The organism is Veillonella sp. S13054-11, from assembly GCF_002959795.1.
GTDB classification, from domain to species: Bacteria; Bacillota; Negativicutes; order Veillonellales; family Veillonellaceae; genus Veillonella; species Veillonella parvula_E.
Map to the genome: position 1 here is coordinate 57,672 of NZ_PPCY01000002.1, position 115,343 is coordinate 173,014.

The 115,343-nt window shown below is 38.4% G+C and carries 104 protein-coding genes, 1 tRNA gene, 2 other RNA genes and 1 other annotated feature (2 of these 108 cut by a window edge); of the genes, 6 read left to right on the top strand and 101 right to left on the bottom strand.

What is annotated here, in order from left to right:
• Both VPHSUH08_RS02315 and VPHSUH08_RS02320 read right to left on the bottom strand, forming a co-directional pair.
• A protein-coding gene (locus VPHSUH08_RS02315; RefSeq protein ID WP_105086628.1) for an ATP-binding protein crosses the window boundary here: on the bottom strand, positions 1–1,713 show its 5' portion. The gene continues 1,626 nt to the left of window position 1, outside the view; 1,713 of the gene's 3,339 nt are visible here — the first part of the coding sequence; its start codon is at positions 1,711–1,713; its stop codon lies beyond the left edge, outside the window.
• Between the two features lie 248 nt (positions 1,714–1,961).
• On the bottom strand, positions 1,962–3,413 hold the full coding sequence (locus VPHSUH08_RS02320) for a reverse transcriptase domain-containing protein (RefSeq protein ID WP_158251054.1): 1,452 nt from the start codon (positions 3,411–3,413) through the stop codon (positions 1,962–1,964).
• Positions 3,414–4,480: 1,067 nt separating this feature from the next.
• On the opposite strand from VPHSUH08_RS02320, the gene VPHSUH08_RS09585 reads away from it, so the two are divergent.
• Positions 4,481–4,726: a hypothetical protein gene (locus tag VPHSUH08_RS09585; protein WP_233189868.1), complete on the top strand. Its 246-nt coding sequence runs from the start codon at positions 4,481–4,483 to the stop codon at positions 4,724–4,726.
• Between the two features lie 333 nt (positions 4,727–5,059).
• Here the strand turns inward: VPHSUH08_RS09585 and VPHSUH08_RS02330 are convergent, their stop codons facing one another.
• Positions 5,060–5,692 (bottom strand): hypothetical protein, encoded by a 633-nt coding sequence (locus VPHSUH08_RS02330; RefSeq protein WP_105086630.1) that lies wholly within the window; start codon positions 5,690–5,692, stop codon positions 5,060–5,062.
• 686 nt (positions 5,693–6,378) lie between these two features.
• On the opposite strand from VPHSUH08_RS02330, the gene VPHSUH08_RS09590 reads away from it, so the two are divergent.
• Positions 6,379–6,648, top strand: a complete 270-nt coding sequence (locus VPHSUH08_RS09590; protein WP_233189860.1) for a hypothetical protein — start codon at positions 6,379–6,381, stop codon at positions 6,646–6,648.
• A gap of 297 nt (positions 6,649–6,945) precedes the next feature.
• The gene (locus VPHSUH08_RS02335) at positions 6,946–8,337 is read left to right on the top strand and encodes a DUF2075 domain-containing protein (protein ID WP_233189862.1); all 1,392 of its coding nucleotides are present in this window, start codon (positions 6,946–6,948) and stop codon (positions 8,335–8,337) included.
• A 98-nt stretch (positions 8,338–8,435) separates the two neighbouring features.
• On the opposite strand, the gene VPHSUH08_RS02340 is transcribed toward VPHSUH08_RS02335, so the two are convergent.
• Entirely contained in the window at positions 8,436–9,770 is a 1,335-nt protein-coding gene (locus tag VPHSUH08_RS02340) for a hypothetical protein (RefSeq protein ID WP_199176052.1), read from the bottom strand.
• A gap of 111 nt (positions 9,771–9,881) precedes the next feature.
• On the opposite strand from VPHSUH08_RS02340, the gene VPHSUH08_RS09525 reads away from it, so the two are divergent.
• A complete protein-coding gene (locus tag VPHSUH08_RS09525) occupies positions 9,882–10,118 on the top strand; it encodes a hypothetical protein (RefSeq protein WP_038125447.1) in 237 nt (78 codons plus the stop codon).
• Between the two features lie 122 nt (positions 10,119–10,240).
• Here VPHSUH08_RS09525 and VPHSUH08_RS02350 read toward each other — a convergent pair whose 3' ends face one another.
• The 5 genes from VPHSUH08_RS02350 to infC form a co-directional block, all read right to left on the bottom strand.
• The gene (locus VPHSUH08_RS02350) at positions 10,241–10,882 is read right to left on the bottom strand and encodes a PdaC/SigV domain-containing protein (protein ID WP_038125449.1); all 642 of its coding nucleotides are present in this window, start codon (positions 10,880–10,882) and stop codon (positions 10,241–10,243) included.
• Positions 10,883–11,150: 268 nt separating this feature from the next.
• Positions 11,151–11,705, bottom strand: a complete 555-nt coding sequence (locus tag VPHSUH08_RS02355; RefSeq protein WP_105086632.1) for a hypothetical protein — start codon at positions 11,703–11,705, stop codon at positions 11,151–11,153.
• 143 nt (positions 11,706–11,848) lie between these two features.
• Complete coding sequence (gene rplT / locus VPHSUH08_RS02360; protein WP_004696335.1) at positions 11,849–12,199, bottom strand: 50S ribosomal protein L20; 351 nt, start codon at positions 12,197–12,199, stop codon at positions 11,849–11,851.
• Between the two features lie 46 nt (positions 12,200–12,245).
• Complete coding sequence (gene rpmI / locus VPHSUH08_RS02365) at positions 12,246–12,443, bottom strand: 50S ribosomal protein L35 (RefSeq protein ID WP_004696338.1); 198 nt, start codon at positions 12,441–12,443, stop codon at positions 12,246–12,248.
• A 20-nt stretch (positions 12,444–12,463) separates the two neighbouring features.
• A complete protein-coding gene (infC, locus tag VPHSUH08_RS02370) occupies positions 12,464–12,982 on the bottom strand; it encodes a translation initiation factor IF-3 (RefSeq protein ID WP_008601314.1) in 519 nt (172 codons plus the stop codon).
• 433 nt (positions 12,983–13,415) lie between these two features.
• On the opposite strand from infC, the gene VPHSUH08_RS02375 reads away from it, so the two are divergent.
• On the top strand, positions 13,416–14,909 hold the full coding sequence (locus VPHSUH08_RS02375) for a DASS family sodium-coupled anion symporter (RefSeq protein ID WP_105086633.1): 1,494 nt from the start codon (positions 13,416–13,418) through the stop codon (positions 14,907–14,909).
• Between the two features lie 160 nt (positions 14,910–15,069).
• Here VPHSUH08_RS02375 and VPHSUH08_RS02380 read toward each other — a convergent pair whose 3' ends face one another.
• The 66 genes from VPHSUH08_RS02380 to VPHSUH08_RS02710 form a co-directional block, all read right to left on the bottom strand.
• Positions 15,070–15,627 carry a MarR family winged helix-turn-helix transcriptional regulator gene (locus VPHSUH08_RS02380; protein WP_158251055.1) on the bottom strand — a complete coding sequence of 186 codons (558 nt, stop codon included), beginning with the start codon at positions 15,625–15,627 and terminating at the stop codon, positions 15,070–15,072.
• A gap of 651 nt (positions 15,628–16,278) precedes the next feature.
• The gene (locus VPHSUH08_RS02385) at positions 16,279–17,484 is read right to left on the bottom strand and encodes an MFS transporter (protein ID WP_105086635.1); all 1,206 of its coding nucleotides are present in this window, start codon (positions 17,482–17,484) and stop codon (positions 16,279–16,281) included.
• Positions 17,485–17,639: 155 nt separating this feature from the next.
• Positions 17,640–19,550, bottom strand: coding sequence for a threonine--tRNA ligase (gene thrS, locus VPHSUH08_RS02390; RefSeq protein WP_105086636.1), 1,911 nt, complete (start codon positions 19,548–19,550; stop codon positions 17,640–17,642).
• A gap of 141 nt (positions 19,551–19,691) precedes the next feature.
• Positions 19,692–19,924 (bottom strand) — a binding site (T-box leader).
• Between the two features lie 236 nt (positions 19,925–20,160).
• Complete coding sequence (locus VPHSUH08_RS02395) at positions 20,161–21,150, bottom strand: hypothetical protein (protein ID WP_105086637.1); 990 nt, start codon at positions 21,148–21,150, stop codon at positions 20,161–20,163.
• A 95-nt stretch (positions 21,151–21,245) separates the two neighbouring features.
• A complete protein-coding gene (locus VPHSUH08_RS02400) occupies positions 21,246–21,527 on the bottom strand; it encodes a DUF4911 domain-containing protein (RefSeq protein ID WP_105086638.1) in 282 nt (93 codons plus the stop codon).
• Between the two features lie 3 nt (positions 21,528–21,530).
• Entirely contained in the window at positions 21,531–22,775 is a 1,245-nt protein-coding gene (locus VPHSUH08_RS02405) for a U32 family peptidase (RefSeq protein ID WP_038150033.1), read from the bottom strand.
• The gene (locus tag VPHSUH08_RS02410; RefSeq protein WP_105086639.1) at positions 22,775–23,383 is read right to left on the bottom strand and encodes an O-methyltransferase; all 609 of its coding nucleotides are present in this window, start codon (positions 23,381–23,383) and stop codon (positions 22,775–22,777) included. The genes VPHSUH08_RS02405 and VPHSUH08_RS02410 overlap by 1 nt, the downstream gene beginning before the upstream one ends.
• 23 nt (positions 23,384–23,406) lie before the next feature.
• Positions 23,407–24,840 (bottom strand): endolytic transglycosylase MltG, encoded by a 1,434-nt coding sequence (gene mltG, locus VPHSUH08_RS02415; RefSeq protein WP_105086640.1) that lies wholly within the window; start codon positions 24,838–24,840, stop codon positions 23,407–23,409.
• 243 nt (positions 24,841–25,083) lie between these two features.
• Complete coding sequence (locus VPHSUH08_RS02420; RefSeq protein WP_008601328.1) at positions 25,084–25,380, bottom strand: DUF1292 domain-containing protein; 297 nt, start codon at positions 25,378–25,380, stop codon at positions 25,084–25,086.
• Positions 25,381–25,405: 25 nt separating this feature from the next.
• Positions 25,406–25,825, bottom strand: a complete 420-nt coding sequence (gene ruvX, locus VPHSUH08_RS02425) for a Holliday junction resolvase RuvX (protein WP_004696363.1) — start codon at positions 25,823–25,825, stop codon at positions 25,406–25,408.
• Positions 25,825–26,085, bottom strand: a complete 261-nt coding sequence (locus VPHSUH08_RS02430) for an IreB family regulatory phosphoprotein (protein ID WP_004696366.1) — start codon at positions 26,083–26,085, stop codon at positions 25,825–25,827. Before VPHSUH08_RS02430 ends, ruvX begins: the two co-directional genes overlap by 1 nt.
• A 154-nt stretch (positions 26,086–26,239) precedes the next feature.
• The gene (gene alaS, locus VPHSUH08_RS02435) at positions 26,240–28,855 is read right to left on the bottom strand and encodes an alanine--tRNA ligase (RefSeq protein ID WP_105086641.1); all 2,616 of its coding nucleotides are present in this window, start codon (positions 28,853–28,855) and stop codon (positions 26,240–26,242) included.
• Between the two features lie 276 nt (positions 28,856–29,131).
• Positions 29,132–29,944 (bottom strand): C40 family peptidase, encoded by an 813-nt coding sequence (locus tag VPHSUH08_RS02440; protein WP_008714242.1) that lies wholly within the window; start codon positions 29,942–29,944, stop codon positions 29,132–29,134.
• 84 nt (positions 29,945–30,028) lie between these two features.
• Complete coding sequence (locus VPHSUH08_RS02445) at positions 30,029–31,039, bottom strand: glycosyltransferase family 2 protein (protein ID WP_004696372.1); 1,011 nt, start codon at positions 31,037–31,039, stop codon at positions 30,029–30,031.
• Positions 31,040–31,416: 377 nt separating this feature from the next.
• Positions 31,417–31,794, bottom strand: coding sequence for a hydrogenase expression/formation C-terminal domain-containing protein (locus VPHSUH08_RS02450; RefSeq protein WP_008714244.1), 378 nt, complete (start codon positions 31,792–31,794; stop codon positions 31,417–31,419).
• A 50-nt stretch (positions 31,795–31,844) separates the two neighbouring features.
• On the bottom strand, positions 31,845–32,441 hold the full coding sequence (locus VPHSUH08_RS02455; RefSeq protein WP_038125459.1) for a HyaD/HybD family hydrogenase maturation endopeptidase: 597 nt from the start codon (positions 32,439–32,441) through the stop codon (positions 31,845–31,847).
• The gene (cybH, locus tag VPHSUH08_RS02460; RefSeq protein WP_105086642.1) at positions 32,434–33,243 is read right to left on the bottom strand and encodes a Ni/Fe-hydrogenase, b-type cytochrome subunit; all 810 of its coding nucleotides are present in this window, start codon (positions 33,241–33,243) and stop codon (positions 32,434–32,436) included. The genes VPHSUH08_RS02455 and cybH overlap by 8 nt, the downstream gene beginning before the upstream one ends.
• Positions 33,244–33,257: 14 nt before the next feature.
• The gene (locus VPHSUH08_RS02465) at positions 33,258–35,159 is read right to left on the bottom strand and encodes a nickel-dependent hydrogenase large subunit (protein WP_105086643.1); all 1,902 of its coding nucleotides are present in this window, start codon (positions 35,157–35,159) and stop codon (positions 33,258–33,260) included.
• Positions 35,159–36,298, bottom strand: coding sequence for a hydrogenase small subunit (locus VPHSUH08_RS02470; protein ID WP_105086644.1), 1,140 nt, complete (start codon positions 36,296–36,298; stop codon positions 35,159–35,161). The genes VPHSUH08_RS02465 and VPHSUH08_RS02470 overlap by 1 nt, the downstream gene beginning before the upstream one ends.
• 274 nt (positions 36,299–36,572) lie before the next feature.
• On the bottom strand, positions 36,573–36,902 hold the full coding sequence (locus tag VPHSUH08_RS02475) for a co-chaperone YbbN (protein WP_004698670.1): 330 nt from the start codon (positions 36,900–36,902) through the stop codon (positions 36,573–36,575).
• Between the two features lie 57 nt (positions 36,903–36,959).
• An RNA gene (gene rnpB, locus VPHSUH08_RS02480) (RNase P RNA component class A) lies at positions 36,960–37,310 on the bottom strand.
• Positions 37,311–37,359: 49 nt separating this feature from the next.
• The gene (locus tag VPHSUH08_RS02485; RefSeq protein WP_105086645.1) at positions 37,360–38,463 is read right to left on the bottom strand and encodes a Nif3-like dinuclear metal center hexameric protein; all 1,104 of its coding nucleotides are present in this window, start codon (positions 38,461–38,463) and stop codon (positions 37,360–37,362) included.
• A gap of 15 nt (positions 38,464–38,478) precedes the next feature.
• Positions 38,479–39,210, bottom strand: coding sequence for a class I SAM-dependent methyltransferase (locus VPHSUH08_RS02490; RefSeq protein ID WP_105086646.1), 732 nt, complete (start codon positions 39,208–39,210; stop codon positions 38,479–38,481).
• Positions 39,211–39,402: 192 nt separating this feature from the next.
• Positions 39,403–39,477: transfer RNA gene (locus VPHSUH08_RS02495), tRNA-Ile, on the bottom strand.
• 71 nt (positions 39,478–39,548) lie between these two features.
• A complete protein-coding gene (gene folE, locus VPHSUH08_RS02500; protein WP_105086647.1) occupies positions 39,549–40,106 on the bottom strand; it encodes a GTP cyclohydrolase I FolE in 558 nt (185 codons plus the stop codon).
• 81 nt (positions 40,107–40,187) lie between these two features.
• Entirely contained in the window at positions 40,188–40,943 is a 756-nt protein-coding gene (locus VPHSUH08_RS02505; RefSeq protein ID WP_004696392.1) for a radical SAM protein, read from the bottom strand.
• Positions 40,930–41,268 (bottom strand): 6-carboxytetrahydropterin synthase QueD, encoded by a 339-nt coding sequence (gene queD / locus VPHSUH08_RS02510; RefSeq protein WP_004696395.1) that lies wholly within the window; start codon positions 41,266–41,268, stop codon positions 40,930–40,932. Before queD ends, VPHSUH08_RS02505 begins: the two co-directional genes overlap by 14 nt.
• A 205-nt stretch (positions 41,269–41,473) precedes the next feature.
• Positions 41,474–42,634: an RNA polymerase sigma factor RpoD gene (gene rpoD, locus VPHSUH08_RS02515; RefSeq protein WP_004696398.1), complete on the bottom strand. Its 1,161-nt coding sequence runs from the start codon at positions 42,632–42,634 to the stop codon at positions 41,474–41,476.
• 28 nt (positions 42,635–42,662) lie between these two features.
• Positions 42,663–44,435, bottom strand: a complete 1,773-nt coding sequence (gene dnaG, locus VPHSUH08_RS02520) for a DNA primase (RefSeq protein WP_004696399.1) — start codon at positions 44,433–44,435, stop codon at positions 42,663–42,665.
• 255 nt (positions 44,436–44,690) lie between these two features.
• Positions 44,691–46,292: a ribonuclease Y gene (gene rny / locus VPHSUH08_RS02525; protein ID WP_004696400.1), complete on the bottom strand. Its 1,602-nt coding sequence runs from the start codon at positions 46,290–46,292 to the stop codon at positions 44,691–44,693.
• Positions 46,293–46,410: 118 nt separating this feature from the next.
• Positions 46,411–46,854: a regulatory protein RecX gene (locus VPHSUH08_RS02530; RefSeq protein WP_039965037.1), complete on the bottom strand. Its 444-nt coding sequence runs from the start codon at positions 46,852–46,854 to the stop codon at positions 46,411–46,413.
• Positions 46,855–46,856: 2 nt separating this feature from the next.
• Positions 46,857–47,897: a recombinase RecA gene (gene recA, locus VPHSUH08_RS02535; RefSeq protein ID WP_004696404.1), complete on the bottom strand. Its 1,041-nt coding sequence runs from the start codon at positions 47,895–47,897 to the stop codon at positions 46,857–46,859.
• A 4-nt stretch (positions 47,898–47,901) separates the two neighbouring features.
• Positions 47,902–49,149, bottom strand: a complete 1,248-nt coding sequence (locus VPHSUH08_RS02540) for a competence/damage-inducible protein A (RefSeq protein ID WP_105086648.1) — start codon at positions 49,147–49,149, stop codon at positions 47,902–47,904.
• A gap of 37 nt (positions 49,150–49,186) precedes the next feature.
• A complete protein-coding gene (gene rimO, locus VPHSUH08_RS02545) occupies positions 49,187–50,533 on the bottom strand; it encodes a 30S ribosomal protein S12 methylthiotransferase RimO (RefSeq protein WP_105086649.1) in 1,347 nt (448 codons plus the stop codon).
• Between the two features lie 55 nt (positions 50,534–50,588).
• Entirely contained in the window at positions 50,589–51,626 is a 1,038-nt protein-coding gene (locus VPHSUH08_RS02550; protein ID WP_008601367.1) for an ABC transporter substrate-binding protein, read from the bottom strand.
• Between the two features lie 56 nt (positions 51,627–51,682).
• Positions 51,683–53,629: a YgiQ family radical SAM protein gene (locus tag VPHSUH08_RS02555; RefSeq protein ID WP_105086650.1), complete on the bottom strand. Its 1,947-nt coding sequence runs from the start codon at positions 53,627–53,629 to the stop codon at positions 51,683–51,685.
• A 39-nt stretch (positions 53,630–53,668) separates the two neighbouring features.
• Positions 53,669–54,121 carry a helix-turn-helix transcriptional regulator gene (locus VPHSUH08_RS02560; RefSeq protein ID WP_004698676.1) on the bottom strand — a complete coding sequence of 151 codons (453 nt, stop codon included), beginning with the start codon at positions 54,119–54,121 and terminating at the stop codon, positions 53,669–53,671.
• A 48-nt stretch (positions 54,122–54,169) separates the two neighbouring features.
• Positions 54,170–56,914 carry a DNA translocase FtsK gene (locus VPHSUH08_RS02565; protein ID WP_105086651.1) on the bottom strand — a complete coding sequence of 915 codons (2,745 nt, stop codon included), beginning with the start codon at positions 56,912–56,914 and terminating at the stop codon, positions 54,170–54,172.
• 82 nt (positions 56,915–56,996) lie between these two features.
• Positions 56,997–58,298: a replication-associated recombination protein A gene (locus VPHSUH08_RS02570; protein ID WP_105086652.1), complete on the bottom strand. Its 1,302-nt coding sequence runs from the start codon at positions 58,296–58,298 to the stop codon at positions 56,997–56,999.
• A gap of 245 nt (positions 58,299–58,543) precedes the next feature.
• Positions 58,544–58,715: non-coding RNA, 6S RNA (gene ssrS / locus VPHSUH08_RS02575), on the bottom strand.
• Positions 58,716–58,795: 80 nt separating this feature from the next.
• Complete coding sequence (gene aspS / locus VPHSUH08_RS02580) at positions 58,796–60,601, bottom strand: aspartate--tRNA ligase (RefSeq protein WP_105086653.1); 1,806 nt, start codon at positions 60,599–60,601, stop codon at positions 58,796–58,798.
• 8 nt (positions 60,602–60,609) lie between these two features.
• Positions 60,610–61,881: a histidine--tRNA ligase gene (gene hisS, locus VPHSUH08_RS02585; RefSeq protein WP_105086654.1), complete on the bottom strand. Its 1,272-nt coding sequence runs from the start codon at positions 61,879–61,881 to the stop codon at positions 60,610–60,612.
• Entirely contained in the window at positions 61,881–63,308 is a 1,428-nt protein-coding gene (gene hemZ, locus VPHSUH08_RS02590; RefSeq protein ID WP_105086655.1) for a coproporphyrinogen dehydrogenase HemZ, read from the bottom strand. The genes hisS and hemZ overlap by 1 nt, the downstream gene beginning before the upstream one ends.
• Positions 63,301–63,789 carry a Fur family transcriptional regulator gene (locus VPHSUH08_RS02595; protein WP_008601380.1) on the bottom strand — a complete coding sequence of 163 codons (489 nt, stop codon included), beginning with the start codon at positions 63,787–63,789 and terminating at the stop codon, positions 63,301–63,303. The genes hemZ and VPHSUH08_RS02595 overlap by 8 nt, the downstream gene beginning before the upstream one ends.
• Positions 63,790–63,830: 41 nt before the next feature.
• A complete protein-coding gene (locus VPHSUH08_RS02600) occupies positions 63,831–64,466 on the bottom strand; it encodes an MBL fold metallo-hydrolase (protein WP_105086656.1) in 636 nt (211 codons plus the stop codon).
• A complete protein-coding gene (locus VPHSUH08_RS02605) occupies positions 64,466–66,706 on the bottom strand; it encodes a bifunctional (p)ppGpp synthetase/guanosine-3',5'-bis(diphosphate) 3'-pyrophosphohydrolase (RefSeq protein ID WP_004696424.1) in 2,241 nt (746 codons plus the stop codon). The genes VPHSUH08_RS02600 and VPHSUH08_RS02605 overlap by 1 nt, the downstream gene beginning before the upstream one ends.
• Before the next feature lie 11 nt (positions 66,707–66,717).
• Positions 66,718–68,700 (bottom strand): single-stranded-DNA-specific exonuclease RecJ, encoded by a 1,983-nt coding sequence (recJ, locus tag VPHSUH08_RS02610; RefSeq protein WP_105086657.1) that lies wholly within the window; start codon positions 68,698–68,700, stop codon positions 66,718–66,720.
• A gap of 194 nt (positions 68,701–68,894) precedes the next feature.
• Positions 68,895–70,313 (bottom strand): [FeFe] hydrogenase H-cluster radical SAM maturase HydG, encoded by a 1,419-nt coding sequence (gene hydG / locus VPHSUH08_RS02615; RefSeq protein WP_105086658.1) that lies wholly within the window; start codon positions 70,311–70,313, stop codon positions 68,895–68,897.
• 325 nt (positions 70,314–70,638) lie between these two features.
• Complete coding sequence (gene rpmA, locus VPHSUH08_RS02620) at positions 70,639–70,923, bottom strand: 50S ribosomal protein L27 (protein ID WP_004696430.1); 285 nt, start codon at positions 70,921–70,923, stop codon at positions 70,639–70,641.
• Between the two features lie 12 nt (positions 70,924–70,935).
• A complete protein-coding gene (locus tag VPHSUH08_RS02625; RefSeq protein ID WP_004698521.1) occupies positions 70,936–71,250 on the bottom strand; it encodes a ribosomal-processing cysteine protease Prp in 315 nt (104 codons plus the stop codon).
• Positions 71,251–71,252: 2 nt separating this feature from the next.
• On the bottom strand, positions 71,253–71,564 hold the full coding sequence (gene rplU / locus VPHSUH08_RS02630) for a 50S ribosomal protein L21 (protein ID WP_105086659.1): 312 nt from the start codon (positions 71,562–71,564) through the stop codon (positions 71,253–71,255).
• 200 nt (positions 71,565–71,764) lie between these two features.
• Entirely contained in the window at positions 71,765–72,340 is a 576-nt protein-coding gene (locus VPHSUH08_RS02635; protein WP_105086660.1) for a manganese efflux pump MntP family protein, read from the bottom strand.
• A 28-nt stretch (positions 72,341–72,368) separates the two neighbouring features.
• Entirely contained in the window at positions 72,369–73,796 is a 1,428-nt protein-coding gene (locus tag VPHSUH08_RS02640) for an Rne/Rng family ribonuclease (protein WP_105086661.1), read from the bottom strand.
• A gap of 34 nt (positions 73,797–73,830) precedes the next feature.
• Positions 73,831–74,526, bottom strand: a complete 696-nt coding sequence (locus tag VPHSUH08_RS02645; RefSeq protein ID WP_105086662.1) for a TIGR03936 family radical SAM-associated protein — start codon at positions 74,524–74,526, stop codon at positions 73,831–73,833.
• A complete protein-coding gene (locus VPHSUH08_RS02650) occupies positions 74,498–76,381 on the bottom strand; it encodes a TIGR03960 family B12-binding radical SAM protein (protein WP_004698741.1) in 1,884 nt (627 codons plus the stop codon). Before VPHSUH08_RS02650 ends, VPHSUH08_RS02645 begins: the two co-directional genes overlap by 29 nt.
• A gap of 55 nt (positions 76,382–76,436) precedes the next feature.
• The gene (gene rodA, locus VPHSUH08_RS02655; RefSeq protein ID WP_083791376.1) at positions 76,437–77,540 is read right to left on the bottom strand and encodes a rod shape-determining protein RodA; all 1,104 of its coding nucleotides are present in this window, start codon (positions 77,538–77,540) and stop codon (positions 76,437–76,439) included.
• A gap of 8 nt (positions 77,541–77,548) precedes the next feature.
• A complete protein-coding gene (locus VPHSUH08_RS02660) occupies positions 77,549–78,472 on the bottom strand; it encodes a P-loop NTPase (protein ID WP_105086663.1) in 924 nt (307 codons plus the stop codon).
• 1 nt (position 78,473) lies between these two features.
• On the bottom strand, positions 78,474–80,396 hold the full coding sequence (gene mrdA, locus VPHSUH08_RS02665; protein ID WP_008714278.1) for a penicillin-binding protein 2: 1,923 nt from the start codon (positions 80,394–80,396) through the stop codon (positions 78,474–78,476).
• A 19-nt stretch (positions 80,397–80,415) separates the two neighbouring features.
• Entirely contained in the window at positions 80,416–80,910 is a 495-nt protein-coding gene (gene mreD, locus VPHSUH08_RS02670; protein WP_008714280.1) for a rod shape-determining protein MreD, read from the bottom strand.
• Positions 80,907–81,824, bottom strand: a complete 918-nt coding sequence (gene mreC, locus VPHSUH08_RS02675) for a rod shape-determining protein MreC (RefSeq protein WP_004698531.1) — start codon at positions 81,822–81,824, stop codon at positions 80,907–80,909. Before mreC ends, mreD begins: the two co-directional genes overlap by 4 nt.
• 1 nt (position 81,825) lies before the next feature.
• Positions 81,826–82,863 carry a rod shape-determining protein gene (locus VPHSUH08_RS02680; protein WP_004698656.1) on the bottom strand — a complete coding sequence of 346 codons (1,038 nt, stop codon included), beginning with the start codon at positions 82,861–82,863 and terminating at the stop codon, positions 81,826–81,828.
• 279 nt (positions 82,864–83,142) lie between these two features.
• The gene (gene radC, locus VPHSUH08_RS02685) at positions 83,143–83,841 is read right to left on the bottom strand and encodes a DNA repair protein RadC (RefSeq protein ID WP_004696456.1); all 699 of its coding nucleotides are present in this window, start codon (positions 83,839–83,841) and stop codon (positions 83,143–83,145) included.
• Between the two features lie 167 nt (positions 83,842–84,008).
• Complete coding sequence (locus VPHSUH08_RS02695) at positions 84,009–84,575, bottom strand: nucleoside triphosphate pyrophosphatase (protein WP_004698546.1); 567 nt, start codon at positions 84,573–84,575, stop codon at positions 84,009–84,011.
• An 86-nt stretch (positions 84,576–84,661) separates the two neighbouring features.
• Positions 84,662–85,282, bottom strand: a complete 621-nt coding sequence (locus VPHSUH08_RS02700; RefSeq protein ID WP_105086664.1) for a hypothetical protein — start codon at positions 85,280–85,282, stop codon at positions 84,662–84,664.
• Positions 85,283–85,434: 152 nt separating this feature from the next.
• A complete protein-coding gene (locus tag VPHSUH08_RS02705) occupies positions 85,435–86,640 on the bottom strand; it encodes an acetate/propionate family kinase (RefSeq protein ID WP_004698711.1) in 1,206 nt (401 codons plus the stop codon).
• A 3-nt stretch (positions 86,641–86,643) separates the two neighbouring features.
• Entirely contained in the window at positions 86,644–87,207 is a 564-nt protein-coding gene (locus VPHSUH08_RS02710; protein WP_105086665.1) for a hypothetical protein, read from the bottom strand.
• 186 nt (positions 87,208–87,393) lie between these two features.
• Between VPHSUH08_RS02710 and VPHSUH08_RS02715 the strand changes: the two genes are divergently transcribed.
• On the top strand, positions 87,394–88,731 hold the full coding sequence (locus VPHSUH08_RS02715) for a nucleotidyltransferase family protein (RefSeq protein ID WP_008601424.1): 1,338 nt from the start codon (positions 87,394–87,396) through the stop codon (positions 88,729–88,731).
• 124 nt (positions 88,732–88,855) lie between these two features.
• Here VPHSUH08_RS02715 and pyrR read toward each other — a convergent pair whose 3' ends face one another.
• From pyrR to clpP, 26 genes are all read right to left on the bottom strand, one after another.
• Positions 88,856–89,377 (bottom strand): bifunctional pyr operon transcriptional regulator/uracil phosphoribosyltransferase PyrR, encoded by a 522-nt coding sequence (pyrR, locus tag VPHSUH08_RS02720; RefSeq protein WP_004696466.1) that lies wholly within the window; start codon positions 89,375–89,377, stop codon positions 88,856–88,858.
• Positions 89,378–89,470: 93 nt separating this feature from the next.
• Positions 89,471–90,394 (bottom strand): RluA family pseudouridine synthase, encoded by a 924-nt coding sequence (locus VPHSUH08_RS02725; protein ID WP_021148361.1) that lies wholly within the window; start codon positions 90,392–90,394, stop codon positions 89,471–89,473.
• An 86-nt stretch (positions 90,395–90,480) separates the two neighbouring features.
• Complete coding sequence (gene lspA, locus VPHSUH08_RS02730) at positions 90,481–90,921, bottom strand: signal peptidase II (RefSeq protein WP_021148362.1); 441 nt, start codon at positions 90,919–90,921, stop codon at positions 90,481–90,483.
• A 108-nt stretch (positions 90,922–91,029) separates the two neighbouring features.
• Positions 91,030–91,194 (bottom strand): DUF362 domain-containing protein, encoded by a 165-nt coding sequence (locus tag VPHSUH08_RS02735; RefSeq protein WP_004696472.1) that lies wholly within the window; start codon positions 91,192–91,194, stop codon positions 91,030–91,032.
• A gap of 494 nt (positions 91,195–91,688) precedes the next feature.
• Positions 91,689–91,952, bottom strand: coding sequence for a SemiSWEET family transporter (locus tag VPHSUH08_RS02740; protein WP_004696474.1), 264 nt, complete (start codon positions 91,950–91,952; stop codon positions 91,689–91,691).
• Between the two features lie 240 nt (positions 91,953–92,192).
• Positions 92,193–93,494 carry an SLC13 family permease gene (locus tag VPHSUH08_RS02745; protein ID WP_105086666.1) on the bottom strand — a complete coding sequence of 434 codons (1,302 nt, stop codon included), beginning with the start codon at positions 93,492–93,494 and terminating at the stop codon, positions 92,193–92,195.
• A 38-nt stretch (positions 93,495–93,532) separates the two neighbouring features.
• Complete coding sequence (locus tag VPHSUH08_RS02750; RefSeq protein WP_105086667.1) at positions 93,533–93,790, bottom strand: hypothetical protein; 258 nt, start codon at positions 93,788–93,790, stop codon at positions 93,533–93,535.
• A gap of 193 nt (positions 93,791–93,983) precedes the next feature.
• Positions 93,984–95,105, bottom strand: a complete 1,122-nt coding sequence (locus VPHSUH08_RS02755) for a sodium ion-translocating decarboxylase subunit beta (protein ID WP_004696480.1) — start codon at positions 95,103–95,105, stop codon at positions 93,984–93,986.
• Between the two features lie 70 nt (positions 95,106–95,175).
• Entirely contained in the window at positions 95,176–95,559 is a 384-nt protein-coding gene (locus VPHSUH08_RS02760) for a biotin/lipoyl-containing protein (RefSeq protein ID WP_008601436.1), read from the bottom strand.
• 101 nt (positions 95,560–95,660) lie between these two features.
• Positions 95,661–95,828 carry a hypothetical protein gene (locus tag VPHSUH08_RS09540; protein WP_004696483.1) on the bottom strand — a complete coding sequence of 56 codons (168 nt, stop codon included), beginning with the start codon at positions 95,826–95,828 and terminating at the stop codon, positions 95,661–95,663.
• A 23-nt stretch (positions 95,829–95,851) separates the two neighbouring features.
• Positions 95,852–96,199, bottom strand: a complete 348-nt coding sequence (locus tag VPHSUH08_RS02765; protein ID WP_008714293.1) for an OadG family protein — start codon at positions 96,197–96,199, stop codon at positions 95,852–95,854.
• A gap of 73 nt (positions 96,200–96,272) precedes the next feature.
• A complete protein-coding gene (gene mmdA, locus VPHSUH08_RS02770; protein WP_008714294.1) occupies positions 96,273–97,802 on the bottom strand; it encodes a methylmalonyl-CoA decarboxylase subunit alpha in 1,530 nt (509 codons plus the stop codon).
• Between the two features lie 150 nt (positions 97,803–97,952).
• A complete protein-coding gene (gene mce / locus VPHSUH08_RS02775; RefSeq protein ID WP_004696488.1) occupies positions 97,953–98,375 on the bottom strand; it encodes a methylmalonyl-CoA epimerase in 423 nt (140 codons plus the stop codon).
• 51 nt (positions 98,376–98,426) lie between these two features.
• Positions 98,427–99,365 (bottom strand): methylmalonyl Co-A mutase-associated GTPase MeaB, encoded by a 939-nt coding sequence (gene meaB, locus VPHSUH08_RS02780; RefSeq protein WP_004696489.1) that lies wholly within the window; start codon positions 99,363–99,365, stop codon positions 98,427–98,429.
• 78 nt (positions 99,366–99,443) lie between these two features.
• Positions 99,444–99,839 carry a cobalamin B12-binding domain-containing protein gene (locus VPHSUH08_RS02785; protein ID WP_004696492.1) on the bottom strand — a complete coding sequence of 132 codons (396 nt, stop codon included), beginning with the start codon at positions 99,837–99,839 and terminating at the stop codon, positions 99,444–99,446.
• 28 nt (positions 99,840–99,867) lie between these two features.
• Positions 99,868–101,514: a methylmalonyl-CoA mutase gene (locus VPHSUH08_RS02790; protein WP_004696495.1), complete on the bottom strand. Its 1,647-nt coding sequence runs from the start codon at positions 101,512–101,514 to the stop codon at positions 99,868–99,870.
• A 28-nt stretch (positions 101,515–101,542) separates the two neighbouring features.
• Complete coding sequence (locus VPHSUH08_RS02795) at positions 101,543–103,048, bottom strand: acetyl-CoA hydrolase/transferase family protein (RefSeq protein WP_004696497.1); 1,506 nt, start codon at positions 103,046–103,048, stop codon at positions 101,543–101,545.
• A gap of 524 nt (positions 103,049–103,572) precedes the next feature.
• Positions 103,573–104,811, bottom strand: a complete 1,239-nt coding sequence (locus VPHSUH08_RS02800; RefSeq protein WP_105086668.1) for an O-antigen ligase — start codon at positions 104,809–104,811, stop codon at positions 103,573–103,575.
• 9 nt (positions 104,812–104,820) lie between these two features.
• The gene (locus VPHSUH08_RS02805) at positions 104,821–106,128 is read right to left on the bottom strand and encodes a folylpolyglutamate synthase/dihydrofolate synthase family protein (RefSeq protein ID WP_105086669.1); all 1,308 of its coding nucleotides are present in this window, start codon (positions 106,126–106,128) and stop codon (positions 104,821–104,823) included.
• A gap of 12 nt (positions 106,129–106,140) precedes the next feature.
• Positions 106,141–108,798, bottom strand: coding sequence for a valine--tRNA ligase (locus tag VPHSUH08_RS02810; RefSeq protein ID WP_008714302.1), 2,658 nt, complete (start codon positions 108,796–108,798; stop codon positions 106,141–106,143).
• Positions 108,799–108,818: 20 nt separating this feature from the next.
• The gene (gene tatC / locus VPHSUH08_RS02815) at positions 108,819–109,709 is read right to left on the bottom strand and encodes a twin-arginine translocase subunit TatC (protein ID WP_021148371.1); all 891 of its coding nucleotides are present in this window, start codon (positions 109,707–109,709) and stop codon (positions 108,819–108,821) included.
• A 1-nt stretch (position 109,710) separates the two neighbouring features.
• Positions 109,711–110,682, bottom strand: coding sequence for a polyprenyl synthetase family protein (locus VPHSUH08_RS02820; RefSeq protein WP_021148372.1), 972 nt, complete (start codon positions 110,680–110,682; stop codon positions 109,711–109,713).
• Positions 110,679–111,377, bottom strand: coding sequence for a ribosome biogenesis GTP-binding protein YihA/YsxC (gene yihA, locus VPHSUH08_RS02825; RefSeq protein WP_024062006.1), 699 nt, complete (start codon positions 111,375–111,377; stop codon positions 110,679–110,681). Before yihA ends, VPHSUH08_RS02820 begins: the two co-directional genes overlap by 4 nt.
• Positions 111,377–113,686 carry an endopeptidase La gene (gene lon, locus VPHSUH08_RS02830; protein WP_004696511.1) on the bottom strand — a complete coding sequence of 770 codons (2,310 nt, stop codon included), beginning with the start codon at positions 113,684–113,686 and terminating at the stop codon, positions 111,377–111,379. Before lon ends, yihA begins: the two co-directional genes overlap by 1 nt.
• Before the next feature lie 65 nt (positions 113,687–113,751).
• Positions 113,752–115,005, bottom strand: a complete 1,254-nt coding sequence (gene clpX / locus VPHSUH08_RS02835) for an ATP-dependent protease ATP-binding subunit ClpX (protein ID WP_008601448.1) — start codon at positions 115,003–115,005, stop codon at positions 113,752–113,754.
• A 12-nt stretch (positions 115,006–115,017) separates the two neighbouring features.
• Positions 115,018–115,343, bottom strand: the 3' portion of a protein-coding gene (gene clpP / locus VPHSUH08_RS02840; protein ID WP_004696517.1) for an ATP-dependent Clp endopeptidase proteolytic subunit ClpP. The gene runs 268 nt beyond the window's last position; the window shows 326 of its 594 coding nt (coding positions 269–594); the start codon falls outside the window, past its right edge — the gene reads right to left on this strand; the stop codon is at positions 115,018–115,020.

Consider the following 115,343-nt stretch of genomic DNA (forward strand, 5'->3'; position numbering starts at 1 on the left):
TAATTGTTCATTGATTACAAGAGCTTCCTCTTTTAATTTATCGATTTTAACCTTTAATTCTTGAATCAAATGAATATTCTCTTCATAGGCTGTTACATAAGTAAATAATGCTTTTACAAGATTATGTTGAGCCTGAAACTGTTTCTTGGCACTTTCAAAAGCATCTTGAGCACTAGGCATACGCATAATAGAGGACATATCTGAGGATAATACATCTAATACTGGCATAAATGTGTTTATATTAGACTTCTTACCAAGTCTCGCAGAAATTAAGCCCCATTGTTCATTACTCTCTGCTAAACGATCTGCTAAAAAGGTAAAATATACCTCATTAGATTTAACAAATTGATACTTCTTATCCTTAGCAAAATAAGATAAATCAACCTGTTGATTAGAGGAATCTGGATGAAATAATGTAGACCCATCAGTCCCCTCTTCCACAGAGGAAATATTTGGCAATTCTAATGTAATATTTTCAACGGCCTTATTATTTGATGAAAGCACCAGCATGCCATATAATGCAATATCACTAGGTATATCATAGTAAAAAGAGATCCCATCTCGGCCCACAACCTTTTTGAAGATATCATTTACATGATTACTTTCACAAAACTTAGCAGCACGTTCAACAATATTACTAGCAATGATATCCTTCAATAACGTAGTTTTTCCTGTACCAGGAGGCCCATTAACAGAAAAGACGTCTTTAGGATTCTCCTTAGCAATATTAACAGCAATTTGCTGCATAAAGGATAAGTTAAACTTTGAAGGCCATCTACCATATGGTAATACCTTCGGATTATACCATTTACGCATCTGCTTAGTATCTTTCAACAAATCATAATGCTCAATATCCTGATTAAGACTATTGATATAAGACAATACCTTATTATTATCCTTTAATGTATCGATGCGCTGTAAGACCAACTGTAAATCATCAAGGAAAAAGCTAGATTTTAAAACATTTACAGGCATTGTATCAGCTTTAACAAGCTGAATCTCCTCGACCGTAAAGCCACAATAGCCATAAACATCGCCAGCACGGAACATGGTAACGCCCATAGGCTCCAAGATATGCTTTTGTATATACACATTGATCACATGTGCAGCCTCATCAAGGGATATCTTTTCTTCAGGAAGATTAAAACCATCCTCAATTTCTTTAACAACTTCATCCCAGCCATCTAACTTAATATCTTTAAACTCCACATCAGGCTGAAACATCATTTGATAAATCACCCAAATAAAAGGAGCAATTTGTAGACTGCCCTCTTTATAGTATCCATCTGCATCAACGATAAATGATGCACTATACACATTCCCTAAATATGGTTTTTCAGGATATTCAATTTCTAATTTATCAATGAAAGCCTCTAATATTTCAGTCCCTTTAACTACACATAACAGAACAGCATGTTCATCATCTAAAACATATTCCTTTTCATCCTTAAAATATTTAATCTCATCAATAATAGAGTAATTATAAGGATCATTTGGTAACGGTACTACATACGTAGAAACACGTGAATTAGGTCTTTTCCAATAAGATTTTATTACAGACTGTTGATAAATAGTAATTATATCATTTTCACTTTTAAATATGAGCTCTTTAATATACTTCTTAGGAATTGCTTTATACTTTGGAACTTCTTTCGGTTGTAAACACTCAAGTGAATACCAATACTTTATAATTTGCTTTGCAGTATCTTTCATCTATATCTACCCTCTCATTAGACTAATGAAATTATTATAAAGGTAAAATAAAGAGATTTCATGAAAAACAAAAAGGTTCCTAATTGTCACCTAGATGGCTATTAGGAACCTTTTATCTATTTATTTTTGCTATAATACCAATACATTAAACTCAAGCTCTATAACTTACCCCAAACTTTACTAATAAATTTAAAGAAAACACTAATCGATATGACTATATACAAAATACTGTAATTAATGATTTCCTATTAAATATTGCTAGTGTCATTTTTATATTTTTTATTCAAAAACTTTCTCAAATAATTAGCTGATTTTTTAGTAACAAGAGAAATATTTTCATCTTGGGAAAAAACTTTTTGAGCATTATTTATATAATCATGAAAATTGCCATTCTTATTTTTAATTAATTGTATATGTTTTTTGTGCTTAGAGTTTTTATATTTTTTCCTATACCATTTTGTCCCTTTATACGTGAATCTATTAAATACTTTATATAAAGGTATTATCTTTTTATGCTTAGAATCAATTGTATCTATAGCTCTATTCTGCCGTGAGATCGCATGAACCGATGTAGCCATTTTACTAAAATATCGAGACAATGTTTTACCTCGTACGGATACATTATGTCCATCAAAAGAAAACCCTAAATAGTTAATCAAACAGCTCTTATGATTATCTAAATTACTTTCTTTACTATATTTATTTGTAATATTTTCAATTTTATCGCTGCTTACTTTAAAAATTTGCCTTTTTTCATCTTTAAAGGTTAGTCCATGAACAGCGTCAACACAAGCCTTAAGTTCAGATAATATCTCCTCAATACTACAAGAAGAAGACGGAAATATAAAAATAAAATCATCACTATAACGTTGGTAAAATCCACCATTACCACTAGCTAAAATAGACAGTCTTTCATCAAATTTTATCATATAAATATTAGATAACACTGCACTAATAGGAGTCCCCTGTGCAACCCCCTTATCACCTTTATCAGAATGAATTTCTACCTTATTCTTACCTAAACAATTAATATTAAGAATTCGTCCCCGATTAAAAGTTTTCTTATTAACCAAACGGCGAGATTTTTTATTATCTTTTAATTTATGCCATTTTATAATATCTACTAATTCAACATATGATGCTCTTGTTACATTTTTGAAAACAGCAAATTCATCAGGATCTAATCTTTTCTTATCTAAAACTATTTTTAGATTATTCTTTAAATATTCATGATCTAAATTATCAAAAAAATCTGTAAAATCACCAATAATGACATATAATTCTTCATCCTCTTGTTGTAAATTACGTATAAACGAAAATGCTTTATTAGCAAAATCGATATTATTCTGCTTCAAATTATTTCTATAAGCTACTACAACTTCATTTAGATGTTTATTATCTAGATATTGGTTATAATACTCGTTAAATAAATAAGCATAATATCTATAAATCCAACTATCAATATGTGAAGCATAATATATATGTCTCTTTTTATCAAAATTTATTGAGGCTTTTCCCTTCTCTCTTTTCCATTTAGGTTTTGATATTTCAAAATGAATTAATGGGTAAAACCCATGTGTCTTAACATTACAAGGATTTATAATATAATTTTTTACTGTATTATAAGAAACCCATAAGTCAAAATGATTATATTTTCTATCTAAAATAGATACCCTATTTTCCCATTCTTGAAAATCCATAAAAAGTCTCCAAAAATTGCAAAACCCGTAAACAAGCCTTAGTGGCATAGCTAAAGTTTACGGGTTAACAGTTTACACCATATGTATTTTTATTACATAATCGTCCACTAAAATCAATAACAATGTTTGATATAATTAAGGAGACACTAAAGATGATACTTCAGCAGCAACTTAATGACACTTTAATAATATCAGGTGTCGTTACCTGTGTATTACTATTAATAGCATATGCTTATTATGTAAATCACAAGTACGGCAAACGAAATATATTATTTCGCTTGACATCATTAACAATGCTCCGTTAAGGCCTAGTATATAAATACATCCTTACGTATCACTATTATAACCCAATCTTATAAAAAAATATATAAGATATTAATCTTATTTTATTAGCAATGCTAAACGGATTAAATATACCTATGAAAATGATAAACAAATCTAAACACTAACAATAATATTTATAATCCATAGTTGCCTTACCTTATTATTTATAAATATTGTCTATATATTTTACAACCGGTGAATTGTAAAATTATATTGCGACAAATAAAAAGACTCATATTCGAGATTTCGTGTAAAATGTAAATAACCACAAATACATGACACGGAGGTCTCTAATATGAGCTATATACATCTTACCATAGAAAAACGAAGTCAAATAGAAATTTAAAAAAAAGAAAGGTACTCTGTTCGTAAAATTTCTAATTTAATTGGTGTCCACCATTCTACTGTAGCAAGCGAATTAAATCGCATTAAAGGCGGATACTCTGCAATTAAAGCACAGTAGGTAACAAATAGTAGGTCTGCTAATAAAGGAAGACCAATAAAGTTAACACCTCAATTAGCGGCTTTAATTGAATTTAGATTACAACAAACTTGGTCTCCTGAAGAATTGGTTGTTGCTGGATTAGTTGGCGTTCTAAGCTTTAAGACAATATATTCTTGGATCCATCGTGGTTTTTTTACTGTAACGGAAAAAGTACTTCGCCGGAAAGAAAAAAGCCCAATACACAAGAAAACCGTGGACGATTCAATGTTAAAAAACCATTAAAGAGCGACCTCAAGAAATTGAAGACCAGGAGGTTTTTGGTCATGGAGATCTAGATACAATGGTTTCTTCCAGAGGAAAAAGTAAAGGCTGTTTAGCTACATTTGTTGAACGTAAGACTCGATTCTATGTAGCAATAAAAATGGATGATCGAACTAAGGATTCTATATTTTTAGCTATTAGTTCGCTATACAACACATTAACAAGTAAATTACTTAAAACCTTTACAGTGGACCGTGGTAAAGAATTTGCGTGCTATGAATAAGTTGAAGCCTAGTTCGGGATACCGATATATTTTGCCGATGCTTACGCAGCATGGCAACGTGGACCTAATGAAAATAGTAATGGTTTACCTCGAAATATTTTCCTAAGAAAACCGATTTAGCTAAAGTAACACTAGATAAACTAACAGAAGCACTAATGTTGATTAATAATCGACCTAAGAATTGCCTTGGTTTAAAACACCATCTTATATGTTAAAACATGAGATTAGAAAATTGATTTAATTTTGTCGCATTACTTATTGCAATTCAAGTTATAATAAACAAAATCTATGACAAATCATCCTTCTATCAATAACTAATACTAGTTATCAAAATTAAAATTTACTACTCAAAAAAGAAAACTCTATTAATGTTTTCATAAATGATACCCCATTCACAATAATAAGTTTCCACCAAATAAAATAATGTATTTGACCATTAGTTAAGGTATTATCACTTAAACATAATAAAATCCACAGTGTATAGGCAATTAATATAGTAGAAATCCATAAGTGTTTATACCCACTAGAAAACAGTTTAATTTTAAATAGCATATTCTTTACAAGCTGTTGGTTATGATTCATTGGTAAATCAGACTTAAATACAAATTTACTAAAAATATTTTTTTCAAAATTAATACAAATTAATGATATCGCTGTCGTAATCGAAAATACTGTTAAAGATGCTATCAATAAGTCTTTATGATTATTATTTAATATTGGATATGTTACATTAATATTCGCCCACAATTCTATACTAATTAATAATGCACCAGGAATAATAAAAGCTAAAATCAATATTTCTTCTAGCCAACAACTAATTATGTATAAGAATTTTTTATTTTCAATATTAGAAATCTTCTCATATTGACACTTATAATAAGCATTATATATAAATTTAGAAAATAGTATTGATATAAAAATATAATATATATAGCTTACATAGTCAATATAGTCAATAATATTCATCTTGATTATACTCCATATATAAATATTGATAATATAAATTTACAACAATAATAATTTATGCCTTTACTTAAATCTAAACGATAATTATATAAAACTTTAATACACCACATTTCATTAAGCCTCCCCGCTTATGTCTAGCATATCCAACAGTAGTATCAAACGACCAATGATTATTAAGGGCCTTATTTTTATCCAATTTATAAAAAATTCTGTAGCACTTACTCTCATCTACTTTAAATTCACCCCTTAAACTACAATCCGGTGTAATAAATTTAAAGTTGTATTTACGAATATATCTGACCTTGAAGATGATATCTATCTGTCTATCATACAAGGCCCTATTCAGCTTGAAAACGAGCTTCTAACGAAAGACATAACGATTTACTTCGTTGCTTTATTCCGAAAGTAAAACGAATAAAAAGTATCTCAAAACATACACTACGCCGAACTCTTCACGGGTGTAACAACTTACCACGTAAGATATTACAAAACACTACAAGAAGTCTTTTTAGAAGTAGTTAATAAAATAGTGAATTTAAATACTGTTCAATTTCATATTGCAATTTAAGTTTTATTTTATCTATTAAATACTCCTCAACTTTCTTTTTTACCTAATCATAATGTTATAATAATATTATTCAACACATTTCATGAATTTTCCTTCATTTTTATATTAAGGTTAGAAAATGATTATCTACTCTTCCACAAAACAATCTTTCATCCAAGATTTCGAACAAGGTGTCTTGGTCAAAAAATTACATCAAACATTAACAGAGAAATATCGTCGCGTAGGCGAATCTGAGATTCATTCATGGCAGACTTCATTATCTTATATGGCTAATGTCATGCGTGATATAGCAATACCGGACTTAGCCGGTATTGCCATTGAATATATCGTTCCAAACACCCAAAAGCGTGTCGATTTTATTATTACCGGCCTTGATCAAAATAATTAAGAACATGTTATTATTGTCGAATTAAAACAATGGGGCGAAGCTTTCAAAGTAGAAGATAAGGATAATATTGTATCTACCTATCTCGGTGGTGGTCTTCGTGAGGTCACGCACCCATCCTACCAAGCCTGGTCCTACTGTAGCCTCATTGAAAACTTCAATGAAGATGTACAGACGAGACCTATTGAGTTACATCCATGTGCATTTTTACATAACTTTGATGAAAGCATCTCAACCGAGCTACGAAATCCAATCTATAGTGCTATATTAGACATATCCCCTATGTTTACATTAGGCCAGATGAATAACTTACGTAACTTTATCAAGACCTATATCCCAAAACCTGACACAACAAATATCATGGAATCTATCGAGCATGGTAAGCTCAGACCATCTAAAGCGCTTCAGGATTCGATTCTAAGTATGTTGAAGGGCAATAAAGAATTTGTTCTTATTGATGACCAAAAGGTTGAGTTCGAACGTATAAAAAAAGCTGCCCTAGATGCTATTAAGAATAATCAAAAAACGGTATATATAGTTCGTGGCGGTCCCGGTACTGGTAAAAGTGTTGTAGCAATAAACTTATTAGCTGAATGTATCCATAACGGCTATATGGCACAATATGTTACATCTAATGCAGCACCACGAAATGTATATAGTACCATGTTACAAAAAGGATTTAAGAAAACAGAGATTAAAGCATTATTCCAAGGTAGTGGCACATTCCATACACGTTCTAAAAATGCACTTCAAATTGCAATTGTTGATGAAGCACATAGATTACGTGAAAAATCTGGAATGTACCAAAATGAAGGGGAAGACCAAATCAAAGAAATTATTAATGCCTCCCTCTTTAGTGTCTTCTTTATTGATCGAAATCAACGTGTTACTTTTAAAGATGCAGGTACTATCGATAAAATATTAAAGTTTAGTACTGAGCAAAAGGCTCTTGTTTATGAGGGCGCACTAGAATCCCAGTTCCGTTGTAATGGCTCTGACGGCTATTTAGCTTGGTTAGACAACGTTCTTCAAATTGCAGAAACAGCAAACTATGATGGTTTTGAAGGTGATTATGACTTTAGGATTTTTGATGATCCTAACGCTATGTATGCTGCTATAAAAGCAAAAAATGAGATAAACAATAAGTCTCGAGTTTTAGCAGGCTATTGTTGGGATTGGCCTAAGGAAGGTCGAACGACTTCTCTTGTAAAAGATATCCAAATACCGGAACATAATTTTGGAATCAGCTGGAACTTAGGAAATTCCACCACATATGCAATAGATCCAGACTCTATTAATGAAGCGGGCTGTATTCATACCACTCAAGGCCTTGAGTTTGAGTATGTAGGAGTTATTATCGGTGACGATTTACGTTATGAAAATGGCAAACTCATCGTAGATATTAATAAACGTGCTAAAACAGATCAGTCTATCAAAGGTATCAAAAAACTTTTAAAAGAAAATCCTGAGGAGGGACATCGTATTGCAAATGAAATTGTAAAAAATACATACCGTACATTAATGACACGTGGTCAAAAAGGTTGCTACATCTACTGTACAAATAAAGAGTTAGCCAATTACTTTAAATTAGCCTATAATCATCAATTAAGCTATACTTACAACGAACCTCAAGTTGCTCTAGCAGAACAACCACTAGCGGCCGATAAAACAAATTCTAATACAACAAAATAGGGTCTTAAAGAATTGATATTGTAAAATGAGCCTGTAGCACTATAATAGTATAGTGCTACAAGCTCATTTTTAATTATTATTCAACTCATAAATAACGACTACTTAGTATTCTTAATATCATAAGTAACCATGTCTTTTGGCATCTTAGCCCCCAGTCCACTTTGAAATGTATTATAGTAGTCCTTATTGTTATTAGTATCTACATATTGCACAATATCACGATAGTCTTTTACCAATAGATTACTATTATTAGACATAATAAAGTGCGTATATACAAATTGTTTGTCATGAGATATTAACATATACAAAGTTGTTTTAGGGCGCTTAATTTGCAAGTATACAGATGGCATAGCATCATTCCATACAGTAGCAAATTGAATTGGTTGTCGCATCGAATATTTGTCAGACATAATGATACTTCGTACAACTTTTGGGAATATATTCTCTAGATGTTGCATATCAGTATCTGCTATTGGCATCACCATAATCCCTTCTTTATAATGATCGCTATCATGTATGTACATATACGAATCGCTTTTATCTACCCGTACCATTTTACTTGTTTTTAGTGTTAAAAATGTAAAATCATTAATTTTTAATGTCTTACTTTTAGAAAGGATATCCTTAGCTGGCTCAATAGATGGTAGAACATAGTTTACCAAAGGTGACATTATAATTTCTTTAGTCTTATCTGCACCTTGTTTCTCCAATGAGTTCAACTGTTTTTTAGTTGTCAAATTGTAACCGATATGATAGGAAATTGTAGGTGTATCCTTCATTGTAAAATTGATACTCCCTACCATCGGAGTCCCCTTAGCATATGTTACATCCCATGTAGCTTTTTCTATAGTAGGATACATAAATTTATCAGCATATAATGAAGGATTAGGCGCTTTATACACTCCAGCTGTTTTCTCTGCAATAGCTTTCATATCATCAATAGTCAACTTGTTATATGGAATCTTACTATCTTCCCAATTATTTCCAGCTGGTTGATGTCGTAATTCATAGGCCATAATCCCATTAGGACTCATAATCATTGCCTGTTTGAACGCAGAGGTGCCATCTGAAATTTTTTCAGTATTGCCATACCGACTTGGATATGGCATAGTAAATTTTATATTTGCTCCATCCTCCTTTAAAATAAATACTGTTGAAGAAAAATTTAGTGAATGGTTTAACTCACGATTTGAATAAATTACCTTATCTAAATCTATATCACCATTACCTACCACTGCTTTGGGCATATAATTTTTTATCTCTGCTTCAACCTCGCGTTCTATCTTCTGTGCATCTGAATCAGTCTTGCGATAATTTTGATATGAATCCTTTGATATGGTAGAATCCGCACCTGGTATATTAATATCAATTGCTTGGCTACCTAATGTCACAAAACTAAAACATAGTGCAGCCATTAACGCACGTTTCATCATAAACTCTCATCCTTTCACATAATGTCTCCCCAATATTATATATATAGAATATCATATTTTATTTGACTCATAGTAGTATAATATAAATATAGGAACAAGGAGGTAATTACTATGAAATTTACAAAACGTATACTCATCATGACTGCTTTAGCCGTAACCGCTGTTGTATCTACTGGATTTGCTTACGATTATGTATGCAATAACTCTCAGTACAATTGCAACACTAATACACAATACAACTCCGATAACAATACGAACAATACTAACTATGCACCAGGCACCAATAACAACCAAAATTATTGCGGTCCAAACTCTAATACTAGAGGATGCGGCGGATTTAGAAGATAATATGGTAAATACGATAAAGGCCTATAGTACTAAAAATGTACTATAGGCTTTTGTCGTATATTACAAGAATACTATTTAATTCATCAAAATACAGTTAGGATCGATATAGCAACATACTTTTATCAGGAGTTCATTCTGTTAAAGTATTCAATGGCTTTTGGTGTAAAACCAATATAGGTATTACCAGCTGCGTACGGTCCTAGTTCATATGGTTGGTAAACTAGATCAATGTTCCCCTTACCACGTAAGCAATAGTTATCGGTTACATATTTTACACTCCATCCACTTGGAATATAGCTCTTTATATGATTACCTGTATAATAACTTAATACATGGGATCGTAAACCGTTATCCAATTGTGCTGCATTCGCAATTTTTATATAGTTATATAATGGAATGCGTTGACCTGTTACTTTATTATATACAAGACCTCTTGTATTATACATACCATGAGCAGCTCCGGCGTAGTAATAATAGGTAGTTAGTAGGATTGAAACAACTTGACTATCCTCATAGGTAACCTTATAGTTTTGAGAAACTTGATAAATATGTTGGTTGTAATACATATCCTTTGCTTCGAGTACATAATTTGCAATATCTGTATTAATAACTCTTTGAGCATAAGCATGTTCTGTATAAACTAAAGGATACTTTAAATCTAAATTTACATCTGATTGACTGCCTGTAACAACAGTTGCATACGTTGGTACAGTTAACATAACACCTAACATAGAGGTCATACATAGCTTTTTAAAGATTCCCATAATAATGTCTCCTTTTACAAGCACCTTAAATAGGTTTATTACTATGTTAGTTCTACAAGCTATAATAAAACTCCTCTTTTATATTTTACTTTTTTGATAGTTTATTTCACTTTATAAAACAGCTAAAACGATTTAGTATTTTACACTAAAATATAAATGTAGCTATATCATACTTTCACCATATAAAAAAGGACCCTCCAAAGAGAGTCCTTAATCTGTATTATTATGCTATTAAGCGTTTTTAGCTACTTCCATAAACTCATTTATCTTATTTCTTATGAAGAGCCATATTTTCAAAAGCTGTACCATAAGCTTCTTTAAAGATATAGTTACCTACAACATATTTAGGATCACGCAAAGCTACATCAACATATTGTTGTGGAATATTACCGAAATTCCCCAAAGCCACACCTTCATAATTAAAATCTTCCACACTATTTATCGTTAATTTCATACCAGAGCTAGCTTGTTTAGCATATATGAGGAGTGAATAGTCTTGTGCATACTGTGGAGTACGTAATACGCTGGCTACAGAATGGTTTATATCATAACGATAAGTAACTAAAACCTTGTGAATATATGAGTTAGTTCTACGACTATTATTATTTTCAACCTCATATACAACTGCCTGTGCTTTATAAATAAACTGGTTCTCTTCTATTCTTTTAATAGAACTCTTGTCTACAAAATACGTAATGGCATTTTTCCCTGTAAGAATAGGAATATTATTCTTACCATTTTTAATAGCTTCCATCGATATAGCTTGAATTTGTAATGGTATTACTATACATACTAACAATAACATAGAAAATAACTTTTTCATTAATTTAAATCCTCTCTTTTAATATTATCACACACATTATATGTATAGAATATCATATTATAAAAGTATTGATAATCTATTACTTTCACCACATAAAAAAGGACCCTCCAAAGAGAGTCCTCAATATATATATGGTTATGCTATTAAGCGTTTTTAGCTACTTCAACAAGTTTAGCGAATGCTGCTGCATCGTTAACTGCCAAGTCAGCCAACATTTTACGGTTAACTTCAACGCCTGCTTTAGCTAAACCAGCGATGAAACGGCTGTAAGTTGTACCGTTGATGCGAGCCGCTGCGTTGATACGAGCGATCCACAATTGACGGAATTCGCGTTTTTTCGCACGACGGTCACGACGAGCGTAGTACAACGCTTTCATTACTGTTTCGTTAGCTTTTTTGAACAAACGAGAACGTGTACCACGGTAACCTTTAGCTAATTTTAAAATCTTTTTATGACGTGCATGAGCTGTAACGCCCTTTTTCACTCTTGCCATTGTATATTCCTCCTAAATTACGATATATCGATCTAATAGTTAACGATTAAGCGTATGGTAAGCATTTAGCTACGCGTTTATGGTCAGCTTTTGCAACCAATGTAGCTTTACGTAAATTACGTTTACGAGCTGGAGATTTTTTCTCAAGAATGTGGCTTTTGAAAGCTTTCGCACGCTTGAATTCACCAGTACCAGTTACTGCGAAACGTTTAGCCGCTGCGCGACGAGTTTTAATTTTTGGCATAATATAATCCTCCCAATACCTTATTTACTTACTAAAATCATGGTCATGTTACGACCTTCTAACTTAGCTGCTTTTTCAATAGACGCCGTTTCTTTGAGTTCATCAGCAAAACGTGTCAATACCGCCATGCCTAGTTCTGGATGTGAAAGCTCACGACCGCGGAACATAATGGTTACTTTTACCTTATTGCCTTCCGCCAAGAATTTGGATGCGTTTTTCATTTTTACGTAAAAGTCATGGTCTTCAATATGTGGACGTAATTTGACTTCTTTCAAAGTTACGATTTTTTGTTTTTTCTTCGCTTCTTTCTCGCGTTTTTGTTGTTCATAACGATATTTACCGTAGTTCATAATGCGAGCTACTGGTGGTTTAGCGTTAGGTGCAATTTCCACAAGATCAAGATGCTGTTCTTCAGCCAATGCCAAAGCCTCACGGCCAGACATAATACCGATTTGTTCGTTTTCAGGACCTACGACACGAAGTTCACGAGCACGAATCTCTTCATTAATGCGTGGTGTATCCTTGCTAATAGCGTTCACCTCCAAGAGAATAAAAAAAACGGACGGCAAACACCATCCGAATAGAATTCTCTATATTAACCTCATACTTCTTGGTATTAGGTGAGTGGCGGATGGCCTCTGCTTCATAAATTACTTAATTATAATAACAAATTAGATAGTGAAAGTCAACAACAATCTTAGGTTGCTCTCAGCAATTTATTATTACAACTCTTACAGTATAACAGAGATTATAAGTTCTGTATATAGGTATACTTACTGACACCTATCCCCCTTTATGTATACAATATTTCTATAATATAATTATTAATTCTATAGAAAAATACGATACAATAATATATATAACATATTCTACCTGACTAGATATTATCTAACTGAGTATTATCTAACTGGGTATTGTCTAACTAGATATTATATAGTAATAGGTATTACACAAATTGAAAGGGGTTTTATTATGAGTGTAACAACTAGTTCGCCTTCTCAAAAGGCGCGTACAACAGTTCAAAATATAGGTCTTATTCTTGCCTTTATTGTTTTAGGCAGCATTTTATTATTACCAACACCAGAAACATTATCTACCGGTGGTCATCGCATGATTGGTATCCTCGCCTTTGCTATCATCTTGTGGATGACATCGGCTGTATCCTATCCGGTAAGTGCGACCATGATTACGGCACTCACTGCCTTATTACTAGGCTTCTCTCCAAATCCAGAAGCGCCAGCGAAAGCTATGGGCACGGCCAATGCTTTAAAGCTGATTATTTCAGGTTATTCTTCCCCTGCGATGATTCTTGTAGGTGCAGCTATGTTTATTTCCGTAGCCATGCGTAAAACAGGTCTCGATCGTCGCATTGCCATGCTCGTGTTATCTAGTGTAGGCACAAAGGTAAGCCGCATCTATTTAGGCGTTATTATTACAGGTCTTATTCTAGCTTTCTTTGTACCGAGTGCAACGGCTCGTATCGCTTGTTTGGCTCCAATTATTATTGGTATCGTTGAAAACTTAGGTATTGAACGTAAAAGCCGTGTAGCAGCCCTACTCATGGTAGGTGCCGTACAAGCAGATACATTTTGGAATATTATGATTCAAACAGCTGCCGCACAAAACCTCGTAGCTGTTGGGTTTATGCAAACACAGATGAACACATCTGTAAGTTGGATTGATTGGCTTACAGCAGCTGCACCGTTCTCCATAATTATGGCTATTATTACTTACTTTGTAACGCAAGCTTTTATTAAACCTGAGTTTAAAGAGCTCGTTGGCGGTGATGTACAACTCGCTAAAATGCGTAAAGAAATCGGTCCAATGACATTTGATGAAAAGAAACTATTATGCATCTCTATTGGTTTATTAGCATTGTGGGCAACGGGAGGTAAATTACATACCATCGATACTACAACAACTACAATTATAGCAATTGCCTTATTCTTTATCCCTAAAATTGGCATTATGGACTGGAAATTTGCACAGCCAAACATCGACTGGGGATCGATTGTTATGTTTGGAGCTGGTATAGGACTTGGTTCCGTATTACTTAAAACAAAAGCTGCTACTTGGCTCGCACAGGTATTTGTAAATGCCTTCTCCCTTGAAACGGCAAGTGTGTTCCTTTTGATTGCTATTATGGCTGCCTTTCTGATTTTAATCCATCTTGGATTTGCATCAGCTACAGCTCTCTCGTCTGCCATGATTCCTATCGTAATATCCATCGTTATGGGACATTCCGCAGAAGGACTTAATCCACTTGGCGTAACAATGCTCATGCAATATGCAATCTGCTTCGGTTTAGTATTACCAGTAAACTCACCACAAGGCATGGTAGCTTACGGAACAGATACATTCGACGTAAAAACATTTATGACTACAGGCATTCCATTAACCATCATCGGCTATATCATGATGCTCGTATTTGCACTCACATACTGGCACTGGATCGGAATTGCATAAAATTAATTAGCTATCAGAATCCTACAATTTCTTATTACCGGAAATTGTAGGATTCTTAATTTTAGCAGTTTAATTCCTATACTTATATACTAATGTTTTAATACAATGCTTATTATCTAACCTCTTTAAACATTAAGCTACCATATTTAATCTGAACAGATTAGTCTACTTTTTCCTGACTAAAATGGCTAAGTACATATGATAAGTTTGATTTCATTTCTCCCTTTTTACGCATACACATAGCAGAAAATGTATTCCCTAAGACTTTATCATGTACCACTTGTACCTCTTCAAATAAAGTCTTTCCTTCATAGGTCAAAGCTAAGCATTTAGATCGTTTATCATTTGGACAAGTATCACAATTAACTAAGCCTTTTTTCGCTAGATTTTTAACGACTTCAAACAAATTACCATATGACATGCGTAATTCATCTACTATAAAGCCTAATGTTGGACTACAAGATGATACATAGACAAACTCTAAAACATTGTACTGCATGGGTGTTAAACCAAAGCGTTTTAGTGTGGCCACTTCCCTATCATGAATCACCGTATATATACGCTCAAATAAAAACCATAACTGCTTATCCTCTGGTAAAAATACATCTCTAGGCACTTTTTTTGCCAACTTTAACCGTTTTCCGTATCTCACAGCCCGCTCTAATCGATTAAAACGTTCCTCGCTCTCACTAACCTCACGCAAACGTAATCGCGCCACTTCGATCACTCCTTCTCCATATATATACATACAAACAAAAATATTCTAATTCTAATAAAAATAAATAGAGATATTAATAGGCATATTAAAATTCATATTTATATTCTTATATATGAATATTCTCATAGATACTCATAGATATAAATATAAATATAGACATAAATATTGATATAAATAGAAATATTTTTATATCTATTGCTATTTAGAAATTATCGGTTAAACCTATTTACTATTTCTACCATACATAGCCCATTTTAGAGATACTACCAGTTAAAAATAAATATTTTTAACTGGTAGTATCTCTAAAATGACATATATCTACCTTTAACAAAATTAGTTTTAATTGGTAGTATCTCCAATAATTATATGAAAGGGAAATCTTGCGTTATACTTTACATCAAAAACTAAATATCCCAGAATATTATTCGACACTTTTTGTTAAGTTCCTGCAAGTAACTTCATGATTTATAAAATAATAGTTCCATGAATATAAAAAGCACCGTCTAAATGATATGTACCCCCCTTTACTGGACAATCAGTAAAGGCGGTACATATCAAAGACAGCGCTTAGTTAACTATTAAAGCTTAATAAAATAGATATCTTTATTTTATTAATCTCATTTACCTATTCTATTTATTAAATTAATTTGCCTATTCTAGTTCCTTACCTTTTAGTTCAGGAATCAAGAATACGGTTGCCAATATATCGATTACATAGATAATAGCCAAGAATGCAATTGCCACTTGGTATGAGTACACTGAAATAATCATACCTACTACCATTGGGCTAAAGCCACCTACGGCGCGACCGATGTTAAATAACACGTTTTGAGCCGTTGCGCGAGCACTTGTTGGATAGGCTTCTGCCATTAAGGCACCATACCCACCCATCATACCATTTACAGAGGCCCCTAGAATAGCGCCGGCAAATAGCATAGCTGTTGGATCAGATAGTTGAGAATAAATCAAAATAGATGCCACAGCACATACTTGGAACAAGATAAATGTTGGTTTACGGCCAATTTTATCAGCCAATCGTCCGAATAACCAAATGCCGACCATCATACCACATACAGTTACGGCAGTCCACAAACCAGATTTTGTAAGGGAAAACCCTAATTGCTTACTCAAGAAATTAGGCAACCAAATCATAATACCGTAGTAACCAAAGTTTTGAACAGATGTTAAAATAGCAACACCTATGGAGGTCTTTGTAGTTCTTACATCTTTTACTAATAACTTGAATGAGTTCGTATGGGAATGTTCCTTAGTGTCTTTACTTTGAACAAAGATTTCTGGTTCATGTAATTTCGCACGGAAGATCCAGGCCACAAAGGCAGGAATAATGCCAACCATGAACATACCACGCCATCCAATATAAGGAAGTAATACGGGTGTTAACAGTGCTGCAGCCAATACGCCTAACTGCCAGCCGATGGCAACATAGCTTGTTGCCTTTGCACGGTGTTGTGCCGGCCATGCTTCAGCTGCTAAGGCCATACCAATGCCAAATTCACCGCCTAAGCCGATGCCGGCAATTGTCCGATATATGAGAAGATCCCAATAGCCTTGTGCAAAAGCACATAGACCAGTAAATACAGCAAATAACACAATAGTCCATGTCAACACACGAACACGACCAAACTTATCTGACAAGGTACCAAAGATAAAGCCACCGATTACGGCACCTACCAAGGTCCACGTCACAAGTGAACCTGCTTGACCCGTAGTCAAGCCTAAGTCCCCTGAAATCAAGGTTAGCATAAAGCCAAGAATCAAGAGATCAAACCCATCCATGGCATAACCTATAGATGAACCAATAACAGCTTTCCAACCGTATGAATTTACTTCTTTCATAGTCATTTCCTTTCGCTACTCACAGGTAACAATTAAAGAGAATATAATAACAAAATCCCCCTCATATAATCTCACCACTGATAAATTATACAGACTAATCATAATTGTGCAAGATGTGAGGGGGATTTTTATCAATATAAACAATAGATATTTAATTAATTACGTTCTTTAATTTCAATCTTAATAGAATTAAAGAATTCTTCAAATGGTACAGAACCTAATTCATCACCACCGTGTTTACGAACGTTAACTGTGCCTTCTTCAACTTCTTTATCACCCACAACAAGCATGTAAGGAACTTTTGCCATTTGTGCTTGGCGGATTTTATAGCCGATTTTTTCACTGCGATCGTCTACTTCTACGCGTACATAGTCGCGGTGCATTTGTTTTGCCAATTTTTTAGCATATTCAACATGTTTTTCAGAGATAGGCAAGATTTTAACTTGTACAGGAGCCATCCATGTTGGGAATGCGCCTGCATAGTGTTCAGTTAAGATACCAATGAAACGTTCCATAGAGCCGAAGCATGCACGGTGAATCATGATAGGACGATGTTTTTGACCATCTTCACCAATGTATTCAATTTGGAAACGTTCAGGCAAGTTCATATCTAATTGAATAGTACCACATTGCCATGTACGACCTAAGGAGTCTTCGATATGGTAGTCAAGTTTAGGACCGTAGAATGCGCCGTCGCCAGGGTTGATTACGTATGGAATACCTTTCGCTTCGATAGCATTACGCAATGCTTCTGTCGCTGCTTCCCAAATTGCGTCATCACCCATTGCATTATCAGGTTTAGTGGACAGTTCTACATGATATTTCAAGCCGAATTGACTATAGATACGGTCGAACAATTCGATAACTTTCATCAACTCAGTTTGCATTTGATCTGGCAACATGAATACATGAGCATCGTCTTGTGTGAACGCACGTACACGGAATAAGCCGTGTAATGCACCAGACAATTCATGACGGTGAACTAAACCAAGTTCAGCGTAACGCAATGGGAAGTCACGGTAGGAGTGCATTTCGTTTTGGTAAACCAAGATACCACCTGGGCAGTTCATCGGTTTAATTGCATATTCTTCATCGTCGATGATTGTAGTATACATATTTTCACGGTAATGATCCCAGTGACCAGAAGTTTCCCACAAATGTTTACTCAAGATGATAGGTGTACGAATTTCTTCATAGTCAAAATCATGGTGAACTTCACGCCAGAAGTTTTCTAATTCGTTGCGAAGAGCCATACCTTTTGGTAAGAAGAATGGGAAACCAGGACCTTCTTCTTTGATAACGAACAAACCAAGTTCTTTACCAAGTTTACGATGATCCCGTTTAGCCGCTTCTTCAAGCAAGTGAAGGTATGCATCAAGTTCTTCTTTCTTTTCAAATGCAGTACCGTAAATACGTTGCAACATTTTATTCTTTTCATCGCCGCGCCAGTATGCACCTGCAATGCTTTGTAATTTAAAAGCTTTTACCTTACCAGTGGATGCCACGTGAGGTCCTGCGCAAAGATCAATGAAATCGCCTTGAGAGTAGCAGGAGATTACAGCATCTTCAGGAAGATCTTGAATCAATTCTACCTTGTAATCTTCATTTTTAGCTTTAAAGAATTCGATAGCTTCTTGACGAGGCATAACGGATTTAGTAATCGGTAAATTTTCTTTTACAATACGGCTCATTTCCTTCTCGATTTTACCCAAATCTTCAGGAGTCAAAGTATGTTCCATATCGATATCATAGTAGAACCCCTTATCGATAGCAGGACCGATAGCCAATTTAGCTTCAGGCCATAAACGTTTAACAGCTTGAGCCAAGATATGAGAAGCTGTGTGGCGCAAAGTATGTTTACCACCATCTTCTTCGAATGTTAAGAATGCTACTTCAGAACCATCTACAAGTTCTTCGCGAAGGTCTGTTAATTCGCCATTTACGTTAGCAGCTAGTACTTTTTTAGCCAAGCTGTTAGATAATTGTTTTACTGCTTCCCCAAGAGTAGTGCCAGCAGCATATTCCTTCGCACTACCATCAGGTAAAATGATTTTTACATCTGCCATTTTTCTTTCCTCCAATTTATAAACCAGGATAGCTTTGATTTTTTACTTTCATCAATAGACCTACTTACCACACAATACATAAGCATTTTGTAAATAGCTTGTAGGAATTGGGTAATAAAAAAAGACCTTCTATCCCTACAAACAAGGGACGAAGATCATTCGCGGTTCCACCCTAGTTAACTACCTATACGAATATATGTGTATAGTTAATTCACTTCATTAAGCCCGATAACGGTGGCGGCCGTACTTGCCTACTTAGGTTCGACAAATCAGTTTAAAGGGGGTAACTCTAATATATGTGTAAGGCATTTCCAGCATCTGCCTCTCTCTGGTACACAGGGATAAAAGAATCATGTCCTTTGCATCACTTTTACTAGATTATAGTATCATAGAGGACTAAAAAATTCAATACAGTTTAACTGTAAATTTCTTGAAAACTATAAATTGTAATTTTTTAAATCCATAAATTGTAAATCTTCTCTTCATTTATATTGATACATTTATATTTTAAAGAAAACGGCCCGCGAATGATATGCTCCCCTTTACTAGACAACCAGTAAAGGCAGAACATATCAGAATCTCGAGCCATTTTATATGTATTATTTATAAATTAACGTTTGAAGTTTGTAGACAGCATAGCGCCAATTACTTTTTCCAATTTGCTAGTGGAAAGGTCTGGACCTTTGTAAAGTGTTAAGAGCACGTCATTAGAATTATCTTGTTTAGATACCATCATAACGCCACTACCGCGAGCCCCGTTATCATCGTAATCTTTCGCTACGATAACAAGGTTCAAATAATGGTCCTTCATGTATGTATACACCTTGCTTGTACGCGCAGAGGAACCAATCATTTTTGCCATGTTCATACCACGGTTAAATACGATTGCATTTGCATTATGAGGATTTGCCGCTAATTGTTGCTTCTCTTCCTCATTTAGAGGCATGAGGTTTACCATGAGAGAGTCGCCCATCTTGCCGCGGAACATGGCTGGCATCGTTTCGCGCACATCATCAGGAATGCCTGTATCAGCAGTCAATTTCAATTCCTTAGGAACGGTCATGTATAAAACGCCCTTGCTATTGCGTCCCACCTCTGTTGTACTGAGGTCTACAGCGCTAAGCATAATGGAATCTTTAATGGTCGCCACTTGATTAGCCAATGGTTTTTCAGGAACGCCACGGCTCGCCAATTGTACATCGCCAGATTTAGTTTTTTTCAATGTTTCCACGTTCCAACTTGCGCCTTTTTTGTCTGCATCGCTAGCTTCTGTGAAAGCATTCGCCCCGTCTTTTGTGCCTACATATACATACGTTTGAGCTGGGATGATAGTATCTGGTGCGCCAGACTTATTGAAAGCCGCACCGTATACCACATTAGGAATCACAGTAGAACCAATTTGTAAATTGTTGTTAGTTTGGCTTTCCACATCAAAATTGATATTCCCTGTGAAAGTCATATCAGGACCATGGTTGATAACAACCACATCCCCGGCTTGAGGAATGATTACAGGGCCTACAGGACCCGCCATAGCTACACCTGCCATAGATGCTCCAAGGCAAGCTGTTAATAATGTGCGTTTCAAAATAGATTGTTTCATAGATATACTCTCATTTCTCTACAATTCGTATACATTTAATATAATTGTAAATCTAGTATAGTCACAAAATTCCCTCATACAATTTACAATCATGATTATACTTTATCTTCTATAGTGACATAGTCGGATAAACTACTTAATACTTCAAGCGCCAAAGGCCTTGTAGATGGTGTGCAGCGCAACATGCACCGCCCATTCGTATCTACAGAGGTCATAACACCTAAATATTCATAGCCTTCAATGATGCGATTGATAAAATTCGTATGCTTAGGATCAATGTGAAAGTACACATACGCTTCTTCTCCAGAGGTGGTTAAGTCGGGTACATCTGGAAATGCACCGATTGATTTACTCGGTTCTAAGGCTATACCACTCATAAACTATTCATCCTCTTTAGGTTTGCACTCACGGCGCATCATGGAATATGGTTCAAGTGGTGTATCCATATAAATGCGTACTTTCATTTGTGCGTGAGGTGCTACATCGATAGGATTGCCATCTTCATCTGTCATTTTTTCGATAACAGTTTCAACGAGTTCCCCTTTCGGTTGGCAGAATTCTACCTTATCGCCCACCTTGAAGTTATTACGTTGTTCAAGATCAACGTATTTTTCTTCTTCGTTGTAGCCCATAACTAAACCGATGAAGTCATGGCTCTGCGTATTCGTAGATTTACCATAGTTTTGAGCCGTTTCATCAGGACGACCTTCTGCAAAGCCATCTGTATAAGGACGATGGGAAATCTTCTCTAATTCTGCAATCCATTCTGGACGAACATACCAATCTTTACCTTCTTTAAGGTATGTATCAATCGCTGTACGATATACTTTTGCCACTGTGGCACAATAGTGAACTGATTTCATACGCCCTTCAATTTTAAGGCTATCAATACCAGCTTCATAAAGATCTGGAATGCGGTGAATTAAACACAAGTCTTTAGAGTTAAAGATATACGTGCCATGTTCATCTTCTTCGATTGGGTAATATTCACCAGGTCGATTAGATTCCACAAGAGAATATTTCCATCGACAAGATTGAGAACATTGACCACGGTTAGCATCGCGATTACCTGTCATATAGTTAGACAATAAGCAGCGACCGGAGTAAGAGATACACATAGAACCATGTACAAAGGACTCAATTTCAATATCTACATGGTCCTTCATTTCTTTAAGGTCTGCTAAGGATACTTCGCGAGCCGCTACAACACGTGTGGCACCAAGTTCTTTCCACATCTGAACTGTATGCCAATTCGTAGTAGAAGCTTGTGTACTTACGTGAAGCTCTAAACCTGGAGCTACGCGCTTAGCAAGGCTAAAGATACCCATATCGGCAACGATGATAGCATCAACACCGATACTTTCAAGGAATTTCAAATAATCCTCTAAGCCTTCGAAGTCCTCGTTGTGAGGAATGATATTACATGTAACATGAATCTTTTTGCCATGCGCATGTACAAATTCTACAGCTTCCTTTAATTCCTCATCGGAGAAATTAGAGTTACCTGCGCGCAAGCCAAAACGTTTACCTGCGCAATATACGGCATCCGCACCATAGCGGATAGCCATTTTAAGCTTGTCCATATTACCTGCAGGACAAAGCAATTCCATAAAGTGTTCTGCCATTATTTGTTGTGCCCTTTCCACACACTCACACTCATACCATCACCCATGGGATAAATGGTAGTGTTAAACAATTCTTTATTTTCAACATATGTTAAGTATTCTTGTAACCGTTTTACGATAGTTTTAAACCGTTTTGGTGGTTCCTTATCGCCCCTTACATAGCCTCTAAAGAGTACATTATCTGCAAGAATGACGCCCCCTTCTTTCACATGTGGCAGAATAAGTTCAAGTTGTTTTAAATATTGCCCCTTTGGACCATCTAAAAACACTAGATCATATTCCCCAGTGAGTTCCGTTAAGATTTGAGACGCATCGCCTTTTAGCAATGTAATATTATCAGCATAATCGGATTGGTTAATATAGTATTTCGCCATTTCGTGACGCACATCATCCAGTTCAATGGATGTAATATGCCCCTCTTCCTCGTCGAGTAGCGGAGCCATCAACAAAGCCGAGTAACCAATGGCGGTGCCCACCTCTAACACAGAGGTGGGCCGGTACAAACCTATTAATTCTTCAAATAGATGAACCTCAGATTCTCGTAAAATCGGCACATCATTAATCATCGCGTAAATACGCTGTTCATTTAAAATATCATTTAATATCATGAAAGTAGATTAAATCTCCTACATTATCTATTGTTAGTACCACTAGGAACTACCAACGTAGAGCGTTCAGCAGGATTTGCAGGTTCTACCTGAATTTGTGGTACTTGTTGTGCATTAGGAATAACATTCTGCATCGATTCAGGTACAGGTGTCGTCGTTGGTACATACGTATTGGTATTTGTATTATTTCCATAGGATGGAGCAGTTGGCGTAACTTGCGTCGATGATTGATTTTGTGTTGAACCTGGTACAGGATCTGGGACCTCAGCCGCTGGAACTGTAGTTGGTGTGTATTTATAACTAGGTTCTACATCAACATATTGAGAATCTGCTTCCACTGCTTCTGCAGAACTATAATTATAATTAGGCTCTGTAGTCGCTACTGCTACGTCATAGTTAGGACCAACTTGTGCAGCTACTTCAGTATTAGCAGAAGAATTTTTTACTGTGTCAGCGCCATAAATTTTATTAACCTCTGCTAAATGTTCTTCGTATGATTTAGAGAAGTGATTATGCCCCTCTTTATCTGCTACGAAGTATAAATAATCTGTATTTTCAGAGTGTAATACTGCATCTAAAGCTTTTTTACCAGGGTTTGCAATTGGTCCTGGTGGTAAACCTTTAGATACATATGTATTATATGGGCTTTGTAATTGTGTATCACCAATCGTTACATTTTCCTTTGCATAACCAAGTACATAGGAAATAGTCGCATCAGATTGCAATGGAATACCATGAGCTAGACGCTTTTTAAACACCCCTGCAATGGTTGGACGGTCTGCATCAAATAACGACTCTCGTTCAACGATAGACGCCAAAGTTACAAAGTCATGAATACTCATATGTTGAGCTTGAATTTGTTTCTTCACAGCTGGTGTGAGATAACGATTCATTTCATCAGCCATCATTTGAATAACATCACGAGGTGTAGCCCCTACGGGGATTTCATACGTACTTGGGAACAAGAAGCCTTCTACAGGATATGTAGCAGGTTTTGTACCTTTCATGTATGGGTATGGTACATAAGTTTTAGCTTCAGCCAAGAAGTCCTTCGCCTTCATGATTTGATTCTTTTCAAGAACGATAGCGATATCCCCAACTGTATAGCCTTCAGGAATTGTAACACGAATAGATTCTACATGACCTTCTTGTAACAAAGAAATGAGTTCGTGCACAGTTACCTTATTAGGTATTTGATAATGGCCAGTTTGAAGCTTATCATTGGTACCACTCAAGTATAACCAAAGCTTAAAGCCTTGAGTTGAGCGAATAAGCCCCCTTTCAAAAAGCATATCTGCAATTTCAGTACCCGTTTGACCTTTTTCTATAACGACTACTTGTGTTCCATCATCTTGAGCAAAGGTATTCGGTACAAAGTACAATGCACCAAGGCCTCCACCAATAATTAATATACCTACAATAACTAGGATCAAAATATATCTTAAGGCTTTTCTCACGTTGTTGAGTTCCTTTCTGTAACATAACAGTATATCAATTCATTATACCATAAACTCTATATTTCCCCTATATAAAAGGGCAATGATTACACTTATTACATTTTATGCAATATATTAATTTTGTGAATTTGTTATGCCTTTAGCATAAATGAAGTCTCGTCTTTGTACAACAATGATAATGTATAACAAAATAAAAATAGCGCATTGTCCACTGACAATACGCTAAATTTATGCTAAAAACGATTATTCGTCTTCATCCATGTCTTCATACAATTTTACTAGAGTTTCAAAGTTTTCATCTTCTTCATCCAAAGGTACGTATTCTTCTACGCCTTCTTCGTTTGTTTCGATGCGAGCCAAGATCATGTATGTGTCATCTTGACCTTCATGATCAGCATCTTCATCTTGTACATGCACAAGAACGGCATACTCTTGACCTTCATGACTCAAGATAACATCTTCTGTGAAGTATTGTTTATTACCATGTTCGTCTTCGAATTCCAAATAATACACTTCACCCTCAAAATTTTGGTCAACCATTGGAAACCCTCCTTAAAGAAAATACTTATTTATTAAACTGCAAGCGATCTAAATATCCTTGCAAAATTACAACCGCTGCCATTTTATCGATAACGGATTTACGCTTTTTACGGCTCACGTCAGCCGCAATGAGTTGACGTTCAGCCATAACAGTAGATAACCGCTCATCCCAATATGTAACAGGTAAATCGATGACTTCCTTCATCTTTGCAACGAATTCTTCAGTCTTTTCAGCCCGTTCACCTTTTGTACCATTCATATTTTTCGGCATACCTACCACAAGTTCATGTACTTCATATTCAGAAATGAGTTCTTGTAAGCGATTAAAGTCTTTTTCTAGAGATGTTCTACGAATGGTTTCAATACCTTGTGCTGTCATGAGCAGTGCATCGCTACAGGCAATACCAATAGTACGGCTGCCTACATCTAATGACATAATTCTCATTATAATTGTTTAGCCTTTGCGTATTCTTTCAACAATTCTTCAATCAAGTCATCACGCTCTAAACGGCGGATATCGGAACGCGCATTATTATAACTTGTTATATACGCAGGATCTCCAGAGATTAGATACCCTAAGATTTGATTAATTGGATTGTAACCTTTTTCTTGAATAGATTGGTAAACGCGAGTGAGCACCTCTTCAGCGGTCATCGGTTCATCGTCTACTTTACGGAATAACATGGTTTCATCTGAAACGTTCATCGTATCCCTCCTTTTTATTACATCGGCAGATTTCACTATACAAGTGAAATCTCACCTACTATTATACTTGAATTAAAGCTACAAAGTCAGTAACTTTTTATGTATTATAAAAAATTTCTATAACAGATACAAGTATAATTATAAAATTATATGCCTATTGTAACATAGATTTTAAGGCTTCACCACCAGCTTTTAAGGCTTCCATTAATTTAGCTGGCTCTTTGCCACCTGCTTGTGCCATATCCGGACGGCCACCGCCATTACCTCCAGCTACTTGAGCTGCTGCTTTAACAATATTACCTGCTTTTGCACCTTTAGCAACGACATCTTTAGACACTTTACATACAAAGTTTACCTTATCATCGCCCATAGCAGCGCCTACAAGAACCACACCAGAGCCATTCAATTTATCAAGGCCCATATCAGCTAAGTCGCGTAATTCATCAATAGAGGATGCTTTTACAGCTGCGGCAACAAATCCAACATCACCTATCACAACTTTACCAGCAACGATGTCAGCTGCACCCGCTGCCGAAACTTCTTTACGAATTTGTTCTAATTCTTTTGCTGTGTCTTTAGCTTCTGTCAACACTTGGTGTAAGCGTTCTTCTATTTGAGGAACTTTAGTTTTAAGCTCGCTTGCCATGCGTTCAATAGTCAAACGATCTTGTTTTGCTGCATCGAGAGCTGCACGACCTGTAATCGCTTCAATACGACGTACACCAGAACCGATACCAGCTTCAGATGTTAAACGGAAAGAACTAATGAAAGCTGTATTGCCTACATGAGAACCACCACATAATTCAACGGAGAAGCCAGGAACCTCTACAACGCGAACTACATCGCCATATTTATCACCAAAGAGTGCCATCGCACCTTTCGCTTTTGCTTCGTCCATTGACATTTCAGCGATAGCTAGGTCCGTAGCTTTTAAAATTTCTTCGTTTACAAGTGCTTCAATTTGATCAAGTTCCTCTTGTGTTACAGGGGAAAAATGAGTGAAGTCAAAACGCAAGTAATCAGGAGTTACTAGAGAACCAGCTTGGTTAACATGCTCGCCAAGAACCTTTTTCAATGCTGCATGTAACAAGTGTGTTGCTGTATGATTACGGGCCATTGCTGCGCGACGATTTGTATCCACTTCAAGTGTTACATCATCACCTTCAGAGATAGAACCTTCTACAACAGTACCGATATGATATACAGTGCCTTCTGGTAAACGTTTTGTATTATAAACCTCTACCTTACCCATTGGGCCTACGATAAAGCCTGTATCACCTAATTGACCGCCCCCTTCAGCATGGAAAGGAGTAGTGCGTACAATAACAGTAATTTCATCGCCGTCAGCTGCTGTTTGTAAGCGTTCAGAACCTTTACCAAGCATCAATACGGAAGATGCAGTTTCTGCTTCATCTTCAACAAGTTCTTCATCTTTCAAGAATGTAATGTCTGGTGTTGCTACCTTCGCATCTTCTTTTACACGAGCTTCACGAGCGCGTTCGCGTTGTTCTTTCATAGCAGCTTCAAAACCTTCATGGTCGATTGTAAAGCCGCGTTCAGAAGCTATTTCCTCTGTTAATTCCCAAGGGAATCCATATGTATCATATAGTTTAAATACTTCTGTACCAGGAACAACAATTGCTTTTTCAGCAGCTAATGTATCAATTAAAGAGTTTAACAACTCAAGACCTTGTTCCAACGTTTGGTTAAAGCGTTCTTCTTCGTTTTGAACCACGCGTTTAACGAAGTCTTGTTTCTCAGCAATAGATGTAATACCAGGGCCAAGAATGTCTACGACTACATCAATAAGTGGTGTTAAGAAGATACCTTCAATACCAAGTAAACGGCCATGACGTACAGCACGGCGTAAAATACGACGCAATACGTAGCCGCGACCTTCGTTGGATGGCAATACGCCATCGGAGATCAATGCAGTGACAGCACGAGCGTGGTCAGCGATAACTTTTAAAGAAACATCTGTATTTGGATCTTCGTTATATGTAACACCAGCGCGTTTTGCAGTGGCTTCGATGATTGGGAAAATCAAATCGGTTTCAAAGTTTGTTTTACAGCCTTGTAATACGGAAGCCAATCGTTCAAGACCGGCGCCTGTATCGATGTTTTTATGTTGTAATGGTTCATAAGATCCATCTGGCATTTTATTGAATTGAGTAAACACTAAGTTCCAAATTTCAAGATAGCGATCACAATCACAGCCTGGCGCACAATTAGGGTCATCACAACCATGTTCAGGGCCTTGATCAAAAAAGATTTCGCTATCTGGACCACATGGGCCTTCGCCAATTTCCCAGAAGTTATCTTCGAGACGCGTGATATGGCTCTCTTCTACACCACAATCATTATGCCATGTATCATATGCCTCTTGGTCATCTGGATATACAGTAACATATAATCTATTTTTATCGAGTTTAATAACCTCAGTTAAAAACTCCCACGCCCAATGAATAGCTTCTTTTTTAAAGTAGTCCCCGAAAGAGAAATTCCCCAACATTTCAAAGAATGTATGATGCCGTGCTGTACGCCCTACGTTTTCAAGGTCACCGGTACGCATACTTTTTTGGCATGTTGTAATACGACGACAAGGAGGTACCAATTTACCTGTAAAGAAAGGCTTCAATGGCGCCATACCTGCCCCGATCAATAACAAAGACGGATCGTTTTCTGGTATAAGAGAAAAACTATCTAATTTTAAATGTCCTTTACTTTCAAAAAACTGCAAGTATGCTTGACGCAGTTCATTACCCTTCATGTGTATATTCCTCCTAAAATTATTTACTCTTCATTATAACGCAAAAACGAGATAAAATCTATTAAAAACATTGAGATTATGCGGAATTTACGCACTTTCACACCAATCCAATCAGACCGTAAAAGATATAAATTTTATCCATATTTTTTACAATAAAAGTAAAGGTCAAATTTAGTCAATGCTAGTTAAATCGTAAATAATAAACATAAAAAGAGGTTATACAAATCAACAAAACAAAATTGATTCGTATAGCCTCTTTTATGGCTAGTTATTAAATTAGCGTACAACGCGTTTTGCGCCGATGTAACGTTCACCCCAATAGCCAGTATCAAGATCTGCTACTGCAACACCACGACTGGAAGTGGCGCTAATGAACTTGCCATCGCCAATATAAATGCCAGAGTGAGATGGACCTGGTTCATATGTTTCGAAGAATACCAAATCCCCTGCTTTCAAGTTCGCACGAGAAACTTCAACACCTACGTTATACTGTTCATCTGCCAAACGTGGTAAGGAAATACCTTGTTTTTCAAATACATATTTAACATAACCAGAGCAGTCAAAGCCACTTGGAGTAGTACCGCCAAATACATATGGTACACCGCGGTATTTGTCAGCTTCTGCCAAGATTGCGTGAATACTGCTAGGTGTTTCATTTTTCGTAATATTGTTTAATTTAACGTTCTTGCCATTAATGGATTGACCAGCGATACGACGGGATGTCGCGTTGCTGTTTGTAAAAGCGGATTTCGTTGCTACTGCTTTAGTCGCTGCATTTTGAGTCAATACTGCCTTCGTAGAACGAGGAGCACCCATCAATGCGTTATACGTAGCAGGACCTACGATACCATCCACTGGAAGGCCACGATCTTGTTGGAACAAACGAACTGCCCACTTCGTTTCCTTACCATATACACCATTTTTATCTGTAGCATTATAGCCGTGTTTAATTAGTTGTTGTTGAACCGCTGTAACACTTTTGCCCTTATCACCATATTGTAATGTTGTTGCGCCAACCATGGCTGTTGTGGCACACACAAAAGTTAATGTTAATGCCGTTATTTTAACCTTACTATATTTTGACTTCATATGCTTCCTTTCCAAAAAACTTTTAAAGTAAGTTATTTATTCAAAATATACTAACCGTCTATTTATTTGCATTCACAAATACAGCTAGTCTTCTTTGCTCTTGTTGGTATAAGCCTCTGGTGCCATAAAAACATCTGCACTACTTGGTCCGAGTAACGGAGCCTCTTCATGCTCTTCAAAATTTATAGCTGACTTAACCCAATACAAAGGCCGTTGCTTCACCTCTTCAAAAATACGACCTACATACTCGCCAATAATTCCCAGTCCGACGAGTTGAATTCCACCAATAAACAAGATTGATACGCCCAAGGTTGTCCACCCATTCAAAGCTTGTCCTGTAAGATATACATACAAAAGATGTAAAATGAGCAAAAAGCTCATTCCACCACAAAGTACACCTACATACAAGGCGGCCCGTAAAGGCACCCTTGAAAAAGCGGTTACACCATCCAGAGCAAATCGAATCATTTTACGCACACTAAACTTTGAGACACCTGCAAATCGAGGTGGTGCCACAAAGTGCAACTCTGCTTGTCTGTACCCTAAGGCGCCGACAATACCGCGTAAAAATCGACCATGTTCTCTGAATCGTTTCAACGTGCCCAATGCTTTACTATTCATGAGGCGGAAATCGGACCCGCCTTCAACAATAGGAACATCGGCCATTTTGTTCATCAGTTTGTAATAATACTTAGACGTGAAAGATTTAGCCCAACTAGCGTCATCAGTTGAATCGCGTATGGTACGCACCACATCATACCCTGATTCCCATAATCGAACTAGTTCAGGAATCAATGCTGGTGGATGCTGCATATCACCGTCCATTGTAATGACTGCATCGCCATGAGCATAATCAAGCCCACATGTAAGTGCCGTTTGATGCCCAAAGTTACGAGCCAGCAATAACACTTTAACATGTTTGTCATTGAATGCAATTTCACGCAGTATCATAGCTGACGAATCACTAGATCCATCATCCACGAAGATTAGTTCATAATCATATGTGAGACCTGACATAACATCAGTTACAGCTTTATAAAAGTTCGCTATATTTTCCTCTTCGTTATATACAGGCACTACAATAGAAAGTAACATAAATCCTCCAAAGTATTTTACTCACATATTTTATGTTAATTAGTAAATTAAGGCAAATGCTAAAGGTTAACAATAAGCCTAATAATGTTTATAAAGCCAGTAAATAAGCCATTTCTCTATAAAACACCAACAAAACACTTCATTTATCTTTTATATAACTATAGCAAATTAATATAATATCAATTCATTTGTAAAACTAATTAATAAAGCGATTTATAAAAAATATTTATTTTAATAATATTGAAATAAATATGATTATTTCTTACTTTATTAACTATTAATCAAAAATTTGTATGTATTTTTATCACAAATTTACCGGAAATATCTATTTTCATCTATTTTTCATAAAAAAGGAGACCCGTTAAGGGTCTTCTTTACTATAATCCAGCAGCATCAATCCAAGATTGTAAATCTTCCTCCGCCAGTTCCATATCCTCTATATAAGCACCAGCTACAACTGGATACTTAGCGACCTCTACGGTATGTAAAATTGAGTCATCACGACCATTTTTATAAGTCCCAATCCAGATTCCAGAAAATTGTGATTCATACCATTCTACAGGTTGATCAGTTTCATTAAAGTTAATCGTAATATGACCGCGTCCAAGTGTTTCTAATACTTCAACTTGTTCTTCCTCTGTTAAACCCGTTTTTTCAATATAAATCGAATATGTCTCACCAGTTTCACGCAAATTCTTTAGAGCCAAACGCAACTCATTTAAAACGGCGCGAACATTACCATAATTTTCAATCATAAATACTCCTATACAGAGACTATCTTTACATTCTATAAGCTATCTATATACTATATGAAATTTTCACTTTGTGCTTTAGGCTCAGCTACTACGCCCCATTCTCGTAGTACATTCAAAACACGCTTCTTAACCTCAGGCAAGGCGCATTGTACCGGCTCGCTAGGTTCAAAACCAATTTCCAATGATTCCGGCTCTACACCGATAACCACTGCATCTTCTAATGGATCCTCTTGAATAGCACGGATACGTAAAATATCTTGCATTCCTACTTCATGTACAGAAATATGTTCCGTAAAATATTGTTCTAATTCCTTATGAGGAAATTCATATATAGTTCCTGGAGCATCTCCGCCATTAATAGCGTCTACAAGAAGGATTTTCTTCATACCACGCATATACGTAAGTAATTCCATTCCCATAGTGCCACCGTCAATAATGGAAATCGCAGGCGTAAATGTGAAAGATTCTTTCAATTCTTTTACTACATGAACACCTAATCCCTCATCGGTAAGCAAAATATTGCCGACTCCAAGTAGGATAATTTCATTGTCTCCATCATCATAAAGGCTGTTTAAATCAATACGCGGACCCTTTGAGTCCGCGTATTGTTCCAAGCCACTAATAATATCAGTACTTGTTTTAGTCATTTTCTTGTAATTCTCTTTCTCTAGGATCATTAGGATCACTTGGACGATATGTAGTACCAGATGGTTTATCAATACGTTCCCCACGACGACGTTTACCATTGAGGTCTTCAATATCAATTGGATCATGAGCGTAATATTTCATACCGGAAACCATAGCCGATACTTCGCCCGACTCCTCCATAACATCTTCTCGGAATGCCATATACACGTGAACAATAGTAAAGAACAAGAATCCCCACGCAATGTAGTGATGGATAACATGGACCTTGTATTCACCACCAAATAATGTAACCACTGGTGCAAATAAAGTTCCTAGAATACCATTAGGGTTAACCATCGAATACATTGCGAAACCCGTTAAAATTTCAAAGAAGAACATAATGTATACCATCATATACGCAGTTCTAGCTAAGGAATTACGAAGCCAATGATGTTCATGTTTTTGAGGAATCATTAAATAGTGCAATGTTGTTTCTTTAAGACCGTACCAATACCGTTTTTGGCGGAATTTAGGTAATAATCTATCTCCTCGATTCCAAAGAGCTCCTGCAAATCGGAAAATAAAGGAGAATGTTAAGATAACCCCTGCAGTGAAATGGATACGACGCATAGTTTCCATAGAGAACCAGCCATCAATAGCAAAAGTTGGCTCTGGATTACCTGTGATAGCTGCAAATCCGGGATCACCGATATATAGACCTGTCCAAAATAATGCAGTTACGCTTAGCACCATAGTCCAGTGGAATATGCGCAGCCATAGACTAAATACGACATACGCCTTTTTGTCAGTATGTATTAACATAAGTCCACCACCCTTTATTTACACAATGCATCTGTATTGACGGAAACAATTTTTTCGCCTTTTTTATTGTATAAATGGGTTGCACATGCCAGGCATGGATCAAAGGAGTGAATTACCTTCAAAATTTCAAGTGGTTTATCCGCAATTTTTACATGTGTATCAATCATGGAATCTTCATAGGCACCATGTTCATTAGCTGCAGTTTTAGGGCATGCATTCCATGTAGATGGTACGATACATTGATAGTTTGCAGAGCGTCCATCTTTAATATGTATCCAGTGCCCCAAACCACCACGAGGCGCATCTACAAGACCAACACCTTTAGCATCTTTATCCCATGTATTTGGTTCAAACTTAGTCATATCCGCTACTGTAGTATCACCATTTTTAATATTAGATACAAGTTTGTTAAAGAAGTATTGGCTAATATTTGCCGCTACTTGTGCATCAAGGCCACGACATGCCGTACGTCCCACCATAGTAGTCATCCATACATGAGCTGGTACACCCAATACTTGTGATACTGTATCAATTTGACGAACAATCATAGATTCAGCCCAAGTTGGGTCTTTGATTATGCCTTGTTTTACCTTTGTATACACAACAATATATTTTGCTAATGGACCAACCTCTGCAGTTTTCCCTTTGAAAGTTGGAGATTTAATCCAAGAATATTTTTTATCTTCATCAAGGAATTCCCATTTTTCTTTTGTACCAGATTTAGGACCTGTAAATTTAGGATCAGTAACACCTTCAATAGGATGAAGTGTTTTTGTTCCATCTGGATATGTAAACCAGGAATGATCAACCTCTTCACTAAGATATTGAGGATCCATGAAATCCTTACCTTCTAATGGGATGAATGTTGCTTTATCTACACCTAATGCAAAGTTCTCAACAACACCATTGGAACGAACAATACATTTCTTATGATACTCACCATTAGAAATACCGGTGTACGTATCATCAGGATAATCGCCATAGGACATAACGCGTTTCTTCGCAAGGCCACCACCATCGATCATACCTTTTTCTACATATATTTTACCGATAGCTAATAGATCTGGCACGTAGAAATTATCAACTAAGTCTTTAGTCAATGCAATAGATTGCTCTACAGCAGCAAGGCGTTGCGTATTAATAGGGGCATTCATATCATTCATAGAAATAGAGCATGGCATGCCACCTACAATGTAATGAGGATGAGGGTTTTTGCCACCAAATACAACATGAGGAATTACAATATCCCGTTGACGATCAAGAATGTTCAAATAATGAGATACGGCCATCAAATGAACTTCTGGCGGTAACAAGTTATAATCAGGATGATCCCACCATTGAGCGGAGAAAATCCCCAATTGGCCTGATTCAACTATTTTCTTAACCTTTTGTTGTACAGCCGTAAAGTATGCTGTAGTAGCCTTAGGAAACTCTTTAGGATAGGCAGAGTCTTTTGATGCCGTTTCCGCAGGTGCTAAACCGCTCACATTATAAGTTGCTAATACATCATTTTGTAATTGAGCGGTTTTAGCAGGATCTGCACTAAGAGCTGCTACCGGACTAATCCAATCAAGCGCATGTAAGTGATAGAAATGCACGATATGATCATGCACATCTAGACTACTATGCATGATATTACGTATATAGTTTGCATTTTTAGGAATTGTAATTCCAATTGCATCCTCTACCGCACGTAATGCTGCCAACGCATGTGTTGTAGTACATACACCACAAATCCGTTGTACGAACGCCCAAAGGTCACGAGGATCGCGATCTTTAGCAACAAGTTCGATACCGCGCCAAGCAGTACCAGAAGACAATGCGTCCTCTACTTTACCACTCGCTTCATCAACTTTTATTTCAACCCGTAAATGACCTTCAATACGGGAAATCGGATCTACTACTACGCGTTTCATTAGTGACCTCCTCCATTATTATGTTTCTTTTCATCCCATAAGCCTTGTTCTTTTAAGCGTTTTTCTTCTTTCATATCAAGAATTTTATTACGCGTAAGAGTTGCTGCACCATGAACGATAACCGCTGCAGTGGCACCAACGGCAGCTACTGTACCGATTGTATCAGCAGTTGTGATAGTATTAGCCAATGGAATATCTGGTAATCGTTTGTAGAACACATCATTATCCCAGAAGCCCTTTTCAGAGCAACCAATACAGCCGTGACCGGATTGAATTGGATAGGACAAACCATTCCACCAACGTAGATTACCGCAAGAGTTATATGTTTGAGGTCCACGACAACCTACCTTGTACAAGCACCAACCAGATTTAGATGCATCATCGTCAAACTTTTCAACGAAGAGTCCAGAATCAAAGAAGGCACGACGATAGCATGTGTCGTGAATACGATTGCCATAAAATTGTTTTGGACGACCTTGCGCATCAAGAGGTGGGATTTGACCAAATAATGCATAGTGCATGATTACACCAGTCATAACCTCTGGAATTGGAGGGCAGCCAGGAACCTTGATAATTGGCTTACCAGATACAACGGAAGATACAGAAACTGTATTTGTTGGATTTGGTTTTGCCGCCTGTATACCGCCCCAAGAAGCACAAGAACCATATTCTATGATTGCTGCAGCTCCTTTAGCTGCTTCTAATAAGGATTCTTTAAATGTACGTCCACCTACTGTGCAATAAACACCATCTTCATCAAGTGGTACGCCACCTTCAACAGCCAAGATATATTTACCGGCTTTTTCTTTGATGATTTTTTCTAAATGTTCCTCTAATGGTGCACCAGACGCTGCCGCCAAAGTATCATCATATTCAAGAGAAATCATGTTCAAAATAACATCAGAAGTAAAGGGAGAGGATGAACGGATAAAAGATTCACTACAACCAGTACATTCATGACCATGCAACCAAATCACCGTAGGTAATTCAGTTGTTTCGGCAGCCTTAACAACGGTGTCTAACATCGTTGGAGGTAGACCTAAAATAGCAGTGAGTGCTACACAGGATTTCATAAATGTGCGTCGACTCAAACGGCGTTCTTGGAAGAGTGTCCACAAACTATTTATACGATTCTTCATGGAATATAGCCTCCTTACAACAACTTTGCGCAATATAATTATATTACTTAATAAACTACAACGTTTATGACAGAAATCATTTTTATGAGCTCACTCTATCAGTTTGACGAAGTTCAACCAGCATGATGACAATCATATTTTCACTATTTTATTATATCACTTAACATTTATGAAAACTATAAAATTTAACAAAAAAGCTGTATATAAGAAATTAACTTTTCTTATATACAGCCTCATGTTATTTATTTTCTACGAATTCCTAGTTATTAATTAATTAGATAACTTCCTTTATTAGAGACTCAAGCATATCTGCTTTTTTATAACCCACAAGGGAATCAAGCATTTTACCATCTCGGAAGAATACTAAGGATGGAATACCATCAACATCTTCTTTTAACAAAATACCGCGAAGATTTTTATCTTCTGCATTAACACTAAAGAATTCTACTTGACCTTTTAAACGCTCTGCTACGTCTTCAATTTCTGGACGCATAACGGTGCAAGGTTCGCACCAACCAGCCCAAAAATCAACAATAGCTAAACCTTTAGCGCCAAGCACTTTCTCATCAAATTCTTGTACACTAGTAATTGCTGTAATTGCCATGAAGTTCTCCTAACAAAGATCTACAATCTTATATACTATCAATTATATGTTAAATATAGAAGCAAGCAATCAATAAGCCGAGTTCTGTTCCGCTTGCGCGGTGACGATTATCTTTCTAGGCGTACAGTCGCCTGCACGCTCGAGCGACACAACCCGGAAGGTAGGCGGGACCACCCTTAACCCTTCCCTATTCGGTCTTGCTCCGGATGGGGTTTACCTAGCCAGCCTGTTACCAGACTGCTGGTGAGCTCTTACCTCACCTTTCCACCCTTACCACTTACGTGGCGGTTTCCTTTTCTATGGCACTTTCCCTAAGGTTACCCTCGCCAGACGTTATCTGGCATCCTGCCCTATGGAGCTCGGACTTTCCTCGAGTCTTATAGACTCGCAACCGTCTTTCATACTTGCTTCAATTCAGTTTATCATAGCTAACAATTTGTTGCAAGAAAATGCATCATTACACAAAGAAGAAATCATTTTGTTCTGTGAAAGCTTTCACAGGAACAGTAAGCCCTGCAGAGATTAAATAGTCACGTAAACCATGTGCCACTATAGACTCAGTTCCAAAATGCCCCGCATCAACTACGAGTAAGCCTAATTCCTTAGCCATTTGCGCCTCATGATACTTCACATCACCTGTAATATAGGCATCTACATGTAACCGGGCAGCATCCTTAATAAATTCTGCACCTGCACCAGAGCATAGAGCAATGGATTGAATCGCTTTCGGCACAATACCAGCAAAACGAATGTTAGCATCAGGCAACGCTTCTTGTACCCACTCACGGAAAGAATCTAAGTTTAATGCATTAGGCAAGCGACCTACCCGTCCTAGATATTGAGTTGAACTAGTAGGCTCGACTATATTCAAAACCTCATAAGCAACTTCTTCATATGGATGAGCAGCTTTCATAGCCGCTACGACTTTGCTTAAATGCGTACCATCAACGATAGCATTCACTTGTACCTCAGGAACCACTGTCAAAGCGCCAGCTGCCCCAATGACAGGATGAGAATCTTCATTACCAACAAAGCGTCCTTCCCCATGGATACTGAAACTACAATGCTCGTAATTGCCAATTCGGCCTGCCCCTGCATCGCCCATCGCCAAACGAACCGCATCAGCCGAGCTTTCAGGTACAAAGGTGGTCACCTTATAAAGCGCCTCTTCACCAGTTTTAATGAAGCCCTTAATATCAATAAGTCCCAATTGCTTCGCCAACATATCATTGAGACCGCCTGGAGCGATATCAAGATTTGTATGAGCACTATATACAGCAATCTTATGTTGAATCAGCTTATTAATCGTACGCCCTTGAGCAGTATCACATGATATCTGTTTCAACCCTTTAAAGATTAATGGGTGGTGGCTAACAATTAAATTACAATTTTGTTCAATAGCATATTCTACGGTTTCTTCTGTTACGTCTAACGTAGTCACTACACCTGTAACAACTACATTCCGATCGCCCACCATTAAACCTACATTATCCCAAGACTCTGCATACGAATGCGGTGCTAATTGCTCCATCAAGGTAATAACTTGTTGAACCGTTATCATACAACTCACTTCTTTCTATTTATTCTCTAAAAGATTACGAAGAAAATTAACTTCCTGCTCTAAATCCTGATATTTATCAGTATGATTTAATTTCTCTGTCATATCATCTAATGCACATTGTCGTTGATATATTAAATACTCTATATATTTCATCCAAAGTGGTGGTCTATCTTGTTCCAATAAAGCCCCTATAGACCACAACAAGGAGTCTTCCGGTAACGATTGATAAACATCTACATATTCAGTCATACCTGTATAAGCTTCCACGCAGTCATTGCGCACGGCTAAAAATGCTGTATAGAGCTTACCAGCATCTTCTACGATGATTTCTAAAACGATAACATATCCCTTTTGAACCATATATTGACGTAATTCTTTTTGTCCATTCTGTGGTTGGAGTACATAGAACTCTAATGGTTCTGGGCCTGCATCTACAATATCCCGCATTAAAAATCCACCCATACCACAACAAATGGCGCCGTTCAACTCGCCCGTTTCTATCACTTTAAGACCATCGCCTAAACGACAATCTACTTTATCGGCTAGTCCACAAGACTCAACATATGATCTTGCAGACTCTAACGGACCTTTATGTACATCACCGGCAATGACATATTCAGCGCGTTGACGGTTGATGAGCTCTACCGCTAAATAGCCATGATCAGTACCGATATCGGCAATGGCATGAGCCTTTGGTACGATTGAGAATACCGCTTCTAGGCGGTCCATCATAGGTCTAGGTTCCATAACTTCCTCTACTATCACTAATTATTTATTCGTAATTACTAATTCTTGATTATTTTCTTACTTATTTGTTCTCGTTTATATATGTCTAAATACAATACTATTCTGAAATAATATCTATTATGTTGCCTCAAAATGAGTTACATATAAAAATAACCGCCCTTGAGTTCTCAAGGACGGTAGATGTCAACATAATGGTGGGCCCACCTGGGTTCGAACCAGGGACCGACCGGTTATGAGCCGGTTGCTCTACCCCTGAGCTATAGGCCCTCAGTTAGTTTCTAGCTTATTAATTATACCGAATAGACTATCATTTAGTCAAGGCAACTCAAACGCTAAGACTATTTCATTAGCATAAAACAGTGAATCATATGATCTTCGTTAAATACGCCTTTAGTAGTTAGTGTAGTCGTTTGGCTATCTGTAGATTTAATGCCTCGTGCACTCATGCAGCTGTGAGACGATGTAATGTGCACAATAACATCATCAGACCCTGTCGCTAAGGAAATTACTTCCGCAATATCTTCACCAATTTTTTCTTGCAATTGTAAACGCTTGCAGCACATTTCAGCTATGCGGGGAATCTTAGATAAACCTATGACACGACCTTTTGGGATGTACCCAATACTGATACTCATATCATACATCAATGCCATATGATGTTCACAATGAGAGAAGCAAGTAATATCCTTTACTACTACCATTTGATTTGTATCTACAGCGAAGGTCTTACCATACATGTCTGCAATCTCAGCATTTGTATACTGAATGCCTTCATATACCTCTTCCATCATTTGAGCCACCCGTTTCGGTGTTTCTAACAAACCCTCCCGATTAGGATCCTCACCTAATGCTTCTAACAACTGATATATAAGTGATTCTATTTTTTTTGTATCCATATTTACCCCTTTATATCAAGATTTCATCAGGCCTCATATCATACCATAGAAAAGATACTGATACTACACAGCCTAACAATACTATACACCCTTTGCATCTGGATCCCAGACAAATTTATGGATTTGCAGTTGGAATCGTACATTCTGCAAATTATATGTTTTCATATAATCGATAATCGATGCCGCCTCAATCTGTCCCCATACAGGCGATACATATATTTGAGCCACTGTAGAATATTTACTAATTATGCGACGCATACAATCCAAATCTTCTGGAGAACCAACGACAAACTTAATCAAATCACGTTCTGTAGCCACCTTGAATATATCTATATTCATAGACTCTTCGGCTAAAGAGGACGGCGTTTTATAATCGTAGGTAAACCACACATTATCTCTATGAAAGCTTGGAATAATCGTACCATTTGTTTCAATATTGAAATCATAATAGCTAATATTAGGTATCTTTCGTTTATCAAATTTATCTACATCTTTATCTACATCATTAATACGAGTTAAATCACTTTGACTTGATGGACTGTCTTGTATCTTTAAAGCCTTCCGACGATTTAATTCATCAATTAACTCTACAACAGCAGCTTCTTGTAATAGAGGCTCCCCACCAGTAATAGTAATGCGATGATTGCCTAAGCTTTCAATAACATCAGCCACCTCAGCTACAGTCATCTCTGTGAAAACACTATCAATGCCGTAGCTATAAGTCGTGTCGCAATAGGAACAGCGAATATTGCAATCATGAAGGCGTAAAAATGTAGTCAGCAAGCCTTGCCGACTACCTTCCCCATCAATAGAGGCAAAAATCTCAATCACGTTCATAAATAGCTGTGTTCCCTTCAGATTCTTGAACCTCTACTTTAAAGCATTTTGGGCCCAATTCATCAGCGATCCATTTTGCCATATTCTCCGCAGTAGGATTTATATCGCCTAGTACATCGTTGATATGGCGATGGTCCAATCGACCATGAATTTTTTCTTTAATAATCGTAAAGTCGATGACCATCCCATTATGATCTAACTCTTCAGAACGTGCATGAACTGTAATAATCCAATTATGCCCATGAAGATTTTGACATTTACTCGGATAATCTAGTTTTAATTGATGAGATGCACTCACCTCTAACCGTTTAGTAACTGTAAACATTATATCTCCTATCTATTACATAAGCTTTCAACTTATATCTATTACATAAAACTTATCGCTATTACATGAAACGCTTGTCTATTACGTAAGTCTTATCATAAATTACTTTTTATTGTAAGATATTACCATTTTTTATTATAACACAAAAGGGTTGTAATACAGTGCTATACAACACTGCATTACAACCCTTAAGAGATTCAAAATCTTATAAGAAGTCTTTGATTTTATCACGTTTACCGCGGTTGCGCAATTTAGTAAGCGCTTTACCTTCAATCTGACGAATACGTTCTCTTGTTACATTGAAATGTTGACCAACTTCTTCCAATGTGCGAGGCTTACCATCCTTCAACCCAAAACGTAAAATCAATACTTGTTGCTCACGATCAGTCAAGCATGTAAATACATCTTCAATCTGCTCTTGCAATAAAATATAACTAGCTGCATCGTCTGGAGCAATCGCATCTTGGTCCTCGATGAAGTCCCCTAAATGGGAATCTTCCTCTTCACCAATCGGAGTTTCCAAAGATACTGGCTCTTGGGCGATTTTTTGAATTTCACGCACCCGCTCTACAGTAATTCCCATACCTTCAGCAATTTCTTCTGGCAATGGCTCACGACCCTTGTCTTGCAACAATTGTCTAGAAATACGAATCAATTTATTAATTGTTTCTACCATATGTACAGGAATACGAATCGTACGAGCTTGGTCTGCAATAGCACGCGTAATTGCTTGACGAATCCACCATGTAGCATACGTAGAAAATTTATAACCTTTAGTATAATCGAATTTATCTACCGCTTTAATAAGACCTAAGTTACCTTCTTGGATTAAATCCAAGAACAACATACCGCGACCTACATAACGTTTTGCGATACTTACAACTAGTCGCAAGTTAGCATCTACCAATTTTTTCTTTGCCTTTTTGCTAAGTTGAATATCTTTATATGTAGCATCCTCTTGTGCACCAGCTTCGATTTGCTTAGCTAATACGATTTCTTCATCAGCTGAAAGCAATGGCACTCGACCAATCTCTTTTAGGTACATTCGTACAGGGTCATCAATATTAACACCAGAATCAACACTTAAATCGATAGAAATTTTCTTCTCGCTAGAAACTTCGTCTTCATCTTCATCCGTTTCAATTGTATGACTATCTGTATCATCAGCATCAATATCTGCCACAATCTCTACATTCAATTTACCCAAAGTCGTATAAATATCATCTAATTGTTCCGCAGTAATTTCCGTCTGCTCATGAAGAGCATCTGAAATCTCGGATTGTGTCAACACACCGCTCTTACGGCCTTTTTCAAGAAGTTGCTCAACAATCTCCTCTATTTGACTTTTTTGTACTTTCTTAGCCACAGCGCTCTCCTTTTTAACCATTAATGATTTACTTAGACCATTCTCTAATTAAATTCTGTATTTCCTGACACTTATGTAATTCGCTAATAAACGTCGAATCTCCTGCTCGTTTTAATTGATCCGCCATAATTGAATGCGCTTTATACTGTTCACGCAATGAATGGAGCCTTATCTTACGGATTAATGCAGGCACTTGTACCTTGTATTCATCGTCACTCATGACGACCAACCTAGAGTAAATATCGTATTCTTGAGAAGATAAAACAGATTGAATTGCAGTTTCATCTAGACGACCTTCGGACTTATACAAGGTGAATAGCTTTTCTATTATACCTCGATATTCAATTTTTTCAAAGTCCTCTAATGGCAAATAGCTCATCATATGTTGTAATACTTCGCCATCTGTGAAAGCTAAGGATAATAATTTTTCCGCATCTCCCTTTGGTAAATCCTGTGTTGGCAAAGGTGTTGATGCAGTATCCACTAATTCAATTTGTCCTTTTTTCACATAATCTCTAAAGTATCTAAAAATAGTACTATTATCAAGCCATAATGGCAATGCCAATGTTTTTAAAGCATCATCTCTCTGTGTTTGACTATCTATATTTGCAATATATGGGAAAACATCTGCCATAACAGCCTGCTTCCCTTCTGTATCATTTGTATCATGTTTGATTAAAGACTCACTTAATAGATAATCTAGAGGCTTAACAGCTTTAGCAACTAACTCCTTAAATGCCTGTCCCCCATGATTACGCACATAATCATCTGGATCTTTGCCGTCTGGCATAGCAAGGACACGCACCTTAAAATCCGTATTTTGCAATAATTCAATAGCTCTAGCAGCCGCCTGACGACCAGCACCATCCATATCATAAGCTAACACGATTTCTTCAGCCTGCCTCATCAAGATATGCCCATGATCTCTTGTATAAGCAGTCCCCAATGATGCGACTACATTAGTAACACCATGATTATGAGCGGATATAACATCCATATAGCCTTCTACAAGAATAGCTTGTTTTTCCTCACGAATAGATTTATAAGCCTTATCAAAGGCAAATAAGAGTTTACCTTTTTCAAAGATTGATGACTCTGGAGAGTTTAAATATTTTGGTGTACTATCATCCATAACGCGTCCACCAAAAGCAACTACTCGCCCTTTACCATCCATAATGGGGAACATAATTCTATTTCTGAAGAAATCATAAAATTGACCCTTTTGGTTCTTTCGGACAAGATTCAACTCTAAAAGAATGGAATCATCAATGCCACGCTCATGAAAGGCACGATATAACTTATCCCAACCATCAGGAGCAAAACCAAGCTTAAATGTTTCTATGGTCTCTTGTGTGAGCCCTCGCTTTTTCAAATAATCTAATCCCACTTTACCAATAGACGTTTGAGTGAGACAGTTATGGAAAAAGGTAGACGCTAAATCAGAAGCTTCATACAGTTTTTTGCGCCTTTCATCTCTAGCTCTTTGTTCAGGTGAAAGTTTCGCCTCTGGCAATGGAATATTAGCTCGATTAGCTAGCCGCTCTAGGGCTTCTACAAAAGTTAAATGCTCTAATTCCATAAGAAATTTAATAGCATTTCCTGATGCATGGCACCCAAAGCAATAATAAAAACCCTTTTCAGGGGCTACACTAAAGGATGGCGTTTTTTCATTATGAAATGGACAACAACCCCAATAGTTCTTGCCGCGTTTCTTTAAGGCTACATGCTCGGATACAACTGACACGATATCATTAGCATCTTTGATTTGTTCAATCAACTCATTTTCAAAATATCGGCTCATAGCCAACGCCTCCTTCCCCATATATATATTAATTCTATATACAAATAAAAAATCCTCTATTTGTAAAGCATTTTAATCAATTAAATTATTAAAAAAGTATAAATAACTTGATACGAATCATAGGAATCATCATCTACAACGCAATGTAAATGATGATTCCTATACGCCGTATATAGCAATATATAATTACCGAAACTTTGATAACAATAGGCTGCAATGAAAACATTGCAGCCTATACTTATCGCTTATAGCATATTATTTTGCGTAATCCACAACGCGAGTTTCACGAATAATTACGACCTTAATTTGGCCTGGATATTCAAGTTCTGACTCGATGCGTTTTACGATATTCCGAACAAGTAATGTAGACTCAGCTTCATCAATCTTATCCGGTTTTACTACAACGCGAATCTCACGACCGGCTTGAATAGCAAAACATTTTTCAACGCCTTCGAAGGATTCAGCGATTTCTTCCAATTTAGATAAACGTTTTAAGTAGTTTTCTAATGTTTCTCGACGTGCTCCTGGACGGGCAGCGGAGATAGCATCAGCGGCAGCTACTAATACAGCTTCTACGGTTTGGAACTCTTCATCACCATGATGAGCACCAATACAGTTAATTACTGCTGCACTTTCACGATATTTACGAGCCACATCAACACCGATTTGAACATGAGAACCTTCAAGTTCACGGTCTAATGCTTTACCAATATCATGAATCAAACCACCTCGTTTAGCCAAAGTTACATCACAGCCTAGTTCAGCTGCCATTAAACCTGCTAAATGAGATACTTCAATGGAATGTTTCAATACGTTTTGACCATAACTAGTACGATATTTCAAACGGCCTAAAATCTTAACAATTTCAGGATGTAAGCCATGAACATCAGCTTCAAATGTCGCTTGTTCACCAGCCTCTTTAATAGTTTGGTCCACCTCTTTACGAGCTTTACCAACCATTTCTTCAATACGAGCTGGATGGATACGACCATCTACAATCAATTTTTCCAGCGCAATACGAGCCACTTCACGACGAATTGGATCGAAGCCGGAAAGAATAACTGCTTCTGGTGTGTCATCGATAATCAAATCAATACCTGTTAATGTTTCGAGTGCACGAATGTTACGGCCCTCACGACCGATAATGCGCCCCTTCATTTCATCATTAGGCAATGCCACTACGGATACGGTAGTTTCCGCTACATGGTCAGCTGCACAACGTTGGATAGCAGAGGAGATAATTTCTTTCGCTTTTTTCTCCGCTTCATCCTTAGCTTGCTGCTCCATTTCCTTAACCATAATCGCCGTTTCATGACGGATTTCTTGTTCCACATTCGTTAACAAGATATTTTTTGCTTCTTCGAACGTCATGCCAGAAATACGTTCCAATTCTGCCATTTGTTTTTCATACAAAGCTTCTACCTTTTCACGGCTTTGGGCTAAGTCAGCTTCTTTGCGATGTAAAGCTTCCTCTTTGTGCTCAATATTGTCTAATTTTTTATCCAAAGATTCTTCTTTTTGAAGAATACGACGTTCCATACGTTGAAGTTCAGAACGACGATCTTTATTTTCTCGTTCTACATCAGAACGGAGCTTATGAATTTCTTCTTTCGCTTCTAATAAAGCTTCTTTCTTTTTAGACTCAGCTGTGCGTTCACCATTTGCAATGATGCGAGCAGCCTCTTGTTCAGCTTGATTCAGTTTTCCTTCAGCAATATTTTTTCTTAAAAAATAGCCTACCCCTAGTCCAATCAGTACCATTACCACTGCAATTAGACTATACTCTAAAATTTCTTTCACCTCCTTTTTATTTCTCAAAATTGAGCTTTCATGCTCCTTTTTATGCCCTTTATGCATTAAATTATCAATTAGCCATATCATCATATAAATAAATAAGGCTATTATTAATTTTAGACTTCAAAGCCCTTTCTGTCAAGATTTTACAAGCCTACCAAGGCCTCTCAAAAAGCAGAATTTATTCATAAAAATCATTGCATACAACTTGAATTGTGCTTGTTGAGAACCCCCTGTATTTGAGAAAACTAAAAACTTTTACCCGAGGAGTCTTCTCTTCATTGAGAATAGATCCAAATTTTTTCTCTACCACCCGATAAGCAGCTTTTACCTCATCATAAGCAGAAATTTCTTGAGGAATCGCAAGTCCTCGAAGTTTCATTTTTTGCTTAATCATATAAGCACCGTATTTCTGTTCTTTCATCAAATAGGTTAATACTTGCTCAGATAAACGTTCATCATTAATGTAATCATAATCTCTAAGGCGCTCAAGGACCCTCTCAATGATAGGGTCCTCGAATTGTTTACGTCTCATTTTCTGCGTCAGCTCATAAGAACTAAGGAAGCGCTGAGCTAGGAAGCGATACGCTTGATCCATAGCAGCTTGCATCGTTTCGTCACTCATGATTATACTTCTTCAGTTACTTCTTCACCGATTACATCGATTTCTTCAGTGCCAACAGCCAATGTATCACGAATAATGCGATCGATTTCATCAGCTATTTGTGGATTCTCTAACAAGTATTGTTTAGCCGCTTCCTTACCTTGCCCCATACGTTCCCCATTATAGGAGTACCAAGCACCAGATTTATTAATAATTTCCATATTTGTACCAATATCAATAAGTGTGCCAGTTTTAGAGATACCTTCGCCATACATCAAATCAAATTCAGCTGTCTTAAATGGAGGTGCCACCTTATTTTTGACAACTTTGACTTTTGTTCGAGCGCCAACATTTTCGTTGTTTGCTTTAATTAATTCCCCTTTACGAACATCAAGTCGTACGGAAGAATAGAATTTCAACGCACGACCACCAGTTGTTGTTTCAGGATTACCGAACATAACACCTACTTTTTCACGCAATTGGTTGATGAAGATGACAACTGTTTTGGATTTACTGATGATACCAGTCAATTTGCGCAAAGCTTTACTCATCAAACGAGCTTGTAAGCCTACGTGAGCATCGCCCATTTCGCCATCGATTTCCGCTTTAGGAACCAAAGCCGCTACGGAGTCAACTACAACAATATCTACTGCACCACTGCGAACAAGAGCTTCTGTAATTTCTAGAGCTTGTTCTCCATTATCTGGTTGAGAAATCAACAAATTATTGATGTCTACCCCCAAGTTGCGAGCATATACAGGATCCATCGCATGTTCCGCATCAATAAATGCTGCAATACCACCTTGTTTTTGAGCTTCTGCTACAGCGTGAAGAGCGACTGTTGTTTTACCAGAAGATTCTGGACCGTAGATTTCAATTACACGGCCACGAGGGAAACCACCTACACCAACAGCAATATCGATAGCAAGAGAACCAGAGGAAATCACCTCTACATTCATGCGATCTGCCGCTTCACCAAGACGCATAATAGCACCTTTACCAAAATCTTTTTCAATTTGTTTTAACGCGTTATCCAACGCTGCTTGTCTGCCATCTACAGCCATTATTTTATTTCCCCTTTTCTGTTATATAAGTATAAACATAGTATAGTGCTAGTTCTGCCGCACTTTGTCTAATATCTTCTCGATTGCCAATTAAATTAGCTTTATGGGCCACTGTGCCATATGGACCAGTAACACCAAACCATACAAGACCAACAGGCTTTTCTCGAGTACCACCTCCAGGACCAGCTATGCCTGTCGTAGAAACAGCATATGTTGTTTGGCCAACAGTTCGTGCCCCCTCTGCCATAGCCTTAGCCACTTGTTCACTAACAGCGCCATACGCATCTAACATATCTTGTGGTACACCTAAAACACGATGTTTCACATCATTACTATACGAAATGACACCACCCATATAGTACTCACTACTGCCACTGACATTAGTCAGTAATTTACCAACCAATCCTGATGTACATGATTCAGCAGTACTAATAGTACTATGTTCCTCTAACAAGGTTCGACCTAATGTTTCCTCCATAGAAATTGTTAAGTTGCGCCCTATGCGAGAGCCTAAGCGTTCTCGTATGATTGCATCCCAAGGATTAAGCAGGTCTTGTGCCGCTTCTAATGTTTCAGCCTTAGCAGTGATACGAACCTCAATGTAGCCTTTTTTAATGAGCAAAGCTATGGTCGGATTAGATTGCTTCTTAATTAGATCCATCAAGGTGCTTTCTAAATCAATTTCACGAATATCATATACGCCATAACGATAGGATGTAACAACACCTTGAGAACCAAATCGGCCATTTAAATAAGGAACTACGCTCTCTTGGAACATGCCCTTCATTTCTCCAGGAGGTCCAGGTAAAAGTATGTACGTAGTGTCGCCATCTTCAACGACGACACCGGGAGCAACTCCAACAGGGTTATATAATACTTTCGCCCCTTCTGGTAATTGTGCTTCTCGCCGACTCGCATCGGGTATAGTACGGTTTACACTTTTAAAAAACCTTTCAAGCTCGTTCATGGCCTCTTGATTAAACACAATAGGTCTGCCAATTGAATCGGCAAGTACATTACGTGTAATGTCGCCCTGCGTTGGTCCTAGCCCACCAGTACTAATAACGATATCAGCCCTTGTACTAGCGAGCTGAAAAACTTCAGCCATTCGTTTCGGATTATCACCTACCACCGATTGATGGACAATGGTATATCCTAATTTATTTAACTCTTGTGCTAGCCAAGATACATTCGTATTTACTGTATCACCTAGCAATAATTCTGAACCTGTAGAAATAAGTTCTACAATCATCAGATCACCTCCACAATCGAATGTATCGAACTGTGTATTATTCTACAACCGTAGCTACTACATCATAAGCAAAGCCTTGCTCTACTTGTACCTTAAGAATATCACCAGGTTGAATGTCTTCACCGCAGTCTTCAAGGTACATATTACCATCTACATCAGGTGCTTGAGATTTCAATCGACCTTTTGCAAGCAAGGTGTTATTCTCGCCTTCTTCGATTTCCTCTACCATCGCATAATCAATGGTACCTTCTAAATTGCGATTATTCTCTTCAGAGATAGCAGCTTGGATGGACATAAGAACGTGATAACGCTCTTCTTTGACCTCTTCTGGTATTTGGTCTTCACGAGCACCAGCTGGTGTACCATCTTCTTGAGAATACGTAAATACGCCCATATTATCGAATTTGATTTCTTTTACAAAGTCACAAAGTTCCTCAAATTGTTCATCTGTTTCACCAGGAAATCCAACAATGATAGAGGTGCGCAATGTAATATGAGTCGGTGCATTTCTAATTTTCTTAAGCAAGCGCTCAATATCATTGCGATCATCTCGGCGATTCATTTGTTTCAAAATATCGTTATTAACATGTTGCAATGGAATATCTACATATTTACAAAGCTTTGGCTCATTAACGATAATATCTAACAATTCATCAGAGAAGAATGTCGGATATAGGTATAGCATGCGAATCCATTCTATACCCTCTACAGATGTTAATTCTTTTAACAATGTCGTCAATAATGGTTTACCAGCATTAAGGTCGATACCATAGCTCGTTGTATCTTGAGCGATAAGGACAACTTCCTTAACCCCTGTCGCAGCCAATCGTTCCACTTCAGCCTTAATAGACTCGATAGTACGACTACGGAATGCACCGCGTACCTTAGGAATAATACAGAATGTACACCCATTATTACAGCCTTCTGCAATTTTTACATATGCACTATAACGAGGTGTTGTTTGAATACGAGGCATGCGTTCATCATAGATATTCGTAATATTTTCCATGATACAACTGCGATTGCCGTGCTCAATAGCATCAACGGCTACCATAACTTGATCCCATGCACCGGTACCGATTAATGCATCAATTTCAGGAATTTCTTGGAATAATTCATCCTGATATTGTTGGCTAAGACAACCTGCTACGATAAGGCCCTTACAAGTACCATCCTCCTTATATTGGGCAACCTCAAGGATGGTATTTATAGACTCAGCCTTAGCTTTTTCAATAAAAGTACAGGTATTTACAACGATAAGATCTGCTTCGCTTAAGTCTTCTGTAATCGAATAGCCATTATCTCTCAATAAGCCTAACATTACCTCTGTATCTACTAAATTTTTAGCACAACCTAGGCTAACATATCCTAATTTTTTCCCCATTCTATATCCTTTCGTCACTAGATTCTTATTTATTTCTTGGATTTATACAACTGACTTAGTCCTTACGGAATCGTACTTGACTAACCCAATGATTTAATAGTAACTTTTTACCTTCTAGAGTATAGCCACCATTCACAGGCCATAATACTAAATCATGCCCCATAGAATCTTTTGGCTCATCCATCTCAGGATTAGTAAATATATAAGTAAAATTCTTTTCTACCATATATTTCGCCGTTTTAGAAGATAGTAACCAATTAATAAACTCTACACTATCTGCTTTATGTTTTGAATTTTTTAAAACGGCAGCACCAGTCACATAATAAGACGTACCATCTTTAGGATAAATGATCTTAATTGGATACCCATGATGACTATATTGCGCCGCATCAGACAAGTTACCAATACCAATATTTGTCTCCCCTAGCGCAGTTAGGCGTATTGGAGTAGACAAAAATTTAGCATGTTGAACCACATGGGGCTTCAAACTATATAAGTATTCAAGAGCCTCTGGTTCCCCTTTATACTCTACCATATTATATAGCAAATTGGCCGCATTCTGAGATGCTACAAAATCGGTCATAACAATAGACCAATCACCTTGTTTTCCCAATGTATCCCATGTAGTAATATATTTACCAATGCCATTATGGAAGGTATCATTCTGAACAAATACGATGGGATCATACCAAATACCAACCCAATAGCCATTTGGATCCTTTAGATTATCACGTACCTCGTCAATACGTTCATTGACGATGGGCATATATTTACCTGCATTGGCACCAATTACGAGATTATCTTCAGAAGTTAGCACCAAATCACCAGAAGTATCAGCCACTGTAGAAGCCGACCGTTGTGACATTTGTTCCTCTGTAAGAGGCATTACAGTGACTTTTACCTTTTGTTCCTCTTCATAACGCTCAGCAAGCATAGCTGTCAAAGTATTAGGTAAGTCCGTATAGACTATAATTTCACCACGAATAGGCTCTTTGGCCTGTTCTATTTGTTCTTGTTGGTAAAAGTTTATGCCATAGATCAACATTCCTACCACAAATAATGCTAAGATGCTCGGAGCAATCCATCGTTTCATATATGCCTCCCATAAGACATAAAGTATCTTAAAATGAGAGTAGCTAAAGCTACTCCCTACATGTAACGACCACCAAAACTTTTATTAGATGTACGAACTTTAGTCACATCTCTACTACGCCTTTTTCCAGTCTGGCATCGATTCCTAGATTCGCAACCTCGTTTGCCATTACGGGATTTACTAGATTGGCTAATACGCTTAGAATTTCCACCAATTGGTCGGGGTGGAATTAAACATTCTGGGCCAAAGCCAATTAAATCACGTCGATTGGCTTCTATGAGAGCCTCTTTAACAAGGTCATAGTTTTCAATATTTTTAAACTGCATCAATGCGCGCTGTTTTGCTTTATCTCTACCCTTTTTAGCAACATAAACAGGTTTTCCATCTAGTGGATTAATGCCCGTATAATACATACAAGTAGAAAGGCTACCCGGCGTAGGAATAAAATCCTGTACTTGCTCTGGGTACATATGGTGATCTCGTAAAAATTCCGCTAATTCAATAGCATCCTCTAGGGCACAACCGGGATGAGAGCTCATAAAGTACGGCACTAAGTATTGTTTCTTACCAAGCTTTTTATTTGCCTCTTCAAACCAAGACTTAAAGGTTAGGAATTCTTCTTTACCAGCTTTCCCCATCATATTGGTAACCCGTTTAGATACATGTTCTGGAGCTACCTTTAGCTGCCCACTTACGTGAAACTCGCAAAGTTCCCGCACAAAATCTTTATTGTTATCGGCTAGTACATAGTCATAACGCAAACCAGAACGAACAAATACCTTTTTTACACCTTTTAGTTTACGTAATTTACGCAGTAAAGCAATATAGTCATCATGATTTGTATTCAAGTTTTCACAAGGCTCTGGAGCCGCACAAGTACGACCTTTACACGCACCATAAACAGCTTGTTTATCGCAAGCTAGATGGCGGAAGTTTGCCGTAGGGCCCCCTACATCATGAATATACCCTTTAAAGTTGTCCATCTTAATCATCATGTGAGCTTCTTCAATCAAAGACTCATGACTACGATTCTGGATGATACGCCCTTGGTGATTAGTAATAGCACAGAAAGAACAACTGCCAAAGCAACCTCGTTGGCTCACAAGGCTAAATTGAACTTCACTTAATGCTGGCACACCACCCTTATCATCATATTTAGGATGCCACTTTCGAGTATATGGCAAGTTATAGACACCGTCCATTTCCTCCTGCGTCAATGGCAAGGCAGGCGTGTTCTGAATGAGATATCTATCACCATGTTTTTGGACTACAATACGACCATAGAACGGATCTTGTTCATCATATTGAATGCGAAATGCATCGGCAAAGTCCATCTTATCCGCCTTAATAGCTTCATAAGACGGGCACTCTACATAGTCAATGGTTGGAATCTCCTTTGCCATGTAGCAAATACCACGGATCGACGGCAAGGACTCTTTAAATCGGCCTTGATCTAAGGCATCAGCTAGTTCAACGATTTGAAGCTCTCCCATACCATAGACGAGTACATCGGCCTTAGAATCTACTAAGATGGATCGACGCACCGTATCTGACCAATAGTCATAATGACCAAAGCGGCGCAAGGACGCTTCTATACCGCCAATGATAAGAGGTACATCACTGTAAGCCTCCTTCATGCGGTTAGCATATACCAAGGTAGCACGATCTGGACGATGACCTGATTCACCACCTGGAGAATAATCATCTTGACGGCGAATTTTCTTTGCTGCCGTAAATTTATTGAGCATTGAATCTAGATTTCCTGCCGTAACAAGGGATGCTAGACGTGGTTTACCTAGTTTTTTGAAAGCCTCGACATCATTCCAATCTGGTTGATCTATAATGCCTACACGATAACCTTTGGATTCCAAGTATCTACCGATAACCGCAGGAGCAAAGGATGGATGGTCCACATAAGCGTCCCCACTGATGAGAACGAAATCTAATTCAGCCCAACCACGTTCCTTCATATCCGAAGGTTCTGTTACTAAAAATCTATCCATTGATTGTGTAAATGCCTTTCTATCATGCCTAATCAGATACTAGAACAGGAATAACCATAGTAAAAATAATGCCATACAAACTAAAATAATCCCTAAAATAATGCGTTCTTGTACAATAGAGCGTTGACGTTTTCGTTGACGCGTTTCTAAGGACATACGCTTTTTAGATGTTTGGTATTCAACAAACTCACTTTGTACCAAATTAGGAGTTGCTTGAGCCTTCCGTCTTGTAACAGAACGTAAAGAAAAGGTATCTATGTCCCCTACTTGGCCCTGATATACTTTTACCAAGCGATCCCCATCAAGATCTAAGTAGTTACCATAGTTTCGAATAAAACCTTTTACGTAGACTTGACCAGGAATGATATCATAGTTGCCATCTTCGATAGCCTCTAAATAGGTTGTTTTAATATGCAGCACTTGCTCCACATCTTTAAAGGTTAGATTACGTCTTACCCGTTCACGTCGTAATTCTTCGCCTAATTCAGCCATTTTCGTTCCTTTCTAAATCTACGTAATATTCATATAGTAATTAGCTAATTATTGCTCATCATTGGAATCGGAGAAATATCTAGCCTTAGCTTGTTCAGGGCTCATTAAAATTTCTCGCGCCTTACTGCCCATGCTAGGACCAACGATTTTAAGGTCTTCCATTGTATCTACAAGACGTGCCGCACGGGTATAACCTATACGGAAACGACGTTGCAACATCGATACGGAAGCTTGACCAGATTCCATAACGAGATTGACAGCTCGCTCTAATAATTCATCGCGGTAAACATCATTAGCATCAGAAGATTCTTTTTCAGCTTCCTTTTCCACTTCTTGAGTTACCGTATTATCATATTCTGGTTCTCGTTGAGCTTTCACAAACTCTACAAGTTTTTCTACCTCATCATCAGAAATGAAGGCCCCTTGTACACGAATAGGTTTATTTGCACCAATCGGAGCAAATAACATATCCCCTTTACCCAATAGTTTCTCTGCCCCTGCCATATCAAGAATGGTACGAGAGTCAATTTGAGAGCCTACAGCAAAGGAAATACGGCTTGGTACATTGGCCTTAATAGAACCGGTAATAACGTTAACAGATGGCCGCTGTGTAGCAAGAACCATGTGAATACCTGCGGCACGAGCCATTTGTGCTAAACGACTAATAGATTCTTCAATATCATCAGGAGCTGTCATCATAAGATCAGCTAACTCATCGATAATCAACACTATTAGCGGCATTGCAGCCTTAGGATGAGCCTCATTGTAGCTCTTGATATCACGTTTACCAGATGCAGCAAACGCCTTATAACGAGCCTCCATTTCACGAACGGCCCAACGCAATACAGCTGCTGCTTTTTTCATATCCGTTACAACTGGAGCCATCAAGTGCGGGATCCCATTGTAAATAGACAATTCAACCATTTTAGGGTCGATTAATAATAACTTAACCTCTTCCGGTTTACGACTAAAGAGAATACTAGAAATCAATGTATTTACACATACGGATTTACCAGATCCAGTCGTACCAGCTACGAGCAAGTGAGGCATCTTAGCAAGATCCGTAATAACAGGTTTACCTGCAATATCCTTACCAAGACCGACAGGAATACCACCACGAGCATCTTTAAAGTCACTACAATCAAGTACATCACGTAAATGAACGGCTTCTGTCGTTTTATTAGGCACCTCAATACCGATGGCAGATTTACCTGGAATCGGAGCCTCCATACGGATATGTTGCGCTGCTAAGTTGAGGGCAATATCATCTGTTAAGTTAACGATACGACTCACTTTCACGCCTGGTGCAGGTTCAATTTCATAACGCGTAACAGTTGGACCTTGTGTAGCATTAACAACCTTAGCAGTAATACCAAAGTCACTCAATACATGTTCAAGCATCATCGCATTTTGCGCTACTTCTTCACCATTGTTTTGACTTCCCTTCCCTTTCGCCAAAATATCTAGGCTTGGGAAGTGGTACGGTCTATCATAGGAACGATGAATTTGGCCATCTTTAGATACAGCTACTTGTGCCGTATCTTCTGTAGTACTAATAATGGACGGTACTTGTAAGCCCATGCCGGATATACCAGCCCCAGCACTTACGGAACTTGCAGCCGCACCCGTTCCTGGCACAACAGAAGCGATAGCACCATGATTAGTTTCCAATGGACCCATCGTTGTATTTTGATAGGAGAATTCTGGTTCTTCGTCATCAGAGTTTGCTGCAGTTCCAAACTCATCCGTATATTCTTCATCTGGTGTATATGCATAGTCCTCATCGGGAACATATACATAATCATCACTCGTAGTTCTATGTGTATCAGAGAATTGTTCAAAGTCATCAGCTTCATAAGACTTAGCATCACCAGATGCTTCAGAAATATTAGCCAATTGCTCAGCCGCACGATTACGTGCTTCTATCTCAGCCAATTCCTTCCAAGATGTAGGAGGTTTTGGCGACTCCACAGTAGTAACTGTATCTTCAATAGTATCAACATCTATAGCTGTGGTAGAGTCAAAAAGGTCTCTGCCAGTAGCAATGCCTTGTTTTTCTAGTGCATCTAATGCTTGATCTGCTGCATCAGCAAAGCGTGTATCTTTTTCCCTGTTATAAGCTTTACGCTGTTCTGCCGCTTCTTTACGTTGTTCATTCCAATCTTCAAACACTTCTTTTGCAACAGCAACCTTCTCAGCAGCTACCTCTTTTGCAACATCAAGGCCAACCTGTGTTTTGTCCGCAGCCTTTTGTAATCCACTGCGCAAAGACAAACGTGTCACCAGTAATCCAAAAGCTATGAGTAAGAATACATCAAGAATAATAGCCCCTAAGTTGCCTAATAGTGTACGAAGGAATGTAGCAATTGCACCACCTACAAAACCACCTTGATTAGCCAGTTGTGTAGTAATGAGTTCCTGTCCCTCAGGAACGCGCCACAAGGGAACAAGAGCTAACAAGAATAGGAAAAACAAGGTCATTACAACGCCTCGTTTTGTAATGGAAATAAATGTATCCTTATATAATAATCTCCAACCTAACCAGAAAACGCATAAACAAGGAATAATCCCCCCTAGGCCAAAGCCATAACGGAATATACCTGTTAAAATCTGTCCTACAAGGCCGAGTTCAAAGCCGAAAAAGCCCAGAAAGGAAATCACAGCAAAGGCAATGACAATAAGGCCTTTCACTTCGCTGCGCAAAGAAAAGCTTTGAGACTTTGATTGCTGTTTTGTACTTGTTCGCTTACGGCGTGTGTTGCGTCTTTTGGTGGAAGTATTTTCTTCTGCCATAAATCTATACAAACCCCTTACTTATATAACATTACAGTAAATTAACTTATCATTATATTATAGCATATATCGTAATATTAAGTTAATTTTTACAACGTTTCTCCCAGTCGTGAAGTAACTGTTCCTCAGTCCCTCTCTTTATGCCCTTATAGTAGGTTGCATCAACTAGAGGCGTTGGTAAATACTGCTGTTTTACATATCCATTAGGATAATTATGAGCATACTTATAAGCTTTCCCATGACCTAATTTACTAGCCCCGCTATAGTGACTATCTTTCAAATGATCAGGTACTTGTCCACAATCCTTATGTCGCACATCAGATATCGCGGCATCAATAGCTACATAAGCAGAATTACTTTTAGGTGCGAGAGCAACATAGCACGCAGCCTCAGATAATATAATGCGCGCCTCAGGAAAACCTACCATATGAGCCGCTTGAGCCGCTGCATTAGCAAGTATAAGAGCTTGTGGGTCCGCAAGTCCTACATCCTCTGCTGCACAAATAACAATACGACGAGCAATGAAATTAGGATCCTCTCCAGCTTCAATCATGCGTGCTAAATAATGTACCGTTGCTTGCACATCGGATCCACGCATACTTTTAATAAAAGCTGAAATTGTATCGTAATGACTATCGCCTTTTTTATCATATGTATATATGCGACGACCTACGACCTTTTCAAGAACCTCAATAGTAATCGTCCCCTCATCGGGAACCATAGCTGCTGCTTGTTCAAGAATATTAAGGGCCATACGTCCATCACCATTGACGAAAATCCCCACATCTTCCAGAACTTCATCCGTTACCTGTAGATGGCGTTTGCCTAATCCCACTTCTTCATCGGTAATGGCGCGACGTAAAATTTGACCAATAGCCTTTGGTGTAAGTGCTTCTAATGTAATAAGACGCAAACGAGATAATAACGGTCTATTAACCTCAAAGAATGGATTCTCTGTAGTAGCACCAATAAGGATAATAGTGCCATCCTCTACACAGGGTAACAACACATCTTGTTGGCTTTTATTAAAACGATGAATTTCATCAAGGAATAGAATTGTGCGTTGTTGTAAAGAGCGAACTCGTTTACGCGCATCTTCAATGATGGTCCGCAACTCACCAATACCGGCGTTAGTAGCATTCAGGTTTACAAAATGACTATTACTCACCTTAGCTATGATTCCGGCTAATGTAGTCTTACCCGTTCCACAAGGACCATAAAAAAGCATAGATGGTATTGTATCCTTCTCTACCATAGCACGCAAGAAAGTCCCCTTCCCTATGGCCTTCTCTTGACCATATAAATGATCCAGTTTAGTAGGACGCATTCGTACAGGAAGTGGCTCGTATGTATTTGTAGGTGTCATATCAAATAAACTATCCATTCTATCACCTCAATTCGCACCCAGTTTAACTATCGTATTTTAATATCTATAACTATTCAATCAAAAAAACAATTACTTCCCTGTCATAAAAGCCTAATAACATCAGTAACTCGGTAACACTGATAATATTGGCAAGACATTTATAACGTTTATGACATTTAAGACTCTTAAGATTTTAAAAAGTTTAAATTCTTACCAAAGATATATTTATAGTATATGATATTTCAGTCTATTTTTACACGCAAAAAAGCCCCACCATGCCGTAATGTACCGCGTTTTGATCCTGCAAGGGCAGGTGGGTGTCCTCCTCATCCTGCAGTTGTCCCGTAAGGGCGTAACGTTCAGACGAGAGTTCAGACTCCCAAAGTAAATGTGTTGGCTCAAAACTGCGATATCACACGCACATGGCAGGGATATCTTATACTTAAATAGTATCAGAAAGATTAGCAATTAACAAGTCTTGACATTTCGATTTTAATCAATTCTTGCCTATGTTTTTACACTAAAGATTGCTCTTGTTCTTCTTCTACATCTGGTTTAATATGCAACTCTTTTAATTGCTTTGGTTCTACTTCAGATGGAGCTTGGCTCATGATATCAGAAGCAGATTGAGTTTTAGGGAATGCGATTACGTCGCGGATAGATTGACGTTTTGCCATCAACATAACAAGACGATCTAAACCAAATGCACAGCCTGCATGAGGAGGTGCACCATATTGGAATGCATCAAGCATAAAGCCGAATTTAGATCGTGCTTCTTCAATGGACAAACCAATTGCTTTGAATACTTTTTCTTGTACGTCAGCTTGGTAGATACGCAAGGAACCGCCACCGATTTCTACGCCATTCAATACCATGTCGTAAGCAATCGCTTTTACGCTGCCAGGATCGGATTCCAATTTATCAAGATCCGCATGGCGTGGCATTGTGAACGGATGGTGCATTGCCACATAACGTTTTTCGTCTTCATTATATTCGAACATAGGGAAATCAGTTACCCATGTGAATGCCAATTTATCTGGATCAATCATGTTCATGCGGCGTGCCATTTCAAGGCGCAATTCGCCTAATGCACGTGCCACAGTTGCAGGTTTATCAGCAATCATCAATACGAGGTCGCCACCTTTAGCGCCCATTTTTTCACCGATATTGCGAATTGTAGCTTCACCTAAGAACTTCATGATTTGAGACTTGATAGAACCATCTTCGTTGAAGCAAGCCCATGCAAGGCCTTTAGCGCCGTAACGATTTACATACTCAACAAGGTCATCAAGTTCACGACGAGGAATGCCAGCGTCGCCAGGTACAACGATACCTTTAACTACGCCACCATTGTCGATTACAGAGCGGAATACTTTAAATTCTGTATCTTTTACAAGATCAGTTACATCTGTAAACGCCATGTCAAAGCGAAGGTCTGGTTTATCAGAACCATATTTATCCATTGCTTCATCCCATGTAATGCGAGGCATAGGCAATGTGATTTCTTTGCCCAATGCAGTTTTAAATACATGAGCAATCATTTCTTCAAGCATGGAGTAAATGTCTTCTTCGTCTACGAAGGACATTTCCAAGTCGAGCTGAGTAAACTCAGGTTGACGGTCTGCACGCAAATCTTCATCGCGGAAGCAACGAGCGATTTGGAAGTATTTTTCATAACCAGCAACCATCAAGATTTGTTTAAAGATTTGTGGAGATTGTGGCAATGCATAAAATGTACCAGCATTTACACGGGAAGGCACTAGATAGTCACGAGCGCCCTCTGGTGTAGATTTAGTAAGCATTGGAGTTTCAATTTCCAAGAAATCGCGGCTATCAAAGAAGTCGCGCATTGCTTTTGTTACCTTGTGACGTAAAATCAAGTTGCGTTGCATTTCAGGACGACGCAAGTCAAGGTAACGATATTTCAAGCGAATATTTTCATCTACATCGATATCATCTTGAATATAGAAAGGAGGAGTTTTAGCGGAATTCAATACGCGCAACTCTTCACAGAACATTTCGTATGCACCTGTAGGAAGGTTTGGATTGATAGCAGCCTCATCACGTTTTGTAATCTTACCACGTACACAAAGAACATATTCATTACGAACATCCTCTGCTTTGTGGAACGATTCTACGTTATGATCTGGGGATGCCACTACTTGTACTACACCAGAACGATCGCGTAAATCCAAGAAAATCAAACCACCATGGTCACGACGGCGTTCAACCCAACCACATAATACGACCTCTTTACCTACCTCTTGTTCAGAGATGGTGCCACAACCGTGCGTACGGTGTAAGCCTTGCATTGTTTCCATTCTAATTGTCATCCTTTCACCAAAGAAGTTATACGTTCAGCCACTGTATTGAGAGATACAGTCTCTTGTTCACTAGTATCCATGAATCGAATTATGGCTTCTTTACGAACCAATTCATCATCACCCAATATAATAACATATTTCGCATTAATTTTGTTAGCGTATTTTAATTGTGCCTTCATACTTTTTCCCTGCCCGTCCATTTCAACAGGAATATCAAGACTGCGAAGTTTTTGGCAAATTTTGAAAGCCTCTACCTTAGCCGCATCACCAAGAGCGACTACGAATGCAGATGGTTCTACAGTCGGCTCAGGCAATAAGTTTTGTTTTTCAAGAGCTAATAGTAAACGCTCCATGCCCATAGCAAAACCGATAGCTGGAGTATGAGGTCCATCGAGCTCTTCTACGAGACCATCGTAACGGCCACCACCGGCTACGGCACTTTGAGCACCTAAAGGAGTATATTGTACCTCAAAAGCTGTTTTTGTATAGTAATCAAGGCCACGTACGAGACGAGGATTTAAAGTATATTGCACATTAGCTGCAGTTAAATAGGTTTTCAATTCTTCAAAATGATCATGACACTCTTCACATAAATGTTCGTGAATTTCAGGAGCACCTATGGACAAGGATTTACATGTTTCATTTTTACAATCCAGTATACGCAAAGGGTTTTTGTACAAACGTTCTTGGCAGTCGCTACATAATTGTTCCTTTTTAGGTTCAAAGAAAGCGATTAATTTTTCACGATATACAGGACGACATATCGGACAACCTACAGAATTTACCTCTACATTGAGATCTTTAAGCCCAAAATCTTTTAACAACTGCACAACCATGCAGATAACTTCGCTATCCACTACTGGAGATTGAGAGCCTAATACCTCAGCACCAAATTGGTGAAATTGACGGTAACGGCCTGCTTGCGGTTTATCATGACGGAACATAGGGCCCATATAATACCATTTGGTGAGACCTTCTTTACCATATACTTTATTTTCTAAGTATGCGCGCACAGCAGACGCCGTATTTTCAGGGCGTAAGGTAAAGCTAGAACCACCGTCATCTCCGGTGGTAAAGGTGTACATCTCTTTTTGTACTACATCTGTAGTTTCACCGATACCTCGCAAAAATAATTTAGTTTCTTCAAAGGCAGGTGTGCGAATTTCATTGAAGCCGTATACTTTACAAATTTCGCGCATACGTTGTTCAATATAGTGCCAATTTATCATCTGTTCTGGCAAAAAGTCTTGTGTACCTCTTGGTTTTCTTATAGCCATTACACAACCTCCCAAAATCTTTCACAAATTCTATGTCGTTTCTCTAAAAGTGCATCTATCGTTACGTGATAAACATCTACGTCTTTTGGCATATGCTGTTTAAGCTGACGATATTCAGGGGCTCGCATCCACTTAGACGAGCTACCGGGCCCCATGGATAGAATACTTTGACGTTCCTCCATGATTTGAATATTATATTCGCATGCTTTGCCAGGCAAGGTATAGCCGATATTCTCTAACTGCCCTCTCATATATTGTTGGCGATATAAATAATATGGCACATAACCAGCCGCTTCAAGACGCTCTTTACCATATTGTACCATTTCCGCTACGAGATTTTCTTCAGGAATATCATCTTGCATTTGTAAATCGTACAACGGGCTACCACGTTTTAATGCTAACGTATGAATTGTAACATTTTCCGGCAGATTTTGACATACATAATCCATATTCTCTATCATGTTTGACATCGTTTGGTTAGGCAAGCCTGCGATAAAATCCATATTTACGGCTAATGATGTATTGTTTTTTACATATTGTAAAAGTTCATCAACATCCCGTACGCTATGACCGCGTCCAATGCGACGCAAAATATCATCTTGCATCGTTTGCGGGTTAATGCTAATGCGATTCACACCTAGCTCAAGCATGGAACGTAGCTTAATAGGATTAACAGAATCTGGCCGCCCGGCCTCTACAGTGAATTCATGTCCTTCAGATACGAGTAGAGATAACTGTTTTAGGACCTGGTGAAAGTCTTCATCCTCTAGCACTGTCGGAGTACCACCGCCCATATAGAGAGTATCGACTGTTAGGCCATAGGAATCAACAATAGATTTCATATCTTCTATATCACGGTTTAAAGCCCTTAGAAATTGACTTTTACCAACATAATCCTGATAAAGACCATATGGAAACGAGCAATATACGCAACGCGTATCGCAGAAAGGAATACCACAATAGAGACTTACCTTTTTATCATCTGTATCAGATAAAAACGGACGTTGATATTCGCCAATGGACCCCAAAGTAGCAAGCTTTTCCATAGACACAGAAAACTCGTCCCTAATGTGACGAGTTGCTGCGTGGATAGAGCCATATGTATCTATATATTTATGTAGTAGCTTTGTAGGGCGCACACCTATCATAGTTCCCCATGGAGCCTCAGCAGGTAAGCCTTGATATTCACGCAAATATCGCAACAAGGCTTGTCCAATTTGACGACGCCCCATAGAGGAAACAGTTCCTTCAAAAATCTTAATTGTATCACCAATAGTAACAGTTAATGTATATATTCCTTCCACTTCATGCGCTTCAAGGATAACCTCTGGATGTACCTTATCAGAAAAGAGTCCTGCCGCGCCACAGTTATGAGCTACTACGGAGCCAAGTGGTAATGGCCCCGTATATAGATATCCATTAACCATGATGGGACATACGCTCAAGCTTTTCTAATTCTGCTTCAGTCATATGATTTTGACAATCACTACAGTAACCATATACTTTCAATTGATGATCAATGGTACGGAAGTTCAATTTCTTAGCGATGATAGACTCCAATGTTTCAAGCATGTCATCTTCAAACTCGGATACTTTACCACATTTTACGCAAATCAAATGATGATGGAAATGAGCGAACTCTTCGTCATTTAATTCATAACGATTACGGCCATCACCAAAATCAAGACGTTTTAACAAATCAAGTTCTGTGAAGAGATCAAGAGTTCTGTAAATTGTTGCCAACCCGATATCAGGTGCCACCTCTTTTACAAGAACATATACATCTTCAGCACTCAAATGATTTTCTTCAGCATCGATAAATGCTTGCAAGATTGTTTGACGTTGTGTGGTCAATTTGTACTTTTTGTCTTTAATGCGTTCTTTTAATTTTTCTAATGTTGTGTTCATAATAAATTTCCCCTCGACTGTAAAAAATAATTCGTTTAAACCTACTGACCAACGAATGGGTTGTATTGTTTTTCATACCCTATATTTGTTTCCGGTCCATGACCAGGATAAACCATTGTATTATCAGGCAATGTATAAAGCTGAGTCTTAATAGATGATATCAGAGTCTCATAAGAGCCATTTGGAAAATCTGTACGGCCTACGGAATCTCTAAATAAAGTATCCCCTACAAACACAAGACCTTCCATGTAATAACACACACCACCCGGCGTATGACCTGGTGTTTCAAGCACCTCAAGATCAATATCACCACATGTAATGTGATCACCTTGTTTAACCTCGATAATTTCCGCTTTTATCTTAATTGGCGTTGGATTGCTATAAGCACTGAGATTAAGCTCAGGATCAGATAAATACGGTACATCGCCTTTATGAATATATACAGGCACATGATAGGTGTTCACAATCTCTTGAATGCCACCAATATGATCTCCATGACCATGTGTCAGTACAACCGCCTTCGGCTTTAAGTCATGTTTTTTTAGCGCATCTAGTACTTCAGCTGTTGCAGGATCGATAATGAAAGCTTCACCTATCGCTTTATCACCGATAACATAGCAATTTGTTCCTAATGGACCTAAAGGCATGCGCATAAGTACTAATTGTTGTTCGCTCATTAAGCCCCTCCTTTACTACGTTGAACAGTATAAACTTCACGAATACGACGCAATTTAGTCATTACGAAATCTAGTTGTGAAATATCGCGGATATCAACCACCAAATTGATGCTTACATTTTTTGTATCCTCTTGAACCTTAGCATTGATGTTAGTAATGGTGATTTTCAATTCTGAAAGCACCGCCATAACCTCCATGAGAATGCCAGCTCGATCATAAGCTTGAATATCAATGCCTACATGGAAAGATTCTCCAGAAGAACCGTCCCAAGAGACTTCTATCATCCGCTCTAAGTCTTCAGGAGAATGGCCCATGCTAGGGCAATCACAGCGGTGAATAGAAACGCCACGACCACGGGTTATGTAACCTATAATATCATCACCAGGTACAGGATTACAGCATTTTGCCATACGCACCATCACACCAGCTTCACCTTTTACGAGAACACCAGTGCCATTTTTAGTTTTCTTTTGTCCTTGAGATTTTAATTTCTCAATAATTTGCTCTGTACTGCGCTTAGATTCCTCTACCTCTTTCGACTTTTTATAAAGTTCAATTAAACGCAAGAGAACAGTACTTACAGGAATGCCGCCATAGCCACAGGCTGCAAACATTTCCTCTTCTGTACCGGCTTTAAGTTGTTTCGTTACATGTTGTAAACGGTTGTCTGCACATAATTCTTTCCAATTATGATTCAATCGTTTCGCTTCTTTTTCAAGAGCTTCTAAGCCTTTTTCAATATTTTCAGCTTTATTTTCACGCTTGAACCAATTGCGAATTTTACTCTTACTTTCAGAAGAACCTACGATATTCAACCAATCAAGGCTAGGACGACCTGTTTTGGATGTGATGATATCAACAATATCACCATTTTGCAAGGTATAATCCAACGGCACAATTTTGCCGTTTACCTTAGCACCAACACAATGATGACCTACATCGGTATGAACTCGATAGGCAAAGTCAAGCGGTACAGAGCCTATTGGCAACTTAACAACGTCACCCTTTGGCGTAAATACAAATACCTCACCAGAGAAAACGTCTAATTTCAAAGCATTAACGAGTTCCGTTGGATTACTAGTATCTTGCCATTCAAGAACCTGGCGCAGCCATGCAACCTTTTGATCAAATTCTTTATCGCCGTTTTTATTTCCTTCTTTATATCGCCAGTGAGCAGCCACACCATATTCAGATACACGGTGCATTTCCCAAGTACGGATTTGAATCTCTACCGGTTGCCCCATCGTGCCGATAACGGTTGTATGCAAGGATTGATACATATTAGACTTCGGCATGGAAATATAATCTTTGAAGCGATAAGGCAATGGCTTCCACAAGCTATGTGCAATGCCAAGTACTGCATAACAATCAGGAATGCTATCAACAATTACACGAACAGCAAGCAAATCATAAATTTGGGATAAATCACGATTGTCCTTTTTCATCTTCTTATAAATACTGTAGAAGTGTTTTGGACGACCTTTGATATCCGCCTTAATATGGGCTTCACTTAAGGCCTTTGTAAGTTGCCTCATCGTATCATTAACGATGTCTTCCCGGACTTGGCGTTTTTGTTTCATTTGATCGACTAGATCATAGTATTTTTCCGGCTCTAAATAACGGAAGGATAAATCTTCCAACTCCCATTTCACATTGAAGATACCAAGACGATGTGCCAAAGGTGCAAAGATTTCTAGGGTTTCCTTAGCAATACGTTTTTGTTTGTCACTACGCATATGCTTTAAGGTGCGCATATTATGTAAGCGATCACCCAATTTAATAACTACGACACGTACGTCCTTCGCCATAGCTAAAATCATCTTTCGATAGTTTTCCATTTGGCGATCTTCTTTTGTTTCATACTGGAATTGGTTTAATTTTGTTACCCCATCAACGAGGAATGCTACTTCAGAGCCAAACATCTCCTCTAGGTCTTCCTTCGAGTAAGATGTATCTTCAACCACATCATGCATAAGAGCTGCCATGAGTGTAATATGGTCGATTTGTAAATGTGCCAAAATATCAGCTACAGCTAAAGGATGCATAATATACGGTTCACCAGAAGCTCTAAACTGACCTTCATGAGCCTTATCAGCAAGCTCAAAAGCTTTCAATACTTGGTCACACTCATCATCTGTTAAATACGTATGGATATACTCCATAAACTCGGCTAAGGCTTTACTTTTATCAAATGTACTTTGTTCCACCAAAGCTTTGCCTTCTTCATTTACAGTTGTCATGATGTCACCTCCTATACACTATAAGTAAGGAATGTTACGGATGTGACAAGATCTAATTTTCCTTCAATGGCATTCCATCTAAGCATTAATTGACCATCATCACTTGTATATTCTTCAACAATGCCCAATTCTTTAAATACATCGATAGATGTTAGAGCACTGCGATTATTCTGATCTGCCGGCTTGCGACGCAATATATCTTGTTCAACATTATAAACCGACTGACTGCGACCTCGCATGGACTGTTTTATTATGACATACATTTGTCTAAGTCCTTCTGTAGAAAGCTTAATCGGCTCTTCAGTCAACGGTTCAATAGCTTGAATCATGAGCTGAGGAGAAACCATGCCTTGCCATTCATTCTTTTGCAAAGAAAATGCCACTTTTACCACAGTTCCCACGAAGATAGATTTAAATAAGTCTGGACGATTCCAAGCGATAGCATCTAATGTGCCATTCGAAGTTTCAAAAATTACCTTACAGTGATTTTTTAATTGGCCTATAAGCATAATATCTTGCACGGTAGCTTCCATAATGGCAAAGACTGGCGTGCTATTGGCCATCCCATAAGGTTCAAGGTCTGATACGCGGTCAATGATATCGACATCGATATCATCAACAGGTAGTTCCGCATCAATGGCCACAACGGGAATATATTCCTCTTCCGTAATAACTTCTTTGCAATACTTGGTTAACCGTTCTCGTAACTCATCTATGCGATTTGCATCGATGCTAAAGCCTGCCGCCGCAGCATGCCCACCAAACTGTAGCAAGATATCCTCACAAGATTTTAATGCATCATATATATTAAATCCATCTACACTACGGCACGAGCCTTTACCAACGCCATCATGAATACTGATGACTAAGGTTGGTTTGTAAAACTCCTCTACTAGACGAGAGGCAACAATACCAATCACTCCTGGATGCCAATCTTCGCCGGCCACAATAGTTACATAATCAGCTTTATGTCCTTGATTGGCTACATCGATACGAGCTAACTCATGAATATTTCGTTCTAACTCTTGTCGTTCACGATTCGTTTCGTTTAGTTCCTCCGCAATTGCCTCTACTATATCCTCGTCATCGGTCACAAGTAGTTCAACAGCACGCGTTGCATGCGTTACGCGACCTGCTGCATTAAGACGAGGTGCTAAGGTAAAACCAATATGCCCAGATGTAATAGTTCGTTCATGAAGCCCAGCTACATCAATTAGCTTTTTAATCCCTAAATTAGGTTCCCTATTCATCTTCTCAAGGCCCGATTTCACGATGATGCGGTTCTCACCGACCAAAGGTACTACATCGGCCACAGTGCCAAGTGCAACGATATCTAAATCATCTAAGTACCATTCTCCGTGCTTTGTAAGCCACAAGGCTTGGCATAATTTGAAAGCAACACCTACGCCAGATAAGTTTTTATCCTTATATGGACAGTCCTTTTGCTTATGATTTATAACGGCCTTGGCTCGTGGAATCATATCAGGAGCCGTATGATGATCCGTAATAATCATATTGATACGGTCTCGTACAGCCTCTACAATATCGTAAGAGCTAATGCCGCAATCGACGGTAATGACTAAAGCTGTTCCCCGTTCAATAAGGTGCTCTAAAGCCTCTAAATTGAGACCATACCCTTCGCTTTGACGTTCTGGTATGTAATATGTAACATCGGCACCTAATTTCTTTAAAAATCGATAGAGTACAGATGTTGCAGTAATACCATCCACATCATAATCACCATAAATAACGATTGGTTTGTGACTTTCAATTGTTTCCAGAACTAGTGAAACAGCCACATCCATATCTTTTAATGTAAATGGATCTAACAAATCTGACAAAGTACCTTGTAAAAACTGACGACCTTCGTCTACATCAATGTGACGATTCACCATTAATTTAGCCACAATAGGGTTTACACCAAGTTCACGGATTAAGATATTCTCTTTCTCTTGATCACCTTTACAAAGGCGCCAACGTTTTTTCTTAATCATCATATCCCTCAGTAGTTTATAATCAATATTATTCTTGAATTCAACGTATTATCATTATCATTTTTATTTATTATACCTTAAAACGCAAATAAAATAAACCATTTTATATATTTTATTCTCATTTAAGCTTTGCTATTTTCTCAACAAGAAAGAGCCTCCCATTATCAATAGGAGGCTCCATATCAGTGAATTCCTTAGAACCGGAAGTCCCGTTCGCCGTCTTTCATCTGTGCAATATAAGCTTTAGCTTTATCTTTAACTAAATCATTTTTGATATTTTCTAACTGTTGTTCAATAACCTTTGAACCATGAGCCTTAGTCTTTTCATCACCGTAATCCATGATATATTCGTTCAATGTCATCAACGCATTTGGTTGACAACAGTTGTGAATTTGACCGGATTTTGCAAGAGCCATAAAGCGATCCCCAGTTCTACCTGCACGATAACAAGCAGTGCAGAAGCTTGGAACATACCCAAGATCTAGCAACCAGTTAACGATTTCATCTAATGTACGCGTATCACTACGATCGAATTGTGCCGTATTATCTTCTGGCTTTTCTTCTTCTTTGTAACCACCTACGCTAGTACGAGATCCACCACTAATTTGGGAGATACCTAATGCCAAGCCACGTTCACGCATGGACTGACTTTCACGAGTGGACATAATCATACCTGTATACGGTGTGGAGACGCGGATAAGAGCAACAATTTTTTCAAATACATCATCAGGCACAGCATTACTGAAATCATCTACATCGATATCATCAGCTGGACAAATACGAGGCACCGAAATGGTATGTGGACCTACGCCAAAAACCTCTTCTAAATGCTCTGCATGCATCAACAAGCCTACAAAATCATATTTGTAATGTTCCAAACCATAAAGTACTCCGATGCCTACATCATCGATACCACCTTGCATAGCGCGGTCCATCGCCTCTGTATGGTAGGCGTAGTCGCTCTTAGGGCCTGTAGGATGTAAGGCTTCATAATTTTCTTTGTTATATGTTTCTTGGAATAATGTATATGTGCCAATACCAGCTTCATGTAATTTTTTGTAGTCCTCAACGGAACAAGCCGCAATATTTACGTTTACACGGCGGATTTCACCATTTTTATTTTTGATACCGTAAATCGTCTTGATGGATTCCAAAATATATTCAAGTGGATTATTAAGAGGATCTTCACCAGACTCAATTACGATACGCTTATGGCCCATCGCTTCTAACGCAATAACCTCTTCTCTGATTTGGTCTTGCGTTAATTTTTTACGTTTAATATCGCGGTTTTTAGAATGGTACGGACAATACACACATCCATTGATACAATAGTTAGACAAATATAACGGTGCAAATAGAACAATACGATCGCCGTAGATAGCCTTCTTGATTTCCTTTGCTAAAGCAAAAAGCTTCTCCTTATATTCAGGTAACGGACATTCTAAGAGAACTGCTGCTTCTCGGTGGTTTAATCCCTTAAATGTAGCAGCTTTCGCTAAAATAGCATCTAACAACTCCCGATTTTCCTTGTTTTCCTCTGCGTAGGCAAGTGTGTCAAGGATTTCCTGATGGGAAATAAATTCCTCCGCCTTTGGAGATTTTACATCATACATAGTACTTACCTCAAATCTTTCTAGTGGCAATGCCACCCCTCTTTAGGTTTATGAAAGTATATGACAACCAGTCTTCTGGTATTTCACTGATACTGTACATAGTATACCACTATTCCTACTAAAAAGCACAGGAATTTGATACATGCAAAAAGGTTGCCACCTCATAAGAGGAAGCAACCTTTATATCATGGGAGTTTCTAATCTATATCGATTATCTATATCGAATATGACTAAAATGTATATGGTTTATTCATTCAATTACGATCACCTGTAAACAACAAAAAATCCCTAGTGAAAGCCACTAGGGATTAATAGTCTTATAAAATTAAGCTTCTACAGGGTATACGCTAACTTTACGGTTATAACGACCAGCACGTTCAAATGCTACTTTACCAGGCACAAGTGCGAATAAAGTGTCATCTTTACCGATACCTACATTAGTACCAGGGTGGAAGTGAGTACCACGTTGACGAACGATGATGTTACCGCTCTTTACGATGGAACCATCATGGCATTTAACACCAAGACGTTTAGATTCACTATCACGACCATTACGAGTACTGGACACACCTTTTTTATGTGCGAACAATTGCAAATCAAAAGTAAACATTAAGTTCACCTCCTATATTTCGTGAATTTGGACAAACTCTGGATATTGACGGCTAATTTCCTCTAAACCGAGAAGCATAGTCCCCAGAATATCCTGTCCACTCTGATTAATCGTACCAGAGAGAACTATATCACATTGACCTTCGCTATTCGTATACTCACCTTCTTGTTGAGCAATTTGGGTGAGGCCTAACATCGCCGTTGCCGATAAGGCAGACACTGCAGCACATACGATATCGAAGCCATGTTCATCATATCCTGCATGACCGGACATATGACAACCAATAACTTGACCATCACTATTCCGCTGGATTCCAATGGAAACCATAATTAAGCTTGGATAGATTCAATACGAACTTTTGTGAACGGTTGACGATGGCCTTGACGACGACGGTAGTTGGATTTAGCTTTGTATTTGAATACTAAAATCTTTTTACCTTTACCATGCTCAAGAACTGTACCTGTAACTTTTGCACCGTTTACAAGAGGAGCGCCAACTTTAACGTCGCCGTCATTCACTACAGTCAAAACTTCTTCGAATGTAACGGAATCGTTAGCAGCTGCTTCCAATTTTTCGATAGTAATTACATCGCCTTCAGCAACGCGATATTGTTTACCACCAGTTTTAATAATTGCGTACATGAGAACACCTCCTTGTTATCGAACTCGCTGAATTCGGTATCCCGACCCGAACTTCGGTCGGGCGTTTAAACCTGCTTCACGCGGATTGCAAAGTTCAGAAAACCGAACTAATACTGATATAGTATATACTATTTACACTATCATGTCAAACCAAAAACTACAGAATTCGCCTAGTTTTTAACACTTATATATACAGAGCTTTAAAATTCTCCGATAATTCCAAGGTGCTGTAAGAGTATCTTTGTACCGATGAGAATTAATACACCTCCACCAACTATATCTGCATATTTTCCAACAAATTGGCCCATAAATTTACCTAAGTACACACCAATTAAAGAAATGCCAAAGGTAATAATACCAATCATGGTAGAAGCTTCCCATACATTAATAGGTAAGAACGCAAAGGTCAACCCTACAGCCATCGCATCGAGACTGGTTGCTACGGAGAGCATCACCATCTCCCAGACACCTAAAAATTGCTTATCATCGTCCTCTTCATCATCATCGCTAAGCCCTTCTCGAATCATAGCGATACCTAAATAGCCAAGAAGACCAAAGATAATCCAGTGATCCCAATCAGATATGACATCGATAAATTGACGTCCTATGAGCCAACCGATGAGGGGCATTAGGAACTGAAACAAGCCAAAGAGAAAGGCCAAAGTGACCTTCCGACTATTCTCACCTACAGGCATTGTCAGCCCCTTACCAATAGATACGCCAAAAGCATCCATGGCAAGACCAATACTAATTAATACAATTTCAAATATAGACACTATACTCACCTATAAACAAACTACTTACTTATTCGGCTATAGCCATCAAGGAATATCCTTCTCGACTAATTTGTGGATTTACTACAATAGAAATCTTGCGACCTATAGACCCACCTAAATCCTCGACAATAGCTTTTGTTAAATACTGAGCCACCTCCGGATGAACTTCGATTTCTAGATTCGTTTTAATACGTCCTGATTTAAATAACTCGCGGATGCGACGCACAATCTGCATATATACAGTACGACCCGACAACATATAGCCCGTACCACCGCATTGAGGGCATGTATCAAACATCAAGGTTTGCAAGCCTTGGCGAGCTCGTTTTCGCGTCATCTCTACGAGGCCAAGCGAACTAATGCCGCATACAACGGTTTTCATTTTATCTAACTTAGCTTGTGCCCCCAACAATTTTAATAACTCTTGTTGATGTTCTTTATCTTTCATATCAATAAAATCGATGACGATAATACCACCGATATCACGCAAGCGCAATTGACGACAGATCTCTTTTGCCGCCTCTTTATTGACTGTAAAAGCTAAATCTTCTAGCTTATTAGATTTACCAGTATAATGAGCAGAATTTACATCAAATACGGTGAGAGCCTCCGTATGATCAATACGGATTGACCCTCCAGAAGGAAGATTAATATCGCGAGAGATAAGATCTTCTAATTGCGGTTCAATATGGTTTGCTTTAAAAATAGGTGTGCTATCGCGATGACGTGTTACTTTAATTTGTTGCGATGTAGGGCCATGACCTAAGAGATCCATCAATCGATCTTCACCCATATCGGAATCGACGATGATTTCTTCTACATTGCGATGAGCATAGTCCCGCACAAGACGGAACCAGAAATCTGCGTCACTATATAAATCTGTACCGCTCTTAGCCACCTTAAAGCGCTTCAACACATGTTGCCATGTACGCCACAAGTAATCCATGTCACGGCCTATTTCATCAGCACTAGCCTTAGCTGCCGCAGTGCGAATAATAAAACCGCAACCTTCTTGTACATAAGGTGCTGCTAATTCTTGCAACTTTGCACGCAAGGCTTCGTCAGTAATCTTTTTAGAAATATGCATGCCTTCAGAATACGGTAAAAGCACCATAAAGCGGCCCGCCAAACTGACATCAGCAGTTACGCGAGCACCTTTACCAAGCATTTCTTCTTTCACTACTTGAACGAGAATTTGTTGCCCCACAGATAAGCGTGGCAAAATTTTCTGTTCCTTCCCTTGTTGTAAGTTCAAGTACGCATTTTGAGAGCCCCCAATATCAACAAAGGCCGCTTGCATACCATTCAATACATTCTTTACTGTGCCTTTGTACATATGATTTGCCATATGAGACTCATCGGTACGCTCCAAGACAAAGTCCACTAGCTGACCTTCTTCATCGATAACAGCCATGCGAATTTCTTCGCGCATAACATTGACCAAAATTTTATGCATCCTATCCCTCCCTTCTTTATCAGCTAAATTATAATTAGTAATTAATCTCTAATGGCGTATAGCGACCTTCTTCGTTTTCTACCATAATGGCTTGACGGTGAATTTCGTAATCTGAAGTAATAGGCCAATTATACTGTTCTTTACCAAGATTCCATACTTCGCTAGGTTTAATAGTCCCTTGCGGATAAATACCGATGCCCATTGTAAGAGTCACCATGTCATCCTTAATAGAGGCTACGACCGGTTCTTTTACAAACTCTTTTACATCAATGGTACGAGTTTTCTTAGGTGTCACCTTTTCATAAGAAATTTCCGTTGCTTCATTAAAAGGTTTAAGTAACGCATCCCAATCTGTATTTTTATCTGTCACAGGACCTGTTACCTCATAGATAGCAAAGTTACAGATGGCCATCATTTTTTTCACCTTTTCAGGCATTTCTTTACCATCTAGGACCTCAAGACCAGGAGGCGCTACACGATTTAAGCGGTCCATAATGGACTCTAAACTATCATCTTCGAGCACATCCATATCGATATATTCAGCTGCTGCCGTTACGCCTAAAGCAAGTGCAGAGGAAAAGCTAATTTTCATATGAGGATTAAAGCCTTCAGAATATGCCATTTTAATTTCTGCGCGACGAATCATACGCTCTACAGCTTGAGCATAATCAAGGTGTGACAGGAATCGTAATTCTTCGCCCTTATTTAAGGCCAAACGTAACTTTTTCAACTCTGCCACCCTCCTTATAGTCAATAATAGCTGTATTGAGCTCTGGACATACATTACAGCCCTTACATGGAGCTCGACGACAATCGCCTGTAAGATTAGCTGCTACCGCTTGCTCCCACTCACGCTTTAAGAAAGCTTTACTTACAGTACAATCTAAATGATCCCAAGGCAATGGCTCATCGAAATCTCGTGTACGACGTGCAAAATACGCAGGATCCAATCCGCAGTCAGCGAATGCTTTCAACCAAGCTTCATAGTTAAAGAACTCAGTCCAACCATCAAATTTACAACCAGCTTTCCAAGCCTCTACGAGAACTTTAGATAGTCTACGATCTCCGCGAGCAAAAGCGGCTTCCATGTAGCCAGTATAACCATCATGATAGTGATAAGAAATGTTACGATTATTGATGAGAGACTTCAAGTAACGTTGTTTACGATGAATCTCCTCCACATCTTCTTGACCATACCATTGATATGGAGAATGTGTTTTTGGTACGAAGAAGGATACGCTCACCGTTACAGAACCATTACGTTTGCCTGTAATATCACGGTGCAAGTCAAGCACCTTGTACGCAAGATCTGCAATACCAGCCAAATCTTCGTCTGTTTCTGTAGGAAGCCCCATCATAAAATACAATTTAACCGTGTTCCATCCTGATTTGAAGGCATTAGTACATGCGGCCAACAAATCTTCTTCACTAACGCCCTTATTGATAACGTCACGCATCCGTTGCGTACCTGCTTCAGGCGCAAAGGTAAGACCACTCTTGCGCACTTGCTGTACCTTTTTCGCAATATCGATAGAGAAGCTATCAATACGCAATGACGGTAAGCTAACGCTAACTTGTTTATCTTTAAACTCTTCCATGAGCATATCTACGAGTTCAGGCAATTTAGAATAGTCCGCAGAGCTCAAACTCATCAAGGATATTTCATTGTACCCCGTATTGGCAATTGTATCTTTAGCAATCTGTAACAAACGTTCTGGCGTCTTTTCACGAACCGGACGATAGAGCATACCGGCCTGACAGAAACGACAACCACGCGTACAGCCACGGAATAACTCCAATACAGCACGGTCATGCACTATATCAAGGAACGGTACAACAGGCTTTGTTGGATAGAATACATTCTCTACATCCTCTATAATACGTTTCTCAACGGTTGCAGGTACGTCTTCGAAACGCGGCGTAATCGATTTAAAATCGCCTTGTTCGGTGTATTCTACATCGTATAAAGCCGGGCAATATGTGCCAGGAATTTGGGCTACTTTACGCAAAAAGCCTTCTTTGCCACCTGGGAAGCCTTTGGCTTTTTCTGCTTTAAATAAGTCGATGAATTCATCGCCCCACTCTTCGGATTCACCGAGGGATACGATATCAAAGAAATCAGCAATAGGCTCTACATTATACGCACAAGGGCCACCGCATACAAGCAGTGGAAAATCTAAATCACGCTCCTTAGCATACATAGGAATGCCTGCTAAATCGAGCATATTTAAAATGTTAGTAAAACTCATTTCATATTGAAGCGTAAATGCTAACACATCAAAGTCTTTAATAGGCGTACGTGTTTCTAAGGAAAATAATGGAATATTACGCTTGCGCATTTCCTCTTCCATATCGTGCCACGGTGCAAATACGCGCTCGGCTACCGCATCTTCACGACGGTTTACGAGACCATACAAAATCTTGATGCCCAAATGACTCATGGCCACTTCGTACACATCGGGAAAACCTAAAGCCATAGTTACATCAACAGTACTGTGATCTTTCACGATACTATTGTATTCGCCGCCCGTGTAACGAGCGGGCTTTTGGACATGTTGTAACCATGACGTATCTAATTGAATCATACATCCTCCGTCTTTAATGAAAGACTTCTTTCACAATCAATCCTATGAAAGGATATTAAAATATATATTTTGTCCGCTGTCTAGCAATATTTAATAAAATGCCAATGCTCAGCATATTAGTTGTTAGCGCACTAACACCATAGCTAAGGAATGGCAACGGAATCCCCGTTACAGGCATGATACCAATCGTCATGCCTACGTTTACGAGCACTTCAAAGGCAAACATCGTACCAATACCCGTTGCTAATAACATACCGAAATTATCATTGCAGGTATATGCTACTTGAATGCTGCGATAAATAAGCATAAACAATAATAGCAATACTACAATGCATCCTACAAAGCCAAATTCTTCGCCGATTACAGAAAAGATAAAGTCCGTATGATTTTCTGGTAAAAAGTTCAACTGACTTTGAGTACCATTAAAGATACCTTTACCAAAAATCATACCCGACCCGATGGCAATCTTAGATTGAATAATATGATAGCCAGAACCAAAGGGATCGATATCTGGATTTAAAAATACTAGAATACGTTGCTTTTGGTATTCTTTCAGTACAAACCAGCCCAAAGGCATCAAGAGTAAAGCCACACTCGCAATAATTTTTATAAGCTTTGTTTTGATACCAGATATAAAGAGCATCCCTACAAATATAGCAATATATACGAGGGATGTCCCCAAGTCAGGTTGTAAGAATACGAGAAGGATAGGAATCCCTACATATAACACTGGCATTAATAGGGATTTAAAAGTATCTAACTTGCCAATGCGCGGTTCTAACATTTTAGCCATACAGATAATCATCAATAGTTTAGAAAACTCTGAAGGCTGAATAGTAATTGGCCCCAGTTGAATCCAACGCTGTGCACCTAGTGCGGAGGTACCAACTACCATAACTGCAATTAACATAAGCATGGTAATCACATAAATCATATTCCCCCACCCTTTAAGGCGATGGTAATCTAGAAATTGCATGCCTATAACGACAGCTATATTTGCTAAAAAGAATACGAGTTGTTTTACCACTAAACTACCAAAACCGATAGCCTCATGATTCACATGGGTAGCACTACCAATAGCTGTAAGACCAATTCCGACAAGTAATATAGTACATATGATGATAGTCCAATCGCTATCTGTCCATATTTTACGCCACATCATATCACCTATTTCAACTTGCTACGGCGCCACAAGCTTTGTTTCCCTTGCACCAATAAGCGTTGCGTGGTCCAACCGCCACGATTAATGTAATGAACATTGTTAGAATCCTCAAAAATAGACTCACCTACTGTTGCAAGACTTGGTGTACTATCTTGCTCCTTCGATGTTTTTTTCTTAGTTACATAAGCATCGAAGTGCTTTTGTACATCGTAGTCTTCCCAACACTCACCGGTAGTTACATAATCAACAAGAGGTGCTAACATAGCTTTTAGTTCGCTAGAAACAAATTCTAACAAACGACCATCTTGTGTATAGGTCAAAATATCCTCATCATAAGGGATTATAGCCCCTACATATTCAGCGCGAAGGACTTCTAACATATCATATAAATTGATATTCTCTCCATCGATAGGTACTGCATTAAAAGCAATAGCATAATCACGAATATTATGTTCTTGACATACTTGAATCATGCGCGCCCCATTACGTAAGGACACCCATAAAGGATGCGTCACCACGATGCAGCGATTTACTAATTCTAAAATAGACTCTATGCCCTTACCGATACCAGCAGGAGCATCAATTAAAATATAGTCATATGTCTCAGAGAGGCGACGAACTAATTTTTTATATTTTTTACGACCTATATCTTCCCAACGAGCACTTTGGCTAGCTGGTAGAAAATCTAAGTTTTCAGCAATTGATACGATGGCATCATCCATATAGTCTTTATCTTCGCTCGCATCTAATGCGTCGTAAATAATTTCATTTGCCACTCCTAACACAAGGTCTAAATCGCGCAATCCAAAATCTCCATCACAGAGCAATACGTGATGCCCTGCATTGCTTAAGGCTGAACCCAAGCAAGCGGTAATCGTAGTCTTACCTACGCCCCCCTTACCGGATACAACGCCGATTATCTCGCCCATACTAATCCTTTCTTGGTTGTCCACTAGTTACCGCATTCTGAGGTTTTTGCCCTTTATTAATACTTGTCCCCGTAGCAGTTTCCTTATTGCTCTTACTATTTGTATCATTAGATTTCTTATTCACTGGTACATTGAAGTACGCAGCCAATATATCTCGTACGATAGGCCCTGCAGAGCCCGCACCAAAGCTACCTTGCTCAACAAGTGCAACCACTACAATTTGTGGCTTATCATATGGTGCATAGGCTACAAACCAGCCGTGATCTCTGCCATGTGCATTCTCTGAAGTACCTGTTTTACCAGCTACATCAATAGGGAATCCTTTAAACAACTCCCCTGCTGTACCACCTTCATTAGTAACATCACGCAAGCCTTCGCGAACAAGATCCATAATATTTTTTGGTACAGGTAAGATACCGAGCTTGTCTGGGCCAAAGATTTCTTTTGGCGTGCCATCCTTATTATCAATACGGCTCACTACATATGGGCGGTATTTAATGCCACCATTTGCTACTTCACTGAGCATAACAGCCATTTGTAATGGTGTCACCAAAGTAAAAGACTGACCTATGGCCGCATCAAAGGTTTCACCTAAATACCAATCTTCATCATACACTTTGCGTTTATAAGCAGGACTTGCCATATTACCAGAGGCCTCACCAACAAGATTGATGCCTGTCTTTTCGCCAATACCAAAGTAGCCAGCATATTTTACAAGTCCTTCTATGCCAACGCGATTGCCCATTTCATAGAAGTAAACATTATCTGATTTTGCAAGAGCTTTATTAAAGTTAAGCCACCCTAATGCTTCACCTTCTGCATTTCGTTTATCGATAAGCCAATGTTTACCACTATCAAAAATCATTTCTTCAGGGGTAACCTTTTTCAGGTCTAAAGCCGCCGTACCTGTAATAATCTTGAACGGAGAACCTGGTGGATATTCACCAGAAATAACCTTATTATCAAATGGATGATTCTTATCGTTATTCAATTGATTCCACTGTGCCGTTGTAATCCCTTTCGCAAACCAGTTAGGATTAAACTCAGGGGCGCTGACCATGGCCAAAATGGCACCCGTATTTGGATCCATTGCTACTACAGCAGCTCCTTGAGCTGGAATGCCTTGGGCACGCAACTGTTCTAATTGGTTCTTAACAGCTTCTTCAGCAGCCTTTTGTAGATTTGCATCTATTGTCAAATGGATATTAGATCCAGGCACTGTATGCTTTCTATCTACCTCCGCAACCGGTCGGCCTGTAGCATCAACCTCTACCTGTTTACCACCATCAGTACCACGCAAGATGGAATCATATAGTTTTTCAAGACCAGAACGGCCTAAAATAGTACCACCACTAATAAGGGTATTTGGATCTTGCTGTTTTAGCTCTTCTAATTCTTCTTCGCTCACTTCACCCACATAACCAAAGAGCTGAGAAGCCATCGTTTCATATGGATAATAGCGAAGTGGTTCTACATCTATGGTAACACCTGGTAATTCATGACGATGCTCTTCGATGCTTGTAACTACATCCATAGAAATATCATTAGCAATACGAATTGGCTCATAACCATATTTATGATCATTTACCTTTTTTGTAATATCTTCTGGTTTAATTTTCAGCAAAGTTGCCAACTTAGCAACTTCACCTTCGTCTAGAGCCTTCCCCGTAGGCAAAATGGAGATAGTGTATGCCGGTCTAGAACCTACTAAGATCTGACCATTTCGATCGTACATAATACCACGAGCAGCTGTCATGGATACCATGCGCAAACGGTTGCCTTCTGCCTTAGCTTGGTAATAACCACCAGACAAGATTTGCAACGACATCAGGCGTAATGCCAAGACTATAAATATGCCGGCTACAATGTAAAAGAGTACATCAAAGCGATTCGTTTTTCTTCGTTTATAGAGGCCTTCAAGCACTCTTTCACCCCCTTAATCCTTACCAAATATAACCTTGTTGTTCATCATCTTTACGCCATAACAAACCATGCACAATAGCGCCTAACAAGCCATTCCAGAACATCACGGGTAATACCATATGCCACAAGTATAGTCCAAAGTGCAAATCGCCACCACTAGCTAATATCATAAAGCTACGAATAACGCCATCTAGTAGCGTACAAATAGCTACTATACCGCTAGACCAATACCAGCGTTCTTCATAGATACGATGCTTTACGGCAGATAGTAGGTATACCACAATTACGTAAGGGAATAGATGGAGCCCAAAAAAGTTAGATATCAATACATCATGTACGATACCCCCAACAACAGCGGATATCAGCCCCATACGACGACCTTTAAATAAAGTAATCATAACAATTATCGTCAAAATTAAGTTTGGTAACCAATTTGTATGAAAAATAGTAGGCAATAATTGCGCTTGTATAAAATATATTAAAAATCCAGAGAGAACTAAAGCTAGACGCATCATTGTTTAACGGCCCCCTTTGCACCCTCTACTTGATCTCGTTGTGTTTGAGGCACAAGTTTAGGTTCAAGTTCTGGTTTTTGTGGTGCACTTAGAGAAGACGAGGTAAGCACAAAAACTTCTTCTAAACGATGAAAATCTACACTCGGTGTGACTACCGCATTTTTAACAAATCCTTCCGAATCATTTTCGATAGATTGCACGTTGCCAACAGGTAGACCTTTCGGATAAATGCCTCCATATCCAGAGGTAATCAACTTATCACCTACCAATACATCACCATCGCGAGCAATATTTACCATAGATGGTGTACGAGGTGTATTGCCATTACCTTTTACAACGCCAGACAAACGAGATTCAGGTCGTTGTACAAGGATACCTATTGCGCTACGCGGATCAAGAATGGTTTGAACGCGAGCAGAATGCGGATATACATCTGTAATAAAACCAACGACACCACTAGGTACAACAACAGCCATATTAACTGCCATACCTTCTTCACTCCCTTTATCAATGGTGAAAGTATTTGTCCAAGTACCGTAATCCTTTGTAATGATACCTGCTAGGGTCATGGAGAATTCTGGATGGCTACTCTTATAGTTTAAAAGCTGACGAAGGCGAATATTCTCTGCTACTACTTCATCGTAGTTAACTACCTTTTGTTCCAATGTAGCTTTACGAGATGCTTCCTCTTCACGTTCGATAGTAGAGAAAATAGCATTATTAAGTACTGTAAAGCTAGTTTGGACGCCCTCTAATAAACGAGCTGACCCATAAGAGAAAGGCGTTGTAATTCCTTCAAGGGTAACCGTAACAAAGGGAATACTAGTCCGTTGCTTCCACGCAAAGCCGAGCAATGCCATTAGGATACAACCAATGACAACGATGATAATTAACTTTTTATCTGACTGTATCATGCTAGTCTCGGCCCTTTCTATTCTTAGAATTTACAATAAAACGCGATAAGCTCACCAAATCAGATGAGGCCCCATTAAGGCCTACCACAACTTTTGTTTCAGGTGCTTCAGGAACGTGAACAGGTACACCTACTTCAGTACCAATCCGATCCGCTAAGCCAGATAGTCTTGCCGTACCGCCAGTAAGCCATATGCCATGTTGCATAATATCAGCCACGATTTCTGGTGCCGTAGCACGAATCATTTGCTTAACCTCATCCAAGAGTCCTATCAAACATTCATTTACAACTTGGTACACTTCAGATTGATGAATCACACAACGTCTACCTAAGCCGTTCATCATATCGCGCCCCTGAAAGGCATACTCTGCATCCTCTAAAGGAGCGATAGCTGTACCTAATGTATGCTTAATATCTAATATGGTCTCATCAGATACGATAACGCCAAAACACTCACGCACATAGCGCAATAAGGCATTATTAATATCAGAACCACCAAAACGAATTGTTTTGCTATCTACGATACCACCTAAAGAAACAATCCCCATATCAATAGTGCCACCACCGATGTCAATAACCATAGATCCTTGCGCTTCAAAGATAGGCACACCACAACCAATAGCAGCTGCCACAGGTCGTTCAATGAGGAATACCTCTCGAGCACCAGCTTGAATAACAGCATCCATCATAGCTCGTTGCTCAACATCGGTCATGCCACAAGGAACCCCTACGACAACGCGGGCTCGACGCAACGCATTAGACACCTTATTAAGAAAGTAGCTAAGCATAGTATGCATAACACGATAGTCAACGATAAATCCATCCTTTAAAGGCGTTAACGGACGCCACATATCGGGCATGCGCAATACGAGGCGCGCCGCTTCATCACCAACGGCTACTACTTTTTCTTGTTTTGTATCAGTTGCTATAATCGATGGTTCGCTTATAACAGTCCCTCGCGTCCCCCCCATGAGGCGCGTTTGTATGGAACCAATATCTATACTTACATCTTTTCCTAGAGTAGGTAAAATGGAACTCATAGTAATTTCTCCTTCATTACATCATCATTCCATTTTACCATATATAACGCGACTTTTTCCATTGATATCAGTACCTTTCCTTTTGTTAAAAGCACAGATAACGCATAATCCCTGTACTCATAAGTCATACATAAAAATTACATAACTTCATACATATAATCTCATACACAATAAGGAAAAGCACTCATTTATAGGAACTTACCCATGCGTCAAAATTAGGTATAGTTCAAAATGAGTGCTTTTAATAATCTTACTTGGCTTTGTTCAGTTTATTTAGGCTCAGCTCAATTTACCAATTTCGCTGAGGCTCGTAAATTCATTATCCCCTATAACAATATGATCAAGTACAGGAATCCCCATAAATTGACCAGCACTAACAAACATTTTCGTTAGCCGTATATCTTCATCACTTGGTCTACTATCACCTGACGGGTGGTTATGGATTAGAATAATAGCCGCCGCATTGCATGCTATAGCTTTTTTAAATACTGCTCTTTGCTCTACAAGGCTTGATACCAATCCACCATTAGAGATATGCTCCAACTGAATAAGCTTATTTCGAGATGTTAGCATGGCAGCCCACACATGTTCCACATCTTCGTGCCGCAGTCGTTCCATCACATATTGAGCTATTACAAAAGGTTGCGAAAAATCTTCATAAGTCTCTTTAATCTTAAGCTCCCCTAGACGCCTACCCATTTCAAGTGCTGCACATAGCGTCACTGCTTTATCTCTACCAATACCCTTGATTTTGGTTAGATTATCTACGGTCATTCGGTTAAGACCATATACGCCATCATCAAAGGATTGTACGATATCACTTGCCAAAGAAATCGCAGATTGCCCCTTTACCCCTGTACGCAATAAAATAGCCAACAACTCCTCCATCGCCATATGTGAAGGGCCTAAGGCGAGAAATTTTTCTCGCGGGCGCTGGAATGGTAGCATATCTTTTACACTTACTGTTGGTACTTCCATAGAATCTCTCCATTCAAATAGATAACACCATTTGTAAATCAAACAATAAACACATCTACTCTCTTAAAAATTATTCAGCACAGCACAGCACAGCACAGCACAGCACAGCACAGCACAGCACAGCACAGCACAGCCAATTATATCACTATCTGTCTAATACGCTAGTACTATTTTGCCCCTAACGCCTTGCACAGTTCCTCGTATACATGTTCAACTGGTAACCCTACCACATTAGTATAAGAGCCCTCTATTTTATCTACCCATAATGCACCTTTTCCTTGGATGCCATAAGCTCCAGCCTTATCCATCGGTTCCCCACTAGCAATATAAGACTCAATTTCAAAGGGTGCTAATTGTTTAAAATATACTTTTGTTTCATTGTGAAAAACTATCTCCTCCCCTTTGATGAGTAACGCGACTCCAGTGATTACAGAATGTGCTCTACCCGATAAATGCTCCAACATATGGCGTGCATCGGATTCATCATGTGGCTTTCCTAATACTTTATTATCAAGGACAACAATAGTATCTGCGCCTAACACAATACTTCCGTCTGGAACACCTACAGCACAACGAGCCTTACCTAATGCTTGGGCTTTCACCATTTCAATAGGGTTGTCGTAACCCTCATTAGATTCCTCATAAGTACTGGATACAACAGTATGATCAATCCCAACCTGTGTTAATAATTCAGTTCTACGTGGTGATTGACTCGCCAAATATAATCCAGCCATATACGCTCCTTCGTATTAAAAAACTTGTACATAAAATTCTTGGTATAACTAAACTATCCTGCCTATCCCCCAGAACTTACCATCCCTTACATAGTTGTTCCTTTATCTTCTTTTGAAGAAATTAATCTTTCATAATATTCTTGTACATCTTCCCCATGTTTTACCGCATCAGCTCGCACCGCTGCATAAAATACAATATCCGCTTGAGGCACACGAATACGGCCAGGCACATGCTCTTCTAATATTTCAAAGAATCTATCGTCGGCTTTCAACAGCAAACGACCATTTTTAACTTTATTTCCATCTACAATAGAATACACAAGAGACCAAATCGGGCGCGGGTCAGAGGTAGAACATTTTCTATATTTATAGCGGTATTTAATATTTGTCAACAACTCACGTTCAAACTTGAACACCCCATCAATCATGTTATAATCTACTTCAAAATGACGATTTCTAAAGATAGAGTGCTCTTCAATCACAAGCTTTGTATCTGTCAAAATATATGTATATCTACTAACAGCCTGTTTAACCATAACAATGATGGCCATGATTTCAATAAAATACTCAGCTAATAAAACCGTATGTAATTGAATACTGCGATACGTTGTATAAGCTGCTGCACACAACAATAAAATCACAAAAAATACTACCAATAACTCTGCACTTCTGGTGCGCTGAGATTTTTCTTCATATAATACTGTCATGCTTTACCCCTTTTAAAGAAATCACTAATTAATAACTATACATCCTATTATAAGATATTCTATGCATAAAAACTACAAAAACCCCGTCTATATCCAAGATATAGACGGGGTTTTATGACTCTATTAGTCACTCAGTTCAGATGCGAACTATATTATTTTTTCAACGCTGCTGTAATACGTTGAGTATCACGAGCAATCATGATTTCTTCGTTTGTAGGAATTACGAAGATTTTAACCTTAGAGCCTTCAACACTAATTTCTTGTTCTTTACCACGAACATTATTGCGTTCAGAATCAATACGAGTACCTAAATATTCCAAACCGTTACAGATTGCATCACGGTTACCAATACCGTTTTCACCAATACCAGCAGTAAAGATGATAGCATCTACACCGCCCATAACAGCAGCAAAGGCACCTATTACACGGCGAACTTTGTAATGGAACATATTCAATGCCAATTGTGCGCGTTTATTGCCATTAGCAGCAGCTTCTTCAATCACACGGAAGTCATTGGATACACCAGAAATCCCTAAAACACCGGATTCTTTATTCATAACTCTATCAATTTCTTCATAGGTCATACCTGTTTTTTCCATCAAGAATGGAACGATAGCAGGGTCAATATCACCTGTACGAGTACCCATAATCAAGCCGGACAATGGAGTGAAGCCCATTGTAGTATCGATGGAGCGACCACCTTTAATAGCAGCCACAGAGGAACCATTACCCAAGTGGCATGTGATAATACGAAGATCAGTCATATGTTTACCCATTAATTCTGCACAACGTTGCGCTACATATTTATGGGATGTACCATGGAAGCCGTAACGACGAATACCATAATCTTCATAATAAGAGTAAGGAAGCGCATACATATATGCTTCTTTTGGCATAGTTTGATGGAATGCAGTATCAAATACAGCAACTTGAGGTACATTTGGCATAATAGCTTCACAAGCTTCAATACCTTGAATGTTTGGTGGGTTATGCAATGGTGCAAGAGAAGCACATTCTTCCAATGCTTCCATAACTGCTGGAGTAATCAATACGGAATCAGCAAATTTTTCACCGCCGTGTACTACACGGTGACCTACAGCATCGATTTCATCCATGGAAGAAATAACACCAAATTCAGCATCAACTAAAATATCTAGCAAAATGCGAAGCGCTTCTTTATGGTTCAAAATTGGTTCAATGCGTTCTAATTTATCTGCATTAGGACGTTTGTGAGTGAAGATAGCATCTTGATCACCAATCTTTTCAAAAAGACCTTTTGCCAATTCTGTTTCAGTTGTCATATCAAGTAATTGATATTTCAAAGAAGAACTACCGCAGTTAACTACTAATACGTTCATCGATTAACCCTCTTTCTGTTGTGTAACTTGAATCTTGTTTTGAATTTCTTTGCTGATATCAGCACCTACCTGATCCTTTTCAGGATATTGGTAGACTATATTCCACAATACGCCATGATCTAAGAATACGTATTGAGAAAAGCTAAATGTTTGCCCTTGTGTTGTATACGTCACATCAAGCTTCTTTGCAGATGTACCTTGTAAAGCTACAGATTCTTCCTTGATGGTTGCGCCCATCTTCGTGAATTCAGACTTGCTGCGATTTAAAAACTCATCAACCGTAGGCAATGGTTTATTGTCACCAGCACGCAATGCTTCAACCTCAATTACCATATGTTCTGTAACAGATCCATAAATATCGATTGGATACCCCTTATCAGACATATTTTTTGTACTTTTACCCATTTCATAAGGCAAAGCAATGGTAATTTCAGATTGACCAGCACGGATAACTTGATGGCCAAAACTATATGTATCCATTACATTTGTAGAGCCACATCCCGCCATTGCTAGCAGCACAGCACCGAGCAGAGCCCCTTGTAATGTACGTTTCCAATTTTGTTTCATCATATACCTCACATCAATTCAGCATTTACAGTTAATTATAGCCTATAGTGTCAAGAAAATCTATACTAAACTTAATATTTGCACATAACATCATTTCTATAACCAGACCTTTTATATGAATATCATGAAATGTTATTTACAGCATTTCTTCGCTTTGTTACACTAACAATAATGAAAGGAGTCACTATGAAAACAATCGGTATCATCTGTGAATATAATCCATTTCACAATGGACATGCGCATCAATTACATACCTTAGCACAAGAGCATCCTGAAGCGCTGCGCATTTGTATCATGAGTGGTTCCTTTGTACAACGAGGAGAACCTGCTATTTTTTCTAAATTTGACCGTGCTCGTTGGGCTATTCTCGGTGGTGCAGACATCGTTATCGAGCTACCTACACTCTATTCTTTGGGTAGTGCACAACTGTTTGGAACAGGTGCTATTCGCATGGTAAAAGCTTTACATATCGATGCACTCTCCTTTGGTTCTGAAACGGCTGATCTAGATACACTCGTTGATATAACTAAACGTATGGATTGTGAAAGTACTCAAACAGTATTACGGACCTATATTAACGAAGGTATGTCCTATGGCTCTGCCTTCCGTAAAGCCCTTAATACAGAGATGCTCAACACCCCTAATGCACTGTTAGGACTTGAATATATTCGGGCAGGACTTACCTATTATCCTTCCTTAAAATATATACCAATCTTACGCACATCAGATCATCACGACGCGAATATTACAAAAGATTTTCCTTCTGGTACAGCATTGCGTAAACTTATAACAAATATGGCTACAGGTAGTAACAATTGTAATAAAAATAGTATCTACACTTCTACAGATATAGATACAACGACCAGTGCAAGTACAAATACAAATACAAATACAACTTCAAATTCAAATTCAACTGCAACTACATTAACAAAATTAAATACACTAAATAGTAAAATAGAGTTACAACTTCAGTCAATCATTCCTAAGACTATTGCAGACGATATGACTAATATAATTTCTAATGGTGCTTATGTAAACTATAACCGCTACTATGATATGGTCCATACCTTAAGTCGTCGTACTTCAACTAAGGAGCTAGAAAGCTTTGGAGAGTTCAGTGAAGGCATTGAACACTTATGGTCCAAAGCGGCCCAACAACCTACGTGGGACCTGGTTATGAAGCAAATAAAATCAAAGCGCTATACCTATGCCCGTTTACAACGAATGGGAGCCTATCTCACCTTAGGAATACAAAAAGATTTACTACAAAGTGCTATACAGGAATCGCCACAATATGCTCGTTTACTGGCCTTCAACGATAGAGGTCGTCAATGGCTTCGAAATGATTTTGAAATACCACTTATTCAAAAATGGGCCAAAGCACCTAATGAATTAAATACGTTGGGACAAACGATGCATCAAATTGATACATTAGCTACAGATATACAAGCCTTATGCTTACATAATGAAGTTAAACGAATGGGTCATATGGACTACACCTATACGCCACAATACATAAAATAAGCAGAACTACAATCTGGTAGAAACATTCTGCACATAAATATAAGAGTCAAATAATTTAATTTTATTAAGTTAATCATCTTATTATATAGTAATACTCAAAAAGAAGAAGGGGTTACAATACAGATTATTCCTGTATTGTAACCCCTTCTTCACCATCCAGATCAGCGACGGCAACGCGTACACTTTCAAGATGTGATGTAGGAATATTTTTACCTACATAGTCCGCTCGTATAGGCAATTCACGATGACCACGATCGACGAGGACGGCCAATTGAATAGATCTTGGTCTGCCAGCCGTCATTAATGCATTTAAAGCAGCACGAATAGTACGGCCCGTATACAAAACATCATCTACAAGGATAATTGTCTTTTCCGTTGTATCAATCGTACACGGTTCCCCCTCTTTAGGACGAGCATCACGATCATCACGATACACTGCAACATTCAAAGACTCACAATCAATATGAATACCTTCTATACGCTCAATTTCCGCTTGTAAACGTTTTGCCAAAATGACACCACGCCGTTCAATACCTACAATTAACGCATTAGATAAACCTTTATTGCGTTCTAAAATTTCATGACTAATACGACGAATCGCACGCATTATAGCGTCTTGATCCATTAATAAGCGTTTCTTTTCCATATATACGCCCTTACAGCATAGGATTGTTCTATGCCCCTATATCCAAATAAGTAGTAAAAATAAGTACTTAAACAATCAATGTAAACATTTAGACTATTTTCGTTTATCTTCACGGTAGGTCTTAGCAAATTCTAAGCACGCCTCAAAATCAGCTGGTACCGGTGCTTCAAAGTGCATTTCTTCACCTGTAATAGGGTGTTTAACATCTAACGATTTAGAATGTAATGCTTGCCCTTCTATAGGAAAATCCATACGTCTATATCCATAAAATGGGTCATTAACAACAGGATGTCCAATATGAGCAAAGTGAACACGAATTTGATGGGTTCTGCCAGTCTCCAAATTACATTCAACCAATGTTTGATGACCATAACGCTCCAATACTTTAAAATGTGTTACTGCATCTTTACTGTTTTCAAAGACAACAGCCATTTTCATACGGTCCTTAGGATGGCGTCCAATAGGCGCCTTTATAGTCCCCTTTTCTTCTACAATATTGCCTTGTACTAGCGCCCAGTACGTACGTCTTGCAGAATGTGCTTTTACTTGTTCTGCTAAACCAATATGCGCTGCATCATTTTTTGCCACCATCATAACGCCAGACGTATCTTTATCTAAGCGATGCACAATACCTGGCCTAATTTCACCATTAATGCCTGATAGGTCCTTACAATGGAATAATAGAGCATTTACAAGGGTTCCAGAATAATTTCCTACTGCAGGGTGCACCACCATGCCACGAGGTTTATTAACAATAACAATATCGTGATCTTCGTATAAATAATCTAAAGGGATATCCTCAGGTTTAACCTCAATCGATTCAGGCTCTGGGATTTCTACATGAATTACGGTATCAGGTGTAAGCCGAAGATTAGCCTTCCCTACTTTATCACCTACTGTAACATGACCACCTTTAATTAAACTTTGAATATAGCTACGAGATCCTTCCATCTGTTCAGTTAAAAATACATCTAGTCTCATGCCTTCTTGCTCAGCACTTACAATATATTCATTCATCCTCTATTCCTCTTTGAGTCAAGTATAAGATATATATTTATTGACGAATCAAGTCAATGATTTATAAAGGGTCCTAATGATGAAAGTTATTCATGGTCCTCTTTCAATGAAAACAAATAAAATACAACAAAAGCTACACCTATACAAATACCAATATCTGCCACATTAAAAATAGGCCATACACGAAAATCAAAAAAGTCCACTACCCCATGAATCATGTATCGGTCAATGCCATTACCAATTGCACCTGCGACTAATAAGGCGGATCCGATTTGCAAAGTCCAATGGCCCTTAGCTAATCGCTTCCAATAAAAAGCACAAACAGCTAATAGAATAAAAGCTACTAGTAAAAAAAACCATCGTTGATTCGCTAACATGCCAAAGGCTGCACCGCGATTGATAATATAGGTAAGATGAAATACATTAGGAATAACAGGTAAAGATTCACCTAACAAAAAATGATTCATTACATAATATTTAGTTAATTGGTCCAATAATAACCAAATGATAAGTACTGTATAAAACAAGATTAACTCCCTTACTATAATATAATTCTTAATAGTCCTATTATACTAAGTTACGCAAATTTAGGCAAAATAAAAAGCCCCTCAATGAGGGGCGTGTTTTATTTGTGATTACTCAGCGGAAATTACAGAAACTGGGCAAACGGATTCGCAAGAACCACAATCGATGCAAGCATCGCCAATTTCGTATTTAGTTTCGCCTTCAGTAATGCAGGAAACTGGGCAAACAGATGCGCAAGAACCACATTTAATGCAACCATCAGCAATAACTCTCATAATTAGGACCTCCATCAAAATATAGATCAGAACTTTTTATTATCATTTAGAAAGGCACTTGCCTCAACTTATGTTCTCATTATCACACAGTTCAAATTGAAAGTCAAATGAAAATGATAAAAAATTATATAATATTTTGCATAATAATTGTTCCTTTTTATCATAAAAAGCCTATATTTATATATATTTTGATATTTCTTTTCATTTATGTAATTGAGTTTAATAATCAATAATTGAGAATACACTAATTATCATTTCAATTAAAATACGTACTACTATACTAGGAATTCAATTATCAATATTTATTATCATAAAAATTTATTTTTTATTATAGTAGATTAATTGCTTATTAATATTTTAATTTAACATATAAAATTCACTCTAAAAAAGCCGAATCATACGATTCGACCTCATTTATATTTATATAGTAAAGTAATATCTTTACTATTATTCACTATATAACAATAATACTATTTATTTTCTTCTTATAGCACTTAGAAAGATGTTAAGAATGTTAGTGTACCTAAAATAACGCCTGCAAGGTTTGGTACGATTAAAATATAATCACGTTTAGGTGATTTTGTCCAACCATATAATACCCAGATCAAACAGGATACTGCTGCAAATAATGGTTGCCATGGTTGACTAGGTTGACCATGAAGATTAGCAATTATTTGTGGGATATAGGCTAAAAATACAAATACACCAATAAATGCACCAATAGAACCAACTAACATGTTAAATCTTTCTTTTGTCATAGATGACCTCCTTATTCAACATTACATTATTATATCTTACACAATATACTATATCATATTTTTTTCGATGTAGTCAATTGTGTAAAATTAATCATGCAAATTAGTTTAATTCATATTGCTTTTGATTACACTTATATGTAATCTATATTAAAATCATATAGACTAAAATCATAAAAAACGAGGCCGAATCTTACGATTCGACCTCGTGTGTGCTTGTATAGTAGAGTAACCTATTCCCTATTATTTACCAGGGAAGAATGGCCATACCATTGGAATGATAATTAAGCTTACTACGAAGCAAACTAAAATCAATGGAACGCCAGCTTTTACATAGTCAGTAAATTTGTATTGACCAGGACCAAGTACTAATGTATTTGGAGGTGTACCTACAGGTGTACCGAATGCGCAGGATGCGGCAACGCCGATAGCCATCAATACAGCATGAGGATCAGCACCCATACCTTGAGCAATGGAGATACCGATAGGAGCCAATAATGCACAAGATGCAGTATTAGACATAAATTGCGTCATAACACAAGACAAAATAAACAATACGCCTGTTGCAAAGTAAGGACTAGGATCGGAACCCATAACACCAATTACTGCATCAGCAATCATTTTACCTGCACCAGATTGATCAAGTGCAGCTGCCACTGGCATCATACCAGCAAACAAGAAAATTGTTACCCAGTCAATAGATGTGTAAGCTTGTTTTTCATTCAAACAACCAGTTAATACGCAAAGCATTGCACCAATAACAGCAACCATGCTCAACGGTAAGTTAATACCAAAGTGTTCTTTCAATGGTTCACCTAAAATCATGGCAAGGATTACACCTAAAAGAATAAGTCCGGAGAACAATTGTTTCTTAGGATCGTTAGAAATATCTTCAGCAGCTACTTCTTGTTCTACATCACCGGCATCAGTAATTTCATGTTTAGGTAATAAATGTTTACCAATGAGCATCATGAATACGATAGTAGCGATAGTCAAAGGAATGCCAATCCAAGCAAACTCAAAGAAACCAAATGGTTCAATACCAAATTTAGTCAATGTACCACTTACAATGATATTAGGTGGTGTACCAACCATTGTAATGATACCACCGATACCTGCAGCGAATGCTAAAGGCATCAATTGACGAGATGCAGGAATCTTAGCAACAGCACAGATACCAACAACTACAGGAAGTAAAGCAGCTGTTGTACCAGTGTTAGATAAAAATGCGGACATGGTAGCTGTTACAAGCATAATCGCAAGCATCAAGCCATTTTCGCTAGTCCCTGCATGAGATACTACGGTTTCCCCAATTTTTTGAGCCAAACCAGTATAGAATAATGCAGCACCAACAACGAACATGCCTGCAAACAACACAACTGTACTATCAGATAAACCAGAGAATACAACCTTAGGAGTAATAATACCCATAAGGCCTAATGTAATTGCGCCGCCTAAAGAAGTAATAGCTAGAGGAATAATTTCCGTAACGAATAAAACAGCCATGACTGCAAGGACGATTAAGGTTTGTTCTGCAGTACCCATACATCATCATCTCCCTTCAGAGAAATGCACTGACATAATTATAAGAGATATAAAATATAACCTACGATACCAATGGCAGAGGCCATTATAAAAGTAATCCCATATCCCTCTCTTGTTTTAGGATACCCAAATAATAAAGTTTCACCAAGAAAACCTCGGCGATTAAACCAAGAATATTTAGTTCTCTGCTGAAACCATTTAGCTTTACCTTCAGCACCGATAATCAGTGCAGTAATAAAAAAAACAATAAATGCCCAAATAAAACAAATCAGTATTTTTAATTCAATTGATAACAAGTGACCACCTCTACTATATTTAAAGCACTAGAAGGTTATTCTGTGAAATCTTGCTAATCACCTAATGACCGATCTGAAAAGCATTTATTGCAAATATTCCCTTTTATGTATGATTACATAATGACCAAGGGCTTTTTGATTCACCAATAGGTGTACCTATTTAGGTACACCTGGGTGAATAAATATTAAATTATTAGTGGTTAGACAACATAGCAAGCATTGTACCTGCAGCTACTGCCGTACCAATAACGCCAGCTACGTTAGGTCCCATAGCATGCATGAGCAAGAAGTTAGCTGGGTTAGCTTTCGCACCTACTACTTGAGATACGCGAGCTGCCATTGGAACCGCGGATACACCGGCAGAACCAATAAGTGGATTTGTTTTACCACCATCTACTAAGCTCATCAATTTACCGAACAATACACCACCAGCTGTACCGCAAATAAATGCGAATAAGCCTAAAAGAATAATTTTGATGGTTTCTAAGCTTAAGAAGTGTTCCGCACTCATTGTCAAGCCAGTACCAGTTGCTAAGAAAATTGTAACTGTATTGATCAATGCGTTTTGAGAAGTATCGGACAAACGATCAGTTACGCCAGATTCACGGAACAAGTTACCTAACATCAACATACCTAAAAGGGATGTAATGGAAGGAAGCAATAAGGAAATGAAGATCGTTGCAACGATTGGGAACACGATTTTTTCAAAACGTGTTACTTCGCGCAATTGTTCCATAACGATTTCACGTTCTTTTTGAGTAGTGAAGAGTTTCATTACAGGTGGTTGAATCAACGGTACCAAAGACATATAGGAATATGCGGCAACCGCGATAGCACCTAACAAATGAGGAGCTAGCTTAGTAGCTAAGTAAATGGATGTAGGACCATCAGCACCACCGATGATACCAATAGCAGCCGCTTCTTGAGCTGTAAAGCCAAGCATCATTGCGCCACCTAAGGCAGCAAATACACCAATTTGAGCTGCAGCCCCTAAAAGCAATGTTTTAGGATTGGCAATGAGTGGACCAAAGTCAGTCATTGCACCTACACCAAGGAAAATTAAAGGTGGGAAGATTTCTTGGGAGATACCTGCACTAATAAGCGCCATAACGCCTTCTTCGAAACCGTTACGAGGAATATTGGCAAGTAAACAACCAAACGCAATCGGACCCAACAATAATGGTTCGAACTCACGAGCAAATGCTAAATACAATAGGATCAAACCTACAAGAATCATAATAGCATTGCCTGTTGTAAATGCGAGGAACCCGCTATCGTTAATAACAGATTGTATCGCAACAGCAAAAGCCTCCATATGCGTTCCCCTTTCACAAATATAAAATTGTTAGATGACGTGGCGCAGCCACGTCATACAACACTTGGTATTAGCCAAGAACAACCATGTCATCGCCAGTGGATACAGTTTGGTTAGCAGATACGCGAACTTCGGAAACTACAGCATCATGAGGAGCTGCGATTTCATTTTGCATTTTCATAGCTTCAAGAATCAACAAAGTTTCGCCTTTTTTAACTGCTTGACCAGCAGATACTGCTACAGATAAGATTTTACCAGGCATTGGAGCTTTTACAGTTTCAGCACCTGCTGGAACTGGAGCTGCTGCTGCAGCAGGAGCTGGTGCAGGAGCTGCTTTAGGAGCTGGAGCTGCTGCTGGAGCTGCTTTAGGAGCTGCTGCAGGAGCCGCTGCTTTCACTTCATTAACTTCTACATCATATGCTGTACCATTTACTGTAACGTTGAATTTTTTCATCTTAAATTCCTCCAAAATGTGTAGTTCCTACACAAAACTTATAAATATTTTTACACATATAAATTGAGTAATCCCACGGATTATCAAAATAGCCAATTATCTTATCGATTACCACGCAAACGGCCTTCCATTTTCCAATTGTAGCTTACGATTGGACGGATATGCGCGATTTGATCAGCGGAATAACCCATTGCCGCTAATGCACCAACGATTACTGCTACTACATCTTGAGATGGAGCTTTACCGTTAGTTGTTGTAGCATTGCTCATTACAAATGCCTCCTAAAAATATTTTAACCTCTACCGCTTAAGCGACCTTCCAAGCGCCATTTAGCACTAGTTGCTGTAGGTCGAATAGATGCAATTTGTTCAGATGAGTACCCCATCGCCACAATGGCACCTACGATAGCTGCTACTACTTCATCCTCATTTTGAGCAGATGCATTTGCTGGAGCTACAGGAGTAGCTGTTGGAGTAGCAACAGGAGCAGTTGCTGCTGGTGCTTCTTTTTTCTTCCTAGTAGGATCGATTAAATGTACGATTTCCATAAGAATACCTAAAGCTATCAATACAGCAAATACAACTGTCATATTAATCGCCATGATTAACCAAGGATTGGTAGTAACTGCTTGTCCTTCCATAATCATTCCCCTTTCTAAAAAAGTAGTAAAGAAAGGTATCTCCCAAATTCGATGATATGTTTACCGAATCGAATTATAATGGAATATTACCATGTTTCTTTGGAGCACGGTTTTCGCGTTTACTTGCAAGCATTGCCAAAGCGTTGATAACTGCTGGACGAGTTTGTTTAGGTTCGATTACAACATCTACGAAGCCACGTTCTGCAGCTTTGTAAGGAGTCGCAAACTCTTCTACATATTTAGCTGTTTTAGCATCTTTATCTTCGTCTTTCTTGAAGATAATATTAGCTGCACCAGCAGGACCCATTACAGCGATTTCGGATGTAGGCCAAGCATATACTTGGTCTGCGCCTAAATCTTGGGAACACATAGCGAGGTAGGAACCGCCATATGCTTTACGAGTGATAACAGTAATTTTTGGTACTGTAGCTTCAGAGTAAGCATATAACATTTTAGCACCATGACGAATGATACCGCCCCATTCTTGATTTGTGCCAGGCAAGAAACCAGGAACGTCAACGAAGTTAACGATTGGAATATTGAAAGCATCACAGAAACGGATGAAACGGGAAGATTTGTCAGAAGCGTTAATGTCCAAGCAACCAGCCATTACTTTTGGTTGGTTAGCAATGATACCAACGGATTGACCATCAAAACGAGCGAAGCAAGTAATGATATTAGTAGCATAGAATGGTTGTACTTCATAGTATTCGCCATTATCTACAGTAGCTGCAATAACATCTTTCATGTCGTAAGGCATGTTACTGTTATCTGGCAACAAGCTATTCAAGCTTTCATCCTCACGAGTTGGATCGTCACCAGTATCTACCAATGGAGCATCTTCCATATTGTTGGATGGCAAGAAGCCTAATAAGTAACGAATTTGAGCGATACAATCATCTTCATTTTCAGCTGCAAAGTGAGCAACACCAGACACGGAGTTGTGAGCCATTGCACCACCAAGATCTTCAGCGGTTACTTCTTCACCAGTTACAGATTTGATTACTGCAGGACCAGTGATGAACATTTGAGAAGTATTTTTAACCATGTAGATGAAGTCAGTCAATGCTGGAGAATATACAGCACCGCCCGCACATGGGCCCATGATTACGGAAATTTGTGGAATAACACCAGATGCATTTGTATTTTCAAAGAAAATTTTACCGTAACCAGCAAGGGCATCTACTGCTTCTTGAATACGAGCACCGCCGGAATCGTTGATACCAACAATAGGAGCACCCATTTTCATTGCTAAACGTTGTACTTTAACGATTTTAGCAGCATGCATTTCACCAAGAGAACCACCTTCTACAGTGAAATCTTGTGCGAATGCATATACTAAACGACCGTCGATAGTACCATAACCTGTTACTACACCTTCGCCTGGTAATTCTTTCTTGTCTTGACCAAAGTTAACACAACGATGTTTAACGAATTGATCAAGTTCAACGAAGGAATTATCATCGAACAATTTAGCCAAGCGTTCGCGAGCAGTCATTTTACCTTGAGCATGTTGTTTCTCAACGCGTTTTTCGCCGCCACCAGCTTTAACTTTAGCTAGTTTTTCGTGCAATAACTCGATTTTTTCCTGCACTGTTGCCATTATAGCACCTCCAAATAAAACTTGTTACAGTATCATTTTATTTCATAAATGAATAAAGTTCAAGAAGCATACATATTTAATATATAACGTAGGATTATATGTATATGTATATCTACAACTCATATATAATGATGTGAATTGGATACTGTATTATTTCATACGTTGACATAATTCAAGCAAAACACCGCCAGTTGCTTTTGGATGTAAGAAAGCAATTGAGGAGCCGCCTGCACCATAACGAGGTTTTTCGTCAATCATACGAACGCCTTTAGCCATCAAATCAGCAATAGCATTTTCAATATTATCAACGCGCAATGCAACGTGTTGGATACCATCACGACCGCCATTTTTTTCGATAAATTTACCGATAGGGCCATCTGGAGTTGTAGTTTCTAAGAATTCAAGTTCAGCATCACCACAAGGGAAGAAGGATACTTTTACCTTTTGTTCTTCTACGATTTCGTCTTCAGGAAGATGTTCAATGCCTAATGCATTTTTATAGAATTCTTTAGTTGCTGCTAAATCATTAACACCAATACCGATGTGATCCACTTGTAATACTTTAAAAGCCATTTTGATTATCTCCTTTTCAAGGCTAAATCTCTAATGCTATGTAGTCGCCGTCTACTTTAGCACGCTTGTCATTACGCCATTAACAACTGTATATGGATCGCTTTCGCGTTCATTAACAGCTGCCACTTGGCTATTAAATTCGTCGCTTGTAACAATTTTATCAGCTACATAACGACCAATTTGTTCATTAATCATTGCGATGATTTCATCACGAGTACGTTCTGCCCGACGAGATTCCAATTCACCAGAATCTTCAAGATACTCAAAATGTTCATCTAAAGCGTCGATAAGTTCATCTACGCCTTGGTCTTTACTAGCAATTGTGCGCTTAATTGGTGGGCGCCATTTTACTTCACGAGAATCTAGGTCAAGCATCATTTCAATTTCTACATTCAAACGATCGCAACCATCTCGGTCAGCTTTGTTGATAGCAAATACATCGCCAATTTCAAGAATACCCGCCTTGATAGCTTGGATATCATCACCGAGACCAGGAACCAGTACAACCAATGTAGTATCAGCATTTTTTACAATATCTACTTCAGATTGACCTACGCCTACAGTTTCAATAATTACTAAATCCATGCCAAAGGCATCCATGAGTTTTACAACGTCTGCAGTCTTCTTAGATAATCCACCAAGACTACCACGCGTGCCCATGCTTCGAATGAACACATTTTCATTTAATGTTAAATCATTCATTCGAATACGGTCCCCCAAAATAGCACCTCCAGAGAATGGGCTAGTTGGGTCGATGGCAACGATGCCGATTTTTTTACCTTGATCTAAATAATGTTTAACCACCTTATCGGTCAAAGTACTTTTACCAGCACCAGGGGCCCCTGTAATACCGAGAATACGTGCGTTCCCCGTTTTAGGGTAAATTGCCTTCATAATATCGATGGCATTATCATACTCGTTTTCTACAGCTGTTATGGACCGTGCTAAGGCTAGTCTAGAACCTTCAAAAAGGCCTTTAACTAAATCCATTCGCCTCACCACCTATCTTCGAATATGGGAATAGAGGGGAGCCAACTATTAGAGTTGCACCCCTCTTTGCCCAAGCAATTATTTTACGTTTTCTTTAATAAAGTTAACGATATCGCTAGTTGGTGTGCCAGGTGTGAATACTGCCGCTACGCCAGCTTTTTTCAAGCCAGGGATATCAGCGTCAGGAATAACGCCACCACCGATTACAAGAACATCCCCCATGCCTTTTTCTTTCAAAAGTTCAACAATTTTAGGGAACAATGTATTGTGAGCACCGGAAAGAAGAGATAATGCAACTACATTAACGTCTTCAGAAAGCGCTGCTTCAACGATTTGTTCTGGTGTTTGACGAAGACCAGTGTAGATTACTTCGAAACCAGCATCGCGAAGTGCGCGTGCTACTACTTTTGCACCACGGTCATGACCATCAAGACCTGGTTTTGCTACAATTACTCTAATACGTTTTTCTGCCATGATATATTACCTCCGAAATCAGCCGATATTATAATGTAGAATGAGCTTCGTATTCACCGAATACTTCGCGCAATACATTACAAATTTCACCCAAAGTAGCATATGTTTTAACTGCTGCAAGAATTAATGGCATCAAGTTAACAGATTCGTCAGCTGCGCCAGCTTTCAAATCAGCTAAGGCTTTATCAACTGCGGCTTGATCGCGGTTAGCACGAACTGCTTGAGTTTTCTTAGATTGGTTAGCACCTACGGAAGCGTCTACGCGAAGCAAGTCTTTTGGAGCTTCTTCTTCAACTTGGAATTTGTTTACGCCAACGATTGTGCGTAAGCCAGATTCAACTTCCATTTGCCATTTGTAAGCGGATTCTTGAATTTCTTTTTGGATGTAGCCTTTTTCGATTGCTACTACAGCGCCGCCCATTTCATCAATTTTCTTGATGTATGCCATAGCTTCGTCATAGATAGCGTTAGTCATAGCTTCAACATAGTAGGAACCGCCCAATGGGTCAACTACGTCAGCCAAACCAGATTCGTAAGCCACGATTTGTTGAGTACGAAGAGCTACTTGTACAGATGCTTCTGTAGGAAGAGCCAAAGCTTCGTCACGAGAGTTTGTATGTAAGGATTGAGTACCGCCCATTACAGCAGCTGCAGTTTGAAGAGCAACACGAACGATGTTGTTATCAACTTGTTGCGCAGTCAACATGGAACCAGCTGTTTGAGTATGTACACGAAGCATCATGGATTTTGGTTTTTTAGCACCAAAACGTTCTTTCATGATTGTTGCCCATAAGCGACGAGATGCGCGGAATTTAGCAACTTCTTCAAGTACATTATTATGAGCATTCCAGAAGAAGGAAAGACGACCAGCAAATGTATCAACATCAAGACCAGCTTTCAAAGCTGCTTCTACGTATGCGATACCATCAGCAATTGTAAATGCGATTTCTTGTGCTGCTGTGGAACCTGCTTCACGGATGTGGTAACCGGAAATAGAAATTGTATTCCATTTTGGAACGTATTGAGAACAATATTCGAAGATATTAGTGATCAAACGCATAGATGGTTTTGGAGGGAAAATGTAAGTACCACGAGCTGCATATTCTTTCAAAATATCATTTTGAATAGTACCTTTCAATTCTGTGGAAGGTACACCTTGTTTTTCAGCTACTGCGATATACATTGCCAACAAAACGGATGCTGGAGCGTTGATTGTCATGGAAGTGGATACTTTGCCAAGGTCGATGCCATCGAACAAGATTTCCATATCTGCCAAAGAGTCAATCGCTACACCTACTTTACCAACTTCGCCTTCAGCCATAACATCATCAGAGTCATAACCGATTTGAGTTGGCAAGTCGAACGCACAGGAAAGACCTGTTGCACCAGATTCGATTAGGTAGCGGTAACGTTTGTTAGATTCTTCAGCTGTAGCGAAGCCTGCATACATACGCATTGTCCAGAAACGACCACGGTACATAGTAGGTTGTACGCCACGAGTATAAGGGAATTCGCCAGGCATTCCCAAATCGCGTTCATAATCAAAGCCTTCAATATCAACTGGTGTATACACACGGTTGTATTTTAAGTTTTGACGTTCTGGAGTTTTTGCGCATTTTTCGTCACAAAGTTTGTTGTACTCAGCAATTTGGGCTTTTAAGTTTTCGTAAGCCATGTTTTCATCATCCTCCTAAAAAAACAGGTTATTTTTTCATGCTTCCAGTTTCTGTGAAGCGTTTATGCCAAGAAAGAGCTTCATCAAGCAACATTGGTGTATGGGCATTCTTTGTTGCAGCTAATGCTTTTTCTAGGTATTCAGTTAACATAGGTTTGTAGTCTGGGTGAGCACATTTTTCAATAATCAAACGAGCTCTTTCCACTGGGCTCAAACCACGACAGTCAGCAACACCTTGTTCTGTACAGAAAATCATAGTGTCATGTTCTGGATGATCCACATGGGATACATATGGAACGATAGAACTGATGTCGCCATTTTTAGCAACGGAATTGGTACAGAAGATAGTGAGATATGCACTACGTGCAAAGTCACCAGAACCACCAACACCATTCATCATTTTGCTACCCATAATATGAGTAGAGTTTACATTGCCAAAAATATCAAATTCGATAGCGGTATTCATGGCAATGACACCAATACGACGAGCAATACCAGGGTTATTGGAGATTTCTTGCGGACGAAGAATAATTTTTTTACGATATTCATCAATATTCGCATAGAAACGTTTCAATCCATCTGGAGAAGGACTCAATGCAGTACCGGAACATACAGTTACTTTACCAGCATCGATCAAGTCAAACATACCGTCTTGAATTACTTCTGTATAAATAGATAAATCTGTGAAAGGCCCTTGAGCCAAGCCACTAATTACCGCATTTGCTACAGAACCTACGCCGGATTGCAATGGAAGCAAATTTTTAGGCAAACGACCTTCTGCAATTTCTTGTTCAAAGAATTTGATAAGATGTTGACTCATTGCCTTTGCATCATCATCAATAGCAGCTAAAGGTCTTGTTGTATCAGGTACATCACTTGGAACCACAGCAATAATTTTGCTAGGATCACAAGGTATTGCTTCTGTACCGATGCGATCGCCGGCCTGTTCCAACGGAATTGGTTTACGATGTGGCGGATCTAACGGTTCATAGATATCATGCATACCAACTAAGGATAATGGTTGAGATACATTTACCTCTACGATAACCTTTTTAGCTTGACTAACAAATGTTGGAGAATTACCAACAGAGGTAGTCGGTACTAAAGAACCATCTTCGTTGATTTGACATACTTCAATTATTGCTACATCTAAATCTCCGAAAAATCCATAACGAATATTTTGTGCCATTGTGCTTAAATGCATATCGATGTATTTAACATCTCCACTATTTAAAGCCTTTCTCATATCTTTATTGGTTTGATATGGAAAGCGGCGATTAATACCATTAGCACGAGTTAACGCACCATCAGCTTCATCACCTACGGAAGCACCTGTCCACAAATCGATTTTGAATGGTTCTTTTTCCATTCGTTCTGCCAATGCCAATGGCACAACTTTTGCATAACCCGATGGTGTAAAGCCGGAAATACCAACTTTATCATTAGGGTTAATCAACTGAGCTGCATCATAAGCAGTGACAATTTTACCTTGCAGGTCCACATTTTTTACGCGGTCTTTGATGTCTATCACCATAACCATCTCCTTTAAGAGTAACATTGTTAAACGACAATTGAATCTCTTTGGTCTAATACGTTCCTTAAACCGACTTCATCGTAGTCCACATCCAATGTATTGTCAACTTATATGACTAAAATGTATTTTTTATCACACTCCGACTGTGCATTATGACCAAAACGCATAGGTTTTTACATTTTCACATAAGTTTTATTCACACCGATATAACTCACAGGAATTATCAATTTAATAGTATATATTGTTGTTTTATATATATATCGAACTATCTCAATACAACATATAGAGCCTTATCAATATAATAAAAAAATAATATATACAAAAACTGACCGCTACACCTCCTATAAAAATATAGATATACAAAAAACCGGTTTTCAAATGCAAGCAATAATGTTCAATTATTCTAACATTAGAAAACCGGTTAAATATACTTAAGCTTACCCTGCTAAGGTATGTATAAATTATACCATACTATGAAATTGTATCGCTACCATAAAACTTACTGATTATACAAAATATACCTTTTACATATATTTCTTTGTGGAAAGTTGTACTTTCACAAAGGCCCCAACCCAACCAAGGAGTTGCCAAAAAACAATAGTAACTTGATGGCTATAGAGCTCAAAATCAGACAATCCACTAAAAAGAACTCCGATAGCTAAAGCACCTATACCTATCTGTGCAGCTTGTCGGAACATATCCCCTTTCAAACGAACAGATGTAATAACATGACCGACGATAACTGCTAGGAATGATAGCAAGCCAGGAATACCTGTTTCAGCCAATATATTTAAATATAAATTATGGGCATGATACATCAACACATTAGGACCTTGAATGTAATAGTTATACTCTGGATAAACTAAGTAAAATGTATTCCACCCAATACCAAAGATTGAATTTTCTCGTACGATATACATTGTGCTGTCCCATAGAGCCCAGCGAAGATCTGATGACGTATCATGACCTTGGAATATAGACCAAAGTCGCGAAGCAACTTCCCCTTCATAGAAGTATAGAATTAACGGTACCACTAACAAGGATAAGAATAGTCTTCGTTCTACGAAAATAGCCCAATACAGAATCATGGCCGCAAAACTAATCCAAATACCACGCGAATAGGTTAATAACATCGTTAAAAATAATACAACACCAATAATCAGCATTGTAACAACTTCACGAGTACGATTCTCTTTCATATAAACAAGAATATAGCTAATACATACACTTAGTACCATCAATAGATAAGCCCCTAACAAGTTAGGATTTTGCAATGTAGACGCCATTCGACGCATCAATTTAGGGAATTGTGCTGCATCAACCCATTCTTTTATATGTATATTGGGAACAAATATATACTGATAGGCCCCAATAATGCATACAAGAACGGCTGTACCTAAAAAAGCACGAAGAAAATAGTTCCACTGTTTAGGTGTTCGGATATAGGTACGAACTAAATAGTACATGCCCCCACCCGCTACAATTTGGTAGAACCAGCTCTGAATAGACCAATCCCAGTTTGGGGACATTAACGACGATATACCTGTCCAGATAACAAAGATCATAACAGTCCAAGATAAATAACCTGTCGGCAAACTCAATGATTTACTAGAAATCAAATCATATAATGCTAGACCTATAGCCAACCAGAGAAGTACATCTCCCACCATTGGCTGAAGTGGCATCGCAATGACAACACCATAGATTAATCGTTCAATATAAAAGGTAAGTCGTTTCTGATTAGGAATGAGTGAGAGTTCCATATTCTCACCTCAATGGCTCATCTCATGGAAAAACCACTGACGAGCATCCCCTAGAATATATAAAGAACCACATACAGCAATGATATCACCAGTCTTTGTATGTTTGTATGCCAATGCTAATGCAGCCTCAACAGATTCTGCAGTTTGAGCCGTCACCTTAGGTACAGTACGACGAATCATTTCAACCAAGTTTTCAGGTACCTCTGTTCTATCTGTTGGTGCAGGTACAGCGAGGACTGTGTCGCCAGATTTAACCACTTCACGAATAATAGCCTCTTGATCTTTATCTTTAAGGATAGCCATTACCACCGTTTTCGGTGTGTCCTTAAATAGTTCATTGTACGTCATGGCAAAAGACTCAGCCCCGGCCGCATTGTGAGCACCGTCAAATATAAAGGTACGATCTAAGCCTCGTTTAACTTCAAAGCGCCCCGCCCACGTAGTGCGAGCAAATCCTTCACGCATTGTTTCTTCACTGATGTTCGTATCCTCTTTCATCAACAGGCGTACAGCCATCAATGCACAAGCGAGATTTACAGATTGGTGAATGCCAGCCATCGTCGTAAACAGCATAGCAGGTGCAGCATCGTTAGAACTAACCGTAATCATTTGGCCACCCGTTACAGCGCTGCGGCTATCGATACCAAAATCTTTATTAAAAACATAAAGCTTAGCATGTTGTTTTTTAGCTACGTCCTCAATAACATTAAGAGGTGTATCTTGTGCAGCTGTCACTACAGGCACTTTAGATTTGATAATCCCCGCTTTATGGCGTGCAATTTCCTCGACAGTATCACCACAATATGCTTGATGATCTATTGTTACATTAGTAATAACAGATACTTTTGGAGTCACGATATTAGTAGAATCTAGTAAGCCACCTAAACCAACTTCTACTACAGCATAGTCGACACCTTGCTCCTTAAAGAATAAAAATGCAGCAGCTGTTAATATTTCAAATTGTGTTGGCGCTTCTATTCCATTACTAATAATAGTATCTACTGCAACCTTTACGCGACTAATTAATTTTCCAAAGGCTTCCTCTGTTATATTTCCATCATTAATTTGAATACGCTCCGTATAGGATTGAAGGTGAGGCGATGTAAATCGCCCCACCCGTAATCCACTTGTAAACAGTGCGTAGGAAATATATGAGGTAACCGAGCCCTTACCATTTGTACCTGTAACATGAACAATTTTATAATCTTCTTGTGGATTCCCTAACACATCCATAAGAGCCGTAATTCGTTCAAGACCAGGTTTAATACCAAATGAAGATGCCTGCTCCAAATAGGCTAAGGCCTCCTGATATGTCATATAAACCTCCTATTATAAGGTTTCAAGGAACGCTTCACGTTCCAATAACGCTTGTTGTTTTTGTTTATATTCTTCTAACTTTTCTTTTTCTTTTGCTACTACAGCTTCAGGAGCTTTTGCTAAGAAGCCTTGGTTAGACAATTTACCTTCCAAACGAGAAATTTCTTTTTCCATTTGGATTTTTTCCTTTGCAATACGCTCTCTTTCTTTTTCACCGTCAATCAAGTCTTTAAGTAAGAGATATACTTCCATACCATTGACAACGGTTACAGTTGCATTTTCTGGTTTTGGATCATCGATACTAAGAATTGTTACTTTCTCAGCCCAAGCCAATGTTACGAAGTAGTCACTATGTTCTGCTACAGTTTTAGCTAATGCTTCATCTGTTGGCGCTACGATAACCTCAGCTTTTTTACCTAAAGGCACATTCATTTCAGCACGCATGTTACGAATACCTTTGATAGCATCCATCATAACTTCCATTTGACGTGCTGCCCCTTCAAGATTATCGAATTTCAATGCTCCAGGCCATTTAGTAACAACGATGCTGTCCCCTTCGTGTGGCAAATGTTGCCAAATATGTTCAGTTACGAACGGCATGAATGGATGTAATAATTCGAGCATATGACGTAAGATTGTTACAAGTAAATATTGAACTGTACGACGATCACGTTCGTTGCTTTCACTATACAAACGAGGTTTCGCTAATTCAATGTACCAATCGCAGTACGTATTCCAAATGAAATCATATACGGAACTTGCCGCTTCACCAAGTTCGAATTTATCGAGATTAGATGTTACGCTTTGTACTGTTTCATTGTATTTTTGAACAATCCATTGGTCTGCTAATGTCAAATCATCTGCTGTTGGAACGAAACTTTCATCATAATTTGTAAGGTTCATCAATACAAATTTTGATGCATTCCAAATCTTATTGGCAAAGTTACGGTTAGCCTCAACACGTTCCATATAGAAACGCATATCGTTACCAGGTGTGTTGCCAGTTACAAGAGTAAAGCGCAATGCATCAGCACCATATTGGTCGATAACTTCAAGCGGATTAATACCATTGCCCAAAGATTTACTCATTTTACGGCCCTGGCTATCGCGAACAAGACCATGAATAAATACATGTTTAAATGGAATTTCATGTTCAAACTCAAGAGCCATAAAGATCATACGAGCAACCCAGAAGAAGATGATATCGTAACCAGTTACAAGCACACTTGTTGGATACCATTGTTTAAGTTCTGGAGTTTGCTTAGGCCAACCCATTGTAGCAAATGGCCATAAACCAGAGCTAAACCATGTATCAAGAACATCTGGATCTTGTGTAACATGACCGTGGCAATGAGGACATTCTGTAATATCTTCACGGCTAACGATCGTTTCACCACAGTCATCACAATACCATGCAGGAATACGATGGCCCCACCACAATTGACGAGAAATAGTCCAATCGCGGATATTTTCAAGCCAATTCACATATGTTTTTGTAAAACGTTCAGGAACGAACTCTACTTCGTGGTCTTTAACAACCTTAAGAGCTGGCTCTGCCAATGGTTTCATATCTACGAACCATTGTTTAGATACCATTGGTTCGATGATTGTATTACAACGGGAGCAATGACCTACTGCATGGTCATGATCATCAATTTTTTCAAGTAGGCCTAATTCTTTAAGTTCTGCTAATACTTGTTTACGCGCTTCTTCACGAGGTAAGCCATTAAATTTGCCAGCACCTTCATTCATTGTTGCATCATTGTTCATAACAACGATGGATTCCAAATTATGACGTTGGCCCATTTCAAAGTCATTAGGGTCATGAGCAGGTGTAATTTTTACACAGCCTGTACCGAAGCTAGCATCTACATAGTCATCGGCAATTACAGGAATTTCTCGATTAACAAATGGCAAGATCAATGTTTTACCAATGAGATCTTTATAACGATCATCATCAGGATTTACTGCTACTGCTACGTCACCAAACATTGTTTCTGGACGAGTTGTAGCAACAACAACAAAACGATTATCTTCACCTTTTACAGGATATTTAATATGCCATAAATGGCCATGTTCGTCTTCATGCTCAACTTCAACATCAGATAACGCAGTGGCACAACGAGGACACCAGTTGATGATGCGTTCACCGCGATAGATCAAACCTTTTTCATAAAGGCTTACAAATACTTCGCGCACTGCATGGTAATACCCTTCATCCAAAGTAAATCGCTCACGGTTCCAATCACAGGATGCGCCAAGGCTACGGATTTGTTTTACAATAGTATCACCATATTCTTTTTTCCATTCCCACACGCGCTCTACGAATTTTTCACGGCCCAAATCATAGCGAGATTTTCCTTCTTCTTTAGCAAGCATCTCTTCTACTTTGATTTGTGTAGCAATACCAGCGTGGTCTGTACCTGGCATCCACAATACATTGTAGCCTTGCATGCGTTTGAAACGGATGAGGATGTCTTGTAATGTGTTATCAAGGGCATGCCCCATATGCAACATACCAGTTACATTAGGAGGTGGTAATACGATACTAAATGGCTCTTTATTCGTGTCTACTTCTTCGTGAAAGTATCCTTGATTTTCCCAATAAGAATACCATTTGCCTTCTATTTCACCAGGATTATATGTGGTTAAATTTTCGTAGGTTTTCATCGTTCCTCCTAAAAGACTCCTTAGCGCTTCATAATTTTAGCCAATACAAATAGGCTTGTTTCATATAGCAATATCATAGGTAATGCAATCATCGTTTGCGAGAACATATCCGGTGTAGGTGAAATGACAGCACCTATGATAAAGGATATAAGAATAAATATCTTTCGCTTCGTTTTTAAAAAGCGTGATGTAATTAAGTTGAAATATCCCAAAATAATTAAGATCAACGGCAACTCAAAGATAAATCCAAAGGGCAGTACAAAGGATAATACAAAGTCCATATACTGACCAATAGAAAACATCGGCTGTAATTCATCTGTAGCAAAGCCCATAAAGAACTTCACTGCTGCAGGCAATACGAGAAAATAAGAAAATACAATACCTATCCCGAATAGACCAATTGCTACTGGTAAGATCCAGTTAGATAGCTGCTTTTCTCGCACAGTTAGTGCAGGCTTAACAAATAGCCAAATCTGATGCAATATAATGGGAGCGGCTATGACTAAGCCACCTACAACAGACACCTTCATATATGTAAAAAATGCTTCAGTAGGTCTCATATAATAGAGCTTGCCAGCCGGTTTTAGGAGTATTTCCAATAATAAGTCTACATAATAATAAGAAATACAAGTTCCCACAATAACCGCTACAGCTATTATAATCAATCGTTTTCGCAGCTCTGAAAGATGTCCTACAAGGGACAATTCCCTTGCTTCATCCATCATCTTCTGCTCTATAGCCGTATAAACTGGTTCATCTTCCACATCCTCAGAAATGTGTTGAGTTGCCACTTTATATCGTTCTTGCTCAGACTTTTGTTCTGCTTCACGCCGTTTTTGACGAACTACACTATCAAAAGAAGGTTTTTGCATGGGATATTCGAAATCCGATTTTGGTTCGAATGGTTCCATATTATACCTTTCTATCAGCCAGATTTTCTACAGCCATCACAAGAAATTCCTTCCCTGGGAAATCACGCACTGCAGCGAGTGCCGCTAGAGCATCTTTACAATATTTATCAGCTACAGCTAATGTATTATCAATTCCACCTTGAGCAATAACATAATCAATAATGTCTTGCTCATTACCACCATTATTTAAGCCTTTAATCTCTTCAAGCAATTTATCTTTATTACCATCGTTAACGATGCTTAATAACGGATACGTCAATAGTCCCTCTCGAAGATCATTCCCTACAGGCTTTCCCGTTGTTTCCGCTGTTTCACGATAATCCATAATATCGTCTGTAATTTGGAATGCCATGCCTAATGCATGACCATATTTTTTCAATTCTATGATTTCATCCTCTTGCCAATCTCCTAAGAGACCACCAAGCTCCATACAGCCTTCCATGAAGTCTGCTGTTTTCTTTTGCGTCTTTGTCATATAACGCTCTATGCCTTGATCGATGCGATATACATCTTCCATTTGCATGAACTCACCTTCTACGAGGCATGTAATAATATGAGAGAATACTTGAAGATACTTCATATTCGTCATTTCAGATACGATTTTAAATGCTTTGGCAAATAAATAATCACCACTAAGGATAGCTACCTTATTGCCTTTATGCATGTGAATTGTATCCTCCCCACGGCGAATTTCAGCTTGATCTAAAACATCGTCATGGATAAGTGTTGCTAAATGAAGCATTTCAACAGCCTCAGCAATTTTAATGCGTTGACGCTCTATAGATGTACCTGCATTAGCAATCAATAAACACAATTGAGCGCGCAAACGCTTACCACCTGCTGCTGATAACGGTCGAATCAGTGCATTGAAGTCCTCTGCACCGGTATTAAAAGATGATGCAAGAGACTCTTCGACACGCTCTAAATCTAGAGCAATGCGTTCCATAATCTCTAATTCGTTCGTTTGACTCATGCTTCATCTCCTACCAAAATTTTATTGATTCGTTGTTGTAAAAGCTCACGTCCAGTATGCTTTAAAGAGCTGTACAAAATCGGCGGGGTAGCCGTTGGATATAGCTCTTTAATAATAGACAAGTTTGCAGACTTTTCTTTAGCCGTCAATTTATCGGCCTTGGTCACTACAATTTGTAACGGAACACCGGCTTCGACGAGCCAATCAAAGGCCACCTTATCAATGGCCATTTCAGGATGGCGACCATCGATAAGTAAACACAACAACATCAATCGTTCAGAATGTAAAATATAATCGGCAATAAAGGAAGACCACAGATTGCGGTTTCCTTTATTTGTCTTTGCAAAACCATAACCAGGAAGGTCAACGAGAAACCAGTTATATCTGCGTTCCTCGGTTTCAGAAATATCCTCTTTTGATTCAATATCAAAGTAGTTTATCGTCTTAGTCTTACCTGGCTGACCACTAACGAGGGCTAACCCACGATAGTTACATAAAGAATTAATCAACGAAGACTTGCCCACATTAGAGCGTCCAAGGAAAGCGATTTCTACGGTATCCCCTTCAGGATATTGATCCGCCTTTACACAGGAAGTATTATATTTTGCAGCTATAATACGAGGCCCCTTTGGTTCTTTTCGTGTATATTGTGGTTTTGGGCCCATTGGTTTAGTGGATTTTTTCTTCTTTTGCATTACACAAGTGCCTTTGCTAATACTTCATCCATTGTCTTAACTGGCGTAATGATGAGGCCTTCTTTCACAATGTCAGGTAATTCTGCAATATCCTTTTCATTGCCTTTTGGAATCAATACCTCTTTTATACCATGAGACAAGGCTGCTAATAATTTTTCTTTTAAGCCGCCTATTGGTAATACGCGGCCACGCAATGTGATTTCACCAGTCATGGCAATATCAGAACGAACCTTGCGGTTAGTCAAAATAGATACCATAGCTAATGTCATTGTAATACCTGCTGAAGGACCATCTTTAGGGGTTGCCCCTTCTGGCAAGTGAACGTGAATATCAAGCTTTTTATAAAAATCTTCTTCAATCTTTAAAGCTTTTGCATTATGGCGAATATAACTCATAGCCGCTTGACCAGACTCTTGCATAACCTTGCCGAGACTACCAGTTAAAGCCAATTTACCGGTACCATTCATAGTTGTAGCTTCACATGGTAATACTACACCACCAACAGATGTCCAAGCTAATCCATTTACATAGCCAACTTGTGCTTTCTTTTCTCGCTCTTGGTCAACAAAGATTGGTGCGCCTAAGAATTCGTGAAGATTCTTAGTAGTGACTTTTGGTGCGTCTCCGCCTTCTTCAACTACTTTGAAAGCAATCTTACGGCAAATCTTAGCAATTGTTTTCTCTAAAGTACGAACACCTGCTTCGCGAGTATATTCGGAAATTACCTTTCTTAACACAGCATCAGATAATTTAACCTTGTAATCTTCAAGGCCATTTTTCTTAATTTGCTTAGGTGTTAAGTAACGCTTAGCAATTTCTAGTTTTTCTTCTTCCATATAGCTGGACAACTCAATAATTTCCATACGATCTAACAATGGACCAGGAATATTAGATGCTACGTTAGCCGTAGTAATCCAGAAAACTTCAGAGAAGTCGAACGGTACTTCGATAAAGTGATCACTAAATGTGCTATTTTGTTCTGGATCCAATACCTCTAATAACGCTGAGGATGGATCACCTTTATAATCAGATGCTAATTTATCAATTTCATCCAATAAAAATACAGGATTCTTAGTACCTACATTTTTTAACCCCTGAATCATACGACCAGGTAAAGCACCAATATAAGTACGTCGATGTCCACGAATTTCAGCTTCATCACGAACACCACCTAAGGATGCACGGATAAACTTACGATTCATTGCTTTAGCAATAGAGGTAGCCAAAGAGGTTTTACCAACGCCTGGTGGGCCTACTAAACAAAGAATAGAGCCACTATTTTTACCGGTTAATTTACGAACCGCTAAAAATTCTAAAATGCGTTTCTTAACCTTTTCAAGGCCATAATGATCGGCCTCGAGCATAGCATGAGCGCCCTTAATATCTAAACGATCTTCCGTTAATTCGTTCCACGGTAATGCCAATACCCAATCTAGGTAATTGCGCAAAATTGTTGCTTCCGGCATCAATTGAGGCATGCGGCTGTAACGAGAAATTTCTTTATCAATACGCGTATGTACGTCTTCACTTAGGTTAAGTGCTTTTAACTTAACTCGTAGTTCTTCTGCCTCCTCCTCGGGATCCCCTTTATCCCCCAACTCATCGTGGATAACGCGGATTTTTTCGCGCAAGAAATATTCCTTCTGCGCTTTTTCCATAGATTGACGCACTTGATTATTGATGGAATTTTCCAAATCAGAGATTTGTAATTCCATATTTAAAATGCCTACAATCATGTTAAGACGACGAGCCACAGATAATTCTTCAAGTAACTCTTGACGTTTCAAATTATTAATAGGCAATAGAAATGCAACTTGGTCAGCTAATTCACAAGGATTGCGTAATTCCATAACGCGCGTTACACCTTCATCAGTAACTGATTTAGCTTCTTCTGCCCATTCGCCAAATTTAGCTTGAACCAAACGACGATAAGCTTCAAGCTCTACATCGTCTTCAAATTCAGACGCCACTCGTTCATAGTCTCCTATATAATAAGGGTCCATGCTAGTAATATTCATAAGACGAATACGAGTGATGCCCTCTACAAGAACACGTACTATACCACCTGGTAAGCGCAACATTTGTTTAATTTTTACTAATGTACCCATTTGGGCTAAATCATGAACTGTTGGTGCATCTACAGCATCATCTTTTTGAGTTACGACGGCTAAAATGCGGTCCTCATTCATTGCGGCTTCCACCGCCTTAATGGATTTGTCTCGACCGATATCGAGGTGAATCACGATATTCGGGTATACTACCATGCCTCTGAGAGGTACGGTAGGGATCCCAACTTCGAGTAAATTCATACTTCCTCCAGGTATATATATTATAAAAAGAAACTCATTCCTACACAGAAATGAGTTTCTTCGAATTACGATTTCAACTGGATGTCTTGGTCTGCCTCATTTTTGAGTATAGGTTCACCTGTGCTTAATACGGATTCACGATTCACAATGCACTTAGTTACTTCCGGCATGGAAGGAACCTCAAACATTACGCGTTTCATCACCTTTTCAATGATAGCACGCAAACCACGAGCACCTGTTTTTCGCTGTAATGCTTCATCAGCGATTTCTTCTAATGCATCTTCAGTGAAAGTTAACTCTACACCATCAAGGGATAGAATTTTTTCATATTGTTTTGTTAATGCATTTTTAGGCTTTGTCAAAATTTGAATTAATGCATCTCTGTCTAATTGATCTAATGTCACCATTACAGGCAAACGTCCAATAAACTCAGGGATCAAACCAAATTTTAATAAATCTTCAGGTACAACATCTTTTAAGATAGCCGATACATTACGTTCTTCTTTACGCTGTACATCTGCACCAAAACCAAGTGTTTTCTTAGCGGTACGCTTAGTAATAACCTTGTCCATACCATCAAATGCACCACCACAAATAAAGAGAATATTTGTAGTGTCGATTTGAAGCATTTCTTGATTAGGATGTTTTCTACCACCTTGAGGAGGAACAGAAGCAACGGTACCTTCTAAGATTTTAAGCAATGCTTGTTGTACACCTTCACCAGACACATCACGTGTAATAGAAGGATTTTCGGACTTACGAGCAATTTTATCGATTTCATCGATATAGATAATGCCCCGTTCTGCCCGAGCTATATCATAATCTGCAGCTTGAATAATTTTAAGTAAGATGTTTTCTACATCTTCCCCCACATACCCAGCTTCAGTTAAGCTTGTAGCATCTGCAATAGCAAATGGTACTTCTAGCATTTTCGCTAAGGTTTGAGCCAATAGTGTTTTACCACTACCAGTAGGACCAATGAACAATACATTAGCCTTTTGTAATTCTACATCATCTACTACATTATCTGTTTGTAAGCGTTTGTAGTGATTATATACGGCCACAGCTAAAGAGATTTTAGCATCATCTTGACCAATGACATATTCGTCAAGATGAGCTTTAATTTCTCTAGGCGTTGGCAATTCTTTTAAATTGAAGTCGTCCGTCTCAACCGCACCCAACTCATCTGCAATGATGCGTTCACAAACTTCAACGCATTCGTCACAAATATACACGTTAGGACCCGCCACTAATTTGCGGACTTCTTCGCTTGTGCGTCCACAAAAACTGCAGCGCATAGTATCTTTATCTTTTGCCAAGGGGCGCCTCCATTACTTGCTTTCTACAGGTTCTCTTGTGAGTACCTCATCGATTAAGCCGTATTCAACGGCATCCTGAGCACTCATGAAGTTATCGCGATCTGTATCGCGAGCTACTACTTCAATATCTTGTCCACTGCGAGAAGCTAAGATACCATTTAACTCTTCACGCATGCGAAGAATCTCACGGGCATGGATTTCAATTTCAGATGCTTGTCCTTGCACACCACCTAATGGTTGGTGAATCATAATGCGTGCATGAGGCAACGCATAGCGTTTACCTTTAGTGCCAGCTGTTAAAAGTACAGCACCCATGCTCGCCGCAGAGCCTACACAAA

Excerpts from the sequence above, each read along its gene's own strand:
- recJ (WP_105086657.1), bottom strand. The coding sequence starts at position 68,700 with ATGATTAAGAAAAAACGTTGGCGCCTTTGTAAAGGTGATCAAGAGAAA.
- VPHSUH08_RS02355 (WP_105086632.1), bottom strand. The coding sequence starts at position 11,705 with ATGAAAAAGTTATTTTCTATGTTATTGTTAGTATGTATAGTAATACCA.
- VPHSUH08_RS09540 (WP_004696483.1), bottom strand. The coding sequence starts at position 95,828 with ATGAGCAATGCTACAACAACTAACGGTAAAGCTCCATCTCAAGATGTA.
- VPHSUH08_RS02795 (WP_004696497.1), bottom strand. The coding sequence starts at position 103,048 with ATGGTGATAGACATCAAAGACCGCGTAAAAAATGTGGACCTGCAAGGT.
- rodA (WP_083791376.1), bottom strand. The coding sequence starts at position 77,540 with ATGTGGCGTAAAATATGGACAGATAGCGATTGGACTATCATCATATGT.
- meaB (WP_004696489.1), bottom strand. The coding sequence starts at position 99,365 with ATGGATTTAGTTAAAGGCCTTTTTGAAGGTTCTAGACTAGCCTTAGCA.
- lon (WP_004696511.1), bottom strand. The coding sequence starts at position 113,686 with ATGAATTTACTCGAAGTTGGGATCCCTACCGTACCTCTCAGAGGCATG.
- VPHSUH08_RS02715 (WP_008601424.1), top strand. The coding sequence starts at position 87,394 with ATGAAAACAATCGGTATCATCTGTGAATATAATCCATTTCACAATGGA.
- VPHSUH08_RS02570 (WP_105086652.1), bottom strand. The coding sequence starts at position 58,298 with ATGGATAGTTTATTTGATATGACACCTACAAATACATACGAGCCACTT.
- VPHSUH08_RS02430 (WP_004696366.1), bottom strand. The coding sequence starts at position 26,085 with ATGAACGTTTCAGATGAAACCATGTTATTCCGTAAAGTAGACGATGAA.
- VPHSUH08_RS02805 (WP_105086669.1), bottom strand. The coding sequence starts at position 106,128 with ATGACATATCAGGAGGCCTTAGCCTATTTGGAGCAGGCATCTTCATTT.
- VPHSUH08_RS02420 (WP_008601328.1), bottom strand. The coding sequence starts at position 25,380 with ATGGTTGACCAAAATTTTGAGGGTGAAGTGTATTATTTGGAATTCGAA.
- VPHSUH08_RS02450 (WP_008714244.1), bottom strand. The coding sequence starts at position 31,794 with ATGATTGAAAATTATGGTAATGTTCGCGCCGTTTTAAATGAGTTGCGT.
- VPHSUH08_RS02705 (WP_004698711.1), bottom strand. The coding sequence starts at position 86,640 with ATGAACGTATTAGTAGTTAACTGCGGTAGTTCTTCTTTGAAATATCAA.
- VPHSUH08_RS02785 (WP_004696492.1), bottom strand. The coding sequence starts at position 99,839 with ATGGCAGAAAAACGTATTAGAGTAATTGTAGCAAAACCAGGTCTTGAT.
- mreC (WP_004698531.1), bottom strand. The coding sequence starts at position 81,824 with ATGATACAGTCAGATAAAAAGTTAATTATCATCGTTGTCATTGGTTGT.
- cybH (WP_105086642.1), bottom strand. The coding sequence starts at position 33,243 with ATGTTAATACATACTGACAAAAAGGCGTATGTCGTATTTAGTCTATGG.
- thrS (WP_105086636.1), bottom strand. The coding sequence starts at position 19,550 with ATGGCAGATGTAAAAATCATTTTACCTGATGGTAGTGCGAAGGAATAT.
- VPHSUH08_RS02385 (WP_105086635.1), bottom strand. The coding sequence starts at position 17,484 with ATGAAAGAAGTAAATTCATACGGTTGGAAAGCTGTTATTGGTTCATCT.
- rpmA (WP_004696430.1), bottom strand. The coding sequence starts at position 70,923 with ATGTTTACTTTTGATTTGCAATTGTTCGCACATAAAAAAGGTGTGTCC.
- VPHSUH08_RS02540 (WP_105086648.1), bottom strand. The coding sequence starts at position 49,149 with ATGATTGTAGAACTTATTTCTACAGGTTCAGAATTATTGCTAGGTGAT.
- VPHSUH08_RS02710 (WP_105086665.1), bottom strand. The coding sequence starts at position 87,207 with ATGAAACAAAATTGGAAACGTACATTACAAGGGGCTCTGCTCGGTGCT.
- VPHSUH08_RS02625 (WP_004698521.1), bottom strand. The coding sequence starts at position 71,250 with ATGGTTTCCATTGGAATCCAGCGGAATAGTGATGGTCAAGTTATTGGT.
- rny (WP_004696400.1), bottom strand. The coding sequence starts at position 46,292 with ATGCATAAAGGGCATAAAAAGGAGCATGAAAGCTCAATTTTGAGAAAT.
- VPHSUH08_RS02695 (WP_004698546.1), bottom strand. The coding sequence starts at position 84,575 with ATGGCTGGATTATATTTGGCGAGTCAATCACCACGTAGAACTGAATTA.
- VPHSUH08_RS02445 (WP_004696372.1), bottom strand. The coding sequence starts at position 31,039 with ATGTTACTTTCTATTGTAGTGCCTGTATATAACGAAGAGGAAAATATA.
- mmdA (WP_008714294.1), bottom strand. The coding sequence starts at position 97,802 with ATGGCAACAGTGCAGGAAAAAATCGAGTTATTGCACGAAAAACTAGCT.
- VPHSUH08_RS02335 (WP_233189862.1), top strand. The coding sequence starts at position 6,946 with ATGAATAACTTACGTAACTTTATCAAGACCTATATCCCAAAACCTGAC.
- rplT (WP_004696335.1), bottom strand. The coding sequence starts at position 12,199 with ATGGCAAGAGTGAAAAAGGGCGTTACAGCTCATGCACGTCATAAAAAG.
- VPHSUH08_RS02470 (WP_105086644.1), bottom strand. The coding sequence starts at position 36,298 with ATGAAGAATCGTATAAATAGTTTGTGGACACTCTTCCAAGAACGCCGT.
- recA (WP_004696404.1), bottom strand. The coding sequence starts at position 47,897 with ATGGCTGTAGATGGCAGACAAGCAGCGTTGGATAACGCGTTAAAACAA.
- tatC (WP_021148371.1), bottom strand. The coding sequence starts at position 109,709 with ATGGAACCATTCGAACCAAAATCGGATTTCGAATATCCCATGCAAAAA.
- VPHSUH08_RS02745 (WP_105086666.1), bottom strand. The coding sequence starts at position 93,494 with ATGGGTACTGCAGAACAAACCTTAATCGTCCTTGCAGTCATGGCTGTT.
- VPHSUH08_RS02605 (WP_004696424.1), bottom strand. The coding sequence starts at position 66,706 with ATGACAACTGTAAATGAAGAAGGCAAAGCTTTGGTGGAACAAAGTACA.
- VPHSUH08_RS02725 (WP_021148361.1), bottom strand. The coding sequence starts at position 90,394 with ATGAATGAATATATTGTAAGTGCTGAGCAAGAAGGCATGAGACTAGAT.
- VPHSUH08_RS02565 (WP_105086651.1), bottom strand. The coding sequence starts at position 56,914 with ATGGCAGAAGAAAATACTTCCACCAAAAGACGCAACACACGCCGTAAG.
- queD (WP_004696395.1), bottom strand. The coding sequence starts at position 41,268 with ATGTTTACAGTTACTAAACGGTTAGAGGTGAGTGCATCTCATCAATTA.
- VPHSUH08_RS02465 (WP_105086643.1), bottom strand. The coding sequence starts at position 35,159 with ATGAAACGCGTAGTAGTAGATCCGATTTCCCGTATTGAAGGTCATTTA.
- VPHSUH08_RS02395 (WP_105086637.1), bottom strand. The coding sequence starts at position 21,150 with ATGAAACAATCTATTTTGAAACGCACATTATTAACAGCTTGCCTTGGA.
- hemZ (WP_105086655.1), bottom strand. The coding sequence starts at position 63,308 with ATGGTTAATGGATATCTATATACGGGGCCATTACCACTTGGCTCCGTA.
- VPHSUH08_RS02485 (WP_105086645.1), bottom strand. The coding sequence starts at position 38,463 with ATGATAACGGTTCAACAAGTTATTACCTTGATGGAGCAATTAGCACCG.
- rplU (WP_105086659.1), bottom strand. The coding sequence starts at position 71,564 with ATGTACGCAATTATTAAAACTGGTGGTAAACAATATCGCGTTGCTGAA.
- ruvX (WP_004696363.1), bottom strand. The coding sequence starts at position 25,825 with ATGAGAATTATGTCATTAGATGTAGGCAGCCGTACTATTGGTATTGCC.
- VPHSUH08_RS02410 (WP_105086639.1), bottom strand. The coding sequence starts at position 23,383 with ATGATATTAAATGATATTTTAAATGAACAGCGTATTTACGCGATGATT.
- hisS (WP_105086654.1), bottom strand. The coding sequence starts at position 61,881 with ATGGCTATAAGAAAACCAAGAGGTACACAAGACTTTTTGCCAGAACAG.
- folE (WP_105086647.1), bottom strand. The coding sequence starts at position 40,106 with ATGGATACAAAAAAAATAGAATCACTTATATATCAGTTGTTAGAAGCA.
- VPHSUH08_RS02475 (WP_004698670.1), bottom strand. The coding sequence starts at position 36,902 with ATGGCAATTACAGCAATTACTAGTGTACAAGAATTTGATGAGAAAGTG.
- VPHSUH08_RS09525 (WP_038125447.1), top strand. The coding sequence starts at position 9,882 with ATGAAATTTACAAAACGTATACTCATCATGACTGCTTTAGCCGTAACC.
- VPHSUH08_RS02790 (WP_004696495.1), bottom strand. The coding sequence starts at position 101,514 with ATGGCTTACGAAAACTTAAAAGCCCAAATTGCTGAGTACAACAAACTT.
- VPHSUH08_RS02680 (WP_004698656.1), bottom strand. The coding sequence starts at position 82,863 with ATGAGTTCCATTTTACCTACTCTAGGAAAAGATGTAAGTATAGATATT.
- VPHSUH08_RS02640 (WP_105086661.1), bottom strand. The coding sequence starts at position 73,796 with ATGCATAAAATTTTGGTCAATGTTATGCGCGAAGAAATTCGCATGGCT.
- yihA (WP_024062006.1), bottom strand. The coding sequence starts at position 111,377 with ATGCAAAAGAAGAAAAAATCCACTAAACCAATGGGCCCAAAACCACAA.
- alaS (WP_105086641.1), bottom strand. The coding sequence starts at position 28,855 with ATGAAGGGTAATGAACTGCGTCAAGCATACTTGCAGTTTTTTGAAAGT.
- VPHSUH08_RS02800 (WP_105086668.1), bottom strand. The coding sequence starts at position 104,811 with ATGGAACTCTCACTCATTCCTAATCAGAAACGACTTACCTTTTATATT.
- aspS (WP_105086653.1), bottom strand. The coding sequence starts at position 60,601 with ATGGAAACAATGCAAGGCTTACACCGTACGCACGGTTGTGGCACCATC.
- VPHSUH08_RS02330 (WP_105086630.1), bottom strand. The coding sequence starts at position 5,692 with ATGAATATTATTGACTATATTGACTATGTAAGCTATATATATTATATT.
- VPHSUH08_RS02560 (WP_004698676.1), bottom strand. The coding sequence starts at position 54,121 with ATGGCTGAATTAGGCGAAGAATTACGACGTGAACGGGTAAGACGTAAT.
- VPHSUH08_RS02735 (WP_004696472.1), bottom strand. The coding sequence starts at position 91,194 with ATGAGAGTTATTGCTGATGGTTGCATTAAATGTGGTTCTTGCGCATCT.
- VPHSUH08_RS02440 (WP_008714242.1), bottom strand. The coding sequence starts at position 29,944 with ATGAAGTCAAAATATAGTAAGGTTAAAATAACGGCATTAACATTAACT.
- VPHSUH08_RS02765 (WP_008714293.1), bottom strand. The coding sequence starts at position 96,199 with ATGGAAGGACAAGCAGTTACTACCAATCCTTGGTTAATCATGGCGATT.
- VPHSUH08_RS02820 (WP_021148372.1), bottom strand. The coding sequence starts at position 110,682 with ATGAGTCAAACGAACGAATTAGAGATTATGGAACGCATTGCTCTAGAT.
- VPHSUH08_RS02555 (WP_105086650.1), bottom strand. The coding sequence starts at position 53,629 with ATGGATAGATTTTTAGTAACAGAACCTTCGGATATGAAGGAACGTGGT.
- VPHSUH08_RS02740 (WP_004696474.1), bottom strand. The coding sequence starts at position 91,952 with ATGACAAAAGAAAGATTTAACATGTTAGTTGGTTCTATTGGTGCATTT.
- VPHSUH08_RS02660 (WP_105086663.1), bottom strand. The coding sequence starts at position 78,472 with ATGGGCGAGATAATCGGCGTTGTATCCGGTAAGGGGGGCGTAGGTAAG.
- VPHSUH08_RS02505 (WP_004696392.1), bottom strand. The coding sequence starts at position 40,943 with ATGAACGTGATTGAGATTTTTGCCTCTATTGATGGGGAAGGTAGTCGG.
- hydG (WP_105086658.1), bottom strand. The coding sequence starts at position 70,313 with ATGTATGATGTAAAATCTCCAAAGGCGGAGGAATTTATTTCCCATCAG.
- VPHSUH08_RS02595 (WP_008601380.1), bottom strand. The coding sequence starts at position 63,789 with ATGAACACAACATTAGAAAAATTAAAAGAACGCATTAAAGACAAAAAG.
- VPHSUH08_RS02760 (WP_008601436.1), bottom strand. The coding sequence starts at position 95,559 with ATGAAAAAATTCAACGTTACAGTAAATGGTACAGCATATGATGTAGAA.
- VPHSUH08_RS02700 (WP_105086664.1), bottom strand. The coding sequence starts at position 85,282 with ATGACAGTATTATATGAAGAAAAATCTCAGCGCACCAGAAGTGCAGAG.
- VPHSUH08_RS02530 (WP_039965037.1), bottom strand. The coding sequence starts at position 46,854 with ATGAGTGACGAAACGATGCAAGCTGCTATGGATCAAGCGTATCGCTTC.
- VPHSUH08_RS02810 (WP_008714302.1), bottom strand. The coding sequence starts at position 108,798 with ATGAAAACCTACGAAAATTTAACCACATATAATCCTGGTGAAATAGAA.
- pyrR (WP_004696466.1), bottom strand. The coding sequence starts at position 89,377 with ATGGAAAAGAAACGCTTATTAATGGATCAAGACGCTATAATGCGTGCG.
- VPHSUH08_RS02650 (WP_004698741.1), bottom strand. The coding sequence starts at position 76,381 with ATGATTCAATTAGATACGTCATGGTTACAACATGTCCAAAAGCCCGCT.
- mreD (WP_008714280.1), bottom strand. The coding sequence starts at position 80,910 with ATGATGCGTCTAGCTTTAGTTCTCTCTGGATTTTTAATATATTTTATA.
- dnaG (WP_004696399.1), bottom strand. The coding sequence starts at position 44,435 with ATGAGCCGATATTTTGAAAATGAGTTGATTGAACAAATCAAAGATGCT.
- VPHSUH08_RS02400 (WP_105086638.1), bottom strand. The coding sequence starts at position 21,527 with ATGAGTGGTATAGCCTTAGAACCGAGTAAATCAATCGGTGCATTTCCA.
- VPHSUH08_RS02490 (WP_105086646.1), bottom strand. The coding sequence starts at position 39,210 with ATGGAACCTAGACCTATGATGGACCGCCTAGAAGCGGTATTCTCAATC.
- VPHSUH08_RS02550 (WP_008601367.1), bottom strand. The coding sequence starts at position 51,626 with ATGAAACGATGGATTGCTCCGAGCATCTTAGCATTATTTGTGGTAGGA.
- VPHSUH08_RS02600 (WP_105086656.1), bottom strand. The coding sequence starts at position 64,466 with ATGAGCGAACAACAATTAGTACTTATGCGCATGCCTTTAGGTCCATTA.
- VPHSUH08_RS02405 (WP_038150033.1), bottom strand. The coding sequence starts at position 22,775 with ATGGCAGAACACTTTATGGAATTGCTTTGTCCTGCAGGTAATATGGAC.
- VPHSUH08_RS02755 (WP_004696480.1), bottom strand. The coding sequence starts at position 95,105 with ATGGAGGCTTTTGCTGTTGCGATACAATCTGTTATTAACGATAGCGGG.
- radC (WP_004696456.1), bottom strand. The coding sequence starts at position 83,841 with ATGGAAGTACCAACAGTAAGTGTAAAAGATATGCTACCATTCCAGCGC.
- VPHSUH08_RS02350 (WP_038125449.1), bottom strand. The coding sequence starts at position 10,882 with ATGGGAATCTTTAAAAAGCTATGTATGACCTCTATGTTAGGTGTTATG.
- rimO (WP_105086649.1), bottom strand. The coding sequence starts at position 50,533 with ATGGGGAAAAAATTAGGATATGTTAGCCTAGGTTGTGCTAAAAATTTA.
- VPHSUH08_RS02455 (WP_038125459.1), bottom strand. The coding sequence starts at position 32,441 with ATGACTAAAACAAGTACTGATATTATTAGTGGCTTGGAACAATACGCG.
- VPHSUH08_RS09590 (WP_233189860.1), top strand. The coding sequence starts at position 6,379 with ATGATTATCTACTCTTCCACAAAACAATCTTTCATCCAAGATTTCGAA.
- VPHSUH08_RS02340 (WP_199176052.1), bottom strand. The coding sequence starts at position 9,770 with ATGATGAAACGTGCGTTAATGGCTGCACTATGTTTTAGTTTTGTGACA.
- rpmI (WP_004696338.1), bottom strand. The coding sequence starts at position 12,443 with ATGCCAAAAATTAAAACTCGTCGCGCAGCGGCTAAACGTTTCGCAGTA.
- VPHSUH08_RS02375 (WP_105086633.1), top strand. The coding sequence starts at position 13,416 with ATGAGTGTAACAACTAGTTCGCCTTCTCAAAAGGCGCGTACAACAGTT.
- mce (WP_004696488.1), bottom strand. The coding sequence starts at position 98,375 with ATGGCTTTTAAAGTATTACAAGTGGATCACATCGGTATTGGTGTTAAT.
- VPHSUH08_RS02320 (WP_158251054.1), bottom strand. The coding sequence starts at position 3,413 with ATGGATTTTCAAGAATGGGAAAATAGGGTATCTATTTTAGATAGAAAA.